The organism is Halalkalibacter lacteus (assembly GCF_036663595.1).
Classification (GTDB): domain Bacteria; phylum Bacillota; class Bacilli; order Bacillales; family Bacillaceae_D; genus Halalkalibacter; species Halalkalibacter lacteus.
Map to the genome: position 1 here is coordinate 1 of NZ_JAWRVL010000006.1, position 115,343 is coordinate 115,343.

At 37.5% G+C, this 115,343-nt stretch carries 115 protein-coding genes, 1 rRNA gene, 5 pseudogenes and 1 riboswitch (1 of these 122 running past the window's edge); of the genes and pseudogenes, 80 read left to right on the forward strand and 41 right to left on the reverse strand.

Going from position 1 to position 115,343, the window contains the following annotated elements:
- From rrf to sigF, 5 genes are all read left to right on the forward strand, one after another.
- Positions 1-76, forward strand: a 5S ribosomal RNA gene (rrf, locus tag SAZ04_RS23380); the annotation flags it as partial.
- 650 nt (positions 77-726) lie between these two features.
- Complete coding sequence (locus SAZ04_RS05815; RefSeq protein ID WP_332692458.1) at positions 727-1,887, forward strand: D-alanyl-D-alanine carboxypeptidase family protein; 1,161 nt, start codon at positions 727-729, stop codon at positions 1,885-1,887.
- Between the two features lie 167 nt (positions 1,888-2,054).
- Complete coding sequence (gene spoIIAA / locus SAZ04_RS05820) at positions 2,055-2,405, forward strand: anti-sigma F factor antagonist (RefSeq protein WP_332692463.1); 351 nt, start codon at positions 2,055-2,057, stop codon at positions 2,403-2,405.
- Positions 2,406-2,408: 3 nt separating this feature from the next.
- Complete coding sequence (spoIIAB, locus tag SAZ04_RS05825) at positions 2,409-2,849, forward strand: anti-sigma F factor (RefSeq protein ID WP_332692466.1); 441 nt, start codon at positions 2,409-2,411, stop codon at positions 2,847-2,849.
- A gap of 12 nt (positions 2,850-2,861) precedes the next feature.
- A complete protein-coding gene (sigF, locus tag SAZ04_RS05830) occupies positions 2,862-3,626 on the forward strand; it encodes an RNA polymerase sporulation sigma factor SigF (protein WP_332692469.1) in 765 nt (254 codons plus the stop codon).
- A 148-nt stretch (positions 3,627-3,774) separates the two neighbouring features.
- On the opposite strand, the gene SAZ04_RS05835 is transcribed toward sigF, so the two are convergent.
- From SAZ04_RS05835 to mtnK, 3 genes are all read right to left on the reverse strand, one after another.
- Positions 3,775-4,233: a DinB family protein gene (locus SAZ04_RS05835; RefSeq protein WP_332692472.1), complete on the reverse strand. Its 459-nt coding sequence runs from the start codon at positions 4,231-4,233 to the stop codon at positions 3,775-3,777.
- A 192-nt stretch (positions 4,234-4,425) separates the two neighbouring features.
- Positions 4,426-5,466, reverse strand: coding sequence for an S-methyl-5-thioribose-1-phosphate isomerase (mtnA, locus tag SAZ04_RS05840; RefSeq protein WP_332692474.1), 1,041 nt, complete (start codon positions 5,464-5,466; stop codon positions 4,426-4,428).
- On the reverse strand, positions 5,459-6,685 hold the full coding sequence (mtnK, locus tag SAZ04_RS05845) for an S-methyl-5-thioribose kinase (RefSeq protein WP_332692476.1): 1,227 nt from the start codon (positions 6,683-6,685) through the stop codon (positions 5,459-5,461). Before mtnK ends, mtnA begins: the two co-directional genes overlap by 8 nt.
- 116 nt (positions 6,686-6,801) lie before the next feature.
- Positions 6,802-6,909, reverse strand: a riboswitch (SAM riboswitch).
- Between the two features lie 377 nt (positions 6,910-7,286).
- Between mtnK and SAZ04_RS05850 the strand changes: the two genes are divergently transcribed.
- From SAZ04_RS05850 to SAZ04_RS05950, 21 genes and pseudogenes are all read left to right on the forward strand, one after another.
- On the forward strand, positions 7,287-8,483 hold the full coding sequence (locus tag SAZ04_RS05850; RefSeq protein WP_332692478.1) for a 2,3-diketo-5-methylthiopentyl-1-phosphate enolase: 1,197 nt from the start codon (positions 7,287-7,289) through the stop codon (positions 8,481-8,483).
- A complete protein-coding gene (locus tag SAZ04_RS05855; protein WP_332692480.1) occupies positions 8,480-9,133 on the forward strand; it encodes a 2-hydroxy-3-keto-5-methylthiopentenyl-1-phosphate phosphatase in 654 nt (217 codons plus the stop codon). Before SAZ04_RS05850 ends, SAZ04_RS05855 begins: the two co-directional genes overlap by 4 nt.
- Complete coding sequence (locus SAZ04_RS05860) at positions 9,130-9,753, forward strand: methylthioribulose 1-phosphate dehydratase (RefSeq protein ID WP_332692483.1); 624 nt, start codon at positions 9,130-9,132, stop codon at positions 9,751-9,753. Before SAZ04_RS05855 ends, SAZ04_RS05860 begins: the two co-directional genes overlap by 4 nt.
- 1 nt (position 9,754) lies before the next feature.
- A complete protein-coding gene (locus tag SAZ04_RS05865) occupies positions 9,755-10,294 on the forward strand; it encodes a 1,2-dihydroxy-3-keto-5-methylthiopentene dioxygenase (RefSeq protein ID WP_332692486.1) in 540 nt (179 codons plus the stop codon).
- Positions 10,295-10,521: 227 nt separating this feature from the next.
- Positions 10,522-12,431 (forward strand): annotated as a pseudogene (gene asnB, locus SAZ04_RS05870) (asparagine synthase (glutamine-hydrolyzing)).
- Between the two features lie 303 nt (positions 12,432-12,734).
- Positions 12,735-13,199: a stage V sporulation protein AC gene (gene spoVAC, locus SAZ04_RS05875; RefSeq protein ID WP_431308966.1), complete on the forward strand. Its 465-nt coding sequence runs from the start codon at positions 12,735-12,737 to the stop codon at positions 13,197-13,199.
- Between the two features lie 146 nt (positions 13,200-13,345).
- Positions 13,346-14,350 carry a stage V sporulation protein AD gene (gene spoVAD / locus SAZ04_RS05880; protein ID WP_332692938.1) on the forward strand — a complete coding sequence of 335 codons (1,005 nt, stop codon included), beginning with the start codon at positions 13,346-13,348 and terminating at the stop codon, positions 14,348-14,350.
- 2 nt (positions 14,351-14,352) lie between these two features.
- Positions 14,353-14,706, forward strand: coding sequence for a stage V sporulation protein AE (spoVAE, locus tag SAZ04_RS05885; RefSeq protein WP_332692489.1), 354 nt, complete (start codon positions 14,353-14,355; stop codon positions 14,704-14,706).
- Between the two features lie 5 nt (positions 14,707-14,711).
- Positions 14,712-15,287 carry a stage V sporulation protein SpoVABEA gene (gene spoVAEA / locus SAZ04_RS05890; RefSeq protein ID WP_332692492.1) on the forward strand — a complete coding sequence of 192 codons (576 nt, stop codon included), beginning with the start codon at positions 14,712-14,714 and terminating at the stop codon, positions 15,285-15,287.
- Complete coding sequence (locus tag SAZ04_RS05895) at positions 15,271-16,758, forward strand: spore germination protein (protein WP_332692495.1); 1,488 nt, start codon at positions 15,271-15,273, stop codon at positions 16,756-16,758. Before spoVAEA ends, SAZ04_RS05895 begins: the two co-directional genes overlap by 17 nt.
- 345 nt (positions 16,759-17,103) lie before the next feature.
- Positions 17,104-18,423, forward strand: coding sequence for a diaminopimelate decarboxylase (gene lysA / locus SAZ04_RS05900; RefSeq protein ID WP_332692498.1), 1,320 nt, complete (start codon positions 17,104-17,106; stop codon positions 18,421-18,423).
- Positions 18,424-18,611: 188 nt separating this feature from the next.
- A pseudogene (locus SAZ04_RS05905) lies at positions 18,612-19,655 on the forward strand (aldose epimerase family protein).
- Positions 19,656-19,908: 253 nt separating this feature from the next.
- Positions 19,909-20,082 (forward strand): DeoR family transcriptional regulator, encoded by a 174-nt coding sequence (locus SAZ04_RS05910; RefSeq protein WP_332692501.1) that lies wholly within the window; start codon positions 19,909-19,911, stop codon positions 20,080-20,082.
- Positions 20,079-20,546 (forward strand): DeoR/GlpR family DNA-binding transcription regulator, encoded by a 468-nt coding sequence (locus SAZ04_RS05915; protein WP_332692504.1) that lies wholly within the window; start codon positions 20,079-20,081, stop codon positions 20,544-20,546. Before SAZ04_RS05910 ends, SAZ04_RS05915 begins: the two co-directional genes overlap by 4 nt.
- A 415-nt stretch (positions 20,547-20,961) precedes the next feature.
- On the forward strand, positions 20,962-21,303 hold the full coding sequence (locus SAZ04_RS05920) for a 5-deoxy-glucuronate isomerase (RefSeq protein ID WP_332692507.1): 342 nt from the start codon (positions 20,962-20,964) through the stop codon (positions 21,301-21,303).
- 149 nt (positions 21,304-21,452) lie between these two features.
- Complete coding sequence (locus tag SAZ04_RS05925) at positions 21,453-21,890, forward strand: peptidylprolyl isomerase (protein ID WP_332692510.1); 438 nt, start codon at positions 21,453-21,455, stop codon at positions 21,888-21,890.
- Positions 21,891-21,976: 86 nt separating this feature from the next.
- Positions 21,977-22,897, forward strand: coding sequence for an NAD(P)/FAD-dependent oxidoreductase (locus SAZ04_RS05930; protein ID WP_332692513.1), 921 nt, complete (start codon positions 21,977-21,979; stop codon positions 22,895-22,897).
- Between the two features lie 500 nt (positions 22,898-23,397).
- The gene (locus tag SAZ04_RS05935; RefSeq protein WP_332692516.1) at positions 23,398-24,066 is read left to right on the forward strand and encodes a hypothetical protein; all 669 of its coding nucleotides are present in this window, start codon (positions 23,398-23,400) and stop codon (positions 24,064-24,066) included.
- An 83-nt stretch (positions 24,067-24,149) separates the two neighbouring features.
- Positions 24,150-24,302, forward strand: coding sequence for a hypothetical protein (locus SAZ04_RS05940; protein ID WP_332692519.1), 153 nt, complete (start codon positions 24,150-24,152; stop codon positions 24,300-24,302).
- 410 nt (positions 24,303-24,712) lie between these two features.
- Positions 24,713-24,970, forward strand: coding sequence for a sporulation-specific transcription regulator SpoVIF (gene spoVIF / locus SAZ04_RS05945; protein ID WP_332692522.1), 258 nt, complete (start codon positions 24,713-24,715; stop codon positions 24,968-24,970).
- Positions 24,971-25,176: 206 nt separating this feature from the next.
- Entirely contained in the window at positions 25,177-26,415 is a 1,239-nt protein-coding gene (locus SAZ04_RS05950) for a Zn-dependent hydrolase (protein ID WP_332692525.1), read from the forward strand.
- A gap of 173 nt (positions 26,416-26,588) precedes the next feature.
- On the opposite strand, the gene SAZ04_RS05955 is transcribed toward SAZ04_RS05950, so the two are convergent.
- The gene (locus SAZ04_RS05955; protein ID WP_332692528.1) at positions 26,589-26,762 is read right to left on the reverse strand and encodes a hypothetical protein; all 174 of its coding nucleotides are present in this window, start codon (positions 26,760-26,762) and stop codon (positions 26,589-26,591) included.
- Between the two features lie 429 nt (positions 26,763-27,191).
- Positions 27,192-27,377: a hypothetical protein gene (locus tag SAZ04_RS05960; protein WP_332692530.1), complete on the reverse strand. Its 186-nt coding sequence runs from the start codon at positions 27,375-27,377 to the stop codon at positions 27,192-27,194.
- A gap of 223 nt (positions 27,378-27,600) precedes the next feature.
- Here SAZ04_RS05960 and SAZ04_RS05965 point away from each other — a divergent pair, with 223 nt between their 5' ends.
- From SAZ04_RS05965 to SAZ04_RS05975, 3 genes are all read left to right on the forward strand, one after another.
- Positions 27,601-29,340: a sensor histidine kinase gene (locus tag SAZ04_RS05965; RefSeq protein WP_332692533.1), complete on the forward strand. Its 1,740-nt coding sequence runs from the start codon at positions 27,601-27,603 to the stop codon at positions 29,338-29,340.
- An 88-nt stretch (positions 29,341-29,428) separates the two neighbouring features.
- On the forward strand, positions 29,429-30,163 hold the full coding sequence (locus tag SAZ04_RS05970; RefSeq protein WP_332692536.1) for a LytR/AlgR family response regulator transcription factor: 735 nt from the start codon (positions 29,429-29,431) through the stop codon (positions 30,161-30,163).
- 300 nt (positions 30,164-30,463) lie between these two features.
- Positions 30,464-31,906 (forward strand): carbon starvation CstA family protein, encoded by a 1,443-nt coding sequence (locus tag SAZ04_RS05975; RefSeq protein ID WP_332692539.1) that lies wholly within the window; start codon positions 30,464-30,466, stop codon positions 31,904-31,906.
- Positions 31,907-32,061: 155 nt separating this feature from the next.
- On the opposite strand, the gene SAZ04_RS05980 is transcribed toward SAZ04_RS05975, so the two are convergent.
- Together SAZ04_RS05980 and SAZ04_RS05985 are read right to left on the reverse strand one after the other, a co-directional pair.
- Entirely contained in the window at positions 32,062-33,564 is a 1,503-nt protein-coding gene (locus tag SAZ04_RS05980; RefSeq protein ID WP_332692542.1) for a potassium/proton antiporter, read from the reverse strand.
- A gap of 46 nt (positions 33,565-33,610) precedes the next feature.
- Positions 33,611-34,165, reverse strand: coding sequence for a tyrosine-type recombinase/integrase (locus tag SAZ04_RS05985; protein ID WP_332692545.1), 555 nt, complete (start codon positions 34,163-34,165; stop codon positions 33,611-33,613).
- A gap of 318 nt (positions 34,166-34,483) precedes the next feature.
- Between SAZ04_RS05985 and SAZ04_RS05990 the strand changes: the two genes are divergently transcribed.
- A complete protein-coding gene (locus SAZ04_RS05990) occupies positions 34,484-37,210 on the forward strand; it encodes a GTP-binding protein (protein WP_332692548.1) in 2,727 nt (908 codons plus the stop codon).
- 103 nt (positions 37,211-37,313) lie between these two features.
- Here the strand turns inward: SAZ04_RS05990 and SAZ04_RS05995 are convergent, their stop codons facing one another.
- Positions 37,314-37,643 (reverse strand): hypothetical protein, encoded by a 330-nt coding sequence (locus SAZ04_RS05995; RefSeq protein ID WP_332692551.1) that lies wholly within the window; start codon positions 37,641-37,643, stop codon positions 37,314-37,316.
- A 231-nt stretch (positions 37,644-37,874) separates the two neighbouring features.
- Here SAZ04_RS05995 and SAZ04_RS06000 point away from each other — a divergent pair, with 231 nt between their 5' ends.
- The 5 genes from SAZ04_RS06000 (at position 37,875) to SAZ04_RS06020 (ending at position 44,347) form a co-directional block, all read left to right on the forward strand.
- Positions 37,875-38,102: a hypothetical protein gene (locus tag SAZ04_RS06000; RefSeq protein WP_332692554.1), complete on the forward strand. Its 228-nt coding sequence runs from the start codon at positions 37,875-37,877 to the stop codon at positions 38,100-38,102.
- 53 nt (positions 38,103-38,155) lie between these two features.
- Complete coding sequence (gene adhE / locus SAZ04_RS06005) at positions 38,156-40,759, forward strand: bifunctional acetaldehyde-CoA/alcohol dehydrogenase (RefSeq protein WP_332692557.1); 2,604 nt, start codon at positions 38,156-38,158, stop codon at positions 40,757-40,759.
- Between the two features lie 280 nt (positions 40,760-41,039).
- The gene (locus SAZ04_RS06010; RefSeq protein ID WP_332692560.1) at positions 41,040-42,359 is read left to right on the forward strand and encodes a S8 family peptidase; all 1,320 of its coding nucleotides are present in this window, start codon (positions 41,040-41,042) and stop codon (positions 42,357-42,359) included.
- 281 nt (positions 42,360-42,640) lie between these two features.
- Positions 42,641-44,014 carry a flavin monoamine oxidase family protein gene (locus SAZ04_RS06015; RefSeq protein ID WP_332692563.1) on the forward strand — a complete coding sequence of 458 codons (1,374 nt, stop codon included), beginning with the start codon at positions 42,641-42,643 and terminating at the stop codon, positions 44,012-44,014.
- 84 nt (positions 44,015-44,098) lie between these two features.
- Entirely contained in the window at positions 44,099-44,347 is a 249-nt protein-coding gene (locus SAZ04_RS06020) for a hypothetical protein (protein WP_332692566.1), read from the forward strand.
- Between the two features lie 73 nt (positions 44,348-44,420).
- Here the strand turns inward: SAZ04_RS06020 and SAZ04_RS06025 are convergent, their stop codons facing one another.
- On the reverse strand, positions 44,421-44,666 hold the full coding sequence (locus SAZ04_RS06025) for an HPr family phosphocarrier protein (protein ID WP_332692569.1): 246 nt from the start codon (positions 44,664-44,666) through the stop codon (positions 44,421-44,423).
- Between the two features lie 385 nt (positions 44,667-45,051).
- Here SAZ04_RS06025 and SAZ04_RS06030 point away from each other — a divergent pair, with 385 nt between their 5' ends.
- Positions 45,052-45,807 carry a Cof-type HAD-IIB family hydrolase gene (locus SAZ04_RS06030; protein WP_332692572.1) on the forward strand — a complete coding sequence of 252 codons (756 nt, stop codon included), beginning with the start codon at positions 45,052-45,054 and terminating at the stop codon, positions 45,805-45,807.
- Positions 45,808-45,881: 74 nt separating this feature from the next.
- Here the strand turns inward: SAZ04_RS06030 and SAZ04_RS06035 are convergent, their stop codons facing one another.
- A complete protein-coding gene (locus SAZ04_RS06035; protein WP_332692575.1) occupies positions 45,882-46,631 on the reverse strand; it encodes a LysM peptidoglycan-binding domain-containing protein in 750 nt (249 codons plus the stop codon).
- Between the two features lie 120 nt (positions 46,632-46,751).
- On the opposite strand from SAZ04_RS06035, the gene SAZ04_RS06040 reads away from it, so the two are divergent.
- From SAZ04_RS06040 to SAZ04_RS06050, 3 genes are all read left to right on the forward strand, one after another.
- Positions 46,752-46,946: a hypothetical protein gene (locus SAZ04_RS06040; RefSeq protein ID WP_332692578.1), complete on the forward strand. Its 195-nt coding sequence runs from the start codon at positions 46,752-46,754 to the stop codon at positions 46,944-46,946.
- Positions 46,947-47,006: 60 nt separating this feature from the next.
- Positions 47,007-48,200, forward strand: a complete 1,194-nt coding sequence (locus SAZ04_RS06045; RefSeq protein WP_332692581.1) for an MFS transporter — start codon at positions 47,007-47,009, stop codon at positions 48,198-48,200.
- A 736-nt stretch (positions 48,201-48,936) separates the two neighbouring features.
- Entirely contained in the window at positions 48,937-49,608 is a 672-nt protein-coding gene (locus SAZ04_RS06050; protein ID WP_332692584.1) for a protein kinase family protein, read from the forward strand.
- Between the two features lie 98 nt (positions 49,609-49,706).
- On the opposite strand, the gene SAZ04_RS06055 is transcribed toward SAZ04_RS06050, so the two are convergent.
- Positions 49,707-51,386: a GMC family oxidoreductase gene (locus SAZ04_RS06055; protein WP_332692587.1), complete on the reverse strand. Its 1,680-nt coding sequence runs from the start codon at positions 51,384-51,386 to the stop codon at positions 49,707-49,709.
- Between the two features lie 286 nt (positions 51,387-51,672).
- On the opposite strand from SAZ04_RS06055, the gene SAZ04_RS06060 reads away from it, so the two are divergent.
- Positions 51,673-52,431: a ThuA domain-containing protein gene (locus SAZ04_RS06060; RefSeq protein WP_332692590.1), complete on the forward strand. Its 759-nt coding sequence runs from the start codon at positions 51,673-51,675 to the stop codon at positions 52,429-52,431.
- A 116-nt stretch (positions 52,432-52,547) separates the two neighbouring features.
- On the opposite strand, the gene SAZ04_RS06065 is transcribed toward SAZ04_RS06060, so the two are convergent.
- From SAZ04_RS06065 to SAZ04_RS06095, 7 genes are all read right to left on the reverse strand, one after another.
- Positions 52,548-54,224, reverse strand: coding sequence for a GMC family oxidoreductase (locus tag SAZ04_RS06065; protein WP_332692592.1), 1,677 nt, complete (start codon positions 54,222-54,224; stop codon positions 52,548-52,550).
- Between the two features lie 329 nt (positions 54,225-54,553).
- A complete protein-coding gene (locus SAZ04_RS06070; RefSeq protein WP_332692595.1) occupies positions 54,554-55,498 on the reverse strand; it encodes a coiled-coil domain-containing protein in 945 nt (314 codons plus the stop codon).
- 445 nt (positions 55,499-55,943) lie between these two features.
- On the reverse strand, positions 55,944-56,594 hold the full coding sequence (locus SAZ04_RS06075; protein WP_332692597.1) for a hydroxypyruvate isomerase family protein: 651 nt from the start codon (positions 56,592-56,594) through the stop codon (positions 55,944-55,946).
- Positions 56,595-57,314: 720 nt separating this feature from the next.
- Positions 57,315-58,409 (reverse strand): GerAB/ArcD/ProY family transporter, encoded by a 1,095-nt coding sequence (locus SAZ04_RS06080; protein WP_332692600.1) that lies wholly within the window; start codon positions 58,407-58,409, stop codon positions 57,315-57,317.
- The gene (locus SAZ04_RS06085) at positions 58,409-58,678 is read right to left on the reverse strand and encodes a hypothetical protein (protein ID WP_332692603.1); all 270 of its coding nucleotides are present in this window, start codon (positions 58,676-58,678) and stop codon (positions 58,409-58,411) included. The genes SAZ04_RS06080 and SAZ04_RS06085 overlap by 1 nt, the downstream gene beginning before the upstream one ends.
- 2 nt (positions 58,679-58,680) lie before the next feature.
- Positions 58,681-59,865, reverse strand: coding sequence for a Ger(x)C family spore germination protein (locus SAZ04_RS06090; RefSeq protein ID WP_332692606.1), 1,185 nt, complete (start codon positions 59,863-59,865; stop codon positions 58,681-58,683).
- A 57-nt stretch (positions 59,866-59,922) separates the two neighbouring features.
- Positions 59,923-61,383 (reverse strand): spore germination protein, encoded by a 1,461-nt coding sequence (locus SAZ04_RS06095; protein WP_332692609.1) that lies wholly within the window; start codon positions 61,381-61,383, stop codon positions 59,923-59,925.
- 1,039 nt (positions 61,384-62,422) lie between these two features.
- Between SAZ04_RS06095 and SAZ04_RS06100 the strand changes: the two genes are divergently transcribed.
- The 5 genes from SAZ04_RS06100 (at position 62,423) to SAZ04_RS06120 (ending at position 67,229) form a co-directional block, all read left to right on the forward strand.
- The gene (locus SAZ04_RS06100; RefSeq protein WP_332692612.1) at positions 62,423-63,991 is read left to right on the forward strand and encodes a spore germination protein; all 1,569 of its coding nucleotides are present in this window, start codon (positions 62,423-62,425) and stop codon (positions 63,989-63,991) included.
- A gap of 26 nt (positions 63,992-64,017) precedes the next feature.
- A complete protein-coding gene (locus SAZ04_RS06105; protein ID WP_332692615.1) occupies positions 64,018-65,157 on the forward strand; it encodes a Ger(x)C family spore germination protein in 1,140 nt (379 codons plus the stop codon).
- A gap of 18 nt (positions 65,158-65,175) precedes the next feature.
- Entirely contained in the window at positions 65,176-65,415 is a 240-nt protein-coding gene (locus SAZ04_RS06110) for a hypothetical protein (protein ID WP_332692617.1), read from the forward strand.
- 12 nt (positions 65,416-65,427) lie between these two features.
- Positions 65,428-66,543, forward strand: a complete 1,116-nt coding sequence (locus tag SAZ04_RS06115) for a GerAB/ArcD/ProY family transporter (RefSeq protein WP_332692620.1) — start codon at positions 65,428-65,430, stop codon at positions 66,541-66,543.
- A gap of 215 nt (positions 66,544-66,758) precedes the next feature.
- Complete coding sequence (locus SAZ04_RS06120; RefSeq protein ID WP_332692623.1) at positions 66,759-67,229, forward strand: hypothetical protein; 471 nt, start codon at positions 66,759-66,761, stop codon at positions 67,227-67,229.
- Between the two features lie 61 nt (positions 67,230-67,290).
- Here SAZ04_RS06120 and SAZ04_RS06125 read toward each other — a convergent pair whose 3' ends face one another.
- Both SAZ04_RS06125 and SAZ04_RS06130 read right to left on the reverse strand, forming a co-directional pair.
- Positions 67,291-67,443 (reverse strand): YjcZ family sporulation protein, encoded by a 153-nt coding sequence (locus SAZ04_RS06125; RefSeq protein WP_332692626.1) that lies wholly within the window; start codon positions 67,441-67,443, stop codon positions 67,291-67,293.
- A 45-nt stretch (positions 67,444-67,488) separates the two neighbouring features.
- Positions 67,489-68,613, reverse strand: coding sequence for a dicarboxylate/amino acid:cation symporter (locus SAZ04_RS06130; protein ID WP_332692629.1), 1,125 nt, complete (start codon positions 68,611-68,613; stop codon positions 67,489-67,491).
- A 96-nt stretch (positions 68,614-68,709) separates the two neighbouring features.
- Here SAZ04_RS06130 and SAZ04_RS06135 point away from each other — a divergent pair, with 96 nt between their 5' ends.
- From SAZ04_RS06135 to SAZ04_RS06175, 9 genes and pseudogenes are all read left to right on the forward strand, one after another.
- The gene (locus tag SAZ04_RS06135; RefSeq protein WP_332692632.1) at positions 68,710-69,825 is read left to right on the forward strand and encodes an NAD(P)/FAD-dependent oxidoreductase; all 1,116 of its coding nucleotides are present in this window, start codon (positions 68,710-68,712) and stop codon (positions 69,823-69,825) included.
- Positions 69,826-70,039: 214 nt separating this feature from the next.
- Positions 70,040-70,339 (forward strand): hypothetical protein, encoded by a 300-nt coding sequence (locus SAZ04_RS06140; RefSeq protein WP_332692635.1) that lies wholly within the window; start codon positions 70,040-70,042, stop codon positions 70,337-70,339.
- Between the two features lie 180 nt (positions 70,340-70,519).
- Positions 70,520-70,852, forward strand: a complete 333-nt coding sequence (locus tag SAZ04_RS06145; RefSeq protein ID WP_332692638.1) for a hypothetical protein — start codon at positions 70,520-70,522, stop codon at positions 70,850-70,852.
- A gap of 145 nt (positions 70,853-70,997) precedes the next feature.
- A complete protein-coding gene (locus SAZ04_RS06150; RefSeq protein ID WP_332692641.1) occupies positions 70,998-71,651 on the forward strand; it encodes a hypothetical protein in 654 nt (217 codons plus the stop codon).
- 151 nt (positions 71,652-71,802) lie between these two features.
- Complete coding sequence (locus SAZ04_RS06155) at positions 71,803-72,318, forward strand: hypothetical protein (protein WP_332692644.1); 516 nt, start codon at positions 71,803-71,805, stop codon at positions 72,316-72,318.
- A gap of 146 nt (positions 72,319-72,464) precedes the next feature.
- A pseudogene (locus tag SAZ04_RS06160) lies at positions 72,465-72,778 on the forward strand (alpha/beta fold hydrolase); the annotation flags it as partial.
- Positions 72,779-72,966: 188 nt separating this feature from the next.
- Positions 72,967-73,758 carry an HAD family hydrolase gene (locus SAZ04_RS06165; protein WP_332692647.1) on the forward strand — a complete coding sequence of 264 codons (792 nt, stop codon included), beginning with the start codon at positions 72,967-72,969 and terminating at the stop codon, positions 73,756-73,758.
- 205 nt (positions 73,759-73,963) lie between these two features.
- On the forward strand, positions 73,964-74,401 hold the full coding sequence (locus SAZ04_RS06170) for an SRPBCC family protein (RefSeq protein ID WP_332692650.1): 438 nt from the start codon (positions 73,964-73,966) through the stop codon (positions 74,399-74,401).
- Entirely contained in the window at positions 74,401-74,763 is a 363-nt protein-coding gene (locus SAZ04_RS06175; protein WP_431308967.1) for an ArsR/SmtB family transcription factor, read from the forward strand. Before SAZ04_RS06170 ends, SAZ04_RS06175 begins: the two co-directional genes overlap by 1 nt.
- A gap of 181 nt (positions 74,764-74,944) precedes the next feature.
- Here the strand turns inward: SAZ04_RS06175 and SAZ04_RS06180 are convergent, their stop codons facing one another.
- The 7 genes from SAZ04_RS06180 to SAZ04_RS06210 all read right to left on the reverse strand — a co-directional run bounded on the left by SAZ04_RS06180 (position 74,945) and on the right by SAZ04_RS06210 (position 77,398).
- Positions 74,945-75,370: an Hsp20/alpha crystallin family protein gene (locus tag SAZ04_RS06180; protein ID WP_332692653.1), complete on the reverse strand. Its 426-nt coding sequence runs from the start codon at positions 75,368-75,370 to the stop codon at positions 74,945-74,947.
- A gap of 79 nt (positions 75,371-75,449) precedes the next feature.
- Positions 75,450-75,668: a spore germination protein gene (locus SAZ04_RS06185; protein ID WP_332692656.1), complete on the reverse strand. Its 219-nt coding sequence runs from the start codon at positions 75,666-75,668 to the stop codon at positions 75,450-75,452.
- A 35-nt stretch (positions 75,669-75,703) separates the two neighbouring features.
- Positions 75,704-76,114, reverse strand: a complete 411-nt coding sequence (locus SAZ04_RS06190; RefSeq protein WP_332692659.1) for a spore germination protein GerPE — start codon at positions 76,112-76,114, stop codon at positions 75,704-75,706.
- Between the two features lie 15 nt (positions 76,115-76,129).
- Positions 76,130-76,306 carry a spore gernimation protein GerPD gene (locus SAZ04_RS06195; RefSeq protein ID WP_332692661.1) on the reverse strand — a complete coding sequence of 59 codons (177 nt, stop codon included), beginning with the start codon at positions 76,304-76,306 and terminating at the stop codon, positions 76,130-76,132.
- 1 nt (position 76,307) lies between these two features.
- Positions 76,308-76,928: a spore germination protein GerPC gene (gene gerPC / locus SAZ04_RS06200; protein WP_332692664.1), complete on the reverse strand. Its 621-nt coding sequence runs from the start codon at positions 76,926-76,928 to the stop codon at positions 76,308-76,310.
- 21 nt (positions 76,929-76,949) lie between these two features.
- Positions 76,950-77,165: a spore germination protein GerPB gene (locus SAZ04_RS06205; protein WP_332692667.1), complete on the reverse strand. Its 216-nt coding sequence runs from the start codon at positions 77,163-77,165 to the stop codon at positions 76,950-76,952.
- A gap of 11 nt (positions 77,166-77,176) precedes the next feature.
- Positions 77,177-77,398 (reverse strand): spore germination protein, encoded by a 222-nt coding sequence (locus tag SAZ04_RS06210; RefSeq protein ID WP_332692670.1) that lies wholly within the window; start codon positions 77,396-77,398, stop codon positions 77,177-77,179.
- A 414-nt stretch (positions 77,399-77,812) separates the two neighbouring features.
- On the opposite strand from SAZ04_RS06210, the gene SAZ04_RS06215 reads away from it, so the two are divergent.
- Both SAZ04_RS06215 and SAZ04_RS06220 read left to right on the forward strand, forming a co-directional pair.
- The gene (locus SAZ04_RS06215) at positions 77,813-78,052 is read left to right on the forward strand and encodes a hypothetical protein (protein WP_332692673.1); all 240 of its coding nucleotides are present in this window, start codon (positions 77,813-77,815) and stop codon (positions 78,050-78,052) included.
- Between the two features lie 622 nt (positions 78,053-78,674).
- Complete coding sequence (locus SAZ04_RS06220) at positions 78,675-80,033, forward strand: MATE family efflux transporter (RefSeq protein WP_332692676.1); 1,359 nt, start codon at positions 78,675-78,677, stop codon at positions 80,031-80,033.
- 59 nt (positions 80,034-80,092) lie between these two features.
- Here SAZ04_RS06220 and SAZ04_RS06225 read toward each other — a convergent pair whose 3' ends face one another.
- A complete protein-coding gene (locus SAZ04_RS06225; protein ID WP_332692679.1) occupies positions 80,093-81,013 on the reverse strand; it encodes a DMT family transporter in 921 nt (306 codons plus the stop codon).
- A gap of 190 nt (positions 81,014-81,203) precedes the next feature.
- Between SAZ04_RS06225 and SAZ04_RS06230 the strand changes: the two genes are divergently transcribed.
- Positions 81,204-81,941, forward strand: a complete 738-nt coding sequence (locus SAZ04_RS06230; RefSeq protein WP_332692682.1) for a DNA polymerase beta superfamily protein — start codon at positions 81,204-81,206, stop codon at positions 81,939-81,941.
- Between the two features lie 106 nt (positions 81,942-82,047).
- Positions 82,048-83,223: a hypothetical protein gene (locus SAZ04_RS06235; protein ID WP_332692685.1), complete on the forward strand. Its 1,176-nt coding sequence runs from the start codon at positions 82,048-82,050 to the stop codon at positions 83,221-83,223.
- Positions 83,224-83,387: 164 nt separating this feature from the next.
- Here SAZ04_RS06235 and SAZ04_RS06240 read toward each other — a convergent pair whose 3' ends face one another.
- Positions 83,388-84,365, reverse strand: a complete 978-nt coding sequence (locus SAZ04_RS06240) for an ABC transporter substrate-binding protein (protein ID WP_332692944.1) — start codon at positions 84,363-84,365, stop codon at positions 83,388-83,390.
- A gap of 236 nt (positions 84,366-84,601) precedes the next feature.
- Here SAZ04_RS06240 and SAZ04_RS06245 point away from each other — a divergent pair, with 236 nt between their 5' ends.
- The 6 genes from SAZ04_RS06245 to SAZ04_RS06270 all read left to right on the forward strand — a co-directional run bounded on the left by SAZ04_RS06245 (position 84,602) and on the right by SAZ04_RS06270 (position 90,191).
- Complete coding sequence (locus tag SAZ04_RS06245) at positions 84,602-85,606, forward strand: FecCD family ABC transporter permease (RefSeq protein ID WP_332692946.1); 1,005 nt, start codon at positions 84,602-84,604, stop codon at positions 85,604-85,606.
- Positions 85,603-86,664, forward strand: coding sequence for a FecCD family ABC transporter permease (locus SAZ04_RS06250; protein ID WP_332692688.1), 1,062 nt, complete (start codon positions 85,603-85,605; stop codon positions 86,662-86,664). The genes SAZ04_RS06245 and SAZ04_RS06250 overlap by 4 nt, the downstream gene beginning before the upstream one ends.
- 20 nt (positions 86,665-86,684) lie before the next feature.
- Positions 86,685-87,521, forward strand: a complete 837-nt coding sequence (locus SAZ04_RS06255) for an ABC transporter ATP-binding protein (RefSeq protein ID WP_332692690.1) — start codon at positions 86,685-86,687, stop codon at positions 87,519-87,521.
- Positions 87,493-88,254, forward strand: a complete 762-nt coding sequence (fhuF, locus tag SAZ04_RS06260) for a siderophore-iron reductase FhuF (protein WP_332692693.1) — start codon at positions 87,493-87,495, stop codon at positions 88,252-88,254. Before SAZ04_RS06255 ends, fhuF begins: the two co-directional genes overlap by 29 nt.
- Positions 88,255-88,421: 167 nt before the next feature.
- A complete protein-coding gene (locus tag SAZ04_RS06265) occupies positions 88,422-89,852 on the forward strand; it encodes an MDR family MFS transporter (RefSeq protein ID WP_332692696.1) in 1,431 nt (476 codons plus the stop codon).
- 36 nt (positions 89,853-89,888) lie between these two features.
- Positions 89,889-90,191, forward strand: a complete 303-nt coding sequence (locus tag SAZ04_RS06270; protein WP_332692949.1) for a 4a-hydroxytetrahydrobiopterin dehydratase — start codon at positions 89,889-89,891, stop codon at positions 90,189-90,191.
- 101 nt (positions 90,192-90,292) lie between these two features.
- On the opposite strand, the gene SAZ04_RS06275 is transcribed toward SAZ04_RS06270, so the two are convergent.
- Positions 90,293-90,499 carry a heavy-metal-associated domain-containing protein gene (locus SAZ04_RS06275; RefSeq protein ID WP_332692699.1) on the reverse strand — a complete coding sequence of 69 codons (207 nt, stop codon included), beginning with the start codon at positions 90,497-90,499 and terminating at the stop codon, positions 90,293-90,295.
- Positions 90,500-90,837: 338 nt separating this feature from the next.
- On the opposite strand from SAZ04_RS06275, the gene SAZ04_RS06280 reads away from it, so the two are divergent.
- The 9 genes from SAZ04_RS06280 to SAZ04_RS06320 all read left to right on the forward strand — a co-directional run bounded on the left by SAZ04_RS06280 (position 90,838) and on the right by SAZ04_RS06320 (position 97,288).
- Entirely contained in the window at positions 90,838-91,044 is a 207-nt protein-coding gene (locus tag SAZ04_RS06280) for a hypothetical protein (protein ID WP_332692702.1), read from the forward strand.
- Positions 91,045-91,308: 264 nt separating this feature from the next.
- Positions 91,309-91,629 (forward strand): LysM peptidoglycan-binding domain-containing protein, encoded by a 321-nt coding sequence (locus SAZ04_RS06285; protein WP_431308968.1) that lies wholly within the window; start codon positions 91,309-91,311, stop codon positions 91,627-91,629.
- Between the two features lie 239 nt (positions 91,630-91,868).
- Positions 91,869-92,285, forward strand: a complete 417-nt coding sequence (locus SAZ04_RS06290) for a MarR family winged helix-turn-helix transcriptional regulator (protein WP_332692708.1) — start codon at positions 91,869-91,871, stop codon at positions 92,283-92,285.
- Between the two features lie 230 nt (positions 92,286-92,515).
- On the forward strand, positions 92,516-92,860 hold the full coding sequence (locus tag SAZ04_RS06295; protein ID WP_332692711.1) for a DUF1904 family protein: 345 nt from the start codon (positions 92,516-92,518) through the stop codon (positions 92,858-92,860).
- A 51-nt stretch (positions 92,861-92,911) separates the two neighbouring features.
- On the forward strand, positions 92,912-93,391 hold the full coding sequence (locus SAZ04_RS06300; protein WP_332692714.1) for a sulfite exporter TauE/SafE family protein: 480 nt from the start codon (positions 92,912-92,914) through the stop codon (positions 93,389-93,391).
- 729 nt (positions 93,392-94,120) lie between these two features.
- Positions 94,121-94,849, forward strand: coding sequence for an ABC transporter ATP-binding protein (locus SAZ04_RS06305; RefSeq protein WP_332692717.1), 729 nt, complete (start codon positions 94,121-94,123; stop codon positions 94,847-94,849).
- Positions 94,846-95,862, forward strand: coding sequence for an ABC transporter permease (locus SAZ04_RS06310; protein ID WP_332692720.1), 1,017 nt, complete (start codon positions 94,846-94,848; stop codon positions 95,860-95,862). The genes SAZ04_RS06305 and SAZ04_RS06310 overlap by 4 nt, the downstream gene beginning before the upstream one ends.
- A 78-nt stretch (positions 95,863-95,940) precedes the next feature.
- Positions 95,941-96,600 carry a TetR/AcrR family transcriptional regulator gene (locus SAZ04_RS06315; RefSeq protein ID WP_332692952.1) on the forward strand — a complete coding sequence of 220 codons (660 nt, stop codon included), beginning with the start codon at positions 95,941-95,943 and terminating at the stop codon, positions 96,598-96,600.
- Between the two features lie 85 nt (positions 96,601-96,685).
- On the forward strand, positions 96,686-97,288 hold the full coding sequence (locus tag SAZ04_RS06320) for an SAM-dependent methyltransferase (RefSeq protein WP_332692723.1): 603 nt from the start codon (positions 96,686-96,688) through the stop codon (positions 97,286-97,288).
- A gap of 113 nt (positions 97,289-97,401) precedes the next feature.
- Here SAZ04_RS06320 and SAZ04_RS06325 read toward each other — a convergent pair whose 3' ends face one another.
- Positions 97,402-98,208 (reverse strand): formate/nitrite transporter family protein, encoded by an 807-nt coding sequence (locus SAZ04_RS06325; protein WP_332692727.1) that lies wholly within the window; start codon positions 98,206-98,208, stop codon positions 97,402-97,404.
- A 383-nt stretch (positions 98,209-98,591) separates the two neighbouring features.
- Here SAZ04_RS06325 and SAZ04_RS06330 point away from each other — a divergent pair, with 383 nt between their 5' ends.
- A complete protein-coding gene (locus SAZ04_RS06330) occupies positions 98,592-100,211 on the forward strand; it encodes an amidohydrolase (RefSeq protein WP_332692730.1) in 1,620 nt (539 codons plus the stop codon).
- 255 nt (positions 100,212-100,466) lie between these two features.
- Here SAZ04_RS06330 and SAZ04_RS06335 read toward each other — a convergent pair whose 3' ends face one another.
- The 3 genes from SAZ04_RS06335 to SAZ04_RS06345 form a co-directional block, all read right to left on the reverse strand.
- Complete coding sequence (locus SAZ04_RS06335) at positions 100,467-101,732, reverse strand: L-lactate MFS transporter (protein WP_332692733.1); 1,266 nt, start codon at positions 101,730-101,732, stop codon at positions 100,467-100,469.
- A gap of 140 nt (positions 101,733-101,872) precedes the next feature.
- Complete coding sequence (locus SAZ04_RS06340; RefSeq protein ID WP_332692955.1) at positions 101,873-102,541, reverse strand: sulfatase-like hydrolase/transferase; 669 nt, start codon at positions 102,539-102,541, stop codon at positions 101,873-101,875.
- Entirely contained in the window at positions 102,439-103,584 is a 1,146-nt protein-coding gene (locus tag SAZ04_RS06345; RefSeq protein ID WP_332692736.1) for a sulfatase-like hydrolase/transferase, read from the reverse strand. Before SAZ04_RS06345 ends, SAZ04_RS06340 begins: the two co-directional genes overlap by 103 nt.
- 260 nt (positions 103,585-103,844) lie before the next feature.
- On the opposite strand from SAZ04_RS06345, the gene SAZ04_RS06350 reads away from it, so the two are divergent.
- On the forward strand, positions 103,845-104,843 hold the full coding sequence (locus tag SAZ04_RS06350; protein WP_332692739.1) for a 2-hydroxyacid dehydrogenase: 999 nt from the start codon (positions 103,845-103,847) through the stop codon (positions 104,841-104,843).
- Positions 104,844-105,295: 452 nt separating this feature from the next.
- On the opposite strand, the gene SAZ04_RS06355 is transcribed toward SAZ04_RS06350, so the two are convergent.
- Positions 105,296-105,751 (reverse strand): hypothetical protein, encoded by a 456-nt coding sequence (locus tag SAZ04_RS06355; RefSeq protein ID WP_332692742.1) that lies wholly within the window; start codon positions 105,749-105,751, stop codon positions 105,296-105,298.
- Positions 105,752-106,107: 356 nt separating this feature from the next.
- Between SAZ04_RS06355 and SAZ04_RS06360 the strand changes: the two are divergent.
- Both SAZ04_RS06360 and SAZ04_RS06365 read left to right on the forward strand, forming a co-directional pair.
- Positions 106,108-106,393: pseudogene (locus SAZ04_RS06360) on the forward strand (VOC family protein); the annotation flags it as partial.
- 130 nt (positions 106,394-106,523) lie between these two features.
- Positions 106,524-107,447, forward strand: a complete 924-nt coding sequence (locus tag SAZ04_RS06365; RefSeq protein ID WP_332692744.1) for a S66 peptidase family protein — start codon at positions 106,524-106,526, stop codon at positions 107,445-107,447.
- Between the two features lie 79 nt (positions 107,448-107,526).
- Here SAZ04_RS06365 and SAZ04_RS06370 read toward each other — a convergent pair whose 3' ends face one another.
- A complete protein-coding gene (locus tag SAZ04_RS06370; RefSeq protein WP_332692747.1) occupies positions 107,527-107,988 on the reverse strand; it encodes a hypothetical protein in 462 nt (153 codons plus the stop codon).
- Between the two features lie 307 nt (positions 107,989-108,295).
- Between SAZ04_RS06370 and htpX the strand changes: the two genes are divergently transcribed.
- On the forward strand, positions 108,296-109,210 hold the full coding sequence (htpX, locus tag SAZ04_RS06375; protein ID WP_332692750.1) for a protease HtpX: 915 nt from the start codon (positions 108,296-108,298) through the stop codon (positions 109,208-109,210).
- A 56-nt stretch (positions 109,211-109,266) separates the two neighbouring features.
- Here the strand turns inward: htpX and SAZ04_RS06380 are convergent, their stop codons facing one another.
- On the reverse strand, positions 109,267-109,560 hold the full coding sequence (locus SAZ04_RS06380) for a hypothetical protein (protein ID WP_332692753.1): 294 nt from the start codon (positions 109,558-109,560) through the stop codon (positions 109,267-109,269).
- A gap of 319 nt (positions 109,561-109,879) precedes the next feature.
- Positions 109,880-109,972 (reverse strand): annotated as a pseudogene (locus tag SAZ04_RS06385) (VOC family protein); the annotation flags it as partial.
- A gap of 118 nt (positions 109,973-110,090) precedes the next feature.
- Here SAZ04_RS06385 and SAZ04_RS06390 point away from each other — a divergent pair.
- Both SAZ04_RS06390 and SAZ04_RS06395 read left to right on the forward strand, forming a co-directional pair.
- Positions 110,091-111,035, forward strand: a complete 945-nt coding sequence (locus SAZ04_RS06390; RefSeq protein WP_431308969.1) for an aldo/keto reductase — start codon at positions 110,091-110,093, stop codon at positions 111,033-111,035.
- 125 nt (positions 111,036-111,160) lie between these two features.
- The gene (locus SAZ04_RS06395) at positions 111,161-112,324 is read left to right on the forward strand and encodes an iron-containing alcohol dehydrogenase (protein WP_332692759.1); all 1,164 of its coding nucleotides are present in this window, start codon (positions 111,161-111,163) and stop codon (positions 112,322-112,324) included.
- Between the two features lie 102 nt (positions 112,325-112,426).
- Here the strand turns inward: SAZ04_RS06395 and SAZ04_RS06400 are convergent, their stop codons facing one another.
- The 3 genes in view from SAZ04_RS06400 to proC are tightly spaced (at most 32 nt apart) and all read right to left on the reverse strand, a layout consistent with a single transcriptional unit that may run on beyond the window.
- Entirely contained in the window at positions 112,427-113,689 is a 1,263-nt protein-coding gene (locus SAZ04_RS06400; RefSeq protein WP_332692958.1) for a glutamate-5-semialdehyde dehydrogenase, read from the reverse strand.
- A 26-nt stretch (positions 113,690-113,715) separates the two neighbouring features.
- Positions 113,716-114,855 carry a glutamate 5-kinase gene (gene proB / locus SAZ04_RS06405; protein WP_332692762.1) on the reverse strand — a complete coding sequence of 380 codons (1,140 nt, stop codon included), beginning with the start codon at positions 114,853-114,855 and terminating at the stop codon, positions 113,716-113,718.
- A 32-nt stretch (positions 114,856-114,887) separates the two neighbouring features.
- Positions 114,888-115,343, reverse strand: partial view of a pyrroline-5-carboxylate reductase gene (gene proC, locus SAZ04_RS06410; RefSeq protein WP_332692765.1) — the 3' portion only. The gene runs 393 nt beyond the window's last position; 456 of the gene's 849 nt are visible here — the last part of the coding sequence; the start codon falls outside the window, past its right edge; it ends in the stop codon at positions 114,888-114,890.

Below are 115,343 nucleotides of genomic sequence, written 5' to 3' on the forward strand. Positions count from 1 at the left end.
CGAACACGGTCGTTAAGCTCTTTTGCGCCGATGGTAGTTGGGGGCTTCCCCCTGTGAGAGTAGGACGTTGCCAGGCAAAAAAACATAATCCAATGGGTTATGTTTTTTTGCGTTTAAAATAATTCCGCAAAGAAAAGAAATGGCGAGTCAGGATCTTTAAATGTTCTCATTTTTAGGTGTTGGTATTCTAAAACAGCGTTTCAAAAATTCAGGGAAATTATTGCGTTATTTGATACTGTCTCTAACTACTATTTAGAAGCTATAAATATGAAGGGTGTGGAGAGAGTATTGAATCAAAACGAACAAATCAAAGCATTGAATTGAATATTACTTATTTTGCAAAAAAAGGCCACCCATTTTTCTAGTGTCAGGATTAAACAAATGGTTATATTACGACTCCGATATGTATTATAACAATTTATAATATTTTTACTGATGTATAACAAATTACACTGGTAAAGGCTAGAAAGTTCCCTTTTGAAATTGCAGGATTTACTTCGATCGTTCCAACTCATTTCCTTTTTTTGATTATTCTTTCATCCTTTCATAATAGATATTGAGGAATCTAGATTTTAGAAATTAAATAAAATTGAGTATTTCGTGTATAAACATAGCATAAATGGAAAAAATGGGGGGTAGCCAACTTGGGTGGAGTTTCCTCTTTTTTAGGTAAGAGAAAAAGGCACCTAGGGACGACTATGAAAATGAGATGGAGGTCGGATGGAGATGAGGAAAGTTCTATCCAGTATTTTAAGCGTATGCCTTGTTTTAAGTGTTTTGACACCGATGGCTAGTGCAGAAGAAAGAAATGCAAAGTTAGCTGAAAAAGCATCTTCAGCTATTTTGATTGAACGAGATACCGGGGAAGTGATGTTTGAGAAAAATAGTCATGAGAAACTTCCACCAGCTAGTATGACAAAAATCATGACGCTGCTCTTAATTATGGAAGCAATTGATAAAGGTTCAATTGCTTACGATGATACGGTTCGTACGAGTGAATACGCTGCATCTATGGGGGGGTCACAAATTTTCTTAGAACCAGGTGAAGAGATGAGTGTTAGTGATATGTTAAAAGCAATTGCCGTCGCATCTGGAAATGATGCAACTGTAGCAATGGCTGAACACATCGCAGGAACGGAAGAAGAATTCGTTGCGATAATGAATGATAAAGCAAAAGAACTGGGACTCAAGAATACAAATTTCATGAACACAAATGGTCTACCGGCAGACAATCATTATACAACCGCATATGATTTAGCGATGATTTCTAAGGAATTATTAAAGTATGATGAAATTACAAAATACACAGGCATTTATGAGGACTACTTACGAGCTGATACGGATAATAAATTCTGGCTCGTTAATACGAATAAGTTAGTGAAGTTTTACCCTGGAGTAGATGGATTAAAAACAGGGTATACACGTGAAGCGATGTACTGTTTAACGGCAACAGCTGAGAAGAATGATATGCGTGTCATTACGGTTATTATGGGGGCACCAACACCAAAAGAGCGGAATGCCCAGATAACATCGATGCTTGACTATGCGTTTAATCAATTCCAAACGCATAAACTTTATGAGCGTGATCATGTTTTAGCTGATGTTGAAGTAAGCAAAGGAGATAAAGATACGATTCCGGTAGTAACGTCAGAGTCGGTTTCTATCCTTACGAAAAAGGGTGTGAAAGTGGATGACGTTGTAGAGCGTCTTGAAATCGATGCTAGTTTGCGTGCACCAGTTAAAAAAGGCGATGTCCTTGGAACGTTGTTTATTGAGAAGGAAGGCGAAGTCCTCAGTGAGACGCCACTTGTTGCAGGTGATGATGTATATGAAGCATCTTGGTGGAAATTGTTTAAGCGCACGCTTGCGAAATTTGGAGCTGCCTAACGCTTCTTTTGACTACTTTTTGCGAATGAAGACTAGTTTTGTCATCTAGCAGGAAGAAGCAAGGAAAAGAGCGAATCTCTTTCTAGCAAAGCAGGAAAATGGGTTGACATGTTATAGGCAAAAGTCTATACGCAAACTCATGTAAGCTAACTAGAGGGAGTGATGAAATGAGCTTACGAATTGATTTGGAGAAAAAAGGGAGTGTCTTGCTCGTCAGATTAGAGGGCGAGCTCGATCATCATACCGCAGAAGAGTTACGTGGTCAGATTGAACAGAAGCTAGTAGACGGCCAGGTGAAGCATATTGTTTTAAACTTAGAGTTACTCACATTTATGGATAGCTCTGGTCTAGGCGTCATTCTTGGCAGGTATAAACAAGTGAAAGCAAATGCAGGAGAGATGGTCGTTTGTGCGATATCCTCTTCAGTAAAACGCTTGTTTGAAATGTCAGGTTTGTTTAAAATTATCCGCTTAGAAGAAAGTGAACAATTTGCTTTGCAAACTTTGGGGGTGGCTTAAGCGATGCAAAATGTGATGGATTTGAAGTTTTCAGCTCAGAGCCAAAACGAGTCGTTTGCGCGTGTAACTGTGGGAGCATTTATTGCTCAACTTGACCCAACGATGGATGAAATAACTGAAATTAAGACAGTGGTATCAGAAGCAGTCACAAATTCGATCATTCACGGCTACAATAATCAATCAGATGGAATGGTGTATATTCATTGTACGCTTGAAAATGGAACGATAGAACTAACGATTCGAGATGAAGGTATGGGAATTCAAGATATTGAAGAAGCTCGTCAACCTCTCTTTACGACTAAGCCAGAGCTAGAGCGTTCTGGTATGGGATTTACGATTATGGAAAACTTTATGGATGAACTTCAAATCGTATCTGAACCATCGATCGGTACGACCGTATATTTAAAAAAAACACTCACAAATAGCAAAGCTATGTGTAATTAAGGAGTTTTGCCTATGGATGTCGAGGTAAAACAACAGAAGAAAAAGCAGGCACATTTTTCCGATGCTGAAGTAAAAGCGCTAATTGCTAGAAGCCAGGATGGCGATCAAGATGCAAGAGACTTAATCGTCAATCGAAATACGAGGCTCGTATGGTCGGTCGTACAACGGTTTATGAACCGTGGCTATGAGGCAGATGACTTATTTCAGATCGGGTGTATCGGGCTTATAAAGTCAGTTGATAAGTTTGATTTGTCCTATGATGTTAAATTTTCAACCTATGCCGTACCGATGATTATTGGTGAGATTCAGCGCTTTCTCCGTGATGATGGTACGGTGAAAGTCAGTCGTTCCATTAAAGAACTAGGAAATAAGATTCGTAAAATGAAAGATGAAATGACCAAATCTCTCGGGCGGACTCCAACTGTTAATGAGATTGCTGAGGCATTAGAAATCACGCCGGAAGAAGTCGTCTTTGCCGGTGAAGCGAGCCGGTCACTTTCGTCCATTCATGAGACCGTTTATGAAAATGACGGAGATCCGATCACACTGTTAGATCAAATTGCTGATCAAACGGAAACGAAATGGTTTGATAAAATTGCTTTAAAAGAAGCGATTCGCGATCTTGATGAAAGAGAACGGCTAATTGTCTATCTGCGTTATTACAAAGATCAAACCCAATCAGAAGTAGCAACGAGACTTGGTATCTCTCAAGTTCAAGTCTCAAGACTTGAAAAGAAAATACTTGAGCAAATGAAGCTAGAAATGGGAGATATATAATTTCTTCAAATGAAGAGGGTGACTCAAAACCAAAGAGTCTGACCATTAGGGTACAATATAGAAGTTGAGCAAATGCTCAACTTCTATATTATATAGTGCTAACTAGTCGGTGGCAGACTCTTTTGAGACACCCTCTTTTACGTGCGCCTCATTTTGTTGTTGTTTTAAGCAATATTTTAATTGCAGTAAAATGGAGACCTTCATGAAAAGAGAGAAAGCTGAGTAAATCTGGAACAGTAGAAAACAAATGGTCACGCAGTTCAAAAGGCTTTTCAAGTGGTATATCTGTATGATTCTCAACTAGTGTTTGAGCTGCCTGAAGTTGTCTGTCTGATAATTCCACTATTTCTGAAATGGCCGGTGGCTCGCTTTTCCAATCTGCAGGACTAGTACCCTTGTGAAAAAACTCTTTATAATGCGGAGGAAGAGTTTTTTCATAATGTTCTAAGTGGCTTAATATACTTTCAGCAATAACAAGAACATGCCCTGCATTCCACCTGATTGAATTATTAAATCCTTCTGGTATTGTATCAAGTTGATTGACTGTGACTGCTTGGAGACTTGAGGTAATTGCAAAACGTGCAAATGAAAATGCTATAATCGTCATGATTGTTTCACTCCTTTTACTAGTTTGATAATAGTGTATAGTATAAAGGCGTTAAATAGAATCTAATGATTTCTCTCTAAAGTTTTGGATGATGTAAGTCGTAGGGGAAGTTACGGTTTGATAAAAAAAGAGAAACCCCATCTTTTATAAGGATTTCTCGACCGTCAATCGTTCTTTTTTAATTAGGTAACATTACTGAAAAAGAGCAACAATCTCTTTTGGGTAGTCACCTTTTATAATGCCTTTTTCCGTAATGATACCGGTAATTAACTCTGCAGGTGTAACATCAAAGGCTGGGTTAAAGACGTTAATATTAGCTGGTGAAATAGGGTGACCATTGATGGTACGGACTTCATCAGGATGGCGTTCTTCAATTTCAATATCAGAACCTGTTGCTGTGTCTAAATCAATGGTCGATAGTGGTGCAGCAACGTAAAATGGAACTCCTAATGACTTGGCAATGAGGGCGAGACCGTACGTTCCAATTTTATTAGCAGTATCACCATTTGCTACAATGCGGTCAGCGCCAACAATGACTGCATTAATGCCTTTTGATTGAATCGTATGTGCGACCATATTATCAGTTATTAACGTGACATCAACACCAAGTTGTTGGAGTTCCCATGCTGTAAGTCTTGCTCCTTGTAAGACCGGACGTGTTTCAGAAGCAAAAGCTTTTAAGTTAATTCCGCGTTCTTTTGCAATATAAAACGGCGCAAGTGCAGTACCGTAGCGAGCTGTTGCAATTCCTCCTGCATTACAATGAGTAAGCAATGTGTCTTCATCTTGAAATAAACTAAGTGCGTATTCCCCGATTGATCGACAAACTTCTTCATCTTCTTTTTCAATTAAAAGAGCTTCTGCTAAAACAGCTTCTTTCGCTTCTTGAACAGTCGTTACATCTCTTACAACAGAGAGAATCCGTTTTATTGCCCAAAATAAATTGACAGCAGTAGGTCTAGACGTTTCTAAATAGGCGGCTTCTTTTTCAAGTTCCAAACGAAACTTATCAAAATCGGATAGTGTTGATTGTTGTGTTGAAAGAGCTAATCCATATGCAGCGGCAATGCCAATTGCTGGTGCACCACGTACTTTTAGTTCAAAGATGGCATCCCAAACATCTTCTATTGAAGTTAGTGTGAGAAATTCCGTCTTTCCTGGAAGCAATCGCTGATCTAGTAATATAATTTTGTCTATGTTCCATTGAACGGAACGAATGGGGCTATTAAGCATGTTTACTCACAACCTTTACTAATTCATCTATTGTTGAAATCTGACTACGTTCTAAGATTAGGTTTTTCCCGAGAGTAAGTGCAGTTTTCTTTACTTCATTTTTGACTGCTTGATTTAAAATACATTCAACATCTTCTACACCGGCAAGACCAATCATTCGTCGGACTATTTTACAACCTGCAAATCCAATCGTATCTTTGAAAATCTCTTGTAACGTTTGATCGAGATAACCATCAACACTCATATAGACATCTTGTGGGTGTTGATTCCAAAGGTAGGTAAATTCTTCACTAAATACATTCCAGCTTTCAGAAATGACATTTAGTAAGTAGTGTTTGTATTCTTCTTGCTTTTGTGGCTGATCTTTTAAATGAACTTGTTGAGATAAATAATTCAAAATAATGTTGGCAATGAAGGCACCAATATCAAATCCCATTGGACCGTAAAAGGCAAATTCAGGGTCAATCACTACCGTATCTTCTTCACGAACAAAAATACTCCCTGTATGAAGATCACCATGAACGAGTGTTTCTCCTTTTGTGAGAAAAGCCTTTTTTAATGACGCGACTTCAAGCTTTAAAGATGGATCTTCCCATATCGTTTTTGCAACAAATGGCTTAAGGTCTTCATCAATATTATTAGTGTCGTGATCATAGAATGGATCTGTGAATACAAGGTCTTCTGTGATTTTACACAATTCAGGGTTAATAAAGCGACTACTTTGGATTTTCTTTTCTTGTTGATTTAACCCAAAGTCTGAATTGAAAAAGAGTGTATGTGCTAGAAATTGTCCGATATCCTTTCCTAAGTTAGGATAAACATTCCCAGCAAGTAAACCTTTACGTAAAATAGTGAAATCAGATAGATCTTCCATAACTGTAACAGCACGGTTTGAATCACTAAAGTAGACTTTTGGAGTGAAATTTGGAACGAGTTGGTATGTTCGTTTTAATGATTCACTTTCAATACGAGCACGGTCTAGTGTTAACGGCCAGCTTGTTCCAACAACTTTGGCGTATGGGAGTGCTTGTTTAATAATGAGTGATTTACCAGATTGTTCATTCATTACTCGAAAAACCAAATTTAAATTTCCATCACCAATTTCTTCAGAAGTGAGTTGATCATCCAGGTCGAATAATTGCAATTTTTTACTTAACTCCATTGCTGTTTCTGTGTTTAAAGGTTTATAGATTTTCTTTTGCAAAGTTAGTACTTTCATATGTGCAACCTCCTAAAAGAACTTATTGTGGTCCGTTAAGTACGATGTAGTTATGATTTCCAATAAAAAAATCCTCTTGAAAACAAATCAAGAGGATTGAAACATCGTGTTCGTTCCTCTTATCTGTCAGAATGTTTATCATTCCGTTGGAAGTAGCACCATTGCTTTTAAGCCGGTTGCCGGGCGTCATCGGTCCAATTCCCTCAGCCTTCTCGTAATAAGAGTTATATGAAGTTATATGCATTCATTGGTTAAAGAAGGTCCCCTAAAAGCCGATACGTGGGCACTTTAATACGATCTCATTTAGTCTAGTTATAAGCTACTTTTAAAAAAGCTTTCCTATTTGAGTGTCATCTTACACCGAATGAAAGGGAACTGTCAATTGGATTTTGCAAATTAAGAGATCATTTAGTTTGATAAAGTGATAAAATTGAGATACTACTATAAGTAGTCAAATTTTTCTATGTACAAAAAGGAAAAACACCCTTTGATGATTGACGGAAAATAAGAATACTGGCATAATTCAAAACTATTATTAAGTGCCAATATCGCGTTTATCCACAATTTAGTAGAAGAAGTACATAATGGAGGTTTTAGTATAGTGAGTGAAGTAATAGCAACATACCTTCTTGAAGCAAAGCCAGAAAGTTTAGAAAAAAAAGCAGAGGCAATTGCTGTTGGGTTAACAGTAGGTTCATGGACTAATCTACCTGCAGTGGAACAAGCTCAGCTCGAGCGTCATAAAGGAAGAGTCGTTGAAGCAAAAATGGTAACAAATAATAAGGCTCGTATTTCCGTAGGATATCCAAGCGTGAACTTTTCAAATGATTTGCCAGCGGTTCTGACAACAACATTTGGGAAGTTCTCATTAGATGGCAAGGTGAAACTCATTGACTTGGCATTTTCTGATGAGGTAAAACAAGGGTACCCTGGGCCGAAATATGGAATAGAAGGTATTAGAGAATTAACGAATGCATATAACCGTCCTTTATTAATGAGTATTTTTAAAGGAGTCATCGGGCGCGATTTATCTTCGCTTAAAGAGCAAATGAAAGCACAAGCTCTTGGAGGAATTGACATCGTTAAAGATGATGAAATTCTTTTTGAAAATGAACGAACGCCACTTGAAAAAAGAATAGCAGTTTGTCAAGAGGCTTTACGGGAGAGTTATGAAGAAACTGGAAAACGAACGCTTCATGCAGTCAACTTAACAGGAAAAACAATGGAGTTAAAAGAAAATGCTTATAAAGCGGTGGAATTAGGCGCTGATCTTTTGCTGTTTAATACATACGCCTATGGCTTGGATGTTATGCAGGCACTTGCAGAAGACCCGAATATTCCATTGCCAATTATGGCCCATCCAGCATTTTCGGGAACGATGATTTCTTCGCCAGATTTCGGGGTTTCACCAGGTTTGTTACTTGGGAAATTAGCTCGTATGGCTGGAGCAGATCTAGTTTTATTTCCGTCTCCTTATGGTTCTGTTGCGATGGCAAAAGAAGAGACACAAGAGATAGCTCTGAACTTAACAAGTGAAGATTCGGTCTTTAAAAAAGCATTTCCTGTGCCATCTGCTGGCATCCACCCGGGTTTAACGCCGAAATTGATCGCTGATTTTGGGGTCGACAGCATTATTAATGCGGGCGGTGGAATTCACGGTCACCCTGGAGGTGCTGCAGCGGGTGGAAAAGCATTTCTTCAGGCAATTGATGCTGTATTAGATCATAAATCTTTAAAAGAGGCAGCGACTGAAAATCAGGAGTTAGCTCAAGCGATTGAACTATGGGGAGGGGAATGACCCTGAATCCGATGATATTCTGCGATTTTGATGGGACGATTACAGAGAATGATAATATTGTCGCGATTATGAAGAAATTTGCCCCACCTGAATGGGAAGAAATTAAAGATGATATTCTTAGTCAACGGATTTCGATTAAAAAAGGAGTGGGCCAATTCTTTCGTCTCCTCCCTGCTGAATTAAAAGAAGAAATGACAACCTTCATTTTAAATGATGCAAAGATTCGTGAAGGGTTCGGTGAATTTGTTTCATACACAAAAAGGAATGGACTAGATTTAGTCGTTGTTAGTGGAGGTATGGACTTTTTTGTTCATCCACTTTTAAAAGGATACAACTTGCCGGTTTATTGTAATGAAGCGAAATTTAATGAAGAGAAAATCCGAGTTGAATGGCCGCATACCTGTGATGAACAATGTTCAAATGAATGTGGCTGTTGCAAGCCATCAATTTTGCGCGAAATTGGAGAAGGGCATTATAAGATTGTTATAGGTGATTCAATCACGGACTTGCAAGCTGCTAAGCAAGCTGATTTAGTCATTGCACGAGATTTCCTGCAGCAAAAGTGTGAAGAATTGAATCTGCCTTATCAGTCTTTTGAAACGTTTCATGATGTTATTCGAATTTTAGAACAAAATGAGGTGAAAGTATGATTTCAGCTTGGAATGAACTTGCCTCTATTAAACGTGAACTTGGGGTAAGAAACTGGTTTCCAGGAACGAGTGGAAATCTATCTATCAAGGTCAGTGATGAGCCACTTACTTGTCTTGTCACGGTGAGCGGTAAGGATAAGTATCAAGAGACAGAAGAAGATTTTGTCCTCGTTGATCAGGATGGAAATGCCCTAACTGAGCAGGGAAAACCATCGGCGGAAACAGTGATTCATTTAGAGGTTTATAAGAGAACGGATGCTGGATGTAGTCTTCATGTTCATACACTTGATAATAATTTGATTTCAGAACTTTATGCTGAGAAAGGCTCCGTTACATTTCGGAATGTGGAGTTGATAAAGGCATTTGGAATTTGGGAAGAAGACGGAGAACTAACGATTCCAATAGTTGAAAATTTTGCAGACTTGCCAACATTAGGTCTGGCTGTTGGCGAACAAATTTCAGCTGACACAAAAGCGGTTTTAATACGAAACCATGGTATTACGGTATGGGGAAGAAATGCATTCGAAGCAAAAAGGCATCTTGAAGCTTGTGAATTCCTTTTTTCGTACCAAATGAAATTATTGCATGCAAAAGCATTAAATTTAAAGGAGGTTTTATAACATGGCAGTTATAAAAGTAAGAAACAGTGGAGAAGTAATCAAAGGATATGAGAATGTTCATGCATTTCTTGAAGCGCAAGGTGTCTTTTTTGAAAGATGGGATATGAGTAAGTTGCCTAAGAGTTTAGTTGCGAAATTTGACCTATCGGATGATGACAAATCAGAAATTTTAAAAGCATATGATGCAGATATTCGTTCATTGGTTGAGCGACGTGGTTATCAAAATTGGGACATTGTCGCTCTATCAGAAATAACACCTAATTTAGAAGAGTTATTAAAGAAATTTGAACAAGTTCACACACATACAGAAGATGAAGTTCGAGCGATAACGGCAGGTCACGGGATCTTCATAGTAAAAGGTGATGAAGAGACAGGCTACTTTAATATTGAGCTTGAAGCAGGGGATGTCATTTCGGTGCCCGAGAATACACCGCATTTTTTCACGCTCATGGACGATCGTCAAGTGGTTGCGGTTCGCCTGTTCATTGAAACAGAAGGATGGGTAGCACATTCATATGAAGAAAAAGAACATCAGTTGTAAGAGTCAAGAATAGTAAAAAGAGATAACTCAGTCGAGTTGTCTCTTTTTTTTTGCTTATGGTTTATTCCTAATGTGAAAACTTTTCATTTGTCTTACTTTCGTGATGAAAAGTTTTTTTCTAGTGAATCCTAATATAGCTACACAACGTCTAATATATGTATATCAAGTATGATGTATCAAATACTAGAAAAAGTACAATATGAACGTAGAAAAGTAGGTGCAAGATTATGTGTGGATTTGTGACGTATTTGTTCGATACTCCTCAAAAATATGATCATGTTAATAAAATACAAGAAATGAATAAAATGATCCCTCATAGAGGGCCGGATCAAGAAGGGTATATGCATGGAGACCATGTTCATTTAGGGTTTAGTCGCTTGAGCATTATCGATTTAGAAGGAGGAGATCAACCTTTATCATATGAAAATGGACGGTATTGGATCGTTTTTAATGGCGAAATTTATAATTATGTAGAATTAAGAAAGGAACTGCTTGAAAAAGGGAAACCGTTTCAAACTGAATCTGATACGGAAGTGATTCTTGCACTTTATAGTGAAGTAGGGGCAAATGTTGTCCAACACTTGCGTGGGATGTTCGCTTTCGTCATTTGGGATAATGTTGAGAAACGAGCGTTTGCTGCACGAGATCAATTTGGCATTAAGCCATTATTTTATAAAGAAGTAGCGGACGGTCTTATGCTAGCGTCAGAAAAGAAAAGTTTGCTTACAAGTGACGGGGAACATCAATTGAGTGAACAAGCTTTTCATCATTATATGTCTTTTCAATATGTGCCCGAACCGCATACAATAACAAAAGATATTTATAAGCTTGAACCAGGTCACACACTTGAAAAAAAGTCGGGAAAAAAGTTAACATTACGCAATACTTTAAACCAACATTTAGTCCTATAAATAAAAGTGAAGGCGATTGGGTGAATCAAATTAGAGAGACAATGTATGACTCAGTCGAAAAACATATGCGAAGTGATGTCCCTGTTGGTGCTTTTCTATCAGGTGGTATCGACTCTACAATCATTGCGACAATCGCTAAAGAGTTGAAACCGGATCTAGAAACATATTCAGTAGGGTTTGAACATGATGGATACAGTGAAATAGATGTTGCGAAAGAAAGTACGGACAAGCTAAATATAAAAAACTATAGCAAAATCATTACTGCAGTTGAATATCGTGATGAATTGCCTAAAATCATGTGGCATATGGATGATCCTCTTGCAGATCCTGCGTGTGTCCCTCTTTATTTTGTTGCAAAAGAAGCAAGCAAACGCGTGAAAGTGGTGCTATCAGGGGAAGGTGCTGATGAATTATTTGGGGGTTATAACATATACCGTGAACCGCAAAGCTTAGCTTTCTTTCAGTACATTCCTTCCATCTTGAAAAAGAATCTAAGGAGGCTAGCAAACATATTACCAGAGGGCATGAAGGGAAAGAGCTTTCTGGAGCGTGGTATCACCCCGCTAGAAAAACGGTATATAGGAAATGCGAAGATGTTTTCAGAGATGGAAAAAGAACACCTTTTATCAATGTATAATAAAAGGTTTGCAAATGAGATCATTACAACCCCCATTTATCAGGATACTATTTATCAACATGACGTGAATCGGATGCAACATTTAGATATGTGTACGTGGTTACGTGGCGATATTTTAGTAAAAGCAGATAAAATGACGCTGGCTCATTCTTTGGAGTTGCGAGTACCTTTTCTTGATAAGAATGTGTTCGAGCTTGCCTCGCAAATTCCTGCTGATTGGAAAATTACAAGTGGTACAACCAAATACATTCTCCGTAAAGCGTTTGAAGGAATTGTACCAGATCATGTGTTTATGCGTAAGAAATTAGGCTTCCCTGTTCCGTTGCGTCATTGGTTGAAAAATGAGTGGTATGACTGGGCTACAAGATTGCTCAATGAAAGTGAAACGGACGAGTATATTAATAAAAGCTATGTTCGACAATTGCTTGAAGAACACAGTCTAAATAAAGCTGACCGTAGCCGAAAAATATGGACGGTACTTTCGTTTATGATCTGGCATCAAGTATATGTTGAGGGTAAATACGACTACACCCAATGGCTAACAGAACGGAAGAATGAAGGTCACGAAGTAAATAAGATTGTTATATAAGAGCGTGTTCAGACTGTTCAAAAAGGAGGGAATCGTCCCTTTTTCATACGAAAGCTGCCGACTAAGAAGCTTAACCATAGCTTGTTAGTCGTTTTTTTCGTTTTTCTAAAAAAGATCAGAAAGTATAAAAATTGAGTGAATTTAATGAAGTATGAAACTATATAAGAAAAAGACCGCTTTGCGTTTTTTCTTAAAAAACGTACCATATCTGGAATGATTCTACGTTTCTTCAGTCATACTACTGGTATACGTTACCGACAGTTTCATTACCCCGGGTTGTGAATTTTGAGAAGAGGTGTAAGAGTGGTTACGGATGAAGAACAGAAAAAAATGTATCAGAAAAATATAAAGCTTTATCAACCGAAGAAACATATTTTGAAAAATGGTTTAAAAGCATTCGTAATAGGGGGGGCGATTTGCGCAGTTGGACAGGGAATTAGCCGCATTTATATGACATTCTTACCTATTACCCAAGCAGAAGCAATGAGCCCTACGCTTGCAACCCTTATTTTATTAGCAGCACTTGCGACTGGCTTTGGTGTTTATGATAAGCTAGGGCAATTTGCTGGAGCGGGTTCTCTAGTTCCTGTTACTGGATTCTCCAATGCGATGACAAGTGCCGCACTCGAACATAGAAGTGAAGGACTTGTATTTGGAATTGGAGCAAATATGTTTAAGTTAACTGGGGCTGTTATTGCATTCGGGGTCTTATCAGCTTATCTAGTTGGATTAACAAGGATGCTTGTTGAGATGTTAATTACTTCTTGATCGATCCCACTTAGCTTCGCGGCGGAGGGACTGAAAAAGGCAAACCCCGCCTTGAAAAGATTCTCAAGGAAGCAGCGACGGCTACGCTCATTGCTCAGAGGCTAAGTAAGGTCTTCTTGGCTAAAATCGTAAAAGGACGTGTTCGCATGGAGAGAAGAGGGAAGCAGACGTGGCACTTTCATAATCCTGTCTATATACAGGGGGCAGGGACGGCAGTTGGTCCAGAAGAAGCCAAGGGTCCCCTCGGAGATAGATTTGACGTTTGCTATGATAATTTATATGCCGGGGAAGATAATTGGGAGCTAGCAGAGCGACGTTTAATGAAAGACGCTGTTGAAACTGCTTTAAAACAAGCTGAGAAAAAAAGCGAGGAAATAGATTATTTTTTTGCTGGTGATTTACTAAATCAAATTGTCACTTCTAATTATTATGCACGAGAAATTGATGTGCCTTATTTCGGGTTGTTTTCTGCATGTGCAACAGTTATGGAAGGCTTAGCTCTTGCTTCTTTACTAGTAGATACGAAGGCGGCTCAACTTGTTTTAACGGCAGTGAGTAGTCACAATGCAACAGCTGAACGTCAATTTCGTTATCCAACTGAATTTGGTGGGCAACGCCCTGACTCCTCTACCTTTACGGTAACAGGCGCAGGTGCCATTGTAATTGGAACGAAACAGACGGGTATTAAAATTACGGATGCGACAATTGGAAAAGTGAAAGACTTTGGAATTAAGCAACCTTTTGATATGGGATCAGCCATGGCCCCAGCTGCTGCAGATACGATAGTGACTCATTTAAACGAGACAAAGAGGGACCAGTCTTATTATGACGTGATAGTAACAGGTGATTTATCACGTGTAGGGAGTGGAATTTTGCGCAAGCTAGTACAAGAAAAGGGAATCACTTTAGAGAGATATGAAGATTGTGGTGTCATGATCTACCATCAAGAACAACCAGTATTTGCAGGAGGAAGTGGTGCTGCGTGCCCAGCTGTTGTCACGTTTGGACATTTGTTAAAAGAAATGAAATCAGGTCGCATCAAGCGTATGCTTGTTGTGGCAACGGGAGCATTACTCAGTCCATTAATGATTCAACAAAAAGAGTCAATTCCTTGTATCGCTCATGCGGTGTCATTTGAACGGGAGGAGTAGGCATGTTTGACTATGTGGCAGCCTTTGTCGTAGGGGGGGTAATTTGCTTTATTGGACAAATGCTTATGGATGTTGGCAAATTGTCCCCGACTCATACATTAAGCACACTTGTTGTTGGAGGAGCTTTGCTAGATGGGTTTCATTTGTATGATCGACTGATTGACTTTGCTGGAGCAGGAGCAACGGTACCAATTACAAGTTTTGGTCATTCTCTCGTTCACGGCGCCATGTCTGAAGGCGATCGTTATGGTTTTTTTGGTATCGGTATGGGCGTGTTTGAAGTGACATCAGTAGGGATATCGTCAACGATTCTATTTAGTTTTCTAGTGGCCATTTTTTTTAAACCAAAGGGGTGATCAAATTGGAGAGACGAAAGGTAATACTTATTACTGATGGTGATGAACACGCCAGAAAAGGAGTAGAATTAGCGGCAAAAGATATAGGGGGAAGATGTATAAGTTACTCCTGGGGAAATCCAACTTCTATTAGTGGTGAGGAAATCGTCTCTCTTATTTTGCAAACCCCTCACGATCCTGTACTTGTTATGTTCGATGATTGTGGACAGAGAGAAGTGGGGGTAGGCGAAAAGGCAATGCAATATGTAGCAAAACATCCGCAAATAGAAGTGTTAGGGGCCATTGCTGTTGCTTCCTCTACCCATTCAAGTGAGTGGACTCATGTAGATGTAAGTATAGACCGTTACGGGTATTTAACAGAATTTGGAGTGGATAAAGAAGGAATACCAGATTTAGAACTAGGAAGAATAAATGGAGATACTGTCTATATTTTGGATCAATTAGACATTCCCATTGTGGTTGGCGTAGGTGATATAGGCAAAATGGCGAATTTTGATTCGATAAAAAAAGGTGCCCCGATCACAAGGAAAGCAGTTGAAATAATTTTGGAACGGAGCGGATATCATGAGTCAAGTACCTAAAAAAGACCAGACCCCGATATCACGAAACATTGTTGAAAACGAGGCAGAATTAAAAAAGAGGCTTGGGTTTGGAACCTCCTTTGATGTAGGGGTCAGAACGTTAACGATTCTTGATAAACATATTCAAATGTACTTTGTTAACGGATTATGTGATAATCAGTACATTATTGAATTACTCAAGGAATTAATGGACCTTGATTCGCGTGGACGTAAGACAGCTTCGACCAATGTTAATCAAGCTATCATCAATCATTTACCACATGTACAAGTGGAATTTGTTAAAACTCTTGAAGATGCAACAACTCAAATGCTTTCGGGTCTTGTTTTCATTCTTGTTGAAGGTGAAGAGCAAGCCATTGTCATCGATGTCAGAAGTTATCCGACACGTGGACCATCAGAACCTGATACAGAGCGAGTTGTACGAGGTTCACGTGATGGCTACACAGAAAATATTATTATCAATACGGCACTGACTCGTCGTCGGATACGTGATGACAGAATGCGCAATGAAATCATGCGAGTAGGTACCCGCTCCCAAACAGATATTTGTATTTCCTATATTGATGGAATTGTCGATCCGAAAATGGTAGAAATTATAAGAAAAGAACTCGAGGCCATTAATATTGATGGACTAACAATGGCAGATAAAATTGTTGAAGAGTATATAGTCAAACAAGGGATGAATCCTTTTCCACTTGTTAGATATACGGAACGTCCTGATGTGGCAGCAACTCATTTACTTGAAGGTCATGTGATTATTATGGTTGATACGTCACCAAGTGTGATCATTACACCAACAACGTTTTTCCATCATGTTCAGCATGCGGAGGAATATCGACAAGCTCCATTTATTGGAACACTTTTAAGGTGGACGAGGTTTATCGGCATTGTCTTTTCGTTACTTATTTTACCATTTTGGTTATTGCTTACGATGAATCCTGATTTGCTTCCGGCAGCATTAGACTTTATTGGTCCTAATGAAACAACAAATATACCGGTCTTTTTGCAAATTTTATTTGCTGAACTTGGGATCGAATTATTGCGAATGGCAGCTATTCATACTCCTTCTCCTTTAGCGACGGCGCTTGGATTAGTGGCGGCTCTCTTAATTGGAGAAATTGCTATTGAGGTTGGGTATTTCACACCAGAGGTTATTTTATATGTAGCTCTAGGAGCAATTGGTATGTTTGCAACACCTAGTTATGAACTCGGAATTGCACTGCGAGCTACTAGAATATTTCTGATCGTTGCAGTTGCTATCTTTAAAGCGCCTGGGTTTATTATTGGAACGACATTGTTTATATTTTTCCTTGTAGCAATAAAAACTTTTGCAAAACCATATCTATGGCCGTTTCTTCCGTTTGATCCTCCAGCAATTTGGCAAATATTGGTACGATCCTCGGTTCCTTCTGTTCGATTTCGCCCGAGTATTGTTCACCCGCAGGATCCGGTTAAGCAAAAATCAGAATAGTGAATGGGGATTCAAAAGGTGTTTCCCTTTTGAATCCCCTCCTTTAATTGATTAAGACAAACGGAGACGTCTTGATCAAATGTAGTAAGTATGATAAAGTAAACACATTATTTTATGTAATTTACAGGCTGTTTACCCTGTTATCAATCATACTACAGAATGAAAATGGAGTATGAGATATAGTTACATCCCGTAGCGTGGAAAAAGACCATCTTAACTATAGCTGAGTGACCGTCACTCTTCGTTTTTTTAGCAGCTAGTGTAATAGCATTAGCTGTTTTTTAAGTATGCTATCAATTAACTTGGCGTTCTCGCTTCTGAATTGGAGAAAAGGAGAGACAATAGATGTACACACATGGAACAAGTCAAATAAATAAGCAAGGTCATCTAGAAATAGGTGGAGTTAATACAGTTGACCTGGCTAAAACATACGGAACACCATTATTTATTTATGACGTTGCTTTGATTCGCGAACGTGCCATGCAGTTTCAAGAAGCGTTTAAAAGTGAAAATGTACCGTTTCAAGTAGCTTATGCTAGCAAAGCCTTTAGTTGTATGGCTATGTTTCAACTTGCTGATGAACTTGGACTAAGTCTAGATGTCGTTTCTGGCGGAGAGCTTTATACTGCGATTGAAGCAGGTTTTCCTATGGAACGCGTGCATTTTCATGGGAATAACAAAAGCTTAGCTGAACTTGAAATGGCCGTAGAAGTTGGAATTGGCTGTATTGTGGTTGACAACTTTTACGAACTTCGTGAACTAAGTCGAATTTGCAAAGAGCGCGAGCATACAATGGATATTCTCCTTCGAATTACTCCTGGAGTTGAAGCACATACGCATGATTATATTTCGACAGGACAAGAAGATTCAAAGTTTGGCTTTGACCTTATAAGTGGGCAAGTGCATGAAGCGGTTCAGTTGGCACAAGACGATGAATTCTTGAAGTTATTAGGCGTTCATAGCCATATTGGATCTCAAATCTTTGAAACAACGGGCTTTGTGATGGCAGTTGAGAAAATGTTTGAACTTATTATGGAATGGAAAGAAAGATTTAACTTTACTCCAAGCGTCTTAAATCTTGGTGGTGGATTTGGAATTCGCTATATTGAAGGAGATACACCTCTTCCTGTTGGAGAGTATGTTACGAAAATGATCGAAGTGGTAAAGGCAAAGGCAGCAGACTTACATTTGACAATGCCAGAGATTTGGATTGAGCCAGGTCGTTCACTTGTTGGTGATGCCGGAACAACCCTTTACTCAATAGGGTCGCACAAGCACATTCCAAATGTTCGTGATTATTTATCAGTAGATGGTGGAATGAGTGATAATTTACGACCTGCTCTGTACCAAGCAGAGTATGAGGGCGTTCTTGCTAATCGTGCAAATGACGAAGCAACTGAAACGTTTTCCATCGCAGGGAAGTGTTGTGAAAGTGGCGATATGTTAATTTGGGATTTACCTTTGCCTAAAGCCAATCATGAAGACATATTAGCTGTATTTTGTACGGGAGCCTATGGCTATGCTATGGCGAATAATTACAACCGTATTCCACGTCCAGCTGTTGTGTTTGTTGAAGATGGTGAAGTATTTGAAGTAATTAAGCGTGAGCGTTATGAAGATTTAATTAGACTAGACCTTCCGCTTGCTAAGAAAGTAGTGAAATAATAAGTTATGAGGGTATCTCTCAAGGGTGAAACTTGAAAGGTACCCTCACCTTTTGCCTAATCAGAACCTTTTCTTTATAATGGATGTAACTCATGCGTATAAGCTTAGAAATTTAGCATGTTCGAATTCAAAAAAAGTACTGACTCTTTTGGGTTTTAAAAACATTCGTACGAGAAGGGGTTTCATTTATGCGTATAACGAAAGAACGTTTTGGTCAGTTTCAAGGAACTAATGTAAACGCTTATACGTTAATAAATAATCGAGCATTTGAAATAACAGCTCTTGATTATGGCTGTATTATCACAAAGATAGCAGCGCCAGATAAAGAAGGGAAATAAGAGAATATCGTTTTAGGATTTGATAGTTTAGAAGAATATCAGGAGCACTCTCCCTATTTTGGAGCAGTTATCGGACGTGTTGCTGGTAGAATCAACAAAGGTGAGTTTGAGTTAAATGGGAAGTCTTACACACTCCTTCAAAACAATGGAGAAAACCACCTCCATGGTGGTAATGTTGGCTTGATAAAGTAATCTGGGATGCGCAAATCATCGAAAGAGAAGATGAGATCGGTTTGGAGTTCAATTATCGTAGACAAGATGGAGAAGAAGGGTACCCAGGAACCGTTTATATGAAAGTAACGTATTTACTGAATAATGAAAATGAACTAACGATTATATATGATGGTATTTCGTACGAAGATACGCTCCTAAACGTTACAAACCATACATATTTTAATTTAAGTGGGGATTTAAAAAAGGACGATAACTGATCATGTGTTAACAATGAAAAGCCACCAGTTTTTAGAGTTGGGTGATGATCTCATTCCAACAGGAGAGATGGTGGATGTAGAGAACACCGTTTTCGATTTTCAAAAAGGCAGAGAAATAGCAGATGGAATTGAATCACGCCATAAGCAAAATCAACTAGCTGGCAATGGATATGATCATCCGTTTTTATTAGAGGCCAATTATGAAAAGGAAATTCAATTAGAAGACCGTACAAGTGGTCGAACACTAGTGGTTGAAACAAATGAACCATGTGTTGTGCTCTATACTGGCAATACAATCGGTAATGATTATGAAGTACGGGGTGGGAATTCAACTAATTATTTGGGTCTTTGTTTGGAAACACAAGGTCTTCCTGATGCGATAAATCATCCGCACTTTCCTTCTGTTATTTTAAAACAGGGAGAAAAATACAGTCGATCAACTAAATACACGTTTTTAGCATAAGTAGCCAGGGATCTCTATCTTAGATGGATTTCCTTTTTTAAAAACAATCCCTAGTAAAAGTTTTTTATAAACTGTTGAAATACTTGTAGTGGAAAAGGCAATAGTAAATAAGATCATAAGCCGAATTTGGGGAATCCTTCTTATTCGGTTTTTTTTTTCTATTGTGAAATATCATATTCTTAGTTTGCAAATGTTCGTTTGTGTTCGATAATGAAAACTATAGCCTATCAAAGTGCGCTTGGAGGAATCTTTTATGCTCTCTGTAGAACGATATGAAAAAATCTTAGATGAGTTAGATAAAAGCAAGATTGTCAAAGTTTCAGAATTAAGCACTGATTTTGGTGTTACAGAAAAAACAATTAGAATTGACCTTGAAATGCTAGAGAAAAAGGGCTTGCTCAAACGAATTCATGTGGAGCGGTATTGATAGAGGAAAGCGAACGAATCTTTCCGATTGATGAAAGACAATTAAGCAATAATGAAAGAAAAGTAGCCATTGCTAAAGAGGCAATTAAGCTAATCAAACCTCAGGATACGATTCTTTTGGATGGTGGAAGCACGACGGTTCAAACCGCACGTCTTTTAGGTGATTTTCCTGTAACGGTAATTACCAATGATATAAAAATTGCAAATGAACTAATCTATAAGGAAAAGGTCCAGTTAATGGTACTGGGGGGATCGCGAATAGGGACATCCTCGTCTCTATTTGGTGTACAAGCGTCAGACTTATTGAAGCGAATTCGTGTAAACCGGTTGTTTTTTGGGGCAACGGGTGTATCGCTTGAGCATGGTTTAACGGTGCTAAATAGTTTTCATGTGGAATGGAAAAGACAGATTATTGGGTGTGCAGATCACGTGACTCTTCTTGCAGACTCGACAAAGTTGGTTTGATTCAGTTTGCTACGTTGGATGATGTGGATGAAGTGATTACAGATGATTTGTTAGATAAGAGTATTCTGAAGGTGCTAAAAGAAGTAACTCCTATTACTTTAAGTGATGGAAACAGATAATACAGAGGCATTGCGTGCAAACGTAGAAAGAAAGCATCGATTACTTCTCGCATTCCTAAAGGTGAATGGGCATGTATTATGTGTTGATGGTGGATGGATGAGCAAATAAGACACGCAACAAACCCAACTGATAGTAAACAATATACGACAGAGAAATTGAGAAGTGAATATTTAATTGAGTCCCTGTTTGTATCAGGAGAAATTAACATGGTCTATTCTCATTATGACCGTGTTAATTGTTGGGGGGGATCCCGACTAGTCAAGCCCTTACATTGGATGCGGGTGATGCATTGAAAATGGATTATTTTCTTGAAAGAAGAGAAATTGGAATCGTAAACATTGGACCTAAAGGAAAGGTTGTTGTTGATGGTGAAGAGTTCGAGTTGAACAAACGGGATTGTTTGTATGTCGGTCTTGGTAAAAAAGAGGTTACACTCCACAGTGTCGACCCGTCTAATCCCGCTCGCTTTTACTTAGTTTCAGCGACTGCTCATAAAGAGTACCCAACAAAGGTGCTACCGATTGCTGATGCGGAGCCAACAAAACTAGGGGCAGATAGTGAATCTAATAGCCCTCAGCAACTCTTTTTATTTTTGAGAAGATATAAGACCGGCAAAATGACCGAAAAAAGAAAGTAAGCTCATTAATTAGCATTGAACTGTCTATATACTCTATCGAGTGGATCTCAATCGACAAATAGAAAACATAGAATTGGTTCATTCGATTTCACATTAGAAAGCGAATCGTGTACAATAAGGTGAATCTATCTAAATTGGAGGCTATACATATGAAAAAAGGTTCTATTTCTTTTGAAAATGGTGAGAAGCTTGTTATTGAATTTTTTCCTGAAGCTGCACCAGGACATGTTGAAAATTTTGAAAAGCTTGCTAAAGAAGGCTTCTATAACGGCCTAACGTTCCATCGTGTAATCCCTGGATTTGTTGCTCAAGGTGGATGCCCAACTGGAAACGGAACTGGTGGACCTGGTTACACAATTAAATGTGAAACAGCCGGCAACCCACATAAGCATGTTGCTGGATCTCTTTCAATGGCACATGCTGGAAAAGATACAGGTGGAAGTCAGTTCTTTGTTGTACATGAGCCACAACCACATTTAGATGGCGTGCATACTGTGTTTGGACAAGTTGTTGAAGGACTTGATTCAATTTATCGTATTAAGCAAGGCGATACGATGCAAGAAGTGAAGGTTTGGGACGAAGAGTAGAATATGGAAATAATGGGCAGACTAGGTCTGCCTTTTTTTATTGGAGTTTTGATTAATGAAACGTAAACAGAAAGGGGAAGAGTCGTATGGAACTTAGAACGGCGGATGTCGTAATCGTCGGTGGTGGACCTGGGGGGTTAAGCGCCGCTCTAGTACTTGGACGGTCATGTAGGAGCGTTGTATTGATTGATTCAGGGCATCCGAGAAATGAAGTGACATATGAATCACATGGTTTTTTAACAAGAGATGGAATAAAGCCTTTTGAACTTCGTGAATTAGCACAAGAACAAATGAAGAAATATGACAATGTTTCAATAGTGAATGACCTTGTTAAAAATGTTGAAAATAAAAAGGGGAGCTTTACAACAACAACACAAAATGGAACAGTGATTGTGAGCCGTAAAATGATTTTTGCTACAGGGTTAAAAGAACATTTACCTTCTATTTCTGGACTTACCCAAACGTATGGAAAATCAGTGTTTTCATGTCCGTATTGTGATGCTTGGGAGCATCGTGATCAACCATTGGCGGTCATTGGAAACGAAAAAAACCTCATTCATTATATTCGATTGATTTTTAATTGGAGTCAAGATTTAATTGTTGCAACGAATGGACCAGCTGTATTAACGAAACATGAACGAACGGAGTTAGATCATCATGGAGTTCGGCTAGTTGAGACTGAAATAAAGGAGCTAACGTCAACTGATGGCGAATTAGAAGAAATTGCTTTTGCCGATGGAGAGTCACTCAAACGAAAAGCTGCCTTTTTAGTCAACACAGGAGCCGCACAAGCGACAATGCTCCCGGAAAAGCTTGGTATAAGGTTAAATGAAAAAGGAGCTTTCGAAACCAAGGAACATGGAAGAACAAACATTGAAGGACTGTATATTATCGGGGATGCAGCCAAAAGATTCACTGGTTTAATCGGCGCTGCAAGTGAAGGGTATGAAGCAGGAGTTACGATGAATCATGAATTTGTTGAGGAGGATTGGCTGAATAAAGTGTAAAGTGAACCCGAATAGTGTTTTTGCCTTATAATTCAGCAATCAGCTCATAATAAGAAGAAATCGATGGGTTTCGCTTAGCATTCTGAACCAACTTTGAAGAAGATCCGCAAATAGGCGCAAACTTGTTTTGCGCCTATAAATACGCTCGTAAAACCACTTCTTCGCAGATATTAAAAAAGATTGATTGACCCTGTCTCTATAAATAATAGTTATAACTCTTTATCCGAAATTTCTATCATAGAGGTCATTGCTTTTAGAAAGTACGTTTGATAATGTTGGAAGTAAATATAGACTTATAATGATCCCTTCAAATATCCCCTCTAATAAAAACTTTTCTCTTCTTCTAGTTCCAAGTATGAAAGGTTCGTTATTTGGAAATCATTAAAAAATCTCTATCATTTTTGTGAATAACTATTGACAAATTGAGGAAGGTCCTTGTACGTTGAATGGGAGCGCTTATATCTTTTAAAGTATGTATTGAAAAGGAAAGAAGGTGCAAAATGAGTAAATATAAATATCCTGATTATTGGAAAGTTAAGACACAAAAAGGTGATTATTGGCTTTCTCCAGTTAATCAAGTCTATAAGCAAAATGATTTAATTTTTGTAGGTCAAATATTAAATCATTTATCCGGACAACATGAATCTATTCGATTACTTTTTCCAAATATTAAGGCTGTAATAGGATTTATCCAATTTATTTTTCTGCCAACTGCATTTATCGGCTATTATAAAATTGAAGAAATGGACCCAAAAACAATCATGTTAGGGGACCAAACGTTTTCTCTATTACTTGAGCAATTACCGTTAAGAGAACAAATTGATTCAAGTGCAAAAGAGAAAATGCAGGATATATTAGCGACTCTTGAAACCAGTTGGATTGATGATGAGGATGCGAGTTTTCATAAATTAGAACAAGCATTGAGACTACTTGAATCAATAGAGGCTGAGCATATCATAACATCATTTAATGTTTTAAGTTCACCAAGTGGATTGGCTTCATGGCTAGTAAATGAATATGAAAGTGAGCCTGTACTTGGAATTCATTCACTTGAAGAGGAAGTCAATATGAAAATCCAGGAGTTTTTGCAATTAAGCAAAGAAGCTGAACATCAACCTTTTCAATCGAAACGTTTTTTTCATAAATTGGATAAAGTGATGATTCTCTAACTATTTACTGCTATACCCAAACATTAAGAAACCATTCTCCATAATGTAGTACCATGTATGGAAATAAAAAGGAGAATGGTAACATGCAGAAACCACTACTGAAAATCAATAGAGAAAATCATAAAAAGGTAGCCGCGGGTTCAGAATCAAAAACAGAAATAAAAAAGATAAATTTACAACAAGAGAAAGTTATTGATCCATGGGCAATCATCCTATTTGGTCATCCTAAAAAGTAGAACAGGAGCTGACCAGTCTCAAAGGATTTTTGTAGATTCAAGTCAAATGTTGAAATAAGAGCCGTAATTTTACGTGCATCACTTTTATTAGTGATGTTTTTTTATTTTTACGTAAATTCTCCCTTCAAAAAATAGGTTGACATGTAGAAAATGTAACTGTCTAAAAACCCAAACAACTTATGATTTCTAGCATATAGTACAAGAGAGTAGTCGTATCACTTGTTTTTTCCATCAATTTAAAGGAACGTTTGGATGTCGGGGACAAATATGGACAGGTGGATTTGCGTGAATCGTTTGTAGGGATTTTAGAGTATCCAATATAGGGCTACAACTACTAAAGTAAAAGTTTGTGTTTAAACGAACAAAAAACGGCTTTTACTATCTACCAAAGATGGGGGGGACCTAACTTGATGGGCAATTTTCTTTTTCAAAATATTGAAAAGAAAACAGGCGTAAAGATGACAGATGTAGTAAAACTGGCAAACTCATTTCAACAAGCTAATTTACGGGATGAAAAGGTAGTTAGAAAATTAATTCAAGAAGTTTCAAGAGTAGCGAATAAAAAAGTCAGCAAGGAAATGGAAGATCAAATTGTTCAAACGATTATTAATGATTCAGGGGCGATTCGCTTGGATACAGTTGCAAAAATGTTAGATCAAAAAAAATAATTTCATACTTTCTTTCGAATGATGGACTAGTATTGACGTCTATTATTCGTTTTTTTATGTTTAAAACACTAGGATGCACTTTACATTTTTTTGTGTTAGGGAAAATATGTAATATATGCTAACGCACTTGCTGATTGGTAGGAAGAAATAGGGTACGATAGTGTGAATAATAAGATAATTCAAGACTGTATGGAGGAGTGGCTATCATGCAAACTCAAAAATTATTAGTAAACGGTGAACGATTGAAAAAGGAGCTGCGAATATTTGCCAACTTTGGTCGAACACAGAATAATGGTGTTACACGATTAGCCCTTTCAGAAGAAGACCGGTTGGCAAGAGATTATTTTTGTTCAAGTTGCACGGAGTTAGGCATGTCTGTCAAGGTAGACGACATGGGATCAATTTATGCGACTCTTCCGGGAATTGAAGACAAACCACCAATTGTCATTGGCTCCCACTTAGATACGGTGAAAAAAGGTGGACGATTTGATGGTGTATTAGGTGTTTTAGCAGGACTGGAAGTTGTGAGAACATTAGTGGAAAATCAAGTAAAGCCGCGAATTCCAATTACCATTTTAAATGTCACGAACGAGGAAGGAGCGAGATTTGAGCCTTCGATGATGGCTTCTGGTGTACTCTCGGGCAAATTTGAAAAAGGTGCTATGCTTAACAAGGTAGATGGTGAAGGTGTTACGTTTGAAGAAGCGTTGCACTCAATTGGCTATGCAGGAGAAGTTGAGAACCGTCTCGAAGAAGCAACTGCGTTTTTAGAGCTACATATTGAACAAGGGCCGATTCTAGAAAGTGAAGGGATCGCTATTGGGGTTGTGGAAGCGGTGATGGGAATGGTTTGTTACGAGATTGAGATAACAGGAGAATCAGATCATGCTGGAACAACCCCAATGCCTATGAGAAAAGATGCCCTTTTTGCGATGAATGATTATATTCAGGCCATTCGACATAAACTTAATCAGTTAGATTCTGACCTTGTGTACACAGTTGGTCGTGTAAGTGTAACGCCAAATGTTCATACGGTTATTCCGAATAAAGTTGTTTTCTCATTAGAAGCACGTCATAAAAACGCGGAAGTTATTAATGAGGTAGAGACATTTATTGCCGAACAAGCACAAGAAATTAAAGCTGAAGGGCAATGTAATGTGAAACTAACAAAAATGTGGTTCCGTGATACGGTTTGGTTCGATGAAGAGTTAGTACAGCTGTTAGAAGAATCCGCAAATAGTTTAGCATACTCGTACAAAAAGATGATCAGCGGGGCAGGACATGATGCACAGTTTATCAATATGATCTGTCCTTCTGTTATGCTATTTGTACCAAGTAAAAATGGTAAAAGTCATTGTGAAGAAGAGGAAACAACATGGGAGGAATGTGAACAAGGAGCGAATATGTTGCTTGAGACGGTCGTAGCCTTCTTGAAGGAAAAGTAAAATCCCTTAGGCGAGGGAGACTCTAGATCATTTCCCTCGATCGCTTGTAAAGCAAATGTAAGGTTAAGTGTTCTATCATAGTTTCCGGGCTACCCCCACATTAGGGTTGTTTAATGGTGAAGATAATGAGAACTATCCTGTTAATACGCAATGAGCGTAGCCGTTGCTTTGTTTTAAAAGCCTGCTATAAGTTGCTCATTTGTTAGTGGGTTGATCCATTGATAAGCTCGAACCATGTTATTCAACACATCGAGAGCCCATTTCTTTCGTTTTTTCATCACTTTATTTAATATTTTTCTCATGTCGCGTATGGGAAGATCAATGGTTAACGAATCCATATCAAACACTTGTAGATTGCCTTTTTTATCAATAATTAGATTCCCAGCAGCAAAACCTTGATGGCAGATTGTTTCGTTTTCTTTGTTTGTTCAACCCATTGTTTGTAGCAAGATTCTTGTAATAGGATGATAGCCTTTTTGCATTGGGAGAGAAATGTATCAACATGAAGCAGGAATTGTTCATCAAATTCATTTTTTGTGAAGCCTCCAAACGCTCTTGTTTCCAGCTTTCTAATTTCCTATATTTTCTTTGATACTCTGGTAGCCATCCTCCTAATAGAATAGAAGGCTTCGTATGGTGTGGAATTTTGATACCAGAAGAAGCTTTGTGGAACTCAGCCATACCTGAAATGATTTGCTGTAATTCTATCTTTTTTTTATACGTAGGCTTTTTGCCATAAACAGCTTCAAATAAAACTAAAAGTTCACCGTTGAAAATTACATAATCTTCTCCGTTAGTCGTTTTTTTATTTCAGGAGTATGAACTCCATTAGCTCTAAGATAGTTGATTGCATAGACCATAAATTTGAGGCGTTCTTCATCAATAGCCAATTTCTTTAAAATGAAATCGCCTTTTTCTGCTTTTATAGACCAAACCGCTTTTTTCCCTTTATCGGAAATCAATGTTACTTTTTGAGTGTAAGTGGGTAGTTTTGCATTATCTGGTTAGCCAAATACATAATTTCCTTCCTTTCTTTCTTTTTGTTATAGCGTATGTGATCGATCGCTCGCTCGTTTGGTTAAAGGGATGAATAAGTTTGATAAATGCTTCCGTACGTATTACATTAAAAGTAACAACCATCTGAATATTCCTTTCTTGATACGATGTATATAGGAGATGTAAAACATGTGGGAATTAGTATTAGTGATGCTTGAACGATTAGGAATCATCGTCACTGTCGCTTTTGTTATGACTCGATTTAAATTTGTTCGGAACTTAATCGAGAAACGAGAGATTTCGCAAATAACACAAGTAAGCGTTATCGTTATGTTCGGTTTGTTTGGAATTATTGGTACATATACAGGAATAAAGGTAAATTTAGACCAAGCGACTTACCTACGTTGGGTCGTTGATATAGGAGAAGGAGAAGCGATTGCTAATTCACGTGTGATCGGTGTCGTTGTCGCAGGTTTATTAGGCGGGTGGAAAGTAGGCGTTGGTGCTGGAGTCATTGCGGGAGTTCACCGATATTTCTTAGGGGGATTTACTAGCGTTGCCTGCGGCTTATCAACAATCATGGCTGGTGCCATTGCTGGTTATTTTTATAAAAAAAATAAGAACAATCGTATCATTTCCTTGCAAACAGCATTGATAATTGGAATGCTCGCAGAAGCGATTCAAATGGGCGTTATACTCCTAATTGCACGACCATTCGATCAAGCATTAGGACTAGTAGGCACGATTGGAATTCCAATGATTGTGGCAAATGGAATCGGAACTGCGATGTTTATATTAATTATTCGAAATGTTATTCATGAAGAAGAAAAAATGGGATCACTTCAAGCACAAAAAGCGTTAAAGTTAGCTGATTTAACATTAAAGTTCATGCGAAAGGGATTAACAGAGCGATCAGCTCTGCCAACATGTAACATTCTTTTAAAGGAAATCCATGCGGATGCTGTTTCTATTACTAACAAAGAAAAAGTCATAGCTTTTGTTGGTTTAGGGGAAGATCATCATCTACAGAATGAAGAGATTAAAACGAAAGCGACAAGGCGGGTATTAGTAGAAGGTGAGCTCGTTATTGCAAATTTTAGTGAGATTCATTGTGGTGTTGACTTTTGTCCTCTCCATGCTGCAATAATCGCGCCACTAAAAATAAAAGAAGAGACGATTGGAACGTTAAAGTTTTATTTTAAGTCAGAAAAAGGACCTTCTCCTACGACGATTGAACTTAGTAAAGGACTGTCAACATTATTAAGTCATCAGCTTGAATTGTCAGAGGTTGACCGTCATTTAGAACTCGCAAAGCAGGCTGAAATCAAAGCGTTGCAAGCACAAGTAAGCCCTCATTTTTTATTTAACGCATTAAATACAATTGTTGCACTAGTTAGAACCGACCCGATGAAAGCAAGAAAGCTTTTATTATCACTTTCCCATTTTTTTAGACAAAACTTAGCTGGAACAACGGAAACAGAAACGTCGTTAGAAGAAGAACTCAAACATGTGAGGGCGTATTTAGAAATAGAAGAAACGCGTTTTTCTGATAAACTATCTGTTCATTATGATGTGGACGAAAACGCTTTGCAAGTGAAAATACCGCCGATGACACTGCAACCTCTTGTTGAAAATGCGCTTAAGCATGGACTGAAACAATTGCGAAGTGACAGCTTATTACTCATTCAAATTCACAAAAGTAAAGATGCTGTCCAATTATCCATCAGAGATAATGGACAAGGGATTGAGAAGGTTCGATTACCTGAGTTAGGGAAAGAAAAAGTCATCTCGGAAACCGGAACCGGGATTGGTCTATATAATATTAATCGTAGACTAGAAATAATGTACGGGAAAGAATCGACATTGACGATTGAAAGTGAAAAAGGAAAGGGAACGACGGTTTCATTCGATATTCCGAAAAAGATGTGAACACAAAAGGTAAAGCGGTGGCTCCAAACATTGCTTCGAGGTGGTTTAAATGATTTGAAACAACGATAAGAATGAGAGGGGAGAGTATATGAAGAAATCAATTACAACCGTCATCATTGACGATGAATTACATAGTCGTGATGAACTTATATTTTTATTGAGCCGTTATAAAGAGATTGAGATTGTTGGAGAGGCTGATTCAGGAGAAAAAGGGTTAGAAATCGTAATGAGAAAAGAGCCAGATGTTGTGTTCGTGGATATTGAAATGCCACGAATGTCAGGATTAGAATTAGCGAAATCTCTTCAAAATATGAAAAACGTTCCACTCATTATTTTTGCTACTGCCTATGTTGACTATGCAGCGAAAGCTTTTCGTGTTCAAGCATTAGACTACTTGGTAAAGCCATTTGATGAGGAGCAGCTACAAGAAACAATGGAGCGAATAAAGGAACGTTTAGTTACGACAGATAAAAGCGAGGAAATAACGACAGGTATCGCAAAATTAGCCGTAGAAGATGAAGGACGGATCGTGTATTTATCGCCAATAGATATCACTTATTTATTTCGTGAAGACCGAGAAACGATTATTTGCACGAAAGAGCGAAAATTTAGTTCAAGAACGCCAATAAAAGATTTAGAAGGAAAATTAAGTGGCTATCCTTTTTTTCGTACACATAAAAGCTACCTTGTAAATTTAAATAAAGTAGAAGAGCTCATTCCATGGTTCAATGGTGCGTACCAAGTGAAAGTAGTTGGTCAAAAAGAAGAAATTCCAGTTAGTAGAAATTACGTGAAATCATTAAGAGAACGGTTAGAACTTTGAATTGACGAGATTCTAGATTGATTAGTTTAGATTTTGAATAACAACAAGATGATGAGTGCTAAGCATTCATCATCTTGTTGTTTGAATAGATTGTAAATAGGAATGGAGAAAGATGATATCAAGTATAATTTTGAACAGTGATTCAGTGGTTCAGTTTACACGAATGTTAGTAGGTGCACGTGAGACAATATTATCAACACGTTAGTCTCTAATTCTCACACGTTATCATAAAATCAACACCATGTAGATCAGAACCATTATAATGAAAGCGTATTCAATAGAAGAGAGAGGTGTTTTTCAATGATTACTTTTCTAGTATCCATTGCACTTTTAATTATAGCTTATTTCACTTATGGGAAATTAATTGAAAAGATGTTTGGAGTAAAAGAGGAACGAACCACTCCGGCTTACAGTATGAAAGACGGTGTCGACTATATACCAATGGGCACGAATCGAAATTCCTTAATTCAGCTTTTAAATATTGCTGGTGTGGGACCGATTTTCGGACCAATTATGGGAGCGCTTTACGGACCAGTAGCTTTTATATGGATTGTGGTTGGTTGTATTTTTGCTGGTGCGGTGCATGATTATTTAACGGGCATGATCTCCATTCGGAACAAAGGTGCGCACTTGCCACAGCTTGCAGGAAAATTTTTAGGGAAAGCAATGAAACATATTGTCAATGTGATTGCCGTTCTTTTATTACTTCTTGTTGGAACCGTTTTCGTAACGGCGCCTGCTGGGCTTTTATTCAACTTGATGAATGGTTGGGTTGCACTTGGTGTGATTACTGCGGTCATTTTTCTATACTATATTCTTGCAACAATGCTTCCAGTTGATAAAATTATCGGTAAAGTTTATCCGATTTTAGGGGCACTACTTGTCATTAGTGCAGTCGGTATTGGCGGTATGTTAATTGTAACGGGCGCACCAATTCCTGAGTTGACACTTGAGAATATGCATCCTGCTGGTACTGCCGTATTTCCAATCTTGATGATTACGATTGCATGTGGAGCGATTTCTGGGTTCCATGCAACACAATCTCCAATTATTTCTAGAACGCTGCAAAGTGAACAGAATGGACGTAAAGTTTTCTATGGCATGATGATCGTTGAAGGGATTATTGCTATGATATGGGCTGCTTCTGCTATGAGTCTTTTTTACGGAACAGATTTAAGTACATTAATTGATTCAGGTGGAGCTGGTCTTGTTGTTAGCGAAGTAGCCTTCACATTGCTTGGTGCGATCGGTGGAACATTAGCTGTACTAGGGGTTATCGTTCTACCAATTACATCTGGTGACACAGCATTCCGTTCAGCACGTATGATTATCGCAGATTATATCAAAGTTCCACAGCTGAAAATTGCTAATCGTCTTTGGGTTGCCTTACCATTATTCGTGATTTCATTTGTCTTAACAACAATGGACTTCACGCTTTTATGGAGATACTTTGGAGTAACAAACGCAGCTATAAGTGCCATTGCTTTATTTGTTGGAGCGATGTACTTAGCAATTCAACATAAGTTCCACTGGGTTGCGTCCATTCCAGCTACATTTATGACAATGGTATCGTTCACATTCATCTTTAGTGCTCCAATTGGGTTCGGGTTGCCGATGTCAACATCTTATGTTGCAGCAACCATTGGAACAATCGTCGTTCTTGCATTTTTTTCCTATAAAATCAAGTTAAATCGTGCAGAAGGTAACTTTGAATTAGATGAAGATGTAAATAAAGCAGCATAATTGATAAAAAGGCTATCTCATTTAAGGTCACCCTTTGAGATAGCTTCTTTTTAAATAAGCAGTGTGAAGGTTTGTTCGAGGAAGATTCTTTTGATTGAATTCGCATGTTGCTTCTAAGAAAAGACGGATCCGCCGTTTTTCATAACGTTTAATTTTTACTGGTTTGCGTTTACAGTCTGTTCGGACTGATGCTTCTTATCAAGCATTCGCTTTAGTTCTTTTTTGCTTCGTTTTGAAACAAGGATATAGAGTATATCTCCAGCTTGTATCCTGGTTTCCCCATAAGGGGTGATCAGCTCTCCGTTTCGAATAATGGCATTGATCAGTACGTCTTTTGGAAACGTGATTTCTGCTAGTGATTGATTGACAACAATGTCATCATCATTTATCTCAACTTCAATAATTTCTGCATTTGCTTTTCCGATTGATACAAGCTCAAGAGAATGAAGAGGAGTTTCTCTTTTTGTACCTGTTAAATTCAATTTTTCAGCAAAAAAAGCAATGGTTGAGCCTTGAATTAAAGCGGATGTTAACACGACGAAAAAGACAACATTGAAAAACAATTGGCTATGAACAAGCCCTGATATCATAGGGAATGTTGCTAAAACAATGGGAACAGCTCCTCTTAATCCAGCCCAAGAGAGAAAGATTTTTTCCTTAAAATCGAAATTCATTTTGATTGTTGAAAGAAATACAGCAATAGGCCTAGCAATAAGGATTAAAATAAAAGAAAGAATAAACCCTTTAATGATTATATTAAAGTCAAACAGTTGAGAAGGGAAGACAAGCAATCCAAGAATAACAAACATTAAAATTTGCATCATCCAGGCAAACCCTTCGTTAAATCTGAATATAGAATGACGGTATGTTAAATCTCTATTCCCGATTACAAGTGCAGCGACGTAAACAGCTAGCAATCCACTTGCACCAATGAGCGCTGTAATGCTATAGGTTAGCAAGGCGAATGCCATCGCAAAAACAGGATACAATCCACTTGAATCTAAGTTAATGCGATTCACAGCATAGGAAGCAACCATTCCTAATCCTAACCCGATGAGAAGTCCCATTCCCATCTGCCAAAAAAATGAACCGGCAAGCAATAAATAGTTAGGTTGATCTGTCATTAATATTTGAATAAACGAAATAGTTAAAAAAACAGCCATCGGATCGTTTGTACCTGATTCAGCTTCTAATGTAGAACTGAGACGCTCACGAAGGTTTACTCCTTTCAAAACGGCAAAGACGGCTGCTGCGTCAGTCGAGCCTACAATAGCTCCAAATAAAAAAGCTTCCATCCACGTAACATCTAGAATAAATTTAGCCGCAGTTGCAACGATAGAAGTTGTAATTAATACACCAAGTGTAGCAAGAGATAGAGAAGGAATGGCGACTCGTTTCACCGTGGTCCACTTTGTTTGCAACCCACCTTCAAATAAGATAACCACTAAGGCGAGTATGCCAATTAGTTGTGCATATTTTGTATTATCGAAATAAATAAATCCGATACCATCACTACCAGCTAACATCCCAACTAACATGAACAAGACAAGGGCAGGTACCCCTAGCCGCGTTGAAAATTTTGCTGTTAACACCCCCGCAATTAAAAGAAGGGCAGCAAGTAATATAAAGTAATCCGTATTAAAAGCTCCGTTTATCATACAGTCGTATCCTCTCCAATATAGTCTATTTTATCTATCAATGATGTTATAAATTCACGTCAATTTGAGGTGGTTTAACGATTTCATCCGTTATTCCGATATAGCGTAGAGTAACACCGCGAGTTTTATGGTTAAATCGTTTTTGTAAGAACGAAACAGCCACACCTTGTTTGTATGCATGATAACCAAATGTTTTACGCAATGTGTGTGTACCGATTTTGTCACATATTCCTGCTTCTTGTGCTGCTTGGTTAATGATTCGGTAAGCTTGTTGCCTTGTGATTGGTTGTTTTTTATTAGAAGCTGAAAACAAGTAATCGTCTGTATGTAATTTAGAGTGTTTGACGTAACTTAAGATGGCTTGTTTTACTTTATGATTTATGTAAATTTCCTCATTATCGGAAGTGGTTTGAGTAATGAAATCTCGGGGGGAGTCTTTATCTATTACGTCTTTACATTTTAATTCTAACATTTGGCTGATCCGTAAACCTGTATTAATTCCTAAAACGAATAATAGATAATCTCGTTTCGAACGTTTGCGTAAGTAATGTTTCATTATTTTTATCTTTTCAATTGGTCGAATGGGTTCTACATATTCCATGTCTAACCTCCTTCATTGGTGTTACATAATAACATTATAACATGCATTTATGTAACATTTTAGATTTGGTACTAAATTCGGTAAATTTACTTATTTTAATATAACTCAAAAGGTGATATATATAAATCATAGGAATTATGTAATAGTATGAAGTGATTCTATAGTATCAATGATATTTTACATAGTTTGTTGTTAAATTGAAATTGCTAGAAAAGAAAATTCTGTTACAATAGCTGAATAAAGTTATGATCGTTTTAATAAAATTGATTAGGGAATCGTATTCTCATTACATATTAAACAGCAAGGAAGGAAATGACTATGACACTAGAGAATGAACTGATCAAAAAGATGCATTATAAAAAGGTTGTTGCAAAAGACCAAGACGGCAATCTACCTATAAAGAGGCTTGCAGAGGAATTTCTAGTTGAACAAAAGAATGAAGAACCCAATCTATCTTCTCTTCGTTTTGCGCAAGGAGAAGTCTATTATCATTTCAGAGACTATGAGACAGCTATTTATAAATGGCTGAAGGTTGATAATGAGCTAGAACCATGGGCAAAGAAAAACATTGCTGATAGTTATTACGAGCTTGGGCTGCTTACAAGTGCCGAGGAAATGTATCTATCTATTCAAACAGATCATTTAGTTCTGATTACGGAAGTGGAGTTGCAATTATTTTCAGTTTATATGGATCAACAGTTGCTTGATCAAGCAGCAAAAGTAATCAAAAATATTGTTGCGATGAATCCAGATTATCCAACTGTGACGGAGGTAGCTAGATCATTTTTTGAAGAATTTAGAGATTGGAGCAGTGCAATTGAGCTTGCAGTTAGCGAAGCTCTTCGTACTGAATCGATTGAATGGTTTGGCATTTTAAACTCATATATAGATAAGGGATTAACGAAAACGATTGAACCAGCTTATTTCTCTAAAGCATTGCAAACTCTATTTACAATTGATGAAGCAAAGTTTGAGCAAATGGCAACATCATTTTGGAATAGCTATAAATTGGAGAATTACTATTTTTCATGGATTATTGAGTTCAATCATCTCTTCTTACAAGTGGAGGTGCAACGTTCTAAAGATTGGAAAGAATTGTCGGGAATGTATCAACAAACGTATTTTGAATTAACCAATGGCACCTATTATTTACGTGAGATAGAGGATGTTATTCCTAATTTATTGACAAATTGGGTAAAAGTAACAAGTTCATCTGAATTAGTAATGGCTTCAACTGCAGTACTTGCGTGGAACGAGTTAAGTCCGCAAAGCATAAGCCAACCTGTCGTGAATGAAGCGAGCGCAATGCTGCAACAAGCAAGAATATCTGCAGATGGTTTAGAGCAGAGCTTACTGTTGTTTGAGTCTATCATGAAGTGGGCAGACGACCATGAATTAAAAGTGGGCAATCGATTAAAATGGATGGTTCAGGAATTACTGAATTTTAATATGAATCATTTATTCGTAATGGAAAGTTCTGCAAATGAACAATCATTGTTTATTAATACAGTTGTTGGAGAATTTGTTCTAGATGAAGAAGTAAACTCTACAATTATCTTGAAATATGGCAAAGAGACATCGATTCGTGCATTAACGGATGAGACCAATCATCTAGATGTAACAGGTGATTTTGAAGAACATTCATTACCGAAACAGCACATTATCGATTACTGTTTTCCAAGTCAATTTCTAAATGAGAACTCTCTAGCGATTCTACACTCTCCTAAATTAGTAAGTTCAAGAGGAGACGATTTATGTCAACAACTTTATTTGGCTGATCGAGCATTATTTGTTTTAGATGCACATAAAGCATTTGGTGAACGTGAACGAGATATGCTTAAGACTATTCAAAAACATGCACCAAATCTTCCTATTCATTTTTTAATAAATAAAATAGATGCTATTTACAATGAACATGAAATCAATCGAATGATTGAAGAAACAAAATCTAAAATGACCATGTACTTTCCACATGCAAATGTATTTACTTTTTCGAGGGTAAGTGATTTGCCTAAATTCATTACTGAGATTTTTAAAAATCGAAAAATAGAGGTAGAGCGGAATGGAAATCTCCTGCAGGTGATTCGAAGTACTATTTCGCATCTTTTTAAAAAGCGTATTGAAATGGAAAGCAAGTTGATGGACGAAATTACTTGGAACGAGGAAATGGTTATTAAACTCACTGGAGCGAATAATCAGTTAATAGACGTAGAGAAAGAGAAAATGCAAGGAATTAAACAGTCGTATCATGCCATTATCCAAGAAACAAAAACTGATTTGAAAGTCACGATACCGAAATTACTCCGAGAATGCTCTAGCTTCGTTCAAGTTAATAGTGATTTCCGAACGATTCATCTTGAATTAAATCAAAAGATGAATGATCAAATTAAACATTATTTAGAGCAAACGGTTATCCCAAAACTATCCAACTCACTTCAGCAGTGGTTAGAAGTTGGCAATGTAGAATTTATTCAAAGCCAATCTTTCTTAAAAGAGATGAGTGGAGGGTTTAATGCTTTGTATGGGGAGGAGCGCTTGAAATTACAATGTGATTTTCGCGTTCTAGATGATTGGTATCGTGATATCGATCGTATGACAAATGGAGTTCATTTGGATAATGTGAACATTTTGTTGCGATTGACGCCTTCACAACTTCTACTGAAAAGTTCAGGAAAGCTATTTGGTGTGCTGCCAACAAACAAAGGCATGTTACAAAAAATGTACAAGAAATTTATCGAAAATGAAGACTACAAACAAATAGCTGATTCAATGATTAATCAGTTTCTTATTCAATTCGAATTATTTGAGAAAGCATTGAATCGTGATATGAACATGTTCTTCAGAAAGCCATTTAACGTGTTGGATGAAGCGACAGTCGAGGCTCAGTCTGCGATAAGGGACAAAAATGAGGCCCTTACTGAATTGAAGTCTAATCCTGAAATGTATCATGATCCATTGGCATTATTCAAATTGAAATTGCGTCAATACGAGTTAATTGAAAAGGTGAACGGGAGTCAATTGAAAGAGAGATTGTCGATAAAGTAATGAACTACAGTTTGAGTGGTTATCTGACTACTTTTAATGTATTTCTACTAAATGGCAATAGAAGCAGGAGCCTCAATAGGACTCCTGCTTTTTTAAATCTCATTTAAAAACCGTCGTTGCCACTTGTATATGGGATATTGAGATTATTTTCAACTGTACGTAGTCTTTGGTTTATTCTGCTTAGACGGTCAAAATGACGTTCATCATTTTGATTTAATCGAATGATTTCTTCGTTAATGCGATTAATTTCGTCGTTCAATCGTTGAATTTCTTGGTTCTGTCTCGATAGTTCAGTCACTTGTTGCTCGATTTGTTGTTCAAGTTGCCCCACTTTCGATTCAAGTGTTGGCTGCCTAAAATAAGGATTTTTGTGATAGGACATGGATTCACTTGGTTGCTGTACATATCTAGGATAATGTTGATATGGATTCATCGGATAGCTCTCCCTTACAATTTATAGTCAACATGAATACGTTTATAGCCTATGTATACATCAAGAGAGTGACAGGGTAGTAGCCCATATTTTTTTTATTGAGAAAGAAAAAAATTTATTTTTCGAATTTTTTCTAAATTGTGATCAATATCACTTTTTTTAACCTAAGGTGAGAGTATGATCAATATAGAAAGTTAAGCTTTACTTAGAAAGAATTTAGGAGGGAGTCAAATGATCTTATGTGAGTGGAGAGATTTTTCAACAGATACTGAAACTTATACAAGGGAAGATTTTGAAGAGTTGGTCAATGATGAGTTTGAGGCAATGATGTTTGAAGATGACGAAGAGATACCTGCTTATGTTTGGACTGTAAACTATGTTTGTTTGATTAAAAAGGGAACGAGAATGATTGCCGATATATCTGTTACAAAGATACCTCGCAATCCCGTATGTGCATAGCTTTTTTTTAAATGAAACCATGTGAAATGTTTCACAAATAGGAGGGTATTAACATGGCTGTAGATCAAAAGAAAATGGTAGAGAAGACAGATGTATTAAAAGCAGTAGATCAATTAGTTGAAAATGCTCAAAAGGCATTAAATGAATTTTTAATATTCGATCAAGAGAAAATTGATGAAGTTATTAAGAAGATGGCCTTAGCTGGACTTGAAAACCACATGGAATTAGCTAAACTTGCAGTTAACGAAACGAAGCGTGGAGTATATGAAGATAAGATCATCAAGAATTTATTCTCAACAGAATATATCTACCACAATATTAAGTATGATAAAACAGTTGGTATCATTTCCGAGAACGAACATAATGGTCTCACTGAAATTGCAGAGCCAGTCGGTGTTATAGCTGGTGTTACACCTGTCACGAACCCAACATCTACAACAATGTTTAAAGCACTCATTTCTATAAAAACAAGAAACCCAATCATATTCGCTTTTCATCCTTCTGCGCAGAAATGCAGTAGCGAAGCGGCACGGATCTTGCGAGATGCAGCGATTTTAGCTGGCGCACCAGAGAATTGCATTCAATGGATTGAGACACCTTCGATTGAAGCTACAAAAGCATTAATGAATCATGATGGCATTGCTCTTGTGTTGGCAACTGGTGGTGCTGGGATGGTCAAGTCTGCTTATAGTACTGGTAAACCGGCTCTAGGTGTAGGCCCAGGAAACGTTCCTTGTTACATTGAAAAAACAGCGAATGTCAAACGGGCAGTAAATGATCTAATCTTGTCTAAAACATTTGATAATGGCATGATTTGTGCATCTGAACAAGCAGTTATTATAGATAGTGCCATTTATGATAATGTAAAACGCGAGCTAGTTGATAACAAGTGCTACTTTTTGAATGAAGAAGAAAAAGCCAAAGTCGAAAAACTTGTTATAAATGAAACGACGTGTGCAGTGAATGCGGATATTGTTGGAAAATCTGCTGCTTTTATTGCAAATCTTGCTGGTGTCACAGTTCCAGAAGATACGAAAATCTTGTTAGCTGAATTAAAAGGTGTGGGACCACAATACCCGTTATCAAGAGAAAAATTAAGCCCGGTACTTGCTTGCTACCGTGTACGTTCAACTGAAGAAGGGTTAACACGTGCAGAGGAAATGCTTGAATTTGGCGGGCTAGGACATTCAGCTGTCATTCATTCAGAAGATGAAACGGTCATTAGACAATTTGGTATGAGAATGAAGGCTTGCCGAATCATTGCCAATGCCCCGTCAGCTCAAGGGGCGATTGGTGATATCTATAATGCGTTCCTGCCATCATTGACACTCGGTTGCGGCTCTTATGGAAAGAATTCTGTCTCTTCAAATGTTGGCACAGTCAACTTAACGAATGTCAAAAAATTAGCTCGGAGAAATGTGAATATGCAATGGTTTAAAGTTCCACCTAAAATATATTTCGAGAAAAACTCAACGCAATATTTAGCGAAAATGCCTAATATTACAAAAGCATTCATTGTCACTGATCCTGGTATGGTTAAGCTTGGTTATGTCGACAAAGTTCTGCATTACTTGCGTCAAAGACCCGACTATGTACATTGTGAAATTTTTGCTGATGTCGAGCCAGATCCATCTATCGAAACCGTAGAAAAAGGTGCAGAGATGATGAGAAGCTTTGAGCCTGATTGTATTATTGCTCTTGGTGGTGGATCTGCAATGGATGCAGCTAAAGGAATGTGGTTATTTTATGAGCATCCAGATACGGAGTTCGGTGGCTTAAAGCAGAAATTTTTAGACATTCGTAAGCGTGTGTTTAAATACCCGAAACTAGGAACGAATGCGCAGTTTGTTGCGATTCCTACAACATCTGGAACTGGATCTGAAGTGACGTCATTTTCTGTCATTACAGATAAAAAACAAAACATTAAATATCCGTTAGCTGATTATGAGCTGACACCTGATGTGGCGATTATCGATCCACAGTTTGTAATGACGGTTCCAAAACATATTACAGCCGATACGGGAATGGACGTGTTAACGCACGCGATTGAAGCATACGTCTCTATCCTGGCGAATGATTATACAGATGGACTTGCGATCAAAGCGATTCAGCTCGTATTCGAATATTTGCCTCGTGCTTACCGTAATGGGAATGATGAAGTGGCACGTGAGAAAATGCATAATGCATCGACTATTGCGGGGATGGCCTTTGCGAACGCCTTCCTTGGAATTAATCACAGCTTAGCTCATAAATTAGGAGCAGAGTTTCATATTGCCCATGGACGTTCAAACACTATTTTAATGCCGCATGTTATTCGTTATAATGCACAGAAACCGACGAAATTTGCAGCATTTCCAAAGTACGAGCATTTTGTTGCAGACAAACGCTATGCTGAAATTGCTAGAGTATTAGGCTTACCGGCAGTGACGACTGGAGAAGGAGTTGAGAGTCTCGTTCAAGCCATTATAAAACTTGCAAAAGAAATGGATATCCCAATGAGCATTAAAGAGAATGGTGTTGAAGAAAAAGTATTTGAGGGCAAAGTAGATTATTTAGCTGAGCGGGCATTTGAGGATCAATGTACAACAGCTAATCCCAAATTACCATTAGTAAGTGAGTTAGCTGAAGTTTATCGTTTAGCGTATAAAGGTGTATAAATAACAGATGAATTAGAGGCTGACGTAAGCCCCAGGGTCTGACCCCTAGCGTATAATATATGTGATCTTCAAAAGAGGATCAACCTTCGTATATTGTATTGACTAGGCGGGGTCAGCCCTTTTTTTAGGCAACCGGAAATGATGGGAATTTAATAGACGAGGCCAAGCTTATGAGATGTGGACAATCACATATTTTACTAGACACTAGTCAGGAATCGCTACCAATCTATTTCAACCTCCATAGAATAAGTAAGAACTAAAGTCAAAGGAGGTATGGAAGATGTTTGGTTATTCGATGGTTCAAATGGTGAGGTTACACTCTCATAAATTAGATTATCCTTTAAGAGAAAAGGTGTTAAATCTCTATAAACCGTTTAAGTGGACACCATGCTTTTTGCACAATATGGCTGAGAATTTTATCAAGAGAACAAAAAAAATGTCTGTTATCATTAAATTTGAGGATGAGTGCTATAAAGAAGGGTGTCATGATATGAATCAAGTATTTACTAGACACCATGGTTGTAAGATGAGGAATGAATTTTCAACAATATCGTGCTGTAGTGCTGATCTTACACCAGCAGTATTAGAAGAGCTTTTATCTAGTTGCTCTCACATTAAAAAGATTTCATTAAATCGCAAAGTTCAAGCCTTTCTAGACACAGCGGTCGATTCTGCAAATGCAAGAAACGTGGTACGAAATGGGATAGAGCTTACAGGAAGTGGGATTACGGTTGCTGTCATTGATACAGGTATTTATACTCACAGCGATTTGTCAGGACGAATCGTTGATTTTGTCGATTTTATTAATCAAAGAACAGAGCCGTATGATGATAACGGTCATGGTACCCATTGTGCAGGGGATGCACTTGGAGACGGATCAGCTTCATCAGGTATGTATGCAGGTCCAGCACCTGAAGCAAATGTAGTTGGAGTAAAAGTATTAGATAAATTAGGATCTGGTTCATTAGAAACAGTTATGCAAGGTGTTCAATGGTGTATCAATTATAATGAACGAAATCCGGGTCAGCCTATTAATATTATTAGTTTGTCCTTAGGTGCACCTGCGGAGCGTTATGATCAGGAGAATGATGATCCAATGGTTCAAATGGTTGAAAAGGCTTGGGAAAGTGGAATTGTCGTTTGTGTTGCCGCTGGAAACGAAGGTCCAGAAGCAAGAACGATTGCAAGCCCAGGAATTAGCGACCAAGTGATCACGGTAGGTGCGCTTGATGATCGAAATACGACAGACCGGTTAGAAGATGATGTTGCAAGTTTTTCAAGCAGAGGACCAACACTTTATGGAATGGAGAAGCCAGATCTATTGGCACCTGGTGTGAACATTGTATCGTTACGTGCACCTAGGTCCTACTTAGATAAATTACAAAAATCAGCTCGAGTTGGTACTGACTATTTTGTGTTATCAGGGACGTCAATGGCTACTCCAATTTGTGCGGGAATTGTAGCTTTAATGCTTCAACAAAATCCAAGTATGACACCAGATGAAGTGAAAGAACAATTACGAAACGGGACTGATTTATGGACAGACCGTGATCCAAATGTATATGGAACAGGGTATATCAATGCTGAGAAATCCATTTAAATAGAGGAGGTGCAAAAAGGTGGGTTTCCGTTTGCATGAAGATGGAAACACCAATCGCTCTTCTTCCTCTTAACGTTACTAACTTCTCCTCTTTTGGTTTTTGGTGGTGTTTTGCTGAAAAAACGAAGAAGATTTAAAAGGAAGTATGGATTATTAGAGTGAAAAAGAGAAAGATTCAAATCAAATATTAACGCTACTACCGTGCTTGTCATGACTCATTCGATTTTAAAATGAATAAAAAGATTTAAAATATCCCTATCCTGAATAATGAGATTGGTTTAATGGAGAAAATAGGGAGTATCATGTCTAATAAAAAGAAAGTCGATATAGTCATAGTAGGGGCAGGATTAGCCGGATTAACAGCCGCACTTGAATTAAAGAAACTCAATTATTCTTTTGTTGTGTTAGAAGCAAGAAATCGTCCTGGGGGTAGAATTCATAGCACTGTTACTAGTGACAATGTAACGATTGATTTAGGGGCACAGTGGATTGGTCCACATCACAAGAGGATGATGCGGCTCATTGCAGAATATGGACTACAGTTAATACCAACATATCGAACAGGCAACACCATTTATGAGATGAAAGGAAAGAGGAAGAAGACGAAAGGGAAATTGCCTACGTTGTCTCCTATTGCAATCGCAGACATTATGAAGATGAAAAGAAAAATAGATAAAATCAGTAGGAAGGTTCCTTTTGATACACCTTGGACTTCAAAGCTTGCTCAACAATTAGATAAGATAACTTTGGCAGAGTTTATAAAAACTAATTCACACACAAAGGCAGGGATGTCTTTTTCAAAACTTTTGATTGAAGAAGCGCTTTGTGCAAATTTATATGAAGTTTCAGCTCTTGATTTTTTATGGTGTATCAGAGCTGCTGGGTCTATTGACCATTTGTTAGCAGCCGAAGATTATTGGATCGCAGAAGGAGCAGAAACACTCATTAACAGAATAGCAGAGTCGTTGGGGGAGACAATCCACCTGAATCAACCGGTTCTACGTGTTATGTATGACGAAAAGACGGTCACTGTCTATACGGAGAAGGAATCATGGCAAGCCAAAAAAGTAATCGTGACAACGCCACCTAATTTACTAACGCGAATTTGCTTTGATCCGCCGCTTCCAGCGAGTCGCGTTCAGTTAAGTGAACGGGCAGGTTTGCCTTCCGTTATCAAAATGATTTGTGTATATGATCAACCTTTTTGGAGAGAAGGTGGGTTAAGTGGGACCGCTTATTCAGATCAAAATCCCGTTAAGCTAACGATTGATAGTTCACCACTAGATGGAAGAAGGGGTGTTTTGACCGTTTTAATTGGAGGAGATTCAGCGAGACAAATTGAATCCTTACCTCTTGAGTCAAAACAAGTAGAAATAAAAAAAGCATTAGTACGTCTTTTGGGTGAGAAAGCTGCTTTTCCTATTGAAATGTTTGAAAAAGATTGGTCGGCTGAGGAGTGGACTCGTGGAGGGTATGGAACTCATTTTGCGACTGGTGTCATCAGCCAATTTGGAGCATCACTCAACAGCCCTATTGGACCAATCCATTGGGCTGGAACGGAGACAGCTTCTGAGTGGAGAATGTATATGGAGGGAGCTATTCAATCAGCGGAGAGGGTCACCGTTGAGGTCATTAATGCAATAATTAAGGAGTAAGTGGATAGATTTTCTATTTTATTGAATAGATTTCTATTTATTGGAACAAATTATAAGGAATAAATAGAAAAAGGGGTTACTCAAATGAATATTGAAAAAGGAACCGAGTATCAAATTTCTCAAGTGATCAAAAGTCATTTTAATTCAGCTGAAATACTTACAGTGATCCGGCATAGTGGGAATATTGTTCAATTTACTCTCCCAGAAGGCAAGGGGCATGGATCCATGCCATATCAACATATGCAATATTTACTAAAAAAGAATGAATTAACTCAAATAAACAATAAACGTTCACTCTTAAAAGCAGATCAGGAAGAAGAAAAAATTGGGTAGATGCTTTAAAGACAAAAGAGCCAATTAGTTAAAAAATAACAAATTGGCTCTTTTGTCTTGTTTGTTGTTAATATTATACTTTTTCAAATAGTCCTAAACTTAAAAGGGCTTCTACTGCTTCGTTATTGCTGCCATTTTGAATGTCGATCTCAACTTCCTGATCAGGCTGAAGGGAGATTGCTAATAATCCTAAGAGACTTTTAGCATCAATAACCCAGTGATCCTTTTTGATTAGGATGGTCTCAGGAAATTCACTCGCTGTGTTAACTAATGCACTTGCTGATTCGGCAAAAATAGGTTTTAAAACTTTTACATTCATATGGTCACTCTCCCTTTTTAGTTATACCTTTATTATAATGTAGAATACTAGGATAACCTAGATATTTTTTGTAAAGGCTTTAATTTTAATATATTACTGAGTCAGCATAAAAATACTTTAAAAAATAAAATAGAACCATTGGATAGATTGTGATTAGTGTCAAAAATGATTTTGCATATACTAGGTCGAAAAAAAACGAAGTTCATTCCACATTCCTTTCATGCGTAGCTATTAAGACAAGGTTTTAAACGGTTATTTTTGCTGTACATGAAAATTCCACGTCTTAACACTAAAGTAGTGATAAGAAATGGTAGTCGTTTTCACGTCATCTGTCATAAAATCTGTTAGAATAGAAGCAAAACAATGAAAAGGTGGAGGGAAATGAATGACACAGACAAATCATAAGCAACCGATAAAATTGATAGCGATTGATATGGATGGAACACTTTTAAACGATCAACATGAAATCTCGGATGAGAATCGTAAAGCAATTAGGGAAGCGGAGGAACAAGGTGTTCATGTTGTGATCAGTACAGGTAGGACGAGAATGACTTGTGATGAACTGGTCGATTCTTTGTCACTTAGCTCTTATTTGATTACAGTAAATGGAAGTGAGATATGGGATGAGACTGGATCGCTAGTTGAAAGACAGCTATTAAATACTGAGTACATAGAATATATGTGGCAATTAAAACAAAAACACAATACAAACTGTTGGGCAGCAACGGTTGGCAAGGTTTGGAGAGAGGAGTTTCCTGAGGACTTTTCTACCCTTGAATGGATGAAGTTCGGTTTTGATATTAAAGATGATCAAGTGAGACAGATAATTTTAGAAGAGCTATCCAATAATAAAGCCCTTGAAGTTAGTAACTCTAGTCCAACCAATCTTGAAATCAATGCAGCTGGTGTCAACAAGGCAATAGCGATTGAAAAAGTATGTGAGCGAATTGGAATTACAATGGATAATGTTCTTGCTATGGGAGATAGTTTAAATGACTTAGCAATGATTAAAGCGGCAGGAGTCGGTGTTGCCATGGGGAATGCACAACCATTTGTTAAAGAGTCAGCAGATTGGGTAACAACGACCAATGTTGACGACGGTGTTGCTAATGCAATTAGAAAATGGGTGTTACAAAAGTAAAAGGATGGCGTTAGCAAAGAAATGAAAAGAACCAGTTAGCTCAATTGAGTTAATTGGTTCTTTATCTTTTGTTATTATTTATACACTTTTACGTTTACTTCTTGTACACCAAAATTGATAGCATCTTGTTTCTCAGGGATAAATAAATCAATTTTGTTTCCTTTGATAGCACCACCAGTATCACCAGCAATTGCCTCTCCGTAGCCATCTACATATACCTTTGACCCAAGTGGGATAACGTTTGGATCAACCGATATTACTTTTTTGTCAGGGTTATCTAGTAAATTTATCCCAGTTGCTGTAATTCCTGAGCAACCATTACAAGACGCTGTATACGCTGTTGCTGTCATCGTTAATTCTTTTGCTACATTCTCATCTGCTGTTGGCTCTTCTTTTGTTTGTACAGGCTCTTCTTGTTTTACTTCTGCTTGAGTACTGTCTTTCGTAGATGGGGTTCCATTTTTATAGATTGAAAGAGTATCTCCCGTAACAATCAAGTTTGGATTATCGATTTGGTTCCATTCCTGTAGATTCTTTGTAGAAACTCCGTCAAATTGTGACGCAATCGATGTTAGTGAGTCTCCTTTTTCAATCGTATACTGCTCTGTACGTGATACGGTTAAATGATCCCCGATAAGAATTAAATTGCTAGAAAGATTATTCCAATCTTTTAATTCATTTACTTCTACATTATTTTTATTGGCAATTGACCACAATGTATCTCCTTTTTGTACGACAACTTCCTCGGCTGATGCATTCATCCCAAAGCTAAATGTCCCAACGATAGCGGCTGCTGTTACTAATGAAACGATGTGCTTTTTCATATAGAATACCTCCAAAAATCATTATGTAACTTACTGAAATGATTCTATCATGAATTTTCACCAGACAAAGAACAAGCTAGTAACAATTCGATTACAGATGTAACAATGGTGTGGGAAAGTATGTACAAGTTTGGTGATTTGGTGAATGATGAGAGGGGTGTAGCGAGTAAAGCTAGTGTTTTTGCTAGTGAAAATTTTAACGGGGACGTCTATTATCTCATTCTATGGTTCTATAAATTAGATAAGGAAGGAATCAAAAAGATGCCTGCTACCATTTTGAGAGTTACGTTGAACCCACTCGGCCTCATAACGTGACTATTACTACATTCGATGGTAAAATTATAAATAGTCTGAATAAATTATGGGGAGATATATGTGACTAATCATAAAAAAGATATTCTTTTCTTGAAAGGGCTTACCTTTCTTCATTTCGGTGGCAAAGCGATCATACTGCCATTTTTACCTTTATTTCTACTTGCAAGAGGATTTAGTTTGGTAGAAATAGGAACGATTATGGGGGTAGCGCCGCTCGTCAGTATAGTAGCACAACCAGTAGTGGGCTTTATTAGTGACAAATATAAAACAGTGAAAAAAATATTAATCATTTTATATTTTGGTGTAGCTGCAGCTAGTGTTGGGGTCTTTTTTCATGATTCTTTTTGGGTTGTTTTTGTTTCTTTTTTGCTATTCCATTTTGCCTTGTCTCCTGCTACTCCACTTATTGACAGTATGACATTGAAGACGCTAGGTCCTAATAAACATGAATACGGAAAGGTCCGTTTATGGGGATCGATTGGTTTTTTTTGTATTGCCTTACTTTCTGGGCCTATCCTTCAATGGGTTGGAATTGAACGATTATTCCTTCCTTTCTTAGTCATGACAGCCTTAACTATTTTTGCATTATCATTTTTAAAAGACGGAAAGACCTCCGCGGCACCTGTTAATTTAAGGTCAGTAGGAGAGGTTTTAAAGAATCGTTTATTTATTACGTTTTTGTTATTATTCTTATTTGTCATCATTCCCCACAGAATGAATGACATTATGATCGTCATTCATCTAGAGAGCCTTGGGGCAACGACATTTTGGGTTGGACTTGCATGGGCTTTAGCTGCAGTAAGTGAAGTTCCAATTTTCTATTACCTTGCTAAGAAAATTAAAGACTATAATGAACTATTTTTATTAGCTATTGTTGCATTATTGTATACGGTTCGGTGGGTGTTATATGGCCTCATTAGCTCGCCATACATACTTTCATTCTTACAAATTTCACAAGGTGTTACATTTGGTCTATTTTGGTTAATCGCAATGCAGATGGCTGTTAGGACTGTACCAGAACATTTACGAAGTACAGGTCAAGCGCTGTTAACGTCAGTATGTTTTGGAATTGGTGGTGCAATTGGAGGGTCTGGAGGTGGTTGGATTTCAGATCATTTCGGTTCACACTTATTGTATCAATTCATGGCTGGAATGACTTTTATTGCAACATTGCTAATCTTTCTATTTTATCGATATTCTCAAAGGGAAAGTGTAGTTCACGATGTACCTAAAAAGGTTAAGGTACATCAATAATGCAAAACTCTACAGGATGTAAAAGTAATACTTTCGTAAGTTTTTCTCACTTTAACCGAGAGTTGGAATCATATATCTATAGTTTACTTGTCAACAAACCCTTACGAAATAGAAAATAAAGCGTTTATACATGCAATAGGTACAAAAGATACATCACGTATCCTTTCAAATTATCAAGATGCTTACAAGACACAGACAATTACAAGTACAGCACCTCAATCAGCAATCAAAGGAATGCCCATAAAACTAAATATGTAATGTGTTATGTTTATAGAAATATTAGAAAAGAGAGAAAATGGAAATTGACAAAACGGGTTTATTTAGTTACGATTAACAAAACAATATAAATATGTCTCCTAAAGGGGAGTAGCTTTTACAGCAAAGTCGTCATTCCAGAGTGTTATCACTCTCGGCTTTGTTGGCAACATTTCGTTGTTAGCAAGACCTTTACTATTTTGGTAAAGGTCTTTATTTGTGTAAAAAAACCTTTGCCAATGACGGCAAAGGTTTTTTTACTTAGAAAAGAGGAATAAACAACAATATGGTGATGATGAGGCCACTGAAAAAGTCCATCGAGGAAGCGGCAATGGCTCCGCACGTTGCTCGCCTGCTATGAGAACCTACTCATAGCAGACTTTAAAACCAGGCAACGGCTACGCTCAGTGCCCTCGGAGATGGTTTATATAATCAAAATGCTTGAATTATAGCCTAGAAGATGAAAGGGAAGGTGTTTTAGATGACTTGGGATTTCATAGCAGATCATATACAAAAACTAGATATCTTGTCTAACGAAGAAAATGAACTTGTGACAGTTAAGGAGATACCAAAAGAACTACAATGTGTTGGTGTAGGTACAGATGCTGTAGTCGTACGTTCATTGGACGCTCCTAATTATGCATTTAAAGTGTACAGTAATGACAAACTAGAAAAATTAAAAGTAGAAAAGCATGTATATGAAAAGCTTGGTCAGTCAGATCTCTTCCCGTTTTACTATGGGAGCGGTTCTAATTTTCTTGTGTTAAGTTTTGAAAAGGGACTCACTTTATACGATTGTTTATTAAAAGGAATTCATATACCAAAACAAGCAATAGAGGACGTTGATAAAGCAATAGCTTATGCGCTCAGTAGGGGACTAAATCCACGAGATATACATTTGAAAAATATCCTTCTCCATGAAGGAAGAGCAAAACTTCTTGATGTCTCTGAATATTTGAAACAAGGAAATGATTGTAGATGGCATTATTTAAAACAAGGCTATCAGGAAAATTATCACGTAATTGATGGAAAAGCAGTCCCATTTTGGATAGTTGAAACTGTAAGGAAATGGTATAATCAAACACAGCCTGAAACATTTCACTTTCAAGACTTTGTTCGAAAACTCACAAAGATATTTCGAGTTGGAGCTTAGTAGATAAGTGTATTGGAGTAAAAAACTAGCTTGAGTGATTCCTCAAGCTAGTTTTTCTTAAAATATATTATCAATTGTTTTACCTTTCTGGAATCAGACTATGATTCACCCTCTTTTTCTACAATAAAATCAGCAGTCCGCATCGCCACCGCTATAGTCGTAAGGGTAGGGTTCGCCCCTCCCATAAAAGGTAAGATACTGTTATCAGCGACAAACAGATTTGACATGCTGTGCACTTGACCAAACTGATTTGTAACGGATGTAGCTGGATTATCCCCCATACGACAAGTGCCAGCAGCATGAAAATCGACACCTGGTGGAAGCAGACATGGACCCGTTTCAATAGTTAATTGCATACTATCAATGACTTTAAACATATCAGCGGACAGCTGTTGAATAATGGCCAGGTCTTGTTCGCTGTAAGAAAAATGAACATTCAGTTTAGGAACCCCGTACCAATCTACGTTAGCTGGATCAAGAACGACACGGTTATTACGGTTGGGCTCCACAATTCCGAACCCGAAAAGGGCAATTTCTAGTTCTTTCATTAATGGCTTCGTTTCATAGGAATAAAACTCATAAGGAAAGGGTCCTTGAACGGTTATTTGGTATGACCGCTTTTCAGTACTAGGGAGCTGGATGTTCACGAGCCCCAATACCTCTTCAAATTCCTCACGTGAGACAAGGTTACTGGAAGAAACAAAAGAATGAGTAATTAAATATCGACCGATCGCCTCTCCTGGAATTCTAGAATGAAGCAGGAGACGGGGAGTTTCAAATGTACTCCCAGAAACGACCACGGTTTTTCCGTGAATTGTATATGACTTTCGGTCCGGAGTCATCACCTGCACTCCAGTTACTTTGTTATTTTCATGTAGAAGCTTCACCACATTGGCTTTAACAGCAAAATCAACTCCATTCCAGTTAAGCGCCCAAGCCATAAATTCAATGGAACTAAAAAAGACATTTGAATGTATTTGTCCATAATAGCTAACGTTTAAGTCAATGGCTCGAGGAAGGTTTGTCGCATCATGATAACCGTTCTCTCTCAGCCTTTTTAAGAGTGTTTCTTGAAGATTGGACCCATCCGTGAACGCTGTAGTCACCTTCATAACCTGTTCCGCAATGTTGTAGTATTTAATGAGATCATCAATTGTAAGCGGCCACTCTTTAAAATCACTAGGATGAAAACGAGGGCTCACTCCTCCCCAAAGTAGCGTCTGGCCTCCTAAACCGAAAAGTTGTTTAGCGCCGGGAAATTCAGGCCATTCCTCGTCTCTTCGAATATTGAATGCGGGGTTTTGCAGAAAACTCCCTGCTGTCTTAGCAGTCGGTAAATTAGCCACATGAGTCGGTATGATTAAATCACCTCTTTCTAAAACAGCAATTCGTTTCCCTTGATTTCGCCACTGTTCACTCAATCTCCAAAGAGTGGCTCCTCCACCTGCTCCGCTTCCAACGATGATCACATCGTAGTTTGTTTTTTCCATTTCTTCTAAAGAAGTAAGAGGGAACCAGTGATCTGAATAATCGATTTCTGGACTAGGAGGGCAATCTTCATAAGTTGGAACAATTTCCTCATTGTCATTTGTTATTTGACGAGTTCTTTTTAATATTACCTGTTTAGGAGAAGAGGGAACTTTTACTTTCTGACCGGAAATATCTGCATCTGGATGAGAAAGATGTGGATTATGGATTCTTAGCTTATTCAAATTGATATTATGATGATGGGCCATTTGTCGCAATGTTGTTCCTTTTTCAGCGATTACGATCTTCATTGTTACCACCTCATTCGTTGATCATTTAGGTAAGTATATGGTGACAACACGATGAATTTGACAACAATTTTATATCGTAGGACGTTATCTGTTATTAATGAGTGTACAAAAAGGTGATAATCGTCTTTTGGAAAAACTTCAATTACGCATAATTCATATGCCAATCCTTATTCCTTCTAAATTTTGTAAACGTTTATTATAACTTTGAAGGAAAGTTCATATAATTGGCTATAGTTGAAAATTTAGAGGTGAGAAAAATCTTCTAAAGATGAACGGGGAGGACGATATGTTTAAAATAACAATTGGATCAAAAACGTTCGAAATGAAGACAATCAATGTGACGGTGTGGAATGAATTTATCCACGAACAAACAGATCCAGCTGTAGCGGAAAGATATCCTAAAGGAATCCATACTACCATCGCTGAAGGTTTGCAGCCGTATAACTTCAATATCCGAACAGCAACACTTGAGCAACCAGAGCATGGTTTGACAGAAGAAGTACTAGATCAAACTGATGTACTAATCTGGTGGGGGCACTTAGCTCACGAAGAAGTGGCTGATGAAATTGTTGAAAGAATGTATGAAAGAGTACTTAATGGCATGGGTTTAATCGTGTTACACTCTGGGCATTTCTCGAAAATTTTTAAAAAGTTGATGGGCACAAGCTGCGATTTAAAATGGAGAATAGCAGATGAGAAGTCAAGGTTATGGGTAGTTGATCCCGCTCATCCGATAACAGAAGGCATTGGAGAATACATTGAACTTGAAGAAGAAGAAATGTACGGTGAATTTTTTGATATTCCTGCTCCTGAACAGCTCATATTTATTAGTTGGTTTAAAGGTGGTGAAGTGTTTCGCAGCGGCTGTGCCTATCATCGCAGGCAAGGAAAGATCTTTTACTTCCAGCCCGGAGATGAGAGATATCCCACTTATCACAATCAAGAGATTATAAAAGTGATCGCGAATGCTGTAAAATGGGCTGCATCACCGCATGGGGCAACACCGACTTTTGGAAATGCAGATCCTCTTGAAGATATAAACTAAAAATTCAAATAGGATGACAACGGAATAGCAGCTTCCTTTGTCATCCTATTTCTAATCTAATGTTGAATCTTAAGGCACTTTCACTCTTTTCTAGTAGGGAAATTTGTATCAGTCTTTTATACATTCTCGTTTTTTACAATAAAATCAGCAGTTCGCATCGCGACCGCTATAGTTGTAAGGGTAGGATTCGCCCCTCCCATAAAAGGTAAGATACTATTATCAGCGACAAATAGATTTGACATGCCGTGCACTTGACCAAATTCATTTGTGACAGATGTAGCTGGATCATTTCCCATGCGGCAAGTGCCCGCAGCATGATAATCGGTCCCCGGAGGCAAGAGACATGGACTTGTTTCGATAGTTAATTGCATACTATTAATGGCATTAAGCATATCACCCACCATTTGTTGAATAATAGCATAGTCTTGTTCGCTATAAGAGAAACGAACATTCAGAATTGGAACCCCATACGAATCCACGTTAGCCGGATCAAGAACGACACGGTTATCACGATTGGGCTCCACAAGTCCGAACCCCAAAAGGCTAACCTCTAATTCTTTCATAAATGACTTCGTTTCATAGGCATAAAATTCATAAGGATGAGGGCCTGTAATTGCGATTTGGTATGGCCGCTTATCAGTACTAGGAAGCAGAATGTTCACGAGCCCTAATACCTCTTCAAATTCCTCCCGTGAAACAAGATTAGTAGAAGAAACAAAAGAATGACTAATTAAATATCGACCGATCGCCTCACCTGGAATGCCAGAATGAAGCAGAAGGCGGGGGGTTTCAAATGTACTTCCAGAAACGACAACGGTTTTTCCGTGAATTGTATATGACTTTCGGTCCGGAGTCATCACCTGCACTCCAGTTACTTTGTTATTTTCATGTAGAAGCTTCACCACATTGGCTTTAACAGCAAAATCAAGCCCATTCCAGTTAAGTGCCCAAGCCATAAATTCAAGGGAGCTAAAAAAGACATTTGATTGTATATGTCCATAATAGCTAACGCTTAAGTCAAACGTTCGAGGAATGTTTGTCGCATCATGATAACCGCTCTTTCTCAGCCTTTTTAAGAGAGTTTCTTGAAGGTTAGAACCATTCGTGTATGCTGTGGTCACCTTCATGACTTGTTCAGCAATGTTGTAGTATTCGATGAGATCATCAAGTGTAAGAGGCCATTCGTTGAAATCACTACGATGAAAACGTGGACTCATGCCTCCCCAAAGCAGCGTTTGGCCTCCTAAACCGAAAAGTTGTTTAGCTCCTGGAAATTCAGGCCATTCCTTTTCTCTTCGAATGTTGAATGCAGGGTTTCGCAGAAATCTCGCTGCGGTTTTAGCAGTCGGTAAATTAGCTACATGAGTCGGTACGAGTAAATCACCTCTTTCTAAAACAGCTATTCGTTTCCCTTGATTTCGCCACTGTTCACTCAATCTCCAAAGAGTGGCTCCTCCACCTGCTCCGCTTCCAACGATGATCACATCGTAGTTTGTTTTTTCCATTTCTTCTAAAGAAGTAAGAGGGAACCAGTGATCTGAATAATCGATTTCTGGACTAGGAGGGCAATCTTCATAAGTTGGAACAATTTCCTCGTTGTCATTTGTTATTTGACGGTTTCTCTTTAAGATTACCTGTCTAGGAGAAGAAGGAATTTTTACTTTCTGACCAGAAATGTCTTCATCTGGATGGGAAAGATGTGGATTATGAATTCTGAGTTTATTCAATTTGATATTATGATGATGGGCCAGTTGTCGCAATGTTGTTCCTTTTTCAGCGATTACGATCTTCATTGTTACCACCTCATTCGTTGATCATTTAAGTAAGTATATGGTGATAACAAGATGAATTTGACAACTATTTCATATCATAGGGAGTTCTGTTCTGTTATTAGTGAGTGTGAAAAAAATGATAATCGTCTTTTTGAACAACTTCAATCGCATAATTACCTATGCCAATATAAGGAATAAACCTAATGCATAGTGCACTAGGTTTTTAAGTTGTAAAGTAAATATACGTACCTTTTACCGTCTTCTAGAAAGGACTATTCTCCATCAGTTGGTTTATTATTCTGATTTTTAAGTTGCGCAATTCTTTCATTTTGGTTAGCAATAGTAGCTTGTCATTGCTCTTTTTCGTCAGTTAACTGGGCAATAATATTGTCCCTTTGTACAATTGCATCCTCTAATTTTGAGATTCTCATGCTTAGTTCAGTAATCTGTATATCCCGTAGAGTGATTTCATTTGCTAGTCCAGTTAATTGGGTATCGCGCAATGTAATTAAATTGTTTCGTTCTACAAGCTGCTGATCTCGTAAAATAATTGTATTGTTTAGCTCTGTTATTTGGTTATCTCGTAAAGCAAGTAAATTGTTTCGTTCAGCAAGTTGTATATCCCGTAAAGCAAGTAAAATGTTTCGTTCAGTTATTTGCATATCTCGTAAAGCAAGTAAATTGTTCCGTTCTGCAAGTTGTATATCCCGTAAAGCAAGTAAATTATTCCGTTCAGCGATTTCTAAATCACGTAATGCAATAATTATATCTTTTTCTTTTATTTGCAAATCACGTAATGCAATAATTGTATCTTTTTCTTTTATTTCCAAATCACGTAATGCAATAATTATATTTTTTTCTCTTATTTCTAAATCACGGATAGCTATCTGGATTTCAAGTTCTCGTATTTGAGCCTCAAGCTCGCGTATTCGAATCTCGAGTTCCTCGTTTTGGGATTCAAGTTCCGTATTCCGATCTCCAAGCTCTGTATTTTGAGATTCAAGTTCCGCATTCTGTTCTTCAAGCTCCTGTATTCGAGCTTCTTTTTCTTCAAGTTTCTTTTTCGTTTCAAAATATTTTCTTCTACATAAGTTTAGAATTTTGTTGCATTCGGTAAGTTCATTCTCAATATTCTCTTTACTCTCAATATTCTCTTTACTCTCTTTACTTTTGCTCAGATAGCGCTTTAATTTCTTTTCAATTTTTATAGTAAAGAGAGGGGATGAACCGTGTTTCTTTAAAGGTAGAAAGTAACCACCATTATTTTTTTTATTTCTTCTGAATTTATTATCCATACCACTTAACTCAATCCCTTATAAAATAGTGTAGTATATTGTGATTCCTGTCCCCTGCATTATTAACGCAGTGGGAGCATGGACTGTTTTTAAGTTCATTAGCAGAAGATGATTAACTAGCTATTATTTCCTAGTTGTCATTCGTATGGATTTAATATTTCCTCTACCTCTTTTATAGGCTCACTCATTAAAAGAGGGCATAAAGTCAATCCTTAGAATACGACGGGATCGTAATTAACCGTTATCTATATTCTAACTGAAGAATATGAGAAATGAGCATTAATTTGTTATTTAAGTTGAGATTTTTAGAGAAAAAACGAGTGGTCTATCAGCTTCTTTGGTTTCAGCTTGCACTTTTCTTTTTTATCGATTGTAAAAGGTCAGTAGTTGTAGATAGGTTTTCGATCATGACTGCAGAAAATTAGATAAAGGTACTTGCATGGGGTTACACAAGCCCCTCCGATTTAACCCAATTGAGAAACCTCGTAAGACTTAAGGAAGGATTTTCAAGTGGAAAATATTCTAGTCCAATATAACCGATAAATCCAGTTTCCTTAATGGCTTTAAAAATATTTATATAATAGAGCTCACCGGTATATGGTTCGTGTCTTCCGGGAACACCTGCAATATGAAAATAACCGATATTATCAATATTATTCGTAATAGTAGAAATGATGTTTCCCTCCATAATTTGCATATGGTAAATATCGTAAAGGACTTTGATATAAGGACTGTCTACTTGATCAACAATTTGAAATCCTTCCTTTGAAGAATCTAAGTAGTAACCTTCATGGTCAACTAGTGTATTGAGCGGTTCAATGACAAGCATGATTCCTGCCTCTTCTAAGAAAGGTACACAGGCTTTTAGTCCGTCTACGATGCTGCGGTGCTGTTCTCTTCGTGGAACACCAGGTAGTTCTTGCCCGACCTGAGAAATAATTGTTTTGTACCCAAGCCTTTTAGCTACTTCAATCGTTTGCCTGAGGCCTTCTATATACTCTTGTCTTTGTGAAGGGTCAGTCAAACTGATATATTTCGTGACAATCCCGGCTATTGTTAATTGAAGCCTCTGACTCGCTACATAAATCTCATGCAAATTTTTATCCCATCAACTCCAAAATTCAATAGCATGAAAACCTATTCGTTTCGCTTCTTCCATCCCTTTGATAAAATCTTGATCTGAATAGACGGATTCAATGTTGACCGCAAATTTCATGCTCGTAACCTCCTATTTTGCGTTACCTACTTTCATATAAGTACATCATCCATACTCTAACGTAACCTTCATCACTTGTTCAGCAATCGTATAGTAGTGATTCATCTCGTCAATCGAAACACACCATTTGGCAATATCAAGTGGATACATACGAGGGGTAACTATGCCCTAGATCATACTTCGCCCTCCTAAAGCAAAAAATTCTTCAAAATGGTGGGGGTTGAGGTAGGAAGAGTATGAGTATTGATCGTATTTTTATGAGCAGTTGCAACTGCTCATAAAAATACGTCTACTTTATAATTATTCGATTATAAAAGGTTCTATGCGATTTCTTAATTACAAACGTAAAAACGTAATATTTATATAATATATTTCAGTATGAATTCAAGGAGGTGGTCTTTAGAAAGGATATTTTTAGGGGGGAACGATCCAAAAAATTAAAAAGATTGTTCTAAACGGTGGGTTTTCCGCTTTAAACAATCTCGAGTGGAGCACTTATAGTAAAAAACAAGCTGTTTCATAGATAACTTGATGTTTCAATCCAAAGTATGTTACTTGAAGTCTTTCCCCCTAGTATTCGCACGATTGAAGCCTCTTTTATCAAGTTGGCTTCTTTTTAAAAAAAGCTACCAATGTGATAAAAAGGAATGGGAGAACGACCACCGTAATCATAAATAACGGCCAAGTCACAAATACAGCATCCACAAATTCTGTTTCGTGATCAAAAATCGTTAGTGAAAGCAACAGAATGAAAAAGGAAATAGGAAAGGTGATAATCTGTTTATCCTGTAATTTTAAAACGTTAGATAAAAATTCTTTAAGAATAAACAGCATAATGCTTGTTTTCATATAAGAGCCTACGATTAAAGCGAGACCGATTCCGGATTCAATTCGTTCAATGGCATCTCTAATATTGACCAATTGAGCAAGGCTAAAAATAGAATATTGAACTGTTCCAGCAAGCGGACCATAAGCCATGGTGACAAGAACAATAGGAATAATCATTAGAATCCCATGTACGAGTAGAGTTAAAAACATTATTTTTTTTAAAGGCTTTCTGTCTCCTTTGCTAACGAAGGGAAGCAGCAAAGAAAAAAGAATAAGCTCCGAATACGGGAAACTAAAAGCGCGATAGCTTCCGAGAAGAACGGGCTTTATCCCATCCGGCATGACCGGGAGAAGGTGCTCCACTTGATAATGAGGAAAAGCTAATGCTAACACCCCTAGTGGTAAAACAATCATGCTGATTAAAAGCCACACGAACATTCTTGCCATTGGTTCAATACCACTTCTTGCCGTCATAGCAGCAACTAGCAAAATAAGCGTATGGAAAACATAGGTAGGTGTTTCTCTCATTAAGGCATTTGCGAAAAAACCTCCAATATCAATGATAATAAACGTAATAATTAAAATGAGCAAAAGGATGATCGGTATGGAAATACATAAGGTGATCCACTTCCCTAAGACTTTTTCACTGTAATCAATAAAGGAATGTCCAGGGGCCTGATGATCGATGTAGAAAACACAGGCTAAGAGCACCATTCCAAGAGCATTCGCAACTAAAAGTGATAGCCACGCCGCATTTGAAGCGACTTCAACCATAGGTGTTGGAATATTAATAATCGCGGAACCAGTCATATAAGCGAGAAATAGACTAGCCAGTTGCCAAGAACTTATCGTTTCTACTTGTCTCATCACATTCCCCTATAGGTCACAAGAAATATAATAAAATCGACTTCTAGTGGTTTTATTATTTGTTGACCTGGTTCATGAAAGATGAAATCTACAAACGTATAAAGGTTTGGCCAAGGCAGATCAAAAATGTACATAACACTATGATAGAAGACTGGTACCATGGTTATTCCATAAACGATGCGAATTTGCTTATTTTTTATTAAATCCGCCCCATCATATAGAAATACGGCGATGTATAAAATAACGAGTAAGATGATTTTCTCTAACATAATTATCCCTCCGTCAGGTCTGCGCCAGTTGTCATGCCTGTACTTTTAATGATGATTTCAACATCAATTTCGAATTTGATTTCAGAAAAGATTTGCTCCCAATTCTCTTTTTGCTTTTCCCATAATTTCGGGTCTTTTCTGTAAAGAGTATTCCCAATTCCGATTACATCGAGTTTTTCATCCTGTAGGTATGTAATAAAAGCTTCTAATTGTGTTTTTAATGCGTTTTCAATATGCACTTGAAGTTTTTGTCTCTCTTCATCAGTGGCCATCGTGGAGCATTGGAATTCACCGATATGCCCCTCTACCTTTGTTGAAAAATGAATGGTAGGTGGGCTCTCAGAAAAATTTGGAGAAAGCTTTGTTTTTAGTTGTGTAACCTCCAGAGTATCACTTCTATTTTTCTGCTGATTTTCTTTATCTTGACAAGGGTATTCTATTGTGCCGCTGTTATAGTCATCCGTTAAAATAAGCAAATTGTGAACGTCAGCAGTTGAGATACGGTCGTGCATCTTTCCATCAGAAACAATCGCCAAACCTGTGCTTACGACACTTTCTGGAGTTTGATTTGTTCGTTCGATATACGGAACCGTTGCTAGTTTCAACTGATAATTTAGTTGTAGGGCTAAATCAAGTATTCTTGTTTCTTTTGATTTCGATGAAAAGGCCGTTCCACTTTCTTGAATCGTCCGTAGTTGTTGGGCTGTTGTCTTCTCAATAAACGGTTTAATATTCCAATAGTCACTTGTTCTTCCTTTTGTAATAATCACATGCGATAAGAAGCGAGGTTCATGATCACGATAGAAAAAGTCTAGAACATCTGATATGTCATTTTTCCTAGCAAACTCTTCTCCGATAAGAATAATCCGCATATGGCTCCATTGCGCTTTACGGCCGACATGAAGTGGGATATCTCGGATTGCCTCAAAGACGCTCTCATCTTTCGTTATAACAGAGAAGTAAGTGCGCCCCTCAGTGGAACTGCCACCTTGGGCTCCTACTGTTTGTGTAGGTGAATACATTTGTGTTGTTAATTCAATTTGGCCTTCTTCTGTTTGGTCGATCCCTACCCCCATCACGTAAGCTAGATCAGTCAATTCCAAACTGTTCCAACATCCGGATAAAAAAATGAGAAAACTTCCTGCAATGAGTATTTTAATTGGAAATGTAATTGCTTTGATAGGCATAATTGATCAAGCTTTCTTTTAGGATTTTTTTTATGTCTAATGGGTACGTAAATATTTTTACTTTTGGTTTGAAGACGACATCCATTTCTGTGGTCTCCGAATGAAAACATCAAGTAGTTGCTTCGGTCTTAGTGGAGCTAATGGACTTAAATATGGTTGTCCTAATGATCGTAAATTTACTAAATGTAAAAAAAGGATAAGAAAGAATATCATTATTCCAAATCCACCTAGAATGGCAGCGAAGATCATCATTGGCAGTTGGAGAATCCGAATGGCTATCGCAATGTCATATTGTGGAATCGAAAAAGAAGCAATTCCAGTTACTGCTACGACAATGACCATCATCGGAGAGGTAATATTGGCTGTTATGGCGGCATCACCAATAATCAACCCTCCAACAATGGAAATCGCTGATCCAATTGGCTGCGGTAAGCGAATACCAGCTTCTCGAAGCAGCTCGAAGAAAAACACCATAAGGAGGGCTTCAAAAAAGGCTGGTAAAGGCAGCCCTTCACGAGTATCAATAATTGCCATTAAAAGGTTGGTTGGAATTAACTCAGAATGAAACGTAGTTAAGGCAATATAAAGGCTAGGTAATGTAAAGGCAATATAAAATGAGATAATCCTCATGATACGAACGAGAGATGAAAACATCGAGCGTTGATAATAATCCTCGCTTGATTGAAAGAACTCAGTAAAAAGGCCCGGACAAATTAAAATTGATCCCGTCCCTTGAACAAGTACGACAATTTTCCCTTGCAATAAGGCGGCAACAGCAACATCTGGACGTTCTGTATAACGATATTGCGGGAAGGGTGATGCGCTGGAGTCTTCGATCAACTGTTCAATGTACCCCGTTTCTAAAATTTCTGATTCTTTGACATAATTTAGACGTCTTTTGAACTCAGCTAGTGTTTCTTGATCAACCGTTCCCTCAAGATAGCCAAACGCAATCTCTGTTTTTGTTTCCCCTCCCGTTTTTAATTTCTCGATTTTGAATCGAGGATTTTGTAAGCGAACGCGTAACAATCCAATATTTAGATCTAACTGTTCAATTGTACTTTCACGAGGTCCTTTAACAACCGATTCAGTCGCTGGTTCCGTTACTTGTCTTTTATTAACACTTAAATCATTATAGGCTAGAGCTTTCTCCCATTCGTCAAAAAAGATTACAATGTGACCACTCAAAATTTTCGTCACAGCATCATCGAAACGTTCAACTAGAAGGGCATTCTGATCAGAAACGCCATGATGACTAAAAAAATTAATAACATCTTCAACAGTCATTTCAGTTGCTGGACCTACTTTGTGTGAGACTAAATCTTGCATGGACTCTTTCATGTAATTTGTTTGTTTATTCTGAACAAGTGTCCCAAGATAAACAGAGAAAGCATGATATTTAAGCCCTGGCCCGTACTGCCATGAATAGATTAATAAATCATGGCAGTTGGAAAGTGTTTCTTTGATATTCTTTTGATTTTCTGTTATATTGTCAGAAATTTTTGTGTGTTCAGCCATGAGTTTACCTCTATTTCATTTATTAGGAATAGTATTTTTAAGGAAGCAGGTTTTTATTCATGCTGTTTCCAAGTAAGCCATGAAACGAAACAGAAATAATGAGAGACATGGTTAAAAAATGAAAAACATAGAAATGAGAAGAGAGATAGAGATATTAAAAGAAAATACAACAAAATACCCAAAAAAATGAATGTTTTGAATATTTACAAAATTTTAAAGATACGTTATTCTTAATTTACATTAAACAAAGGAGGTATTGAGTGAAGCAACCTTTTATTAATTGCCTACATAAGTGGCTCAAAGAAAGGGTGTGAATCCAATGATTTGAGTAAGCGAAGAGTAATAAACGAATGAAACAAATCTCTGATCGAGTAAAAAGGTTTTCGTACTGTAACAATCAAAAACGTAACTTACATTAAAAAAGGAGTGAACAAGTAAAACAACCTTTTTATTAAATGCCTACATAATGGCTCAAAGAAAGGGTGTGGATCCAATGATTTGAGTAAGCGAAGTGTACCTTAATAGAACGTACAGGTACACGGGGAACTGAAAAAGAAACAGTAATAATTCTCTTACCGAGTAGAAAGGTTCTGTAAAATGGTAGACGACATAATGTGAGCGGCCTTATTTATCTACAATTGATAATAAGGTCGCTTTTGATTTAATAAAATCCTTTCCTGAATTGAACCCCCCGCTTCGCATTTGAATCTTCTGCATTCTCCTCATAATGCAAATGAAAGTTACCAGATTGTATAACTTTAAGTATAAGTAAGCTGATTAGAACATTTCGAAAAAGAGCTCATTACTTTAGGAGGTGGACATTAGTTCATTTGCATAATGTAAAGAGTTTTTTTGTTTTTTATTCCGATGGTTAAAATATGGCTCTTAGAGGTTGTTCAAAAAAACAATCTCTTAAAAGGAAAATATGCATTTATTTATAAAAATAAGCTATGGTTGCATGTTAATTCTAATACAGGATAATGCTATAAATGAAAGCACAATTAATATTTTAGCATCCTTTATTGGAGGAGCAGCTGCTATGAAACCTAAAAAGACTAGCTTTAAAAAAATAAAAAAAAGAACGACGGAGATTTCTAAAGAAACTCTTCCTGATGCTGCAGAAGCGATTTCAGAAACGATTTCTAGAGATATTTCAGAGAATAAAAAGCAAATAGAAGAATTTTTTTTAAATTGTGATGATATTGATACTCAAGAATATCGATTTGGACCTGATTTATCAAATAAAGCATTGACAGTTTCCTGTAATACGCTCATTCAAGATGAAAAGCTGAATTATTTAAAATCATTGTTACAAGATGTTGTTACGCATGAGGTTGGCCCAGCGACTGAGATAACTGTCGAACAACTAAAAGATTTTATTTTTCAAAAAGGTGTATCTGCTCAAACAGTGGAAACTCTTGAGAACTTCGAACAAATTACAGAAAAAGTTTTACAAGGACATGTAATCATTTTTTTTGACACTTGGAATAAGGCTCTTAGCTTTAATGCTATTTCTGTTGAAAGTAGAGCAGTAGCAGAACCGACTAGTGAAGGAGTGGTCCAAGGTCCTCATGAAGGAACTGTTGAAAATCTCAAAAAGAATATAGGACTCCTTCGCTCAAGGTTACAATCACGTAAATTTAAAATGATAACACAGCATGTCGGGAAAGAAACGAAAACAGAAATTGCTTATGGGTATCTTGAAGGATCAGTGGATCCAGAGGTGTTGGAAGAGTTTGAAAAGAGAATTTCGAAACTAAAAGATATGGATATATTAGAAACATCTTATATAGAGGAACTTATTGAAGACTCGGCGTATTCGCCATTTCCACAATATCGGCATACAGAGCGGCCTGATGTTGCGGTGCCTGCCCTATTAGACGGAAAAATCATCGTTATGGTTCAGGGAACAGGCTCTATCTTAATTTGTCCCGCTTTATATTTGGAGTTATTTCAGTCTGTTGAGGATTATTATCAACGAACAATCATTTCGACTATGATTCGACTGATGAGGTTTATTGCCGTTATCATTTCTCTTACGTTACCGAGTGTCTATATTGCTCTGTCAACGTTCCATCCTGAAATGATTCCTACTGTATTGTTATTAGCGGTCCTTAACACACGAGAAGGCATTCCCTTTCCAGCTCTAGTCGAAGCATTTATTATGGTTTTCTTTTTTGAACTTATGCGTGAAGCTGGGGTTCGGATGCCAAGACCAGTCGGACAAGCGGTTAGTATTGTTGGCGCACTCATCATTGGTGAAGCAGCCATTCAAGCAGGAATTGCTTCCCCGATTATGGTTGTTGTTGTTGCCTTAACGGGTATTTCATCGTTTGCGATTCCTCAATATAACCTTGCTATTGCGTATCGAATTTTGCAGTATCCGCTAATGATTCTTGCAGCAACATTAGGAGGATTTGGCGTCATGATGGGACTGTTGTTAATTCTTTTGCATCTTTCTTCCATAAGATCATTAGGAACACCTTACTTAGCACCGTTTGCTCCATTGAGACTGCGACGATTGGGTGACGCGTTCATTCGTATTCCTTTAAAAAATCTAATAAAGTCACCGCGTAACCATCATATGCACCGCTATCCTAAAAATTAAATACAGTGCAGAAGGAGGTGGAATAAGTGAGAAGATTTATTGTTTGTCTTTTAACGGGGCTGCTATTTATTTTATCAGGTTGCTGGGATCAACGTGAATTAATAGAAAGAGGGTTTGTGTTAGGTGCTGCGATTGACGAAGATGAAGATCAATTTGAATTAACCGTGCAATTTTATCACCCGACTCCTAAAGAGGAGGGCGGCGAAGATCCGTTCAATTTTAATATAAATAGTGAAACCATTTCTGAAGGTGCCCGCAACCTAGTTAATCATATCGGACGGAGAGCAAATTGGAGTCATATGCAGACGATTATCATTGGGGAAGATACGGCAAGAACGAGAAACTTTAGTGAACTTCTTGACTTTTTTTACCGAGAACAAGAACCTCGTGCAACAACTTATATTACAATTGGACAAGGAAAGGGAAGTGACTATTTAGATGTGAAACCCCTTTTTGAGGGGTCATCTGGAAGACAATTTCGTGAAATTCAAAGGATCTCTAAAGAAGTCACAGGACATTCTATGGAGACAAACTTATTTGATTTAGCTTTGCAAATGAAAAGTGAGCTTGGTACTGCGATCATACCATACATGACTAAAGTTACTAAAAAGTCTGAAACCGCTCCTGTATTAGGAGTTGCTATTATTAAAGATGATAAAATGATTGATAAATTATCAGGAACAGAGACACAGAGCCTGTTGATGCTACGTGAGGAATTTCAAAGGGGAAATGTGAAGGTGTCATGTAAAAACGGGAACAAAAAGAATGTTGATAATATTGAGGTTTTCTTATTACATTCTGAAGTATCACCTAAAGTAAAAGGCGATACAGTTGCCGTAAATGTTTTCTTTCAAATACAAGCCGACTTGCGTGAACTATTGTGTACCAAGTTTGAAACAGTTGAGGTTATGAAGGATTTTGAAGCATATATTGAGCGGAATATTGAAGAAAGTTTAATGAATACGATAGAGAAATTGCAGAAAAACAAAGTTGATGCCATTAATCTTGGTAATAAAGTGTACCGAGATGACCCAAAGCTTTGGGCAGCAGTAAAAGATAATTGGGATGAGCTTTTTGCCAAAAGTCAATTTGTCTTTGATATTTCCGTAGAGATAGATGCTTCAGGAATAACAAATCCCAAGCCTTTTTTAAAAAAGGCTGAATAATATTTGAGGGGGATAAAGATGATTGATAAAATAATCATTGTTTTGGTCTTGTACATAGTTCTACTTTTATTCGATCTTCCAAGATTAAAAAAAAACGAGAAGCGGGTCACTTATATCTATTCAATCATGATCGTAATAACTTTTTATTTAAGTGCAGATTTTATTTTTGAGGCAGAATGGCCAAATATAAGAGGTCTAATCAATGTTATTTTTTTAGGACCAGCTGAACTTGTCGCTGACTATTTAATGGGTAAGTAAAGGAGGATTTAGATGAAGGATCAAGAAACGGTCAGCGACGGACAAATGGCATTTATTTTTTTAAGTTTTTTAATTGGATCAGCTATTGTTAATATTCCAGCGCCATTAATTAATAGTGCAGGGAACGCAGCATGGGCATCCCTGTTAATCGCAAATGGACTTGGTATTCTTCTTTTAGGTTGTATCCTTTATTTAAATCGTCAATATAAAGGGTTAACGTTTGTTGACTACACTCGAAAAAATTTCGGGAAATGGGTCATGGTACTTATGCTAATACCTTTTGTTATCATGCTTTTTTTCATGCTGTCTAATATTGTATTTGATGTCGGTCTTTTTTTGCATAACACGATGATGAGAACGACACCTGTTTACATTTTTCATTTATTTATTTTTCTTGTTGCGGCTCTTACCGTATATGCAGGAATTGAGGTCATGGGCAGAATGTTTACAATGCTTCTCATATTTGTAGTAGGAATGTTTTTTCTATTTCTTTTGTTGATCATTCCTATGCTCCGACCAGAATATCTTTTACCATTATTCCCTGACGGTCTGAAACCTGTTTTTCATGGGACCTATTTAGCTTTTGGATTTCCTTATGCAGAAGTAATTTTATTCGCTGTTCTTCTTCCGTTTGCTCGTAATGAAAAAGGAGGAACCCTAGAAAAAAAGATGTATATTGCTATCGTACTTAATTTTTTTCTTTTATTAGTTGCCGTTCTAGTATCCATTATGATTTTAGGGCCTACTGGTGCAGATATTAAATACTCATTATTTTATATAGCCACGTTAATTGATATTCAAGATATATTAACTAGGCTAGAAGCAGTCATTGCAATGAGTTGGATAATCGGTTCTTATATGAAGGCAACGGTCGTTTTGTTCGTAATTAATTTCATGATCTCACAATTATTAAACCTTAAAGATGACAGGATCTTAATCTTTCCGAGCGCATTACTGGCTTTTCTCTTGTCTGTTTCTAATTACAATGAACAGGAGTTTGTCGAAGTTGTAACGGTTGTATGGCCTTTCCTTATAACAGTTGTAGGTGTGCTGCCTATTCTTTTTATAACATTTTTAACTTTTGTGAAAAAGAAATTTAAAAAACAAAAAAATCAATTAGACGCATAGGGTCAATATAAGATAATCTATAACGATACTATCAGTACTGAAGTTATCTCTTTCCAACAGTAGTTGAGGAATGTCATATGTTAAACAAACAACTTTTATCTATGTTGTAACTTATCGTTCATGCCCTATCAATTTATAAAAAGAATATTGTCAAATTTGTGGTCTTTAATACTAGGATTAGGAATAATAAATAGTATCGAAAGTGAGGTGAAAGGATGATTTTCATTTCATTGGCAATGTTCTTTTTCTTATTTTTTATTGTGGTGCTTGCTATTGCGGCTAAACGTGCTACGAATACGCTAAACGAAGAGGAGAGAGAAGATATGGTGAAACAAGTATATCATTATGCGGTTGCTTTTATTACTCTTATTATGATTATTGGAGGAGGCGTATTTGCCTTCATGTCAGTTGCGGACTATGTATCTCCTAATACGTATGTTGAATCATTTGAAGATTATAAGAATATGAGTGGTTATAAAGTAGAAATAGAGAACGTAGAAAAAGAAAAATTGAGTGAGCACGAGATACGTGCACAGTATGATGCGATGGTTGTACAACAAAATGAACAGAGTAAACAGTTTGCCTTAAATAGTTTCATAAAAAGCTTAGGATGGATTTTAATTCCACTTCCTATATTTGTTTTCTTTCAGCGCCGGATAAACCGAGAAAAAAAGAATCACTCTTGATTTTCAGAGCTCACAAAAGGGGCAGTTCTAGGTGACACTGTCCCTCTTTGGTTATTATTCATTAGCAAACATATGCAGAGCCTACAATAATAAGTAGGATGAAAAGAACAACGATTAATGTGAAGCTACTTCCTGAAACGTGACCCATGATCCATTCCTCCTTATAAGTGATTACACCATAACCTATGTAAGGGGAAGGAATTTGGGTGGGCATCTGTCCTAGATTTGTCGAAAATAGGCTAGAGCCTAGACAGGTTCTTTACTTAGCCCAACGGTCGATTAACACATTAATTGCGCCATCACCGGTTACATTTGTCGCCGTTCCAAAACTATCTTGTGCCATATAAAGTGCAATCATGAGGCCGATTGCGGCTTCTGTAAAACCAAGCATCGACGTTAAAACACCTAGTGCTGCTATGATCGCTCCTCCTGGAACACCTGGAGCTGCAACCATAATTAATCCGAGCATGAAAATGACAGGTATCATTGTTACAAAAGAAGGTTGAGTAAGTTCTGGTGATAGAGCCAGAACTGCAACTGCGCACATAACAATCGTAATGACACTACCTGATAAATGAATCGTCGCGCAAAGTGGAACACCGAAGTTGGCAAGGTCTTCTTTAACCTTATTCCGCTTCACTGATTTTAACGTTACAGGAATGGTAGCAGCACTACTCATGGTTCCTATCGCTGTAAAATAAGCAGGTAACATATTTTTCAATAATACAAATGGATTTTTCTTCGCAACGACACCTGCAATTGCATATTGAATCAACAACCAAATCCAATGAGTACCAATCGCAAGAAGCAATACGACACCAAATACTTTCAGAGTTCCAAATACTTCGCCTCTAAATGCTAACTCTGCAAAGATCCCCGCTATATAAAAAGGCAAAAATGGAATAATAATTTTTGCTATGACTAACTCGATAATAGCTTTTCCCTCATCAAACACTTTTTTCAGCCATTCAGCTTCTGTTTTTGCAATACCAATACCAAATACAAACGCCGTTATTAACGCAGTTACAACGCCCATCAGCGGAGCAATCTCTATATTGAGAAAGGGTTCTAATGTTGAACCTTCAACGACTTCTTTTGTTTCTGTTGATAAGTAAGGAATAACAGTAAAAGCAATTAGTAAAGATAAAATTCCAGCAGTGATCGTCGAGATATAAGCAGTCCCAACAGTCATCCCGACAAGACGACCAGAGCTTTTTCCTAAACCGGCCACGCCACTAGCGATAAAAAATAAAATAATAAATGGGATAATAAAGCCAATAAAACTCCCAAAAAGAACTTTCATTGTGAGTAGTATTCGAATTAAAAACTCAGGTCCAATCAAACCTACAATAATTCCAATTAGTAATTTTAATAATAATTTCATGAATGAATCCCCTTGCTCTTTCTTTCATTGAGCTGATGCAGTTGATCATGTAAAATAACGGGATGAAGGAAATTTAATGTGAAAAAGGTGTTTTACATGGATACATACATCGTAGTTGGAGCAGGAATTCTTGGAGCGACTACCGCTTATCGTCTCGCAAAAGCGGGAGCAAGTGTCACATTGGTCGATCGTCGTGATCAAGGGAGAGCATCGGTTGCTGCAGCAGGAATCGTCTGCCCTTGGCTATCGCAACGCAGAAATCAAGCTTGGTATCAGTTAGCAAAAGGCGGAGCTAAGTATTATCCGTCTCTAATAGAAGAGTTAGAAGCTGACGGTGAGGCGGACACAGGTTATGCCAAAGTCGGTGCAATCAGCATTCATTTAGATGAAAAAAAATTAGATAAAATGGAGGAACGGGTCATAAAGCGCCGTATGGATGCACCAGAGATTGGTGAAATTACAAGGTTAACTCATGCAGAAACAAAAGCACTGTTTCCACCATTATCAGATGAATACGGAGCTCTTCATATAAGTGGTGCTGCCCGTGTTAATGGAGAAGCGTTGTGTCAGGCTTTGATTCGTGCAGGAAAAAGACATGGAGTGAGATTCATTCATGGTGATGCGAAATTATTGTTTTCAGGTAATCAGGTAATAGGAATAAAATTGAAAGAGGAGTCACTAACGGCTGATCAAGTCATTGTTACAGCAGGGGCGTGGGCAAAAGAACTATTGCAACCATTAGGAATTGAGTTTCAAATCGAGCCACAAAAAGCCCAAATCGTCCACCTGGATTTACCGGAAACAGATACAAATGCATGGCCTGTTGTCATCCCCCCTACAAACCAATATCTGCTAGCATTCGAAGGGGGAAGAGTCGTTGTAGGGGCAACACATGAAAATGGTGTTGGGTTTGATAACCGAATCACGGCAGGTGGTCTTCATGAAATCTTAACAAAAGCACTAATGATTGCACCAGGATTAGAGTCAAGCACGGTCGTTGAAACAAAAGTAGGGTTTCGACCAGTTGCCCCAGGATTCCTTCCAATTATTGGGCCTATCCCGAACTATCAAGGTATTCTAGTTGCCAATGGTCTAGGATCTTCAGGATTAACAGTTGGACCATATCTTGGCTCTGAACTAGCCAAGCTTGCATTACGTGAGAAAATGGAAATCGACATTAGTCTTTATGATGTAGCAGGGGCAATTGGTTGAGACAGAAGGTTCTGACCTTTACAACTCGAGCAAATAACAGAAAAAACCGATAAAACATAGAAAAATATCAACAAAGTAACAGAACGGTATCGCAAAAGTTGTAAAATCCTCCTATTGAAATGGTAAAGTTGTGGATTGACTATATTTTTCTGGGCAAGGGGAATACGATGTCAATGTAACAAAAAACAAAAATCGTTTTTAGGAGGAATTTACAATGAAAAAGAAGATGTTAGTAACAGCAGCAACAGCGATTCTTACTGTAGGAGTTCTTGCAGCGTGTGGAGATAGTGAAGAACCAACTTTAAATGAAGATGCAAACTTGGAAACTGAAGTTGAGATGGATGGCGGCGCTGAAGGAACAGAAATGGACGAAGGTGTAGAAGAATTCCCTGAAGAAGAAGGAACTGATACAGAGGAATTCGATACGGACTTCGGTACTGAAGAAGAAGGAACAGAAGAATTTGATACAGAGTTTGATGCAGAAACGGATGATTCTGAAGAGGATGTACAGTAGTTTGAAAGAGTTTCACCTTATAAGAAAGTGAAAAAATACCTATCTCTTTATAGGGCATCCTATTTCCTCTATAGAGAGTCTATATAGATTTTAGGTGGTTAAAAATGTGCTTTGTGTTTCTCTAAACGAAGGTTACAAAAAAAGGCTCCTAATTCAATTCATCAAAGAGGAGGAATTGATGTGGGCAATGATAGTTATGATCAAATTCGAAGTAACCTCCCACCAAACAAACAAGATGAGAGAATTAAAAAATGCCGTGTTAGAAAGCCCTGGTACAATAAAGGCTGGATCTGGCTGATTGTGGCTATTATTGGAATAGCTGTGTTGTTTTTCGGGCTTTCTGGAATTACAGAAGAAATAGCAAACATGAACGAGTCGATTCAAGCACAAACGGCTTCTATAGATGAACAAAATCAAGTTTTACAGTTCCTCAAAGAGGGTATGAAGGATCTTACGGTGGCCATTCAAGAGGCAATTAGTACGTTTGAAGATTCAATAAATGACTCTGCTTAAGTTAAACCCCATCATTTCAAGAAGATACTTCTTGTTTGTGATGGGGATTTTTTATCTAGGTCATCTATCGTATGACCTCTAGCACATTGGGTTATAAGGAAATCTACTATATAATGAAAGTAGAATGAGATAAAATGGAGGAACTATGAAGAAATTTGGATACATGTTTATTGGGGCAGTTTTCACACTTATTCTTTCAATAGGATATATGACGTTTGCGGATACTTTCAGCTCTAGCGATACACAACTGGAAAAGGAAGAAGTGTTTCCTACAGTAAACACCGATAGTAGCGAGTCATTGTACACGAATGAAATAGAAGCTGAACAAGTTGAACTGGTTGAAGAAACTCCTTTTTTAGTGTCAACAATCAATTTGTCAAACGAAAGTGCGGCTCAGGAAACACATCGTAATAAAATCGTCGATCCTGTACCAGTAAAGGAAGAAGTAGAAGTACAGTTAGAACGAGAAAAAGGTGACGACTTCTTTCAACAAATGGAAAAACTTGAAATAGAGATTGAAGCTGACAAAGCAAAGATTGAAATTAAACAAGAAAGAAAAAAGAATAGAATTAAATCAGAAGTAGAAATTGAGTGGAAGAATGAAAAAATAAAGCTCAAAAATAAAAAGGCTGATGAGTTTCTTGACAAACTTTTCTCTTCTTATAGTGTTCAATCCGCTGAAGATTTGCAGTTGCTAACAAAAAAAATGCTTGAAGATTATAACCTTGATCTGAATGATGCAAAAATTGAAATTAAAGTAAGTCAAAAAAACGGAAAAAAGTATGAGTATAAAAAATGATTGAGAGGGTGTCCAAAATGGTCGGTTTATGACCATTTTGGACACCCTCTTAGTAAATGAGCGAAGCCGCTACCTGTTTAGGTGGTATGATGGAGAGGGAAGAATGCATTGGATTCTAGGGGGATTAAAGGGAAAAGTGAGGGAGTAAACATTGTTTGATCCAACGGTTTTTGAAAATATAAAAGTGGCAATTGAAAATTATGTGTATGATTTAGATAACGTAAGTGGAGAAATCGATGTAACCAATCGAATGGATCGCTTAGAATTAGCCGTGATGTCTAGAGAATTTCGTCTTCAATTTTCACTTCCTAATCAAAATGAAATCACTGCAGAAATTGTGCTGCAAGCGTCAATAAAAGATCTAGCCGATGAGATATTGGAAGTGCTTGGAGAAAGTCCAGGTAGCAGCCTGCTTGTGCGATATATGCTGCAAGTGGAAGATGTAGAATCCGAATGCAAACACATTGAAACCATCATGAGAAAGATTTGGGATCCAGTCTTACCTCCTATCCAAACAGTTAGCTTTGCTTATGGCAAGGAGGATAGCCTGTATATGAACACAGTAGAGCTCAGATTTCCACATAAAATTAATGAAGAGCAAATGAGGGACATTCCAGAGTTTGTAGATCATGTACGAAAGACGCTTGTTGAATTAAATAAAGGTTGATTTGAAGAAGTTTCTACCAAAAGAAAAGGTAGGAACTTTTTCTATATTTATAAGCTGAAGTAGATTGGGTTGAATTCATTCTTTGCGGTTTTTCTTATTGTATAAAGTGGTGTTGCAGAGTCAATGCTAGAGCCCAGGAGGCTATGATGACGAAACTTGATTTTATATTTGTTGAGACAAATGGTGTAACGCTTCATGTCGCTGTTGTAGGACCAAAAGGAGGACCTCTTGTGATTCTTATGCATGGTTTTCCTGAGTTCTGGTATGGCTGAAAAGATCAAATTGATCCTTTACTGAAGCGGGGTATCGTGTCGTCATTCCGGATCAGCGTGGTTATAATGTTAGTGAGAAGCTAACAGGATTTGAGGCTTACACTCTTGATGTGTTACGAGATGATATTGTTGGCTTAATTCACTACTTCAAGCGGGAAAAAGCTACAATTATCGCTCATGATTGGGGCAACTGCGGCACCAATTCTACAAGTAACAGGTCAGATCCACTTGGATTTGATCTTTTTTATTTTTTTACCTGCATCTATTTATGAGTCGGAAGAGGAACATGGTATAATATGTTAGAAGTTATTTTACATACATAGATTTTTTAATAGAATGGTTACGTTTAAAAATATAAGTATTAAAGGAGATTCCTATGCCAGATTACAAAGTATTATTTCTTGATATTGATGGGACGATTTTAACGCCAGATGATACGATTGAAGACTCAACGAAAATTGCCGTAAAACAAGTCAAACAAAAGGGGTTAGAGGTGTTTCTTGCAACGGGTCGACCGCTTCATGAAATTAGGGAAATCGGACAAGAATTAGAGATTGAGTCATTTATTGGCTATAACGGTGCTTATGCCATCCATAAAGGAAAGGACGTATTTATCGAACGGATGGACGCACATATGATTGAAACCTTTTTACATGTTGCCAAAGAAAAAGGTCATGAAGCAGTTATGTATACAAACAAGAAAAATGTACTTACATCAAATGATTCTCAAGTCATGGAAGACTTTATTCAGCACTTCCATTTAAAACATAATGTCTTGTATCAATCAGAGTACCAAAATCAAATATTGGGCGTTTCTCTTCTGAATTTAGGGGGAAATGATGTGGTTCTTTATGAAGAAGGAAATAACATTCACTTGTCTTCTATCAACGTACCAGGGTTTAAAGAGCATTCATACGATGTCATTCGAGACGAAGTGAATAAAGGATTTGCGGTTCAAAAGGTCGTGGATTTGCTCGGATTCAAACCTGAAGAGGCCATTGCTTTTGGGGATGGAATGAATGATAAAGAAATGCTTTCATTAGTCGGTGCTGGATTTGCGATGGGAAATGCCCATCCTGATTTATTTCAATACGCTAAGCATAAAACAACTGACGTACAGAATTCTGGAGTTTTTAATGGGTTGAAGTCATTGGAATTGGTTGAATAGAAAATAGTTCAAATCTTCTCAGAGGATGAGCTGGTTTGGACTTTTTGTTTTGAGTAGGTGTTAAAGATGGATTACTGGAAATCAAAGCTTCATAATAATAGAGATCATTTACACAAATACTAAAGAGTAATGTTGACATGTAACCATTTGGTTTCGTATGATAAAAAGTGAAACCAATTGGTTACATATAATGGAGGAATTCATAATGGGAGATAACAAAACAGTAACGCCAGATATTCGAAAAAATGAAGTGCTTCATGCAAAAATTGAAAAGGTTTGGGATGCCGTCGCAACGGCGGAAGGCATTGATTCATGGTTCATGCCCAATGATTTTAAACAAGAATTAGGGTATGAATTTACTATACAATCTCCTTTTGGACCGACGCCGTGTAAAGTGTTAGAACTTGATCCGCCAAATCGTCTTGCGTTTTCTTGGGGAGAAGATGGTTGGAAGGTCTCGTTTGAGTTAAAAGACTTAGGGGATAAGACTGAATTTACACTAATTCATTCCGGTTGGGGAGCACCTGATGAAATTGTTCCAGGACCTGGACCAGATCAAACAAATAAGGATATTCGCAATATCATGAACATTGGTTGGGATTCAATTGTTGCAGAAAAACTTCGTGAAGTAGTTGAGGCATAATGTCTGCTGCCCAAAGGCATGATGTTTTTCAAGCGATTGCAGATCCGACAAGAAGAAAAATGCTGCGAATGTTGGCTGATGAGGAAATGCCTGTTACGGTCATTAGTAACCATTTTCCTATGAGCAGGACAGCTGTTTCAAAACATTTGCGTATTCTCTCTGAATCGAACCTAGTAAGTGTTGAGAAAGTAGGGAGAGAAAAACGATACAAACTTCAAGCAGAAGCTCTGCTTGAATTAAAACAGTGGCTATCCTTTTATGAGCAGTTTTGGGATAACAAGATGTCCAAACTGAAACATATTGTCGAGAATGATGCGGCAAGTGAGTTGAAATTACAACTAAGGAAAAAGCAGAGGGAATAGTCCTTCATGATTAATGACTTTTAAGAACATTACATTACAGATGAATGAATTTGGAAGGATGTGGGTTGACGTTAGAGTAGTAAGTTAAATAGAATAATTGATCAATTGATTCTAGGAATGCAATAACCCTCACAATTTGATAAAAACAAAACAAGCTCAGCAATTATACAGCTGCTGAGCTCTACTCATCATCACGAATCGATATTCCTTTTTGCCCCATATTATTGTCTGGTATTAAACGATATAAGTGAATTGTAATTAAACCACGGTTGTATGATGCATCGATTTTATCTTTCCGAATAGGAAAGGGTAATTCAATGATTCGCTTAAAAGGACCTTGGGTAATTTCCTGTTGAATTAATTGAAAACCAGGATACTCAAAGCTAGTATTCCCACTCACTTCTAATGTGTTTTCACCAACATTCAGATAGATATCTTCCACTTTTTTTATTCCGGGTAAGAAGAGAATGCACTTTAATTCATGCCCGGCTTGATAAATGTTTGCTCTTGGGTGTTGATCATTCCCGCTAAATACGTTTTGAAAGTTTTTCCAAAATTCATCTTGGAAATGTGACTTAAATGGATGGTTCCATTCAGATGAATTCAATTTCATTCACCACCTTCATCTATATTTATATGTTATTGCTAATTTCAATGAGGTGATCTCTCGTTAAGAGGCTTGATACTTACACATTCCCGGCTACGTTTTGATCCGCCAGATCTGGATCAAATGTATTATTCATATTAAACCCATTATTCGTTATGATAAAATCACCTGTGTTGCCACTACCTGATCCTGAAACTTGTTTAGATGTATGTTTTGGAGAAATATTTTGTGAATCACCGAAATTGATCACACCTTCATTTGAGTTAATTTTAAAAGGTCCACAAACAATGGAAGGCATAAAAAAACACCCTTTTCTATTTAGAATAATGTATTTTATTCAGATGAAAGAGAATCGTTCCTTTTACCGTTCTTATCCGAATCCTCTTGTAATTGTCGAATGTGTTTCACTCTTGATTCTGCATCGATCGTTTTTGTCGATCCAATGTGTAATACACCTGATGCTGAACAGCTGATTACGTCAATGTTATTCACCTGAATAAAGGAAGATTCATTGTATTTCTTAAAGTTTACGTATTCATCTATGATTGGTTTAGGGATAGGCTTTGTAAATATAGGAAAAGCTTCAAAGTTTCCCTCATCTCCAAAAAAGAGCTCATATTCACGTTGGACGGCAAGTGCCTTCGAGCGTGGTTTAACGTGACAAGAGTCACCAATTTCAAAAACAGAACCAATCGATACATCTGTAACAGAGATCGTTTTAACAGATGATGTTCGTTTAAACATAGTTTATACCCTCCTTTATGAACGGGCAAGTGGAACGAATGGACCGATAATTAACGATTCAGCTGGTGTGTCAAATACAGAAGATAACGTGATCGAGTCAGTGTCACCGACTAAAAAAACAGAAGAACTAGACACACCGGTAATTCGAATATTGTCGACACATATATGTTTATTAACGACTGTAAAATTCATGTTATGAGTTAGTCTCCTTTCGTGGTAGGTTTCTAACAAACTCGCCATATGTTTTAAGAATGTCTTCTCGCACTTTATTGAACGTCATTTCCTCAACCTCTGCAACTTGTTCTTGCTCTAACGTGTTTGTATTTATTTGACTGACGTAATGGTTGATACGATGATCGACTTGTCTTCTAATATCTTCAATAATATATTGACGATAATGGCTATCCAATTGGTAGTTATGTTGCATTTCAATCGATTCGATGTCTTGCAAGCATGCTCCGTTTAAATAGTCATGGACACGTCGTTGTACTGTCTCATTTATCATTGGTTGTTGTTTATTTACTTGAGGCACCTGTAATTCTTTTTGATTAACGGCAAAATCTTCAATTGAATTTTCTCCATTTTGAGGAGTGATGCCAATATTTAAGGTGCCTTCTAATCTCTCAACTTTTAATTGGTCAAACTTATATTCGATTTTTTCAATGTTTGATATTTTTTCTCGTTTTAAGGTGTTCATTTCGTTTTGAAGCTGCTGAATGACCGACTCTAATTGAGTTATTCTTTGGTGTTGAGAATGAATATACCCATAGATTTGCTGGAGATTTTGTGCCGGATCTGAGTTATTGTAATACATAAAACCTCCTCCTTTTTAGCATTATGTTGAGCCAGTGGGTGGAGCTAGAGGGACTAGTGGCGGGCGAGATTCATTTCCTCCTGCTTCAGGTGCTGGTTCAGTAAAGCCGCCTGTATTGTAAAGATTTGCTAAAGGTTTTATCATTCCAGCACTTCCAATCTGTAAAACAGAAGAGTTTGTAATGCCCTCAACTCTCAAATTGTGTATCGTAATACTTTGATTAATATGAAAGTTCATGAGCTCCTCCTTTATATGACTGATTTAATATTTGAATCATTTACATCTTGATCATACGTTTTCGTTATACTATGATCATTTCGTATTTTTAAATAATCACCTGTATTAAATGAACCTGCTCCAGCAAACGTTTTGGATGTACTAACTGGATTCATTGTAAATACGTCTCCAATATTAAATACACCGCTGCTTCCTACACTGATTACTTTTACGGCTCCTACAATAGCTGGCATAGTTAAACCCATCCTTTTTATCAATAGCTATTAATAAAGTATGCTAACCCGTGATAAATGTTCGTATGTATATATGCCTAAAAAGGATAATGAACAGGCGGAGATTGATAAGTTTAAAAACAATCCACCGAAGAATAATTGTTTATCTAAGGTACATCGAATGACTGTTTATCGAGTGGCTAATAACTAACACTTCTAAACAAAACAGATTAGATAAGCACCCATTAGCTTACTCTTTCATAGATTAACAATGATATGAAAGAAAGGAGTGGTTAGGTGGGTAATAAATTTTTTGGAACTAATAGTCAAAAGCCTAAAGTATTTGCACATCTTCAGACACAAATTGATGATGTCAATCAAAGGGTCTTTTATTCGAATTGAGTTATTGAAGGTATTGAGTCGCAGTTAAATGAATTGCAACATACAGTCAAAGACTACGATCAAATTCATGTAACCTTATCCAATCATTTAAAAGAGCAGGAGACATCTACACTTAATCTGCAAACGATGCACGAGAGTCTAAAACAACTAGTCGAGCAAAAAAGCAACATACAGGAAGAATTAGTGACAAAGCTAGAACAATATGAAATAAAGAGACAATCTGGCAACGACTTTATCACTCCAACATCGAGATCAAGAGAATTTGCACCTTGACCTGTACACACAGCTTATCCAACTAAAATCAATAACGGCCGAAGAATCAAATCATGTAAAGAAATCGATCGCTAAATTGAAATCAGAAATCAAACAACTTCAATTGAACGAAAAGGATAGTAAGAAACAGTCTGTTTATTGATTTTTATAGAGTAGAAACAGGTCCAATAACGGTGCTATAGAGTGAGAACTATTCTCTTTGTTTTTTATACGAACAGTTCTGGCAAGTACTATCTATAAAATAACAGCGTTTCTCGACATGAGGAACGCCTCCTCTACTTTGTTTACATATAATTGAGGTGATACTTAATGAAGTTAAATCGGGACTGTAAGAAAAAATGAATTGTTTTCCCAGGTAATAAGAGAGAAGAGACTTACAAAGATCATTCGAAGATAGGTTGTTGAATGGACTGTAATTTTACAAACGGAGGTGCGTGCTAGAATCAAGTATCGCATTTTGATATGCTTAACAGCAGTGCGAAACCTTGATAAAACCATGATGGGATAGATAAGCATTGTCAGGTTTTTTGATGGAGTAGGAGGGTCCGATTTGTAAGAGTATATTCCATGAGCTATGATTTAAGTTATAGTGACTAGAAATAGAAGGCGCGGGGGAACAGTTATGTATCATGCAAAGACATGGAAAAAAAAAGTGACTTTATTTCTTGCAATACTATGGCCAATTATGGTGACACAAATTAGTTTCTACGCAATGAACCTTGTAGATACAATGATGTCTGGGCGAGTTGGGACAAATGATTTAGCAGGTGTCGCAATTGGTTCAAGTTTATGGATGCCAATTTTTACAGGGATAAATGGAATATTGCTTGCAGTAACGCCTGTTGTCGCCCAATTAATAGGTAGAGGTCAGCGTGATCAAATTTCTTATACTGTCATCCAGGCACTTTATTTATCGATTTTGCTTGCTTTGGCAGTTGTGCTAGGCGGTGTTTTTTTACTTGATCCGGTTTTATCGATTATGAATGTAGAACCAGCTGTTTATCATATCGCTTTTCACTATTTAATTGGACTATCGATAGGGATCATTCCATTATTTGCAGCGAATGTTCTTCGGTATTTTTTTGATGCGCAAGGGTACACACGAATTACGATGGTCATTACCGTTCTGGCAGTTCCCTTTAATGTTTTGTTGAATTACGGGTTTATCTTTGGGAAGTTTGGGTTGCCGGCACTCGGGGGGATTGGGGCAGGGTATGCAACAGCGATTACATATTGGATTATTCTTTTATTAAGCATTTGGATGACTTTTAAGATAGATGTCATCCGTTATTATCAATTGTTTGTGATGTGGGTAGTTCCATCATGGAAAGCTTGGAGGGAACTGCTTTCAATCGGAATACCAATCGGACTTTCCATCTTTTTTGAGGCAAGTATTTTTTCTGTTGTGACGTTGTTAATTGGAATGATGTTTACAACCATTACGGTTGCGGCACATCAAGTTGCACTAAGCTTTACTTCACTTATTTTTATGATACCTCTAAGCATTTCAATGGCGTTAACAATCGTTGTCGGATTTTCAGTAGGCGCGGAGCGGTTGCGAGCTGCTAGACAATACAGCAAACTTGGTGTTTTAGGTGGCATTGGTATTATGGCAATAGGGGCTGTTTTTCTTTATTTCTTTCGAGAACAAATTGCTTTTCTTTATACGGAAGACCGAGAAGTCGTGTTACTTGCTAGCCAGTTTTTTATTATCGCGATATTTTACCAGCTTTCCGATGCTGCTCAAGCAGGTTTACAAGGAGTGCTGAGAGGGTATAAAGATGTAAAGATTCCGTTTATCACGGCGTTTATTTCTTATTGGATTATCGGAATTCCTTCGGGCTATTTGTTAGCTGCGTTTACAGATCTTGGTCCGTTTGGCTTTTGGATAGGAATTATTTTAGGACTGACTTGTGCAGCACTTGGCTTTTTAGTGCGAATGCAAATCATTCAAAAAAGAACAGCAAATAGTAATTTATAGAAGTTTCATAATAGGAGGTCTAAGATAATAAAAATCCTTTTTGGATCTCCTATTATATATTAGCCATGCATTTCTTTCTCAGGAGATTGGATCTCCTTCACTTTAGCGGACGTTTCTTTTGTAGATAAGTACACGCCAACAATAACGACAATTCCACCAATTAATTGAAATATTGATACGGTTTCACCTAAGAATAGAACGGCTCCGATGATCGTGAAGACAGGTAGCAAATTTAAAAAGATTGATGCACGCGATGGTCCGATTGCTGCAACTCCTTTGTTCCAAAAAACTAAGGCTACAAAAGATGGGAAAATCCCCAAATAAAGCAAACCAAATATCAATTTTGGTTCCAATAAATGCAGGATACCTACTCTCCATTCAACAGCAGCAAATGGAAATAAGATGATAACCGCTAAAAATAACATAATGGCCAAACTTCCGTATAGCGGGTATTTATGGCTATGTTGTTTAATTAAAAGCGTATAAACGGCCCAAGCAATAACAGCGAGCAAAACAAGGACATCACCTAGGTTAAATTGTAATTGACTGATAATCGTCCAAGACCCTTTTGTTATCACCCATAATGCCCCGATTAATGATAAAAAGATTCCTGTGCATTGTATACTATTAAGTCTTTCCTTCAAAAACAACATTCCTAAGATCACTGCAAAAACTGGTGTTGTCGTTTCAATAACAGCTACATTCGTGGAAGAAGTAAACTGCAGTGATGCATACAAAAACAAATTAAATAATATAATACCGCTTATAGAAAGAGCAACAATCGGTTTCCGTTCTTTCATCCAAAGCGATCGATTTCTCTTCAGGTCCTTCCATCCTAATGGCAACAGAATAAGAAAGGCAATTAAACACCGAAAAAATGTCATCGTAATGGGGGGCAAATCACTTATGGCTTTTCCAATTAAAATGTTTCCCGAGAATATGATCATTGTAATAGTAAGCAGCAAATAAGAACGTAACATGATGTATCATCCACCTTTTCAGTAGATATTGTATCATGGATAATTAGGTAGGTAGTAGAAGGATTGGATATTTTCATAGCATGCTTTAAAACAAAGCAACGGCTACGCTCATTGTGCTTAGAGGCTAGTGGGGATGTTTCCCGTTTGATAGCGAAATAATCAGGAATAATAGAAGACAGGAGGGGAGTAAATGGAACGATTAGTCGCATTTAAGACATTAGTCGGATCGGCGAATTACAATTTAACGACTGCAGAATCAGACAAAGATTATAAAGTTTTTATATTGCCAACATTCGCTGATCTATACTATAGCAAGACATACACTGCAAGTATTATCGGGGATACGATCGATCAGGACTATCATGACATTAGAAAACTCGTTAGCCTTTTTTGGAAATCGAATGTTAATTTTGTTGAGGTGCTCTTTTCTAGCGATGTAACGATAAATAAAACGATTTGGATCAAAGAATCAATTGAGCAAATTTTTGCTATGAAAAACGAAATCGCAGCAATGAATATCCCATATCTCTATAAAGCGTGTAAGGGAATGTATTATAGCAAAATAAAGTATATCGAAACAGGAAATGAAAGCACAAACTATTTAGTTGAACAATTCGGATATGATTTAAAGTCTGCAATGCATGCTTATCGGATTTTGGACTTTATCGAAAGGTTTGCGGAGAGGGAATTTACTAATTTTCAAACTGCCATCAAGTACGACGACAAAGGCAGAGAATTTATGCTTAGTATTAAAAATGGACAGTTTACAAAAGCCGAATACATAAAACTAGTGGAAAAGAAAATGTCTACCTTTGATAAACTGGAGAATCTTTACTTGCAGCAACCAGTGAGAGAAGAAAGCAAAGAGAAGCTAGAGCATATTGTTTTTCGATTAGTTTCTGAAAATGTACTAAATGAATTAAGGTAACGGGGGGATGTTTTCAATCAACAACAGTTAGTAAATTAAAAGGCACTCAACACACTAACTCTTCATAGACTAACCATATCTTGGATAGCAAGGAGTGAGTGTTATTGTGGGCAATTTTTATGTGGAAAATAGTTTGAAGCCCAATGTATATGTGCAAACGAAAAATGACGAGGTCAATCAAAGTGTTTTTTATTCTAATAGTATTGAGTCACAAATAAGTGAACTTCAACAAACGATAAGATCTTATCGTCAAAAATATAAAAAAGTGTTGAACCAGTTAGAAGACCAGGAGAACACGACACAAAAGCTGCAAAGACGGTACAAGAAAGTTCAACGAACAATAAAAAGTCATACTAAAATGTATAAAAATCTTTCTAGTCAATTAAAATTGCAGGAAGCCACTACGGTAAAGTTACAAGGGAAGAACAAGAATTTCGAAAAAAAAATAGTGACCCATGAGCAGGTGCACACAGACCTTTCAAATCAATTAGATAAGCTAGAGAACACAACTCAAAATCTGCAAATGATGCAAGAAAAAATGCAACAAGAACACCATGACCAGAAACAGGAAGAACTTAGAGAGACCAGCACAACACAAACCCTTCAAAAAATGCAAGAAGAAATACAGCGAACACAAGAAACCATTGACAAGAAACACGAAGAACTGACGAATCTTGTAACAGAGCAGAAAATCAGCACAAGCCAAAACCTTCAAATCATGCATGAGAATATCCAAAGCAAAAATAAGCAAAAAAGCGACTTAGAACAAGAGTTAATGAACAAGTTGAAAATGTATGAAGAAGAGAGACGCTCCTTGCAATTAGAGCTTCTAAAGCTTTCTGAATTCCAAACAGTACTAACAGAGCGACTAGATTGTATAGAGCAGGTCAACAAAGACTTTATTGCCGAAATCAATCAACATAGTAATCGTTTAATGAAACAGGAAATTCTATCTGAGAAGGTAGAACAACAATATCAAAAAGTAAAACAGGATGATCTTGTTCAACAACTTGATTTACAAAAGGTTGATCACGATGATTTACTTCAGAAAGTCATAAAGAATGAAGAAGAACAAAAGAAAATTAAAGAAAGTTTTAAAGAGCTTGTAGATATAACGTCGACAATCTCAACCCAAATTAGCGATCATGAAAAGGTGCAATTAGAACTTTTCACAAAGCTTAATCAGCTTCAATCAGCAGGTTCTAACCAACCGAAAAAGCCCATAAGTCTAGTGAATTCAAAGATGACACAACATCCACCAAAGTTAGAGAGGTCTGAATAGTAGGCCAACCAAAAGGAATTATGATAAAGATCAGAACCTTTTTCAGTGCCGGGTATTCGCTACATTTTTAATAGTGCAAGAAAAGCAAAAGGACGAAACCGTTAAGATTTCGTCCTTTTGCTTTTCTTTTTATTTGTCTTAGTATATGAACTGAAATTCTAAAGTTATTTAAGGATTTTGCTCTCTAAGTCATCAATCATTAATTTAGCAGCAATAACCCCGCCAGCAGTATTCCAAACTTCATCACTCACTTTATGAGCATTGCCACTTTCTACAACTGGCAACTGCTGGAATAGGGGATCATCTAACCATTCTTGCTCTACTTTTGAACCTTCGCCGTCACCTGTTTCATAAGTGAAGTAGAAAAGAATATCACCATCCATGTCTGGAATCATTTCTTTTGTTGCTCCCATAATAGCGAACTCATCGACATTTTGTGATTCAGGACGGGCAAATCCAATTTCCTCAAGAATGACTCCTGAGAAAGAATCTTTTTGATAAATACGAACATCTCCACCTTGGAAACGGACCATAGATACTTCTAAGTCTAATACATCAGCAGCTTGTTCTTGGAAATCAGCAATACGATCAGCATAATCAGCTAATACTTGTTGGCCTTCTTCCTCTTTGTTAAGCGCTTCGGCATAAAGCTCGAAATTAATTTTCCAGTTCCCTTTAAGTGTTTCTGCATATACAGTTGGTGCAATAGCACTTAATTGTTCGTAAACAGCTTCCTGACGCATTTTGTTTCCGATAATTAAGTCAGGTTTTAGGGCAGCAATTGCTTCAAGATTAGGCTCACTTTCTGTTCCAACTTCTTGAACACCTCCCATTTGGTCACTAATGTGCTCATACCATGGGTCGCCAGTCCAAGATGAGACAGCTCCAACAGGTGTAACACCTAGTGATAGTAAAGCTTCTGTTCCTTCATTTGTTAAAATCACGACTCTCTCTGGTGTTTTTTTAATTTCAGTAGTACCCATGGCGTGTTCAACCGTATATGCGGTGTTAGACGTTTCGACTTCGGTATTATTCTCTGCTTCAGCGTTCTCTGTTTCTGGTGTTATTTCTTCAGAATTATTTCCGCAAGCAGCTAAAGCTAAGATAAGTGTGAACATAAGTACAGCAAGAATAGACTTCATTGATTTTTCTTTCAAAACATTTCCCTCCAAATAGTATGTAATTGATAATAAATTTCATTCGCAGTTACAATATTAAAGTTTGTTGACTTAAATGTCAATGCGTAAACGAAAATGATTCTCGTAATCATTGACAATAGTTATCATTTACAATAGACTAATAGTTAGAAATATGACGTTTAAAATAAGAAGATTAAGAAGTAGGAGACAATGCTCCTTACTTAAAAGGAGTCACCATGATGTTATTACAAACAAAGCGAGCAAAGGTTCTTGGACTTTTACTTGGAGCTGTTTTATTTCTCTTATTTATTTGTTTCAGTATTGTTTATGGATACACAAATACAACATGGAAAACAGCGATTGAAGCTTATACAAAGTTTAACGGGTCGAATGAACATCTTATTATTCAAACAGTACGCATGCCAAGGGCGTTAATTGCCGCTGCAGTTGGAGCTAGTCTAGGAATTGCAGGTGCCTTAATGCAAGCTTTAACTCAAAATCCATTAGCTGATCCGAAAATCTTTGGAATAAATGCTGGTGCTAGCTTTTTTATTGTTTTTGCCGTCTCCTTTTTTTCGATCACTTCATTAGGAATGTTTATTTGGATCGCTTTTTTAGGAGCTGCGGTGGCAGCTATCACCGTCTATTGTATCGGTTCATTAGGGCGAGAAGGACTAACGCCTATGAAATTTACGTTAGCAGGCGCTGCTATCTGGGCTTTGTTTTCTTCCTTAACTCAAGGAATGCTTGTCCTAAATGAAAAAGCATTAGAGGAAGTACTATTCTGGTTGGCTGGTTCTGTACAAGGACGAAAGCTTGAATACTTACAAACTGTATTGCCCTATATGACCATCGCTTGGGTTGGCTCATTAATAATTGCACGCCACATTAACCTTTTATCGATGGGAGAAGATATTGCTAAAGGACTAGGGCAAAAAACCGGACTGATCAAATTAGTTACTGCTGTGATCATTATTCTTCTTGCAGGAGGCTCAGTTGCGATAGCAGGTCCAATTGGATTTGTTGGTATTATGGTTCCTCATCTTGCTCGTTCTTTTGTGGGCATTGACCATCGCTGGTTGATTCCTTACTGTGCCATTATCGGAGGATGTTTGTTACTTTTAGCCGACATTAGTGCTCGGTATATCATCATGCCACAAGAAATTCCGGTTGGAGTTATGACGGCGATTATTGGGACTCCATTCTTCATTTATATTGCACGTAAGGGGTTGACTAAATCGTGAAGCTTAAGAATTATCTTGCATTCCGTCTTGGAAAAGAAAACATATCCTTTTTAGTTGACCGCAAGAGTTTAGTCGTCTTTTTAGTTCTCCTGTTTCTGACTGTTCTCACAGCTCTAGTCAGCGCAGGGTTAGGTGAGATGAAGATTAGCCCGATTAATGTAGTGAAGGCATGGTTTGGTTACGGACCAGACATGGAACGACTCGTTGTAAACTCGTTTCGCTTGCCAAGAATTATTATTGCGATACTAGTTGGAATTTCCTTCGCTATTTCTGGTGCGATGTTACAAGGGATTGTTCGAAATCCATTAGCCTCCCCTGATATTATTGGGATTACAGGAGGCGCAGCAGTCGCTGTTGTGTCCTTTTTAGCCATATTTAGTGATGAGAACAATGCCCTAACCGTAAGTATTAAATGGATGCCTTTAGCTGCCTTTATAGGGGCTACGGCAATTGCCTTTCTTATTTATATGTTAGCGTGGAAAAATGGTGTTTCTCCGATTCGATTAGTGTTAATTGGAATTGGTTTATCTGCCTTAACTCAAGCATTAACTACAATGTTTATGATTTTAGGTCCGATTTACCGAGCGAGCCAAGCAAACATTTGGCTAACAGGTTCAATCTACGGGGCTAGTTGGGAAAATGTATCAACTTTATTACCTTGGACGATTTGTTTACTTATCATCTTAGTTCTAGTTACGAGACATTTAAATGTGCAGGAGTTAGGTGATTCCGTGGCAATGGGTGTTGGGAGTGCAGTAGGACGTCAGCGAATGCTCCTCCTACTTATAAGTACTGGTTTTGCAGCAGGAGGAGTTGCGTTTGCGGGTGGAATTGGGTTTGTAGGATTAATAGCACCTCATATTTCTAGAAGACTTGTCGGTTCATCGTTTGGAGCATTACTTCCAGTTTCGGCATTAATAGGTGCGATATTAGTGTTGGTTGCAGACTTAATTGGAAGAGTGTCCTTTGGTCCAACTGAGATCCCTGCTGGTGTATTTACGGCAGTAATTGGAGCTCCATATTTTATTTACTTACTGTATAAACATAGAAATTTATAAATAGAAAGGAGTTACATGTTATGAGTCTAGAAGCATCAGCATTAACACTTGGTTATGGTGAGTCGATTATTATAGAGGATCTTAATTTGCAAATTCCTAAAGGCGAAATTACGGTTTTTATCGGTGGAAATGGTTGTGGGAAATCTACGTTACTACGATCGCTTGCAAGATTATTAAAGCCAAAAACGGGTTCAATTATTCTTGATGGAACGACAATTCAGAAAATGCAAACGAAAGAGATTGCCAAACAACTGGCCATTCTTCCGCAAGGTCCAGAGGCTCCTGAAGGTCTAACTGTTTTACAATTAGTTAAACAAGGGCGTTACCCATACCAAAACTGGTTAAAACAATGGTCCGAAGAGGATGAGAGAAAGGTCAACGAAGCGTTAGAAGCGACACAAATGACGGAACTAGCCGAAAGACAAGTTGATTCTCTATCAGGAGGCCAAAGACAAAGAGCCTGGATTGCAATGACGCTTGCTCAAGATACAGATACAATTCTATTAGATGAGCCAACTACGTACTTAGATATGACACATCAGATTGAAATTCTTGATTTATTATTTGACTTAAATGAAAGAGAGAATCGTACGATTGTGATGGTTCTCCATGACTTAAATTTAGCCTGTCGTTATGCTCATCATATTGTAGCTGTTCAAAATAAAACCATTTACGCTCAAGGAAAGCCTGAAGATGTCATTTCGTGTAACCTAATAAGAGACGTGTTTCGAATGGAATGCCAAGTCACAAATGATCCGATTTTCGGTACACCACTTTGTATTCCCTATGGAAAAGGGCGGTGTTTAGTGAATAAAGTAGGTGGAAACAATGGAACGCCTTCCGTTAAAATTGGATGAACAACAACGTCTACGTGAGTTTCGGGTCTGTTTTCAAAAAGGTGGAGACGATTCGTTAACGATTCCGATAAGGGATTTAACAAATAAAGATCTCTTAAAAAATTATATGGATCGTGTCCAACAAAAGCTAAACGCTCCTAGTTTAATGGTTGCAGCTTCCATGTTTTCTAAGCGCTATAGTTATTTAATTGTTGTTCCGGCTTTGTATTCCTTTTCAGCTTTGAATAAAAGGATAAATATATCAATTGATCATGTCAGTCTTGATCCGTCCGGGTCCAAAGATTATTGGCTGCCAGAGCTTTATCTTATGGATCAAACGGTTGTTTCTCCAAGTACGATAAAAGAAAGAGAAGAGTTACGAGAGCAGGTCATAAGAGAGATTTTTGCTAACCATCTAAATGTCATTTGGAATGAACTTTCAAAAATTGGGAAGATCCCGAAACAAATCCTTTGGGAAAATACCGCTATTTATCTTTTTTGGTTATATGAATCGTTATTAGAAAAAGAGTTGCCTGAGGTCACAAGAAATAAAATTAAAGATGACTTTCATTATTTGTTGTACAACGCTGAAGGTTCTCTGTTTGGAAAGTATCAGAGAAACCCTATGACTAAATTTTTTCATGATAAAATCATGATGGATGGTAGTGTAGTTCGGTTAAGAAGGACTTGTTGCTTTTCATATGAAGCAGAAACGAAAAAAATGTGCAAAACTTGCCCTAAGAATTCCTGCTAACATAATAGATAATACTAGCGAATGGTGCCTAGACCATTCGCTTAAAGTCGTGCACGGAGAAATTTAGTAGTTCTAAATAATAGATTATTTGTAACGATTCGTGTACTCTGTAAAGGATGAACTACGACTGTCATTTTTAGTGAAAATAGAAAGAATGAGGGAGAGAAATGGAAACACCTACGTACAAAAAGTCGACTATTGTGACACTCTTGCTTGCTGGATCATTCATCGCCATATTAAATCAAACATTAATGATTACAGCGATTCCGCCGATTATGCAAGAAATGAATATTACGGCGAATAGCGCACAATGGCTTACGACCGTTTTTATGTTAGTGAATGGAGTGATGATTCCTGTTAGTGCCTTTTTGTTGGAACGCTTTACAACAAGGCAGTTGTTTATTACAGCTATGAGTATTTTTGCTTTTGGAACACTTGTTGCAGGGATTGCCCCAAATTTTGAAGTGTTATTGCTAGGCAGAGTTATTCAATCGGCTGGAGCTGGTGTGATGCTTCCCTTGATGACAACGGTCTTTTTAATGATTTTTCCTGTAAATAAAAGAGGAGCAGCGATGGGGTTAATTGGACTTGTTATTTCTTTTGCTCCGGCGATTGGTCCAGCCTTGTCGGGATGGGTAACATCCAATTATTCATGGCGACTCTTGTTTTTTATTATTCTCCCCATTGCTGTCATTGATATAATTATTGCGTTTTTTGTGTTAAAAAATGTAACCGAAGTGACCAGACCGAAAGTAGATGTACTGTCAATTATGTTGTCATCCTTTGGTTTTGGAGGGTTACTGTATGGATTTACTGCAGCAGGTAATTATGGATGGGGGCACTTTATTACAATTGTATCACTCTTAGTTGGAGTGGTGGCACTTGTTTGGTTTATCATTCGTCAACTGAGTTTGAAGCATCCGATGCTGGAGTTCAGGGTATTTAAATATTCAATTTTTCCTTTTGCGGTCATTATTGGAATGATCTCCTTTATGGGTTTGATTGGGGTTGAGACACTAGTTCCATTATTCATGCAAAATATGCGGGAATTCACAGCATTTGAAGCGGGTCTTGCCCTCTTACCAGGAGCAGTCATCACAGGGTTTATGTCACCAATTAATGGTCGAATATTTGATAAAATAGGAGCACGTTGGCTTGTCTTAATTGGGTTAATCATTATGACAGCTTCTTCGTTCGCCTTTATTAACTTAAGTCCCAAGACGACCTTTACGTATATTACGGTTATGTACGGGTTGCGAATGTTTGGTTTATCTATGGTCATGATGCCGATTCAAACTGCAGCGTTAAACCAACTACCGAAACGATTAATTCCGCACGGTGCTGCTATGGACAATACGATGAGAATGATGGCTGCCTCAGTAGGGACGGCAATTCTTGTCACCGTCATGACAACGACTGCGATGTCAGCAGAACACCGCCCAGACATATCTTACCCTGATATTCATGGTGTGAATATAGCGTTTCTTGTCGTATCTGTTCTTTCATTAATTGGTTTAATCCTTTCCTTTTTCATTAAATATGGGAAGTATGGAGAAAATGAATTTGAGAAACAGGAGAAAGTAAAGACTAGTAATTAGTAATATTTTGAGAATGAAGGGGCAGTGATGGTTAGAATGGAAAAGCTAGACCTAAATGTTATAAATGAGAAAATCAAAACGTTAGATGGTTGGAAAGTTACGGATGAAAAGTGGTTAATCAAAAAATATCGCTTCCGTTCGTATTTGGATGGTATTTCGTTTGTGAATAAAGTGGCTGACCTTTCAGAACAAGAAAATCATCATCCATTTATATCAATTGATTATGTAGTTATAACAATCAAACTTTCATCATGGAGAGCAAATGGAATTACTGCTCTTGATTTAAAGCTGATTGAAGAGTATGACAAATTATATCGTTTAAAGAATTCTAGTGTGTAAAATCATAAATCCTGACTCCATCTCTTATGGGGACAGGATTTTTTTAGAGGAAGATGCATCATAAAGAAGATCTAGATAACAAATCAATGGTTAAGACCTTCTTAAATAATCAAATAGCCAGCGTGCCTAACGGCTTCTGCCATATCTGCTACATCTGTTTTCATTTCATCATACTGAACGGTTACAGTTTTATCTTTTAAAGAGCCTTTTGCTTCACTAACCCCATTAACTGCTTTCAAAGCATTCTCAACAGTTGAAAGACAATTCTCGCAACTCATTTTTTCTACTTGAAGAGATATATTTTGCATAATGTGTCACCTTCTACTTTTTTTATAGGTTTTGAATGTAAGGTAATTTCTATTCAACCGGAAAAAGAGCCTGAACGACCGGAAGGCATGGGAGTTAGGCCGGAAAAAGTACAGAAATGACTGGAATAACAGGAGAAAAGACCGAAAAGAGAGCGTAAGACCGGAAAAGGTCTGGCACGATACTTGAAATCTAAACACACCGCCACTTAGGAAATAGGACAAGATACGTTCTTAAACCGAGAAAGTTTCAATTCTAAAATCTTATTGCATACATGATCATTTGACACGATATAAATGTAAAAAAGTAATGTTTTGGCATGTTGAAAGGAGGAGGAGCAATGGAGGACAAACAAATTCCACTTGTCACATTACATGATGTTTTCGAGGCGAGAAAAAGAATCTCATCCTTTCTTAAGAAATCACCGTTCGTCAAATCAGGCTTCTTGTCTGAAAAAATTGGAGCCAATACATTCATAAAGCTCGAAACAGTAAATGAAGTTGGTTCTTTTAAGATTAGAGGCGCTACAACTAACCTGATTAGATAAGGAGGGATATTTATCTTTAATTATAATCACCATCCGAGATCGTATGTAAGACAACAGCCTACGTGCCAATATGATCAGCAGTATTATGTTCAACCTGGTGATACTTTTTATCAGTTAGCCGAGCGCTATGGTATTTCAGTTATCGGCATAGAACAAGCGAACCCAGGTATCGATGCTCAAAACTTACTCGTTGGTCAAACAATTTGTCTGCCTTTGCCGCCGTGTCAAAATGGCTTTCACTACATTTTAAAGCCGAATGATACGTTGCATCATATAGCACAGATGTATAATGTAACGGTAGAAGCAATTTTAAACAATAATCTTAGATTGAACCCGTACAAACTCCAATTAGGGCAAGCGATTTGCATTCCGCCAAGTATTGATGTCGATTGTCCAATGGATCGTTTTCATATTGTTAGACCTGGGGAAACGTTACATGAGTTAGCAAGCCAGTTTAAGATTCCATTAGAATCATTAATTGCAGCTAATAATCATATTGAAAATCCAGATCAAGTTTTCATCGGAACAAAATTATGTGTACCTAGCCCAATGGAAACGCCTGATCGAGCAAGGTATGGTTATTAATTAAAATTGAAATAGACAGGTGTACCTCAATAAAAAAATCTAACGTAATTTACAAGAAAAGTATGCTAGGGGCTTCTTTCTTTACCTAGCGTACTTTTTATTCTTTTTATTATCTGCACATGACAATCCTATCGATTTCTTATAACACACCGAATGTAGAAAGGTTGAACTATTACAACTTCCACTATATACTTACCTAGGTAAGTATATAGTGGTTATTGATGAAAGTAGGGATTTGTATGACCTTGTTATATGGTCATGTATTGAATCAGTTGGCTCGTAATTTCAAGAAAAAATTGGATGAACAAATTTCCCCCCTTGGACTATTTAGCTCTCAGTGGGCAATAGTTTTTTATTTAGCTGAGAAGGAAAAAGTCACTCAAGTTGAAATTAGCCAGTATTTAAATGTAGAAGCACCAACGATAACACGTACGTTAACTCGTCTTGAAGAAGAAGGCTGGATACTAAGAGAATCTGGGAAAGACCGCCGTGAAAGATTTGTCATGCTTACGCAAAAAGCACGAGAACAATATGAGGAATGGCTTAAAGTCTCGCAAGACATGGAAACAGAAACGACTGCGGGGATTAGTGAAGAAGAATTATTTATTTTTAGACGCGTCATTGAACAAATGAATAAAAACTTGGAACGTCTTTAACAAAGATGAATAAAGAAACCAATAAACTCCAATAGTTACTTAGGTAATCATTAGTTAAAAAGCAACAGGAAGAAGGGAGGAAGAAATAAGGAACTAGCAGCTTGGGACGACGAATTTATTTGTTTACACTTTGTATTCTTTTTTGTTTCTAGCATTCTATTATTTAATCGTTACATTGATGCACAAACACAAAAACATCGAGATAGTCTTTTATGAAGGAGTTATTTAGAATGCCATTTCTACGATTTAAAGGGTTTGAGAAAAATCATATTGAAGCAATCACACCTATGCTTATAAAAGAATTTGCTGTACTTGCAAATGTTCCATTTGAAATTGTAAAAGTAGAACTACTGGAGATTGAGCAAATTACCGACTCACCCTCTTCTGTAGAAATTTTCATGTTTCAACGAAAACAAGAAACACATGATGCGATTGCGTCGATGATTTATAAAAAGATCAGTGAATATGGTTATTATTATGCTCATATTTTTTATGTCATTCTTACACATGAACTATATTATAAAGAAGGAAAACCATTACAAGAGATCCCCCAAAAACGGCTATCAACGTACTAGGAATTGTTAGGTTACCGAAAAGGGAAAATCGTACAAAAAGGGACGATGCATATGCCGTGGGATTTACTGTTTGTGTTTGTTATTGTATTAATAGGTGGGTTTATTCAAGGCACAAGTGGGTTTGGCTTTGGTTTGGTTGCGATGGGTTTTTTACCTGTTATGCTTTCAATAAAAGAAAGTACGTTACTCGTCATTGCGCTAGCGTTAGTTGCTTCTCTAAGTATTCTAGTGAAAATTTATAAACACATTGAGCTAAAAGGGTTATATCTAATTGTCGGTTCAGCTTTACTAGGGAGAATCCTTTCATTCTTTGTATTAACTTCGTATGGAGAAATGGAGATTTTGAAACAATTATTAGGTTTCTTTTTAATTGGAATGGTCCTTTACTTATTCTTTCAAAAAAAGAAATCATCTTCCTCGTTTGTAGTAAAACCAGTTATTCCTATTGTGTTAGGATTGATGGGGGGATTTATTAGAGGAGTGTTTGCTGTAGGGGGGCCGTTTTTTGTTTTTTATTTAATTAACGACTAAATATGAATGCCTAAAATGAAAAACTTAGGATGATGTAGAGAAAATGAGATATGAATAGATAATAATGTGAAATGTAGATAAAATAAATATTTAGAATATTTACAAATTTATAATAATAGGCTATTCTAAGGTTGTAGCAAGCAACACTTACTTACTATTCAAGAAAGGAGTTAACAAAGTGCAACAACCTTTTGATTATATGCCTACATAATTGGCTAAAAGAAAGGGTGTGAATCCAATGATTTGAGTAAGCGAAGTGTACTTGGATCGAACAGGTACATGGGGATCAATAAAGAAACTATAACATCTCTTACCGAGTAGAAAGGTTCTGCAGTAATGAAAAATGACATAATTTGAGCGACCTTATTTATCAGCCATTGATAATAAGGTCGCTTTTAATTTATGTAGTGATTACTCGTTAAAGTATTTTGTTATTAGCTATTTTGAGAGCGTTACAATTGGTAATATAATGCCACTTAATACTATTATGATTTATAATTAAATACGGTTAAATAGCGAAGCTTGCTTTAAATAATACCTTGGCTTTTCTTGGAGTTTGCTGCAAAAAAAGTATTGTAAACGGATTCATTTTAGGAGAGGGAGGGTTAAAAATTAAAAGTCTTAATTGCTATTGATTCTTTCAAAGGAAGTGATTACTCACTTTACAAAACTGGAGTGTCAGAGTATCATCGAAGTGAGTAATCACTTCCTTTGATTGGGGGAGCTTAAATGAACACTACACCCGTAATTGATGTTACTGAAATTGGTAAACATTTTGGGAACAAAACGGTATTAAAAAACATTACTATGAGTGTTGTTCAAGGAGAGATCTTTGGCTTATTAGGTCCATCCGGAGCAGGGAAAACAACATTAGTTAAAATGATCGCTGGAATCGATACAGGAGATAGTGGAGAAGTCACTGTTTTAAATGTAACAATGCCGAGTTTTGCGGTATTAAACAAAACCGGATTCATGTCACAATCAGATGCATTATATGGAGAGTTAAGTGCACTAGACAACCTGGAGTTCTTCTCCTCGATTTATGGTCTGAAAAAGGCTAAACGAAAAGAAAGAATACGAGAAGTGATTAATTTAGTTAATCTGCTTGATGATTTAAAGAAACCTGTCAACCAATTTTCTGGCGGAATGAAAAGAAGATTATCATTAGCAATCTCATTATTGCATGAACCAGAGATTCTGATTCTTGATGAGCCAACAGTTGGGATTGACCCTGTACTTAGGCAATCGATCTGGGATGAATTACGGAGGCTAAGTCAAAATGGTACGACGATATTGGTAACAACACATGTGATGGATGAAGCGGAAAAGTGTGATCGATTAGGAATGCTTCGTGCTGGACGATTGCTGGCAATGGGAACACCTGAGGATTTAAAAACCCAAACAGGGGCACGTTCGCTTGAAGGTGCGTTTTTGCAGTATGGAGGTGCGAGGAAATGAGAATAAGGGCACTTGTCATAAGAATCATTCGTCAGTTTTTACGCGATAAGCGAACACTAGGGATGATGGTCATTGCACCTATTTTTATTCTTACGCTTATGTCACTCGTTTTTTCTGGAAGTCATTACGAGCCAGTAATCGGTGTTATCAATATAGATGAAGAAATAGTTATGAATTTTGAAGAACAAAATGCTGTGGTCAAGCAATATGAAAAAGAAGAGGAATTAATAGAAGCTCTGCAAAATAAGGAAATTGATGGCTATCTGCAACTAGGCATCAGTCCGAAAATTACGCTTGAAGGCAGTGATCCAACAGTAAATCAAGCTGTTTTTCAAACCATTAAAATGGTGTTAGGAGGGCAAGAAGGAGGGACTAAGCCAGAGGTTACTTATTATTATGGGGCAGAAGATATGGGTACATTTGATAACATCGGACCTTTCTTAATTGGATTCTTTGTCTTTTTCTTTGTTTTTTTAATTGCAGGTGTATCCTTCTTAAGAGAAAGAACGAGTGGTACTCTTGAAAAGCTATTATCCACTCCACTTAGAAGATGGGAAATTGTTGTCGGGTATGTGTTGGGGTTTGGAATGTTTACAACCATACAGTCCGCCATTATCGTTTGGTTTTCGATTCATGTGCTGGATATGATGATGTTTGGATCAATTGGATTAGTTATGCTTGTGACACTTGTGTTATCTATTACAGCACTCACGCTAGGGACATTGCTATCTGCTTTTGCACGAAATGAATTACAAATAATTCAATTTATCCCGATTGTCATCGTTCCTCAAGTGTTTTTCTCGGGTCTTTTTAACATAGACGTAATGGATCCTTGGCTTCGTTCCATCGGAGTTGTGATGCCATTAACATATGGGGGAGAAGCAATGAGAGATATTATGATTCGTGGAAAAGGACTAGAAGATATCGCGGGGTATCTCATGATTTTACTTGCTTTTTCCATTTTATTTATGCTTTTAAATAGTCTCGCTCTCAAGAAACACCGAAAACTATAAGAGACAGAGAAAATTGTCCTTTCATGCAACCAAGGTATATAATGGATATATCCTTGGTTGTTAAAGGAGCATGAGATGATGTCACAGTTTGATTCGCTTAAAGAACTATTAATTCTAGATTCTAATGAAGAAACCAAGTTTAGTGAAAAACAATTGAAAATAATTGAAGCGGCAATTGAGATTTTTTCTGAAAAAGGATTTGCTGCAACATCAACAAGTGAGATTGCCAAAAAAGCAGGAGTAGCTGAGGGAACGATCTTTCGTCATTACAAAACGAAAAAAGAGTTGTTAGTTTCCATTGTTTCACCACTTATGACAAAACTGCTAGGCCCCCATTTTGCGAAAGATTTTGCACAAGAAGTATTTGAAATCGAGTACGAGAGCTTTGAGACTTTTATTAGAAATCTTGCGTCGAATCGCTACGAGTTCGTAAAAAAATATATAGCGGTTGTGAAAATATTGATTCAAGAGATTTCCTATCATGAAGAGCTAAAAGAGCCCTACGTAAAGTTATTCAAAGAACATGTGTATGAGAAATTCAAAAAAATCATCATTAGATTTCAGGAAAAAGATGAAATCGTTGATTGGTCACCTGATACAATTATGCGATTAATCATAACAACTCTGATGGGTACGTTATTATCACTATTTTTAGTATTACCTGAAACGGACTGGGATAATGAAGCAGAACTCGAAACGACGATTCAATTTCTAATAAATGGATTATCAGTGAAATAACTTATACCTGCCTCTCACTAATAAAATTGGGGCAGGTTTTATCAAATATAAATGAAGGATAGAAAACAAATCAGAGGGGTAATTAATGAAAGAATATTTTTATGATAAATTGCTAAACATTGAAACAAAAGGCGTGCAAAAAGAGCTTAATAAGATCGTGCATTATAATCGTTATGAGCCAACACCATATAGTGCATTAGAAAAACTGTTTGCGAAATATGAGCTAAAAAGCAGTGATCGTCTAATAGACTTTGGATGCGGAAAAGGGCGATTACCTTTTTATATCAATTATTACTTTAACGCATCTGCTGTAGGGATAGAAATGAACGGGACTTTCTATCAAGAAGCAATCGAGAATCAAGAACGTTATTTGAAGAAAAGGAAGAACGACAATATTCATTTCTTCTATGGCCTTGCAGAAGAGTACGAGATCGATCCACGAGACAATCGATTCTATTTTTTTAATCCATTTTCTGTCCAAATTTTCATGAAAGTGATCAACAATATTTTGCTTTCAGTAGAGGCTTCAGAAAGACAAATAGAGTTGATTATTTATTACGGATCAGATGAATATGTTCATTATTTAGAAACGAAAACCGCTTTTGAATTAAAAGAAGACATTACACTCTTTAATGGATACGACCAAGACCCTTTTGAGAGATTTTTTATTTATGAATTAGCGCATTAAATGGTTTTCAAGACTTTTGAACAGACATAAAAGTACCCTATAGAGTAGCCTTTTTTTAAGGTGTCTACTCTATAGGGGTACAGTTTATTGAGAACTTCTGCTTTTTTATCAATTTATTTAATTGCCCCATTTTCTTCTGTTTCTTCTGATTGATTTGGCTGATTTACATAATAATAGAACATACCCATTAGCAAGCTACCACCAATAATGTTTCCAAGAGTCACAGGTACAAGGTTATGAATAACACCATTCCATGAGATCGTATCTGGATGGTTTAATACTAAAGAAATAGCAAAAGTACACATATTAGCGATGCTGTGTTCGTAACCAGAAATAAAGAAACAAAAAACAAGTAAGACCATCGTGAAAATTTTAGCTCCCTCGCTCTTTAATGTCATCGGAATAAAGAAAGCAAGACAAACAAGCCAATTACATAGAATTCCGCGAAAGAACAGTTCCAGCCAAGGGGTGTTCATCTTTTGATCGGTTACACTGAATAAAAAGCTATTAACAGAGTGGTCATTAAACAGGCCAGTAAAATAAATTAAAATAGCAAATGCAATTGCCCCTAGGAAATTCCCAAGATAACTCATGCATAATAATTTTCCAACATCGATCCAATTCATCTTCTTTTTTAGTGAAGTATAGGTGTAATAGAACGTATTCCCAGTGAATAAATCTCCGCCACCGTAAGCAATCAAGATGATAGCTGCTCCAAACGTTATGGCTGCCATAGGATAGGTTAATGGAGAATTTTCTAAATAAAAGAGGTTCCCAGTTTTGAAAGCGACAATGACGCCAAAACCAATAAAAAGACTTGCTAAAATCGAACGCAATAAATAACGAATACGACTTTGCTGATAAACCTTTTGTTTTTTCAAGGCCATTTGTTCGACTTTTACGAGTGCGGCATGTTCCATATAAATAATCCTTTCTATTCTCCTCTCCCATTAAGGAGTAGGAACAAGGTGATAGTTCGGTTGAAAGTACCTTTACTTTATCATGGAAAAATGCCATTGAAATAGATATATGAAACTGTCAAAATCATGTCATATCGGTCGCGCTTTCATTGTTAAGGATATGTGAATAGTTTCACAAATTGGTATGAGTGCTCTTTCACGTGATAGATGGTATTAGGTTTTATTAATCTTTATAATAGATTCTTGTATGCAATAAACCTTCTATACACTTCCATGAATTTTGACAAAGAGGTACTATATATAGAAAATGATGTGATAAGGAGCTGATACTTACCTGCTGGACATGTTAGTAAGAATTACATAGATTTGTGGAGGGATTCATCGTGAAGAAACTATTTTATAATGGCTTCATTTATACTTCCAATCCTGATCAACCTCATGCAGAAGCGATGATCGTTGAAGCGGGGAAGATCGTATGGATTGGCAATCAGGTAGATTTACAACAGAGTATTACAGATGCTGAATGGATTAATTTACAAGGGAGACGAGTGTTGCCAGGAATTATTGATGCTCACATGCATCCTTTAATGTTGGCTGATGTTGAGCAACAAATTTATTGTGGTCCCCCGCAAGTACATTCTATTATTGAGATTCAAGGAGAAATTCAAAAAAAGTATGACGAGCTCAATGTTCAAGATCGCAATGCTTGGATTCGAGGATGGGGGTACGATGAGGTAAAGTTAGCTGAGCAAAGGTCGCCTACTCGGTGGGACTTAGATCAAGTAGCCCCTAACGTTCCGGTGATTTTAACAAGAACGTGTGCGCACATCATCGTTGTTAATAGCGTGGCGCTTAGATTAGCTGGAATAAATGATTTGACAGTATCACCAGCAGGCGGAGAAATTGAGGTAAATGCTGATGGAGAATTAACTGGGATATTGAAAGAGAAGGCAAGAGATCTCATTTATAAGGTAATGCAAGAACCAACAATCGAAGAGCAGGCACAACGACTTGCAACATTAAGTGAGAAGTTGTTTTCTCAAGGGATTACCTCGACAACTGAATTAATGGCAACGTCTCATTTAACCAATTTCTATGATCTCTTTGTGAAAGCATACTCATTCGGTTACAAGCAAAGAACGGTTCTCTATTATTTATGGGAGGAGATAAGCAAAAGCAAGGAGATCTTCTCTACCCATAGATTGAATCGCAACTCCTACTTACACGTTGGCGGAATTAAATTATTTGCTGATGGTAGCATTTCAGGAAAGACGGCTTGGGTAGACAGTCCATATAAAAACGAACTGGAAAATGTTGGATTATCTACAACGACATCTGAGGAATTATTAGATGCGGCAATGGTTGCAGAAGAAAACGAGATTCAATTAGTCGTTCATGCGATGGGTGAGAGGGCGATTGAACAAATTGTTGACACGTTTCATAGAAAACAGAACTGGATTAAGGATGCGCCGTCAATTCGCATTGAACATGCAGCCTTGCCTAATAAAGAGACGCTACTAAAAGCAATTGAAGCAGGAATCGGTTTTGTCACGCAACCAATCTTTTTGTTTGCAGAAATTAACAGCTATCTGACAAACTTAGGATCAGAAAAAACAAATCAATCCTACCCATTAAAAACGATGTTAAAATCAGGAGCGAAAGTCGTAATTTCATCTGATGCTCCAGCCACATCTTGGGCTGATACGTCTAATCCATTTATCGGTATTAAAGCCGCTGTAACCAGAACTGCGTATACTGGACAAACGTTTAATCTAAATGAATGTGTTACGGTAGAAGAAGCAATTGATTTGTATACTCGTCATGCACAACAGATGACACGAATTGCTGATGTAGGACAATTAAAGGTAGGGTTCCGTTCAGATTTTATTGTTTTAGATAAAGATATCTTGAACATTGATTCAAGTGAGATTGATCAAATTCATGTGCTAGAAACGTATTTAGATGGTCATTTGGTCCATTCATCAGATAAAATAATCGTGTAAAAAGAAGGAGGAGAACGGGGTGAATCAAGTATTTAAGAACGTTCTCTTCTTTATTCCACGATTAGGTGAAGCACTTATATTAAATTGCTTTTGGGGGTTTAGGAAAGCAGGTCCGATAATCATGTTGTAGTATTATCAACAGTAAAGCGTATCAGTTAATGCTTGCGGTTTCGTTAGTTGAACCGTCCTAACTAACACATTGATTCGCGACAGACTGACTGGTTAGTCTGTCGCTTTCAACATTAGTAAACTATTCTATGAAACAGCATGTTGTTGTTTCTCTCGTAATGCTTTCTCGCTCTTTTTAATATCTAACTTCATCAAAATTGAAACGATAAAAGCCAGCATAATTAAAGCAGAGAAAACATAAAACACAGGAATATAACTATCCGTTCTTTCTCTAATTTGTGAAACAATCATTGGTCCAAATACACCACCAAGAGACCAAGTTGTTAACAAGTACCCATGAATGGCACCAAGTTGCTTCGTTCCAAACAGATCCCCAACAAATGCAGGCAAGTTCGAGAAACCTCCACCGTAACAACTAACAACAAGTAAAATCATAACTTGAAACAAGATGATACTTGTAATAAAAGGAAGTGTTAAAAAAGCAACAATTTGAATCGAGAAGAAGATGATAAAAACTGTAGGGCGACCGATATAGTCAGAGACTGCTGCCCATCCTAGTCTACCTCCACCATTAAAGATTCCCATGATCCCAACCATCGTAGCAGCTGAAGCAGCTGTTAACCCCACAACTTCTTGAGCCATCGGAGAAGCGACAGAAATCATCATAATCCCTGCAGTTGTATTAATGAGCATCATCGTCCAAAGCATCCAAAAGCGTTTTGTTTTAACCGCTTCTTTTGACGTTAATTGTTGTAGATCTTTTTTAACGATTTTTCGACCAGATGCAATATCTTTTTTCATTGAATCAGGCATCCAACCTTCTGGAGGAGGTGCGATATAGGAAGCACCGAGTATCATAAGGACAAAATAACAGGCACCAAGTAAGTAGAACGTGTTGGTGATCCCAATTGCTACCATCAAGCTAGCTGCGATGGGGGCTGTAATAAGAGCTCCTGTTCCGAACCCAAGTACAGCCATCCCGGTTGCTAATCCTCTGCGATCAGGGAACCACTTCACGAGTGTGGACACTGGTGAGATATATCCAATACCAAGTCCAAGCCCACTTGCTACCCCGTATGTAAAAAGAAAAAGAGGCAGTGATCCAAGCGCGATCGCGACACCAGACCCTACTTGCCCTAATCCAAATAGTATAGCAGCCACCATCGCTGATTTTCGTGGGCCTTTTCGTTCAACAAATTTTCCAAATAAAGCCGCAGATGACCCTGCGAGCGCCATCATAATGGTAAAGGCGATCGTTACTTCTGTTGCAGTCCAGCCCATTTGTTCACTGATTGGATATGTATAGACGCTGTAGGCGTATGCGGAACCAATTGAAAGGTGGATGGAAATTGCCGACAATGCAATTAACCATCTGTTTTTTGTTATATTCATGTGTTTCCTCCTTCTCTTAAACTATTTTTGAAAACCCTTACATATATAGGATATAACCCCATGGATAAAAAATCAAACTAATTAAAAAATTTGCAACAAAAAACCGTACTTACTTAAAAGAGAAGGTTGAATCTATATTACTAACTATTACGGCATTGGATTTTAGATGTTTGATGGAGTGGGTCGGCTAAATTCTTTTCTTCGAGTCGATCTTCTGTTAGATTATACATCTCAAATTGATCAGGTACGGGTTGTGTTTTAGTTGTTGTTACACAAATAGAAGCAGTCGTGTTGTCTGATACAGAAATGGAACCCTCTTGTTTCACCTCTACATCTTCCACACCAGGGTCACTCCAAAATTGCGGGTTGTCAAAATAACGGGATAACTTCCAAATCTCTTCTTTTCTATTTTTACCTGTTTTTAGGGTGGTGATGACGGTTTCTAGGTGGTTCGGTTGAGTAACCGATTCGTACGGTTCTCCTGTTATGCTCACTTGGTTTTGTCCTTTCGTAACATCATCATCACTCATAAAGTAAAGAGGTTCGTTAACTCGGAAAAAATCCTGCTTTCCGAAAAGCAAAGGGCTTAGGTCTCGGCCCACTAAAGGGTGCACTTCGGTATGATCTTTCTGAAGTTCCTTTTGGACTTTGTCTACATTAATGCCGGCAAATCCTAATAACGTAGGAATTATATCAAGATGGCTTGTTAACATTTCTGTTTTTTTACAATCCGAGAAGATTTTTGGACTGTGAATAATGAGAGGGACATGGATAGACTCCTCATATGCGTTATACCATTTTTGAAAAATCCTCCGTGAGCTCCTAATAAATCACCATGATCAGATGTGAAAATAATAATCGTATTTTCGTAGAAACTGGACTTTTTAAGTGCCTTAAATACCTTGGACATTTCATCATCTGCTTGCTTTTGAAGTGAAAAATAGAGCTGGCGATAAAAGAGGCTGTCCCTCGTTGGTTGAAGTGCCTTTTGATAAACTTCACGATAACTTTGTTGAGCAATTGGTTTGGTTAGTAAGGATTCATCAGCGGTAGGTGCAGGTGGAATAAACGGAACTGAAGGATCTACTTTAAAATCAAAGGATGGCTCTAAATGGCTGAGAAGACCAAACAATGCAATATCGTGTGGGTTCACAAACGATGAGACGATGAGCCAAGGATTAGGATGGCTATCTTCTTCTAGAGTCTTAATTAATTGAACTGTTTCTTCTGAATACACGACATCACGCCCGCTTATACCAACTCTAGCTGATGAGCCAGAATTACGAGGGTTAGTTCCATGGGGCTCAGGACCGATCCATCCAGAAAAACCAAATGACTCTAAGCGATTTGCCTTTGAATAAATTTGTTCATTTGTCCGATCTGGAACACCGGTCACAGAGTTATAGCTAGGAAGGGCATTATGTGTGTCAGGAATCAAAATATCCTTATCAGAAATATGCCATTTTCCCTTCCAAAATGTACGATAACCAGCCGTGCGGAAATAGTCTCCTAAAGTCGGCACGGTATTTTGATCAAGCCAAAACACATCAGAATCAAACGCTCCTTTTGCAGCTCCGGTTGTTTGCGTTACCCCATGCAGTGATGGATATTGTCCAGTAAAAAGAGTAGCTCTACTCGGAGAACAAGCTGTACTGCCAATATAATGGTTTAAAAAAGTCATCCCATTTTGACGTAATTTTTCTTGTGTCTTCAAGTTTTTTCTAAGCCATTTCTTTAGTTCTTTATTTTCATATACCGTTTGAAATCGCTCCTCATCAACGACGAAGAAAAGAAAATTCGGTCTTTTTTTGTATACGGAACTGGTTGGAAGATGTTTTTTAGATAATGTCATGTTTCGTTATTCCCCCAAAAAATATTTGATAAATTATTTTATGTTGGGGGAGTGCTGTTTGATTGTATGATGGGAAACATTCCCTAGATATGTAAAGGTCGTGCTTGTAAATGAAAAAACATTCTCTACTACAAAAGGGGAAAGTCCACTTGTGGCGAATATTCTAATAGATGCACCAAACTTGGAAACTATGTAACTGAAAGAGAAACTGAATTGCTTATCAGCTTAGTTGGATTAACGAAATAGTTAAAAATAAGGGGATGTTAAACGTGAATAAACCTAAGGTGTTTTTGCAAAAACCACTACCACAAGATATACAAGCGTATCTAGATAAGCATGTTGATATAAAAATATGGGACAAGCCTGATGCCCTGACACGAGAGCAACTTTTAAAAGAAATTGCTGATGTCGATGGGCTCCTTACAAGTGGTACAGCTATAAACGAGGAATTATTAGAGCAAGCTCCACAACTTCGCGTGGTTAGTAGCATTTCTGTTGGATACAATCATTTTGATACGAAAGCGATGAAAGAATATGGCGTAATCGGCACACACACGCCTTATGTGTTAGATGATACGGTTAGTGATCTTGTGATTAGTTTGATGCTCTCAGCAGCAAGACGTGTTCCGGAACTGGATGCCATGACGAAACGCGGGGAGTGGGAAAAAGGAATTGGTGAATCGATGTTTGGGGTTGATGTACATCATAAGAAATTAGGTATTATTGGGATGGGGCGAATTGGCGAAACGATAGCCAAGAGAGCAAAGTACGGATTTGATATGGACGTTACATATTTTAATCGAAGTCGTAAAAAGGAAATAGAAGAAAAGTTAAACATAAATTATCAGTTGATGGATGATTTGTTACGAGAGTCAGACTTTATCGTTTTAATGGTACCGCTTTCGAATGAAACAAAACAGTTAATCGGTTCGAGAGAATTTCAGTTAATGAAAAGTTCTACAATCTTTATTAACGCATCTAGAGGACAAACGGTTAACGAACAAGCGATGATTGAAGCACTGCAAACAGGTGAAATCTTAGCCGCTGGATTGGATGTATATGAACAAGAACCAATCAATGAAGACAACCCACTTTTAAAAATGGACAATGTTGTAACGCTCCCTCATATTGGGTCAGCAACTAGTGAAACGAGACATACGATGGCAATGCTAGCGGCCAAAAATTTAGTGGCAGCATTAACCGGAGAAGGTTCATTTTATGCGGTGAAGGAATTGCAGGGTGTAAAGGTAAGACAGTAGGAGATATCTAGCCTCTTTAACACACAAAGGCGTCATGGTCCCAATCATTGGTGCGAGAACCTTGAACAATTATCGGTTACTCCACCACATACGACAGACTGTGCTGAGGAGCTTTATAATCACTTTGGAAATTCAGCAGTGGTGAGATCGCTAACTGAAGAACCAATCAACTGCAATCTTTCTATCGTTGGGTCTTTAAGATGAGAGTTCTAGACCTCCGTACATTACAGAATTAAAAAGAGCTTCTTCCACATAATAAGGAAGGTGAAGCTCTTTTTTTAGTTGCAGTTAATAAAACAGCTTCATCAATTCATGAAACATAAGTTCCTACTATTCTTTAACTAAAGAAAGATATAATGAGACAGATAGTAGGAGGTTAAGGCATGGATATGATCCTGCCAACGCTACATTAACGTTTTAATTCAGTGGGGCGAGAAACCTTTTAGAACCCACTAGTTTATCGAAACACCATCATCGCAAGGCTCTTTATTTGATTGCAGATTGATGATTTTCTCACTTAAAAAGGCTAGCTTAGCTTTTGTTTCTTTGATTTTTACCCTATCGTTTGCTTCTATGTATTCATGAAGCTCGAGCAAATGGTAATCAATTTCTAAATATAATGTTTTATATGATTTATTTTGGTTTTTATCTAGTGTGATTCCTAATACTTTTTCAAATACTGATATTACTTTAGGGTCAGTAGACTCTAGATGCTGAAACGCAAGGTTTTCTCCATTGGTAAAAGTCGCTTTGCTCATTTGTTTTGACTTATGATCTCGAATGTTTAGAATGCTGTAATGTTCTAAATGATTCCAAAATATTTTGAAATTCTTATTTGGTAATGCACGGATAACATAACGAAGTGCTGGTTTACTAACAATAATATTTTCGCCAGGAGTTTTCTTCATATTGAATCACCTCTTATTGGTTTATATATCCCCTATAAATTAATTATAAACGTACTTCTTCATTAATTAAAGCGCTTTCATTTTCTAAAAAAAGCTATTTTTAATCATTATGGGACAAAGAAGTACTCGTATAGACAAAGTTCTGTAAAAAAGAGATAAGATTTTGATCTAGTTGCATATACAAAACAACAGAGAAATTAGAATCAGATTGTTTAGACATGTGATCCTCACCTCGCCCAAAATTCTAATATTCGTTCCATAACCTCCCTATGTCTTCAAGGTTCATATTCTACATTTATGATAAATAATCCTTTAATAGAGAATCTGTTTTTTTAATGAGACCTTTAGATTACGGTGCTGCATTAAATGAATGGATTGACCGTTTTCCAACTTTTGGAATACAAACATCAGGTTATGTTGATCGTCACTTTTTTGAATCGTTGTATGTAAGAGTTGCTCCACAAATTTTATTCGAATTTGCAACGGATGGTCCAGGATTTATGGGAGATGAATGAGCCTTATGAAACGCTTGGAGAAAAATTATCGTTGCCTCCATTTTTGGAATCAAAACGAGAACAAATTCAAAGAGCCGTTCGCCCGATTAATACGGTAAGAAGTACGAAAGAGTTTATTAAAGAGTAGATATCTCACATAAACTGAACAGTATTACCATATTTATTAATAAAAGCGTCACTTTTACTTAAGAGTGCAAGTTCGTATCCTATTAGAGAATATATTGAGTTTGATTTCACATAAGCAAGGAGAGGAAACTATGGCTATAAAACCACCTTTGTTGCAAAGTGGAGACACGATTGGTTTGGTTACACCTGGCAGCCCTCTTGACGCGAGTATTATTAATACAAGAGCTCAAACTCTGATGGATATGGGTTTTTCGATCGTTTATGGAAAGTACGTTTATTCTTTTGACGGGATCGCAGCTGCACCAGCTGAACAAAGAGCTGAAGATATTATGAATATGTTCAGAGATCCGAGAGTGAAAATGATCCTGCCTACAAGAGGAGGGACAGGGGTTCAGAGCATTCTTCCTTATTTGAATTTTGAAGAAATACGAGCGAATCCTAAAATTATATCTGGATATAGTGACATAACCGTACTACTAAATAGTCTGTATCAATTTAGTGATTTGAATACATTCCACAGTCTCATGCTGATAGATTTTAGATCAGATACTCCGACTTATAATTTCAATCAATTTTTTGAAGCAACGTCTACAGTTATTTCCCCAAGAACGATTCAAAACCCACCAGATATGCCAATGATGGGTTTAGTTCGAGGAAATGTAACAGGACCTATAGTAGGTGGCAATATGACTTCGTTAGTCAATACGCTTGGAACTCCTTATGAAATTGATACAAAAGGAAAAATACTCTTTCTAGAAGAAATCAATTCACCGACGACAATGATCTTTCGGTATGTAACGCAATTATTGATGGCGGGTAAATTTGAAGACTGTCTTGGCATTATCATGGGAGAATGTACGAATTGTCTTGTATCTTGGGGGACAACGTATGCAGACTTAATTAATGAATGGTTAGTTCCTTTAGGAAAGCCTTTAATGGTCAATGTTGCTACAGGACACGGAACTTATAAAGCTGCAATTCCAATAGGTGCTACTGTGAATCTTAATACAGTAGATAATACATTGACTGTAATTGAACCGACCGTTTCATCATGAAAGCTAGGTGATGATCCATCCAAAAAAAAGAGGCATATTTCCTTCCAAAAGGAAATATGCCTCTTTATATTAATGCTTTTTAAATACGTGAAAATCCTTCTTCGTCCAAGTAGTGTGTAGCTTCGTTATACGTAGTAAAGGTACCGTCTAAATGATCATCAGCGTAGACGTTCCACATGTCTTCTTCTTTTAATAAGGTAAGGGTTACGGTGTTGTCGTTGATCCATATTTCTTCTTTTGGTTCATTATCCATTTCTGATTCTTTAGGTGTTAAAGAAAGAATCGCTTTTCGAATCGTTGCTCGAAGCGCTTTTTCTGTAAAGTCACGGATATTCGCCATACCCTTATCATTTGTTTGATAGCCAGTCATTTTTCCAGCATAAACAAAGCCGTTTCCATTAGGATGTAAATGATAAACGACATTTTTTTGATCATACGAACTGTTCTTGTAATGAAAGTTTACTCTACCTAATGAAACATCTTTTCTTTCTAACTCAGGAAAAGATTCAATAATCGTCAATTTTTCTTCAAATGTTAACATGTTGCCTCCAGTATATCTATTTAGTTTGGCTATTATACCATATTAACTATGTCTGTGCCTCTTATAAAACATTAAAACGGGATGCATTCAATCACTATCATTATTAATGGAGCACCAAAAGCTTCAGTGGACTTTTTAGTTGAGTAAGCTTGTCGGTGCTCCACATGATGGAATGTTTTTGGGGGAAAGGAGACGGGCTATCCATGCTCTATCAACAATTATTTATTTCAATCTAGCATACTTCGCTGTCTTGATAGTAGAATCATGTTAAAATAGACATATACACAATGAAAATGGAGGCGTAGGAATGGGGAAACGATTATTACTTTTTATATTGACTAATATTCTCGTTATGACAACGATTGTTATTGTTTGGTCACTTATTACTACTTACACAGGCGTTAGTGGTTCGTTTGAAACAGGAGGTCCAGGACTCGGAATTGATTACGCGTCGTTAATGCTATTTAGCTTACTCGTTGGTTTTACAGGGGCGTTTATCTCACTAGCGATGTCACGTTGGGTAGCAAAGAAAATGATGAAGGTCAAAGTGTTGGATCAAAATGGTTCATTATCAGCACAGGAGCATGCTGTTGTGGAGAAAGTTCATCGCTTCTCGCGTGCAGCGGGTCTAACCCATATGCCAGAGGTTGGGATTTATCAATCTGCTGAGGTCAATGCCTTTGCGACAGGGCCTTCAAAAAAACGGTCACTTGTTGCCGTTTCATCAGGTTTATTAAACACAATGGATGACGCTGCCGTTGAAGGCGTCATTGCCCATGAGGTAGCTCACGTGGCGAACGGTGACATGGTTACGATGACCTTGTTGCAAGGTGTCGTTAACACATTTGTTGTGTTTTTCTCACGAATCGCAGCGATCCTTGTGTCACGTCTAGTGCGTTCTGAAATGCAAATGATCGTTCGATTTGCGGCGATCATTATTTTCCAAATTCTATTCTCGATTCTTGGGAGTTTAGTTGTTAGTGCGTATTCGCGACATCGCGAATTCCACGCCGACCGCGGAGGCGCTGATTTAGCGGGTAATGATAAAATGGCCCATGCATTAAGATCCTTGAAGCGCTATGTCGATCGTGCTAAAGTCGATGATCGTACCGACGATTCAGCGATTCAAACGATGAAAATTAACGGAAAAGGCGGGATGATGAAGCTCTTTTCATCTCACCCAGATTTAAATGAAAGAATTGCACGTTTAGAACAAAGGTAATACAATAGCTTAAAAAGCGAACAGCGTCTGATGCTGTTCGCTTTTTGTATTCTATTCTAAATGGAGAAACTAATGCCACCATCTTCACTAATTTCTACAGTTGAGTAGCTTTCAAAGGTTCCCATGTTTGTTATTTCATGCTGCACTGGGCTTGCAAAACTCTCCATATATTGTTGGTACACTTCTGGGTCTTTTACAACATGATAATAAAAGACCTTTTTTCCATTGCTTTCATCACTGCTTCTTAGCAAAAAATCATCGCCAAATTCCTCCTTAAACCATTCTCTCGCTTCTTCATGATTCTTGAAATCAGGCATTCGCTCATAAATGGAAGTTAAATCTAAGTTCATTCGATATCCGCCCCTTTCGTTCTGGAATATAGTATTAACCTTTTTTTATCTACTATCCATTCATTTTTTCCATCAAGCTTTTCACAGTCGATGAACCTAATTTTTTTCGTTTTTTAGAGCGAGTTTGATCCGCTATGTACAACCAATCAAACAGGAAATCAACATCTTTCTCTGTTAAATGAAAGGAATCATTGCTAATGGTTAATTGAGCTCTTGCTCCTTTTTCTTTAAGGTCAATTGCTATATTTCCGTTCGATTGTGTAATCGTTTAGGAGATCAAATTTTCAATGACTCTCGTTAATAGCTTGTTCATCGGACGCTACTCAATGATACCCCATTGTGGATTCCAGACTACTTCCCACAAATGACCATCGGGGTCTTGGAAGTGGCCAGAGTATCCACCCCAAAACGGTGACGTGATTATATCAAATGTGATCGAAGCTTTCTTACTTTCTCTAGCTAGTAAGAGATTTGTCGAAAAAAAAGTGGACTTGATTTATGACCGCTATCCTTCAACATGATAAAATAGAATGACGATACGTAAAGGAGTGTTCTTATTGAAAAAAGTCCGATTAGGAAACAGCGATTTACAAGTAGGGGAAATTTCGTTAGGGTGCATGCGAATGGACAAGCTTTCGAAAAAAGATGCAGCATATGTGATTGAAAACGCAATGGAAGCTGGAGTTGATTTGTTCGATCACGCTGATATTTATGGTGGTGGAAAATCAGAAGAGGTTTTTGCTGATGCGATTGATCTGAATTCATCGATTCGTGAAAAAATGATTATTCAGACAAAATGCGGGATTCGCAAAGGTTTTTTTGATTTTTCCAAAGAACATATTCTTACTTCAGTTGATGGTAGCCTAGAACGGTTAAATACGGATTATATTGATATTTTACTATTACATCGTCCTGATGCCTTGATGGAACCAGAAGAAGTGGCCGAAGCATTCACGAAGTTAAAGGAAAGCGGGAAAGTCCGCCATTTTGGTGTAAGCAATCAACATCCGATGCAAATTGAATTATTGAAAAAGTATCTAAAAGAAGATTTGATCGTGAACCAGTTGCAATTAAGCATCATGCATACACCTATCATTGATGCAGGCTTGAACGTAAACATGCAAAATGATGCAAGTATCGTTCGTGACAGTGGCATTCTTGAATACTGTCGCTTACATGATCTAACGATTCAAGCATGGTCTCCGTTTCAATATGGGATGATTAATGGTGTTTTTGTTGGCAATGACCAGTTTCCAGAAGTAAATGCAAAACTGCAAGAACTAGCTGAGAAAAAAGGCGTGACAGATTCAGCGATTGCGATTGCCTGGATTTTACGTCACCCTGCTAAGATTCAACCAGTTGTTGGTACGATGAATCCAGAGCGTTTAAATGACATAGCACAAGCTTCTCACATTGAATTAACAAGAGAAGAATGGTATGAACTGTATCGAGTAGCAGGGAATAAATTACCTTAGGTGCCTGGCACGCCTCGAAGTTTGTCGAATGCACAAAACTGACTCACGCTTCATGACACTATTTAATGTGTAAGCGGTTGCTATTATATTTTGAAATAATTAATATAAATGAAGGAGAAGTTAGTATGCAGAACTTTACGTTTCAAAATGGGACAAAGATCATTTTTGGGAAAGATCAAGAGCAATTAGTAGGACAAGAAGCTGTTCATTATGGGGAAAAACTTCTTTTGCATTATGGCGGAGGAAGCATTAAAGAAAGTGGATTGTATGACATAGTTGTTCAGTCCTTACATGAGCAAGGTGTTGAAATTATTGAACTAGGTGGGGTGAAGCCGAACCCGAGAGTGAGCCTTGTAAGAGAAGGTGTTACCCTTTGTAAGGAACATAACATTGACTTTATTCTAGCAGTAGGAGGAGGAAGTGTGATTGATTCGGCCAAGGCGATTGCCGCAGGGGCAAATTACGACGGTGATATTTGGGATTTTTTCACCGGGAAAAGCTCTGTAACCGATTGTCTACCGATCGGTGTTGTGTTAACGATTCCTGCTGCTGGTAGTGAAAGCAGTGCAGGAAGTGTGGTTACGAATGAAGAGGGCGATTATAAGAGAGCCGTCGGACATGACACGATGAGACCGAAGTTTGCAATCTTAAACCCAGTTCTTACATACACATTGCCATCCTATCAAACGGCTTGTGGCATTACCGATATGATATCACACATTTTAGAAAGATATTTCACAAATGAAAAGAATGTGGAACTGACAGATCGCTTATGTGAAGCAACTTTAAAAACGATCATCAATAATGCACATACTGTCATCGAAGATCCAACGAATTATGCAGCTAGAGCGGAGATTATGTGGGCGGGAACGCTTGCACATAATGATTTGCTAAATACCGGTAGAATTGGTGATTGGGGAAGCCATGATATTGAACATGAAATCAGTGGGATTTATGATATCGCGCATGGAGCGGGACTTGCGATCATCTTCCCGGCATGGATGAAATATGTGTACAAACATGATGTCAATCGTTTTGTTCAATTTGCGAACCGGGTATGGGATGTTGAAATTGACTTAAACGACGTAGAAAAAACAGCTTTAGCTGGTATTAAGAAAACAGAACAATTTTTCAGCTCAATTGGAATGCCGATCACACTTAAGGAAGCAAACATTGGTGAAGAGCATTTTGGAGAAATGGCTAAAAAGGGCACGGAAAGAGGTTCTCTTGGCAACTTTATTAAGTTGCATGAGGCCGATGTGTTTGAAATTTATCAATTAGCAAAATAAGAAAAAAGACCTCATTTTTTTGCGAGGTCTTTTTCTTCTGCCCTAGCGCACAAGATTGACGTTACGGCGAGTAACATGCCTAAATGAGTACGTAATTGAAGCTTATCTAATCTGTCCGTTTCCTGAAATACAGAACTTTGTTGTCGTTAAAGCAGGTAGCCCCATTGGTCCACGTGCATGGAGCTTTTGAGTAGAAATCCCAATTTCAGCTCCAAAGCCTAATGCACTTCCATCGGTAAAACGCGTTGAGGCGTTATGATAAACTGCAGCAGCGTCAACTGCCTGCATAAATTGATCAGCTGCTGTTTGGTTTTCTGTAATGATAGCCTCTGAGTGTTTCGTCCCATATGTTTCGATATGGTCGATCGCTTCTTGAATATCGCTTACCACTTTTACAGCGAGATCTAAACTTAAGTATTCTTCAGCCCAGTCTTTTTCTTCAGCCTTTACTGCACCTGGTATGGCCTGCATCACTTCTGCATCACCATGAACAGTGACCTTATACTCATTCAACTTTGAGATGAGTGATTCTTTATGATTTTTAAACCAATCTTTGTGAATAAGCACCGTTTCTAACGCGTTACAGACAGCGGGACGGTCTGTTTTTGCGTTAATGACAATGTTTAGTGCTTTTTCTACATCCGCTTCTTTATCGATATAGACATGCACATTCCCAACCCCAGTCTCAAGCACAGGTATGGTTGCTTTTCTGACGACGGTTTCGATTAATGAACCGCCACCTCTAGGGATCAAGACGTCGATATGCTCTTTTAATGTAAAAAGCTGCTCAGTCGCACTTCTATCTGTACTAGCAATAAATTGTACAGCATCTACGGGTATTTTTGTTTTCTCAAGAGCCCTATGAATAACTGAAATAATTGCTTTGTTTGAGAACAGGGCAGAAGATCCGCCTTTTAAGACGATTGCATTTCCGGATTTTAAAGCAAGTCCTGTTGCATCAACGGTTACATTTGGTCTAGCCTCATAAATCATCCCTATTACGCCAAGTGGAACCCGTATTTTCTTGACATTCAATCCATTTTCCAATGTCCATTCAGAGAGAACGTCCCCTACAGGATCATCCAATTTAGCCACTTCTCTGAGACCTTCTGCAAAATCGTTCACACGCTCTTTGGTTAAGCGAAGTCGATCCATAAAGGCACTATCGAAATTTTTTTCTGTCCCTTTTGTTAAATCCTTTTGATTTTCCTCTAGTATAAAGGAGTATTCTTGATCTAATTCATCTGCAATTACAAGCAAAGCTTCATTTTTATCAGCTGTTGACAAAATACTTAGTGGTTTCCCCGCTTTTTGTGCTTTTTGTGCTTGCTCTTTTACATTTACTTCAGTACTATTTTCTGTAATCAACAAGATTCTCTCCTTTCGTTATTTTAATGAGGCGTTGTTATGTTTGTGTGGCACACGAAGTCATCTTGACTAACGGCTTCACTTTTTGTCACTTTTATATGATCAGGAATTTCTCTTAGTTTGAGTCTTTTGATTTCACGGAGCTGGTCTGCAGAATAATTAATGACCCCGCGGCCAACTTCGTCTCCGTTCAAATGCCGTATAACGACAACATCGCCGCAATCAAACGTTCCCTTCACTTCTCGAACACCTTGAGGAAGTAGATGACTTTGCTCTTCTGTAATAGCCACACGTGCTCCATCATCAATGATAACTTCACCTTTTGTGCTTGAATTAAACGCAATCCAATGTTGTCTTACATCTAGATCATCTTGCTCTGCGTTCGGTTTAAAATAGGTTCCTTTTGCCTTGTGGCTAACAGCATCGAATAGAATATTAGGTTTATTCGCATCTCCAATAAACGTTTCAATCCCTGCAGCTAATGATATTTTTACTGCTTCAATTTTAGAGCCCATTCCTCCTGTTCCAACGTCACTATCTGAATCACCAGCCGCTGCTTCTATCTCTGGTGTAATCTCATTAACAACCTCTAGAAGCTTAGCATCAGGATTTGTTCGAGGGTTATCGTCGTAAAGGCCATCAATATCGGATAATATAATCAGTTGATCCGCTTCAACCAAGCCCGCTACTTTAGCTGATAATGTATCGTTATCACCAAATTTTAATTGTTTAATCGTAATGGTATCATTCTCGTTCACAATTGGAACGGCTCCTCGTTCAAGCAGTACTTGTATCGTATTCCTTGCGTTCATATAACGCTTTTGATCTAGAAAATCACTTCGAGTAATTAAAATTTGTGAAGCGACATATCCATGGGAGCCAAATCTTTCTGAGTAAGCTTCCATCAATAGGCATTGTCCGATCGAAGCAGCCGCCTGCTTTTCAGCCAACTTTTTAGGGCGCTCGATAAAGCCGAGCTTTCGATATCCTGCTGCAACAGCCCCAGAAGAGACCAAAACAAGTTCATGACCATCATCTAATATAAGAGCAATTTCATCGACTAAGCGGACCAATTTTCGTAAACTAATTTCACCGTTTCGACTCGTTAATGAACTACTACCAATTTTGACTACTATACGTTTTTTTTCTTGTGTTTCTGTCATTTTTCCACCTCTAATTTAAAAAATAAACGAAATCATTTAAGCATGTTTTCGGGTAACGTTGACATCTCCTTTGTAATTTCTTTAGAGCGTTGTGCAGCCCGTTTTATGCAGTTAATCATAATCTCTTGAGCCTGATTGTTTTCTAGTACTTGTAACCCAGCTTCAGTTGTTCCCCCGGGGCTTTTTACTTTTTGATATAATTCTCTGGGAGTTTGATCCGTGCTCTTTAAAAGATCGACTGACCCTTGAATCATTTGCAATATTAACTCTTCACCTAGCTTGCGATCCAAATGAAGTTCTTTTAATGAATCAAACATAGCTTCAACTAAGTAATACATATAAGCTGGACCACTACCGGCAATGGCTGTGACACTATCTACATCCTCTTCCTTGACTTGTCTAACCATCCCAACGGCTTGAAACAATGACTCCGTAATGTTTAGATGTTCATCTTGCACATACTTTCCTGGCGAAAAAACAGTCGCAGA

Coding starts and splice junctions, on each gene's coding strand:
- spoIIAA (WP_332692463.1), top strand. CDS start 2,055: ATGAGCTTACGAATTGATTTGGAGAAAAAAGGGAGTGTCTTGCTCGTC.
- SAZ04_RS06295 (WP_332692711.1), top strand. CDS start 92,516: ATGCCATTTCTACGATTTAAAGGGTTTGAGAAAAATCATATTGAAGCA.
- SAZ04_RS06205 (WP_332692667.1), bottom strand. CDS start 77,165: ATGAACTTTCATATTAATCAAAGTATTACGATACACAATTTGAGAGTT.
- SAZ04_RS06365 (WP_332692744.1), top strand. CDS start 106,524: ATGGCTATAAAACCACCTTTGTTGCAAAGTGGAGACACGATTGGTTTG.
- SAZ04_RS06150 (WP_332692641.1), top strand. CDS start 70,998: ATGAAGAAATTTGGATACATGTTTATTGGGGCAGTTTTCACACTTATT.
- SAZ04_RS05990 (WP_332692548.1), top strand. CDS start 34,484: ATGACACTAGAGAATGAACTGATCAAAAAGATGCATTATAAAAAGGTT.
- SAZ04_RS05970 (WP_332692536.1), top strand. CDS start 29,429: ATGAAGAAATCAATTACAACCGTCATCATTGACGATGAATTACATAGT.
- SAZ04_RS06315 (WP_332692952.1), top strand. CDS start 95,941: ATGTCACAGTTTGATTCGCTTAAAGAACTATTAATTCTAGATTCTAAT.
- spoVAD (WP_332692938.1), top strand. CDS start 13,346: ATGGAGAGAAGAGGGAAGCAGACGTGGCACTTTCATAATCCTGTCTAT.
- SAZ04_RS05965 (WP_332692533.1), top strand. CDS start 27,601: ATGTGGGAATTAGTATTAGTGATGCTTGAACGATTAGGAATCATCGTC.
- SAZ04_RS05865 (WP_332692486.1), top strand. CDS start 9,755: ATGGCAGTTATAAAAGTAAGAAACAGTGGAGAAGTAATCAAAGGATAT.
- SAZ04_RS06290 (WP_332692708.1), top strand. CDS start 91,869: ATGACCTTGTTATATGGTCATGTATTGAATCAGTTGGCTCGTAATTTC.
- SAZ04_RS06030 (WP_332692572.1), top strand. CDS start 45,052: ATGACACAGACAAATCATAAGCAACCGATAAAATTGATAGCGATTGAT.
- SAZ04_RS06055 (WP_332692587.1), bottom strand. CDS start 51,386: ATGAAGATCGTAATCGCTGAAAAAGGAACAACATTGCGACAAATGGCC.
- SAZ04_RS06040 (WP_332692578.1), top strand. CDS start 46,752: ATGTACAAGTTTGGTGATTTGGTGAATGATGAGAGGGGTGTAGCGAGT.
- SAZ04_RS06395 (WP_332692759.1), top strand. CDS start 111,161: ATGCAGAACTTTACGTTTCAAAATGGGACAAAGATCATTTTTGGGAAA.
- SAZ04_RS06120 (WP_332692623.1), top strand. CDS start 66,759: ATGATTTTCATTTCATTGGCAATGTTCTTTTTCTTATTTTTTATTGTG.
- SAZ04_RS05855 (WP_332692480.1), top strand. CDS start 8,480: ATGACCCTGAATCCGATGATATTCTGCGATTTTGATGGGACGATTACA.
- SAZ04_RS06325 (WP_332692727.1), bottom strand. CDS start 98,208: ATGGAACATGCCGCACTCGTAAAAGTCGAACAAATGGCCTTGAAAAAA.
- SAZ04_RS05975 (WP_332692539.1), top strand. CDS start 30,464: ATGATTACTTTTCTAGTATCCATTGCACTTTTAATTATAGCTTATTTC.
- SAZ04_RS06270 (WP_332692949.1), top strand. CDS start 89,889: ATGGAAAAGCTAGACCTAAATGTTATAAATGAGAAAATCAAAACGTTA.
- SAZ04_RS06135 (WP_332692632.1), top strand. CDS start 68,710: ATGGATACATACATCGTAGTTGGAGCAGGAATTCTTGGAGCGACTACC.
- htpX (WP_332692750.1), top strand. CDS start 108,296: ATGGGGAAACGATTATTACTTTTTATATTGACTAATATTCTCGTTATG.
- SAZ04_RS06085 (WP_332692603.1), bottom strand. CDS start 58,678: ATGTTAGAGAAAATCATCTTACTCGTTATTTTATACATCGCCGTATTT.
- SAZ04_RS05835 (WP_332692472.1), bottom strand. CDS start 4,233: ATGACGATTATAGCATTTTCATTTGCACGTTTTGCAATTACCTCAAGT.
- SAZ04_RS06335 (WP_332692733.1), bottom strand. CDS start 101,732: ATGAATATAACAAAAAACAGATGGTTAATTGCATTGTCGGCAATTTCC.
- SAZ04_RS06195 (WP_332692661.1), bottom strand. CDS start 76,306: ATGAATTTTACAGTCGTTAATAAACATATATGTGTCGACAATATTCGA.
- lysA (WP_332692498.1), top strand. CDS start 17,104: ATGTACACACATGGAACAAGTCAAATAAATAAGCAAGGTCATCTAGAA.
- SAZ04_RS06035 (WP_332692575.1), bottom strand. CDS start 46,631: ATGAAAAAGCACATCGTTTCATTAGTAACAGCAGCCGCTATCGTTGGG.
- SAZ04_RS06115 (WP_332692620.1), top strand. CDS start 65,428: ATGAAGGATCAAGAAACGGTCAGCGACGGACAAATGGCATTTATTTTT.
- SAZ04_RS06370 (WP_332692747.1), bottom strand. CDS start 107,988: ATGTTAACATTTGAAGAAAAATTGACGATTATTGAATCTTTTCCTGAG.
- SAZ04_RS06280 (WP_332692702.1), top strand. CDS start 90,838: ATGGAGGACAAACAAATTCCACTTGTCACATTACATGATGTTTTCGAG.
- SAZ04_RS05950 (WP_332692525.1), top strand. CDS start 25,177: ATGCAAACTCAAAAATTATTAGTAAACGGTGAACGATTGAAAAAGGAG.
- SAZ04_RS06110 (WP_332692617.1), top strand. CDS start 65,176: ATGATTGATAAAATAATCATTGTTTTGGTCTTGTACATAGTTCTACTT.
- SAZ04_RS06255 (WP_332692690.1), top strand. CDS start 86,685: ATGAGTCTAGAAGCATCAGCATTAACACTTGGTTATGGTGAGTCGATT.
- SAZ04_RS06095 (WP_332692609.1), bottom strand. CDS start 61,383: ATGGCTGAACACACAAAAATTTCTGACAATATAACAGAAAATCAAAAG.
- proB (WP_332692762.1), bottom strand. CDS start 114,855: ATGACAGAAACACAAGAAAAAAAACGTATAGTAGTCAAAATTGGTAGT.
- SAZ04_RS06380 (WP_332692753.1), bottom strand. CDS start 109,560: ATGAACTTAGATTTAACTTCCATTTATGAGCGAATGCCTGATTTCAAG.
- gerPC (WP_332692664.1), bottom strand. CDS start 76,928: ATGTATTACAATAACTCAGATCCGGCACAAAATCTCCAGCAAATCTAT.
- SAZ04_RS05995 (WP_332692551.1), bottom strand. CDS start 37,643: ATGAATCCATATCAACATTATCCTAGATATGTACAGCAACCAAGTGAA.
- SAZ04_RS05860 (WP_332692483.1), top strand. CDS start 9,130: ATGATTTCAGCTTGGAATGAACTTGCCTCTATTAAACGTGAACTTGGG.
- SAZ04_RS06225 (WP_332692679.1), bottom strand. CDS start 81,013: ATGTTACGTTCTTATTTGCTGCTTACTATTACAATGATCATATTCTCG.
- SAZ04_RS06390 (WP_431308969.1), top strand. CDS start 110,091: ATGACGATACGTAAAGGAGTGTTCTTATTGAAAAAAGTCCGATTAGGA.
- fhuF (WP_332692693.1), top strand. CDS start 87,493: ATGGAACGCCTTCCGTTAAAATTGGATGAACAACAACGTCTACGTGAG.
- SAZ04_RS05815 (WP_332692458.1), top strand. CDS start 727: ATGAGGAAAGTTCTATCCAGTATTTTAAGCGTATGCCTTGTTTTAAGT.
- mtnK (WP_332692476.1), bottom strand. CDS start 6,685: ATGAAAGTACTAACTTTGCAAAAGAAAATCTATAAACCTTTAAACACA.
- SAZ04_RS05940 (WP_332692519.1), top strand. CDS start 24,150: ATGCAGAAACCACTACTGAAAATCAATAGAGAAAATCATAAAAAGGTA.
- spoVAE (WP_332692489.1), top strand. CDS start 14,353: ATGTTTGACTATGTGGCAGCCTTTGTCGTAGGGGGGGTAATTTGCTTT.
- SAZ04_RS06210 (WP_332692670.1), bottom strand. CDS start 77,398: ATGCCAGCTATTGTAGGAGCCGTAAAAGTAATCAGTGTAGGAAGCAGC.
- SAZ04_RS06130 (WP_332692629.1), bottom strand. CDS start 68,613: ATGAAATTATTATTAAAATTACTAATTGGAATTATTGTAGGTTTGATT.
- SAZ04_RS05985 (WP_332692545.1), bottom strand. CDS start 34,165: ATGGAATATGTAGAACCCATTCGACCAATTGAAAAGATAAAAATAATG.
- SAZ04_RS06015 (WP_332692563.1), top strand. CDS start 42,641: ATGGAGAAAATAGGGAGTATCATGTCTAATAAAAAGAAAGTCGATATA.
- SAZ04_RS06125 (WP_332692626.1), bottom strand. CDS start 67,443: ATGCCCACCCAAATTCCTTCCCCTTACATAGGTTATGGTGTAATCACT.
- SAZ04_RS06350 (WP_332692739.1), top strand. CDS start 103,845: ATGTTAAACGTGAATAAACCTAAGGTGTTTTTGCAAAAACCACTACCA.
- SAZ04_RS06000 (WP_332692554.1), top strand. CDS start 37,875: ATGATCTTATGTGAGTGGAGAGATTTTTCAACAGATACTGAAACTTAT.
- SAZ04_RS06060 (WP_332692590.1), top strand. CDS start 51,673: ATGTTTAAAATAACAATTGGATCAAAAACGTTCGAAATGAAGACAATC.
- SAZ04_RS05935 (WP_332692516.1), top strand. CDS start 23,398: ATGAGTAAATATAAATATCCTGATTATTGGAAAGTTAAGACACAAAAA.
- SAZ04_RS06320 (WP_332692723.1), top strand. CDS start 96,686: ATGAAAGAATATTTTTATGATAAATTGCTAAACATTGAAACAAAAGGC.
- SAZ04_RS06185 (WP_332692656.1), bottom strand. CDS start 75,668: ATGCCTTCCATTGTTTGTGGACCTTTTAAAATTAACTCAAATGAAGGT.
- SAZ04_RS06090 (WP_332692606.1), bottom strand. CDS start 59,865: ATGCCTATCAAAGCAATTACATTTCCAATTAAAATACTCATTGCAGGA.
- SAZ04_RS05930 (WP_332692513.1), top strand. CDS start 21,977: ATGGAACTTAGAACGGCGGATGTCGTAATCGTCGGTGGTGGACCTGGG.
- SAZ04_RS06300 (WP_332692714.1), top strand. CDS start 92,912: ATGCCGTGGGATTTACTGTTTGTGTTTGTTATTGTATTAATAGGTGGG.
- SAZ04_RS06245 (WP_332692946.1), top strand. CDS start 84,602: ATGTTATTACAAACAAAGCGAGCAAAGGTTCTTGGACTTTTACTTGGA.
- SAZ04_RS05895 (WP_332692495.1), top strand. CDS start 15,271: ATGAGTCAAGTACCTAAAAAAGACCAGACCCCGATATCACGAAACATT.
- SAZ04_RS06305 (WP_332692717.1), top strand. CDS start 94,121: ATGAACACTACACCCGTAATTGATGTTACTGAAATTGGTAAACATTTT.
- SAZ04_RS06240 (WP_332692944.1), bottom strand. CDS start 84,365: ATGAAGTCTATTCTTGCTGTACTTATGTTCACACTTATCTTAGCTTTA.
- SAZ04_RS06230 (WP_332692682.1), top strand. CDS start 81,204: ATGGAACGATTAGTCGCATTTAAGACATTAGTCGGATCGGCGAATTAC.
- SAZ04_RS06010 (WP_332692560.1), top strand. CDS start 41,040: ATGTTTGGTTATTCGATGGTTCAAATGGTGAGGTTACACTCTCATAAA.
- SAZ04_RS06265 (WP_332692696.1), top strand. CDS start 88,422: ATGGAAACACCTACGTACAAAAAGTCGACTATTGTGACACTCTTGCTT.
- spoVIF (WP_332692522.1), top strand. CDS start 24,713: ATGGGCAATTTTCTTTTTCAAAATATTGAAAAGAAAACAGGCGTAAAG.
- adhE (WP_332692557.1), top strand. CDS start 38,156: ATGGCTGTAGATCAAAAGAAAATGGTAGAGAAGACAGATGTATTAAAA.
- SAZ04_RS05920 (WP_332692507.1), top strand. CDS start 20,962: ATGGATTATTTTCTTGAAAGAAGAGAAATTGGAATCGTAAACATTGGA.
- spoIIAB (WP_332692466.1), top strand. CDS start 2,409: ATGCAAAATGTGATGGATTTGAAGTTTTCAGCTCAGAGCCAAAACGAG.
- mtnA (WP_332692474.1), bottom strand. CDS start 5,466: ATGCTTAATAGCCCCATTCGTTCCGTTCAATGGAACATAGACAAAATT.
- SAZ04_RS06355 (WP_332692742.1), bottom strand. CDS start 105,751: ATGAAGAAAACTCCTGGCGAAAATATTATTGTTAGTAAACCAGCACTT.
- SAZ04_RS06050 (WP_332692584.1), top strand. CDS start 48,937: ATGACTTGGGATTTCATAGCAGATCATATACAAAAACTAGATATCTTG.
- SAZ04_RS06190 (WP_332692659.1), bottom strand. CDS start 76,114: ATGTTTAAACGAACATCATCTGTTAAAACGATCTCTGTTACAGATGTA.
- SAZ04_RS06100 (WP_332692612.1), top strand. CDS start 62,423: ATGAAACCTAAAAAGACTAGCTTTAAAAAAATAAAAAAAAGAACGACG.
- SAZ04_RS06345 (WP_332692736.1), bottom strand. CDS start 103,584: ATGACATTATCTAAAAAACATCTTCCAACCAGTTCCGTATACAAAAAA.
- SAZ04_RS05910 (WP_332692501.1), top strand. CDS start 19,909: ATGCTCTCTGTAGAACGATATGAAAAAATCTTAGATGAGTTAGATAAA.
- SAZ04_RS06165 (WP_332692647.1), top strand. CDS start 72,967: ATGCCAGATTACAAAGTATTATTTCTTGATATTGATGGGACGATTTTA.
- sigF (WP_332692469.1), top strand. CDS start 2,862: ATGGATGTCGAGGTAAAACAACAGAAGAAAAAGCAGGCACATTTTTCC.
- SAZ04_RS06065 (WP_332692592.1), bottom strand. CDS start 54,224: ATGAAGATCGTAATCGCTGAAAAAGGAACAACATTGCGACAACTGGCC.
- SAZ04_RS06140 (WP_332692635.1), top strand. CDS start 70,040: ATGAAAAAGAAGATGTTAGTAACAGCAGCAACAGCGATTCTTACTGTA.
- SAZ04_RS06020 (WP_332692566.1), top strand. CDS start 44,099: ATGAATATTGAAAAAGGAACCGAGTATCAAATTTCTCAAGTGATCAAA.
- SAZ04_RS06070 (WP_332692595.1), bottom strand. CDS start 55,498: ATGGATAATAAATTCAGAAGAAATAAAAAAAATAATGGTGGTTACTTT.
- SAZ04_RS06170 (WP_332692650.1), top strand. CDS start 73,964: ATGGGAGATAACAAAACAGTAACGCCAGATATTCGAAAAAATGAAGTG.
- SAZ04_RS06080 (WP_332692600.1), bottom strand. CDS start 58,409: ATGAGACAAGTAGAAACGATAAGTTCTTGGCAACTGGCTAGTCTATTT.
- SAZ04_RS06025 (WP_332692569.1), bottom strand. CDS start 44,666: ATGAATGTAAAAGTTTTAAAACCTATTTTTGCCGAATCAGCAAGTGCA.
- SAZ04_RS06275 (WP_332692699.1), bottom strand. CDS start 90,499: ATGCAAAATATATCTCTTCAAGTAGAAAAAATGAGTTGCGAGAATTGT.
- SAZ04_RS06220 (WP_332692676.1), top strand. CDS start 78,675: ATGTATCATGCAAAGACATGGAAAAAAAAAGTGACTTTATTTCTTGCA.
- SAZ04_RS06310 (WP_332692720.1), top strand. CDS start 94,846: ATGAGAATAAGGGCACTTGTCATAAGAATCATTCGTCAGTTTTTACGC.
- SAZ04_RS05980 (WP_332692542.1), bottom strand. CDS start 33,564: ATGATAAACGGAGCTTTTAATACGGATTACTTTATATTACTTGCTGCC.
- SAZ04_RS05925 (WP_332692510.1), top strand. CDS start 21,453: ATGAAAAAAGGTTCTATTTCTTTTGAAAATGGTGAGAAGCTTGTTATT.
- SAZ04_RS06175 (WP_431308967.1), top strand. CDS start 74,401: ATGTCTGCTGCCCAAAGGCATGATGTTTTTCAAGCGATTGCAGATCCG.